Raw genomic sequence first — 115,343 nt, forward strand, 5'->3', positions numbered from 1 at the left:
GATGGTCTTTGTTTCGTAAAAATGCCACAGCTTAACATCGGTAATGTGATTCTCAGACAAGCCGCCGTCGGTGACCACCTGTAAAAATCCATCGTCGTCGGTGTAAAAGCGAAGCAGAGTGCCACCTGTATCTAAGGGTGCTTCACCTACCGCTTGAATTAATTGAGAACGGGCTGCACCTTCAATAGTGAGTTCCGGTTCTAATAGCGAAAGTTTCAAGTTATCTAACTCGAAAGACCCACCTAAATAAAGCCCCATTATTTCTGGCGACTTAGGTTTTTTAGGTTCTGACTTTTTAAATAATTTACTAAACATGTTTACGCCTCTTAATCAGCGTCTAGAGAAGACCAGTTAATTGCGTTAATGCGGCGCTCAGCAATGTAAAACAAAGTGTCGCCCGGGTTTAACGTAACGTCCAACGGTGGGTTTACCACCATTTCTTTCACAAGACCATTTGGCGCATATCCAATAAAGATGGCATCGTGTTTACGTTTCAAATTAATAAATAACTTAGCAACAGAAATGGCGTGGCTACTTTCTGGGATTTTTACTGAAAATTGCGCCTGGCCTTCTTCAATACTCAGTAAGTCGTGATGAAGCATACTAGAACCAGGATCAAAAGCGGCTTTAACCAGCATTTCTATTGCCACGCTCGGTGTACACTCCACTTTAGGGCAGTGATCCTGAAGTAAGCTGACTAGGCTATCATCATCAAAATAAGCCACCTGATGTGCATCAGGATTACGCTTAGTGCAATACAGCGCGGTAGTCATCGTCACATCGTCTTGTGGGTTATCGATAAGAATAGTTCGGGCGGTGGACACGCAAGCGCGATCCATATCTTCGTCTTTGTTAAACGAATCTACCTTCACGAACTCAATTACGCCAGGCATGGGGTTAGTGATATCAGCCTTCACACACAGCACAATATCGGGGCGCTCTGGCATGGCATCGCGTTCTTGAAGTATTAAATCAAGCAGCAGCATAGTACGCTGCTCATTCCACCCAATTACTAAGATATGTTCATCTAGCATCAAGCTATTCATACCCAACAATCCTTTCTTCCACGTTAATGAAACCCAAGCTGCAATCCGGCCAATTACCATGGCGAAGATACTCAAACCAAGCGGTATGACGTAAAGCGCTACAACCAGTTTTCCCGCTGGCGTGACGGGAGATAAATCACCATAGCCCACTGTAGAGGCGGTGACCGCCAGCCAGTAAATAAAGTCGGCGTTGGTAATTAAATCGTGCTCGTCTGCAGCGTAAAGTAGCCAATAGCTTGTTACTGCGTAAAAGGCGGTGGCACCGACAATAGTGTACCAGCGTGATTCTGCAAAATATTGCAGCATGATTTTTCGCAGTTTTATCCATGGAGACATAAAAGAAACAGCCCTTGTTATGCGTGCCCTTACTCTGCCTTGAAGTGCTTGGTTTGTCTAGGTTAGCTCTTTGTTATCTAACAATTTTCGCAGAGATTTATGTAACAAGAATTAAAAATGGGAGCGCTTGGCTCCCATTCATTTACTTTACTTTACTTGCCTAGAATTCGCGCTAGCTCATCGTCTGCAGAAGTTTTCCCCCCTTTGATGCCTGCTTCCGCTAAGCGTTTTTCTAGATCGCTGCTCGATTCATTATTCGCTAGCTCTTCAGCTGCTTGTAGCTCAGCATTGCGCATCTTTTGCTTTTCCTGAATGCGAGACAGCGATTCAGTCGCGGTTTTCATTTTACTATTCGCGCCCATGTGGCGTGAAGAAACCGCTACTTGCGCCTTCTGAACGCTTTCAGTGGCTTTTACCATATCCACTTGCTGCTCTAAGCGACGTAAATTCGCTTTCGCCTGTTGGATATTTTGTGCCAGCTGCTTTTCTGACTGCTGGAACTGATCAAGATATGTTTGTTCTTGGTCTCGTTCTTCTTTAAGTTCAGACACCTTTTGAGCACAATCTAGCGCGAGTTGGCGGTCGCTATCGATGGCCTTGCGCGCGTGAGCTTCGTATTCCGCAATTGACGAATTGAAGCTATCCACTTTTTGCTGAGAAAGTTTGCACTTTGCCAAAATTTGGGTACGTGCATGGTCTGACTTGCGCAGTTCTTCTTTGGCTTCTCTAATTTCTTGTTCCAGAATTCGAATAGCCTGACTGTCTACGACAGATTGAGCAGCTTCGGTTGCACCACCTTTTACTGCAGTTACTAATTTTTTCCACACTGACATTCGCTTCTCCTTAGAAGTAAATTTTAGTTAAGGTGTGTTTCGTAGGCATCTAAGAAAGATGCAACATTCTGAAACAGGGTTTCCACTTCAATAACAATACTTTCAGCTTTTGACTGGGCACTTAACGCACCAAAGGCAGTGTAGTACTCTTCACCACCAATGTTTGAAATGCCTACCGTGGTTAAAGGGAACACCATATGAGTTGACAATATTTCATGATCTAGCGCTGGCTTATCTTTTACTTCCGACGCTGCAAACAAAAGACTCTCTACTAAAATCTGCTCTCCGCTGATAGCAAGCCAGGCATCTATGCCGTCTTGATTAGCAATAAGTAAGCAGTTTTCCTCACGTGTTACCACAAAGTCATCATGCTCTTTAAATAAGGCTTCGATGCTTTCCAGTTCCCAGCTCATACCTTTCTCCTTTAGTTATTAAAGCGATAATGTTGAAAACGAATGTCGTATATGTGGTGTCTTATAATGCATTGCTACGCTTAAATCCGTGTTGAAACACAAAACTTGAAACCAAGCATTACCAAAAGAACAACCGAAGTTACTGTAACGACTATTTTCATTTTCGCCAATATCTTGACTTGCAGTGTAGACCTGTTGTGCCATAATCGTCAACATTAAATACATGTCATAAGTGTAAAAAAGTGTGTTTTTGTAAAATATATATCACATTCGTGTGGTTTTTGGAGGCTGTGTGAACACTGGAAATACGCAAGGTGCTAAAAATGCGTGGCGGCAAACGGTAGCAAGAGTCGTGAAATCTGAGATGTCTGTGCGCGGCGTAAAATATCAAGCGTTAAGCCAAAGGCTGGAAGAGATTGGCGTGGAGCAAAGCGCAGATAACCTTAGAAATAAGGTAAACAAAGGTATTATGGGCGCCGATTTACTTCTGCAAATTTTGTACGTGTTGAAGGCGCGTCCATTAGATGCGGCGCTTTTAGAAGAAATCTTAACTGATCTTCAGCAATAAACAGCGTAAAATACCGCCGTTTATAAGATATCGATATTCAACTAACCTGTCGCGCAGAGGAATCGGAGCTTCGCAATAACGTTGCGATGAGTGAAGGCAGGCAGGGAAAACAAGCAGATAAAAAAATACCCAGCAAGTGCTGGGTACGAATGATAAGGAATGTTTATGGGAGAACATCATCACTATCTGTATGTATCTTAACCGTTTAAGGTGTTGAGTGCTATTTAATAACTTGAATTGTGCGTATATTGTTCAATATAAAGTTATTTCACAATATACGTTATTTTTTAATTTATTGATAAGTAATGTTTTTTGTTTTTATTTTAACTCTGTCTTAAGCTGTAAATCTATTTTTATTAGCCTTAATTTGCAACTTAAATGGTACTTAATATTCTACTTTTGTCTAACTTTTATGCCGTAATTTAGTCGTATTTATGAAACTATCAGATTTTAGCTTTGAGCTACCCGAAAAACTTATCGCCAAATACCCAACTCAGCAACGTACAGCGAGTCGCTTGTTACATTTAGAGGGGAAGACTGGCAATGTAGCGCACACGATGTTCGCTGACATGCTGAAATTTGTAGAGCCAGGCGACCTCTTGGTGTTCAACAATACGCGGGTTATTCCTGCCCGATTACTTGGTAAAAAAGAAACTGGCGGACAAGTAGAAGTGCTTATTGAGCGTATTACGTCGGATAATACTGCGCTAGCACATGTTCGCGCGAGTAAGGCACCTAAACCTGGAACTAGGCTTATTCTTGAAGAAAAAGTGAATGTTACAGTGACAGGGCGAGACGATACGCTATTTATTTTACAGTTTGACCACGATGAGACCGTATTAACGCTGCTAGAAGCCCATGGCCACATGCCGCTACCTCCTTATATTGACCGTCCCGATGAAAATTCAGATAAAGAGCGCTATCAAACCGTTTACAATCAAAAGCCGGGCGCGGTTGCAGCGCCTACTGCAGGGCTTCACTTTGACGATGCAATACTGGCTGCGTTAAAAGAAAAAGGCGTGAATTTGGCCTTTGTAACTTTGCACGTCGGCGCGGGTACATTCCAGCCTGTGCGCGTTGATAATATTCAAGAGCACAAGATGCACGCAGAGTTCGCCGAAGTACCGCAAGACGTCGTTGACGCTGTTCTAGCCACAAAAGCCAACGGTAAACGCGTTATTGCAGTGGGTACAACCTCTGTACGCTCTTTGGAATCAGCGGCAAAAGCAAGCGCAGAGCGCGGTGACGAGGAAGTTATTGCGCCATTTAACGAAGATACTGAGATTTTTATCTACCCTGGTTTTGAGTTTAAAGTGGTAGACGCAATGTTCACCAATTTTCACCTTCCAGAGTCCACGCTAATGATGTTAATTAGCGCATTTGCAGGTAAAGACAACGTGATGAATGCCTATCAAGAAGCGATTGAGAAAGAATATCGATTCTTTAGCTACGGTGATTCTATGTTTATTGAGCGCGCCTAAGCACATTCGTCCACGATACAGGGCATGTAAATCGGTATTTTGCAGGCCTTTCCAGCTTAGTTACAGATAAACATAGATACGGGGCATGATCTCAGCCGAATTACTGGTATAATCGCCGCCAATTTATTTTTATACCCAGCGCAAAAGCGCACCAAAGTGGGAATGCTTTCACATGCAATTTGAGTTGTTAAAAACCGAAGGCCGAGCACGACGCGGTCGTTTGGTGTTTGAACGCGGTGTTGTTGAAACGCCAGCGTTCATGCCCGTAGGTACATACGGTACTGTTAAGGGAATGACCCCTGAAGAATTAAAAGACAGCGGTGCACACATCTGTCTTGGAAATACGTTTCACCTGATGCTTCGTCCTGGTACAGGCATTATTCGCCAGCACGGCGACCTGCATGATTTCATGAATTGGGACAAGCCAATCCTTACGGATTCTGGCGGCTTCCAAGTGTTTAGCTTGGGTGATTTGCGTAAAATTACCGAAGAAGGTGTAACATTCCGCTCTCCGATAAACGGCGAAAAGATCTTACTTACGCCTGAAAAATCGATGGAAGTTCAGCGCGATTTGGGCTCTGACATCGTGATGATTTTTGATGAGTGCACGCCGTACCCCGCTACTGAACAAGAAGCGCGCGTTTCAATGGAAATGTCGCTACGTTGGGCCAAACGTAGTAAAGAAGCCCATGGCGATAACCCAGCAGCACTGTTTGGTATCATTCAAGGCGGTATGTACGAAGGTCTGCGCGACGTTTCACTTGCTGGCCTTGAAGCGATTGGCTTCGACGGTTACGCCATTGGTGGTCTTTCAGTCGGTGAGCCGAAAGAAGATATGATCCGCATTATTGATCATACCGCGCCTAAAATACCGGAAGATAAACCTCGCTACTTAATGGGCGTGGGTAAACCTGAAGATTTGGTTGAGTCTGTGCGCCGCGGTATCGATATGTTTGACTGTGTAATGCCCACGCGCAACGCGCGAAATGGTCACTTGTTTGTGACTGAAGGCGTAGTGAAGATTCGCAATGCGAAACACAGAAACGACACCTCGCCATTAGATGAGAATTGTGATTGCTACACTTGTAAAAACTATTCTCGCTCTTATCTACATCATTTGGACAAGTGTAACGAAATCTTGGGTGCGCGCTTAAATACCATCCATAACCTTCGCTACTATCAGCGTGTGATGCAGGGTCTTCGCGATGCGATTGACGCAGGTACGCTTGATGAGTTTGTACAAGAATTTTATGAACAAAAAGGGTTGCCGGTTCCGGCACTATAACAACGATAATATTTGGGGAATTTTATGAGCCTATTTATCTCTAACGCTTACGCACAGTCTGCTGGTGCGCCGCAAGGTGGCGGCATGGAAATGATCATCATGCTAGCTGTATTCGGTTTAATCTTTTACTTCTTGCTTTACCGCCCACAGGCTAAGCGCGTAAAAGAGCATAAAAACCTAGTATCTTCACTAGGCAAAGGCGATGAAGTGTTAACACAAGGTGGTTTGGTTGGAAAAATCACTAAAGTGTCAGAAGAAAAAGACTTCATTGAAGTTGCACTTAACGATTCAAACAACATCGTTGTTCAGAAGTCTTCAGTAACTGCTGTGCTGCCTAAAGGCACAATGAAGTCACTGTAAGTAACAATCGCCGGGGCCGGGACGCTTCCCGGTACTGGCACGAAAGGATTATCCAGTGCTAAACAAAAACTCTATTTGGAAAGTACTGAGTGCACTCATTGTGGTTACAATGTGTGCACTTTATGCGCTTCCTAACATTTACGGTGAAGATCACGCCGTACAAATCTCAGCAGGCCGTGACGCTGTGGTAACTGACGCCACTGTGGAACAAGTAAAAGCCGCGCTAAGTGAAAAGAATATCTCTCCAAAACGTGTTGAGTTTGAGAACGAACAAATATTAGTTCGCGTTTCGGATTCTGACACCCAGCTTGTTACGCGTGAAACGCTTGAAAAGGCGCTTGGTGATGACTACTACGTGGCTATGAACCTTGCCCCTGACACGCCAGAATGGCTTGAAGGCCTAGGTGGCGCGCCAATGAAGCTAGGTCTTGACCTTCGCGGTGGTGTGCACTTCCTAATGGAAGTGGACATGACCGAGGTTATTACCAAGTCTCTTGAAGATGCAGAGGGTGGTTTTCGTACTTCATTACGCGAAGAAGGCATTCGCTATCGCGGTGTAAAGCAGGTTGACGATCATATCGACATTAGCTTCCGCGATGAAGATACACTAGACAAGGCAGAGTTCTTTTTGCGTAACCAAAGCCGCGACCTTACCTTTAACCAAGTGGACGACTTAACGCTTCGCGCTGTTTTTGCTGAAAGCAAGCTTCAAGAAATTCGCGACAACGCGGTTAAGCAAAACATTACCATTATTCGTAATCGTGTTAACCAACTTGGCGTAGCTGAGCCGCTTGTACAAAAGCAAGGTGCTGATCGCATCGTTGTGCAGCTTCCAGGTATTCAAGACACCGCCCGTGCGAAAGAGATTCTTAATGCCACAGCAACACTAGAATTTCGCATGCTAGACCAGAAGAACGACATCCGTGATGCATTGAACGGCCGCGTTCCTCCTGGCTCTCAAGTGATTGAAGATCAGCAAGGCATTCCTCAGCTGCTTGAAAAGCGCATTATGCTTACCGGTAGCCATATTATTGATGCGAATAGCGGTGTTGATGAATATGGGCTTCCGAACGTAAACATATCGCTGGATTCTGAAGGCGGTAATAAGATGTCTCGCTCAACCCGTGGGAACATTGGTAAACCAATGGCTACGGTGTTTATCGAATACAAGTCGACCGGCGAACGTAACAAAGACGGCAAGCTAGTATTTGAAAAACACGAGCAAGTGATCTCGGTTGCGACTATTCGTGCGCAGCTGGGTAGCAAGTTCCAAATCACAGGTCTTGATTCACCGAAAGAAGCCCGTGACTTAGCGTTGCTACTTCGCGCAGGTGCACTGATTGCGCCAATTCAAATTGTTGAAGAGCGTACGGTTGGACCAAGCTTGGGTAAAGAAAACATTGAGCTGGGCATGCAGGCTATTATGTATGGTCTGGCAGCGGTACTTGTTTTCATGTTGATTTATTACAAAGCCTTTGGTGTGGTAGCGAATATCGCTCTGATTACAAACCTGGTTATGATTGTAGGCATTATGTCGATGATCCCTGGTGCAACACTTACGCTACCGGGTATGGCAGGTATTGTACTGACCGTTGGTATGGCAGTAGATGCAAACGTGCTTATCTTTGAGCGTATACGAGAAGAGATACGTGACGGCCGCAGCCCACAGCATGCCATTCATCAGGGTTACGACAGTGCTTTTTCTACCATTCTTGATGCTAATATTACCACCTTCATTGCAGGCTTAATCCTGTTTGCCGTGGGCACAGGCCCAATTAAAGGCTTCTCGATTACACTGATGATTGGTATAGCAACCTCGATGTTTACCGCAATCCTAGTTACGCGCGTTATTGTTAACGCAGTATGGGGCGGTCGACGCGTAGAGAAATTGGCGATTTAAGGAAGTAACATGCAATTATTAAAACTATCCGATACCGTCAATTTTATGCGCCTTCGCATTCCTGCGATGGTGTTATCAACGGTACTCATTTTAGGTTCGTTCGTGTCGCTAGGCGTTAATAGCCTTAACTGGGGGCTAGACTTCACTGGCGGTACGCTAATTGAAGTTGGTTATGAAGATGCGGCCAATTTAGAAGCTATTCGGGTTCAGCTTAACGAGTCTAACTTCGAAGATGCTATCGTGCAAAACTTTGGCAGCAGCCAAGATGTTCTTATCCGCATTGCTCCTCGTGATGGCGTTAAAGCCGTGACTATTGGTGAGCAGGTGCTGGCTGCGCTGCGCGCTGACGGTACTGAGGTTGATATGCGTCGTATCGAGTTCGTAGGTCCTAACGTAGGTGAAGAGCTTACTGAGCAGGGCGGCCTTGCGATGCTAGTCGCACTCTTGTGTATTCTGGTTTATGTCGCAATGCGATTTGAATGGCGATTCGCTCTAGGGTCAGTGTCGGCGCTCGCTCACGACGTTATACTTACGCTGGGTTTGTTTTCAGTACTTCAAATCGAATTTGACCTTACGGTACTTGCAGCGGTACTAGCGGTAATTGGTTATTCACTTAACGATACCATCGTTGTGTGTGACCGTATTCGTGAGAACTTCCGCAAAATTCGTAAAGGTGAGCCTGTTGAAATTATCAACATCTCGCTAACGCAAACCCTAAACCGTACTATTATCACCTCATTAACCACGGTGTTGGTATTGGTTGCATTATTCTACAAGGGTGGTGCGCTTATTCACGGATTTGCAACAGCATTGCTGTTTGGTGTAGTGGTAGGTACTTACTCATCGGTGTATATCGCAAGTTCAGTGGCACTTGCATTGGGTATTAGTAAAGAAGACCTAATGCCGCCACAAGTGGAAAAGGAAGGCGCAGATTTAGATCCTATGCCTTAGTTTTACACGCCTGAAACGTACAAAAAGCCGCATCTATGATGCGGTTTTTTTATGCCAAATGGTCACAAAAAAAGGCGCCGTTCATAGCGCCTCTATTCAATAATTTTGCGAGGGTTTAGCCTCTTTGCCTAACTATGTAAGGTGTTTAACTTACTTAAGATGCTTCTTACTTAAGATGCTTAACTAGGCCTTGAACAACCTTCACGCTACCAGCAACAATTTCGCCTTTGTGAAGTGGATCGTTACCGCCTTTAAAGTCAGTTACCAAGCCGCCAGCTTCACGAACAATAAGCTCACCTGCTGCGATATCCCAAGATTTAATGCCGCGCTCCCAGTAACCGTCGTGGCGGCCAGCTGCAACGTAAGCAAGGTCTAGCGCTGCGCTACCTGCGCGGCGAATGTCGCCCACTTCGTGGAAGATTTTGTTAAGGCTTAGTGCATACTCGCCAAATTGAGACTTGTTCTTAAACGGTAAGCCAGTAGCAATAATGGTTTCAGAAAGGTCACGAGGCTTAGAAGCACGAATACGATAACCGTTAAGCTGTGCGCCTTGACCACGGCTCGCGGTAAATAGTTCGCTGCGAATTGGGTCAAAAACAACCGCTTGATCTAAGCGACCTTTGTGAAGAAGTGCAATTGAAACGGCAAAGTGAGGAATGCCTTTTACAAAGTTAGTGGTGCCATCTAGTGGATCGATGATCCACTGATAATCAGTTTCTGTGCCCAAAACTTCACCCGATTCTTCACCTAGGAAGCAATGGTTCGGGTAAGACTGCTGAATTTTGGCAATAATTGCTTGTTCTGCTTCTTTATCAACTTGAGTAACGAAGTCGTTTAAGCCTTTTGACTCTGTTGCTACTTCATTATGTTTTTCAAAACCACGAACAATAACTGTTCCAGCCGCACGCGCAGCGCGCACCGCAATATTCAGCATAGGATGCATAGATAAACCACCAATTGTAAAAGACCAATGAAACAAACCAGCTGTATAAAAAATAGCTAGTTGTTTTCGAAAACGGGCGGAGTCTACCAGAATCTATGCGCGATGCAAATGAAATCCCAGCACAATAGCGTGAATAGCCATCTATACTGCCGCTGTGTTAAACTTCACGCTATTAAGGTCTGTAAGATAGTACGCCAAAAGCGCGTATTATCGAATTAAAGACGCTATCCAAATAAGTACGTAGGTATTACACGCATGTTCGAGAATATTCGCATTATTTTAGTTAACACGTCTCACACGGGAAACATCGGCTCGACAGCAAGAGCTATGAAAACCATGGGGCTGAGCAGCTTATATCTTGTCGACCCAGTAAATGAGCCAGACGGCCAAGCCAGTGCATTGGCGGCAGGGGCTGGCGATGTACTTGCTAATGCGAAAATTGTAAGCACGCTGGAAGAGGCAGTTAAAGACTGTGGCTTGGTAGTAGGGACGTCTGCACGCTCTCGCACTCATTCATGGCCGATGTTAGGCCCGCGCGACTGTGGAGAGAAGCTGGTCCAAGAAGTAGAAAAGTACCCGGTAGCCTTGGTATTTGGGCGTGAGAACAGTGGTTTAACTAATGAAGAGCTGCAGCAGTGTCACTTCCATATGTGTATTCCAGCCAACCCCGAATACAGCTCACTTAATTTAGCAGCAGCAGTGCAAACCCTTTGTTATGAAATTCGCATGGCCTATCTAAATCGCGAAACCTATCCAAGTGTTGAGGAAGAATATCCACTGAATGACGATTTAGAGCGTTTTTATACGCATTTGGAAACCACGCTGGAAGGCACCTCGTTCATTCGCAAAAGTCACCCGGGTGTGGTTATGACTAAGCTGCGCCGCTTGTTTAACCGAGCGCGTCCTGAGTCTCAAGAGCTTAATATATTGCGCGGTATATTGGCGTCTATCGATAAATCGGTGAAGAATGCTAACTCAGGCGACGCAGACCCTGCACCAGCAATAGAAGAAAAAGAGTAAACACTATGTTCGCCCGTATAAAAGATGATATTCAAGGTGTATTTCATCGCGACCCAGCGGCCAGAAACACCTTTGAAGTGCTAACCAACTATCCCGGCCTTCACGCTGTCTGGCTGCATCGCATTAGTCACAAACTATGGAAGGCTGAATGGAAATGGTTGGCACGCAGTTTATCAACCTTTAGCCGCTGGCTTACGGGGATTGAAATTCACCCTGGTGCCACGTTAGGGCGACGGGTATTTATCGACCACGGTATGGGTGTGGTCATTGGTGAAACCGCAGAAATTGGCGATGATGTCACCCTTTACCACGGCGTTACTCTTGGAGGAACTAGCTGGAGAGCAGGTAAGCGCCACCCAACCCTTAAAAAAGGCGCTGTAGTTGGGGCTGGTGCCAAAGTGTTAGGGCCTATTATTATAGGTGAAAACGCTAAAGTAGGGTCTAACTCTGTGGTCGTAAAAGATATTCCTGATGGCGCTACGGCGGTGGGGATCCCCGGTCGTATCATTATCTCGAAGCAAAAAGAGATGAATGCGTCGGTAAACTCTGAGCGAGATAAAATTGCCCAGAAATATGGTTTTGATGCCTATGCTGTCGCGCCAGATAACCCTGATCCTGTGGCAAATGCGATGGGCATAATGCTAGAGCACATGCACCAAATGGACACCAAAGTGGAAGAGATGTGCAAGGTCATTCAGTCGCTAGGTGGAGATGTGTGTACCGATAATTTACACAATATTAGCGCTGAAGATTTCGCAGAAACGGGTTTCGACCTAACGGAAACCCAAGAGCGAGAGAAGGCTCACTCTTCTTTCGACCCCGCTATTTAACTCTAATTCCGCATACTATTTTCGGGTGCTAAGGCCGAGAGCCTTCACCCTTATATAGTAAAGTTCATAAAGGCTTATTTTTACAAAAAGTTAACAAGCACATTGACTCATGCATAACGCCAACATACATTGAGATGAAAGGTTGAACATCACTTTTCAGGGACGTTATGCAAGAAACAGCGCCATTACTCGACGTACTAATTGTTGGAGCCGGAATTTCGGGTATCGGCTGCGCCTACCACATTCAAAAAAAATGTCCTGACCTTTCATATTCTATTATAGAGGCCCGCAGTGATTTGGGTGGTACATGGGATTTATTCAAATACCCGGGAATACGCTCAGATTCTGATTTATTCACCTTCGGCTACGAATTTAAACCTTGGAAAGAGAAAAAGGCCATTGCTGATGGTCGTTCAATAAAGGCTTACGTCGAAGAAACTGCGGCTGAAAACGGTATTAAAGAGCGCATACGTTTTTTAACTCGTGTGGTAGATATAGATTGGCAAAGCGATAAAAACTATTGGCGGGTTACGTTAAAGTCAGAAGAGAGTGGGCAGCATGAGCACATTGCCGCCAGATGGATATTTAACGCATCGGGTTATTATCGATACGATAAAGGTTATGCACCACATTTCAAAGGGCAAACACAATTTAACGGTCAGATTGTACATCCACAGCATTGGCCTGAAGATCTGGACTACGAAAACAAACGCGTAGTGGTAATCGGAAGCGGTGCAACGGCGGTAACGCTGGTTCCCGCACTAGCGAAAAGCGCATCGCACGTGACTATGCTGCAAAGAACGCCATCCTACGTATTACCTGTTCCCGTAGATGATCCAATCGCAAAACATTTACGCGCGTGGTTTAGCGAGGATACAGCGTTTAAAGCTGCGCGTTGGTTTAACATAGCGAAACAGCGTTGGGTGTACGCATTTAGTCAGCGCTTTCCGCATCGTGCGCGCAAAATAATACGCAGTCTTAATGCAAAAATGTTACCCGAAGGGTATCCAGTGGATATACACTTTAACCCACCTTACAATCCTTGGGAGCAGCGACTGTGTGCAGTTCCGGGTGGGGATTTATTCGAGTCAATTTCGAAAGGTAAGGCGTCGGTTGCAACAGATACTATAGATACGTTTACTGAAACGGGCATTAAACTTGATTCGGGCCAGCATATTGAAGCAGATATTATAGTAACAGCCACTGGATTAAACCTTCTGCCTTTAGGAGGGATAGTGCCAAAAATTGATGGTGAAGCTGTTTCGCTTCCAGAATGTGTTACGTATAAAGGTATGTTGCTCAGTGGCGTGCCTAATTTTGCTATCGCGGTGGGTTATACAGCTTCATCGTGGACACTAAAAATTGGCCTTTTATGTGAACATTTCACGCGATTGCTCAATCATATGGAAGAGCACGGCTTTACACAGTGTACACCTGTAGCAGACCCGAATATGGAAACACAACCGTTGCTAAACTTTGGCGCTGGCTACATCCAACGCTCTTTAGAACAGTTGCCACGTCAAGGCATGCAGTTTCCATGGTCTATGTCGTTCAATTATGCACAAGATGTGAAAATTTTTCGGAAAGGCCGTGTAGACGATCCAGCGCTTAAGTTTGAATAGAAATTTCAATAGACGCACACTTACTTTTATTAAATCACGAGAGCTTTAAATGAGTTTAGCCCAGCATCATGAGCAATACGTAACGCTTAAAAGCGGTGATAGGTTTTGCTATGCCGAACATGGTGTCGGAAATACCGATACCATTGTACTTATTGTGGGTTTAGGTCTTCAGTTGGTTTATTGGCCAAGCGCGCTTATTGAGCGTTTAGTTGCTAGTGGATTTCGCGTTATTTGCTTTGACAATCGTGATGCAGGAAGGTCAGTACGCAGCGACACACCGCATCCCAGCCTATTACAGCAGTTAAGAGGAAGGTCGCCGAAAGGTGCATATGGACTTGAACGGATGGCTGAAGATACTGCACAGTTGTTAGAGGCGCTAAATATATCAAGCGCACATATCGCAGGAATGTCTATGGGAGGGATGATTGCACAGACTCTTGCAAGTCTGCATCCTGAAAAAGTGATATCTATGACGTCTATTTTTTCTACCACTGGGAGTCGAAAAGTCGGTCAACCGTCGTATTCAACGTTATGGCGTTTAGCAAGAGCAAAAGCACCAACAAGTGAAAAAGACGCAGTTAAAAACTACCAAGCAATGATGACGCATATTGGCGATGTAGCTGCAAAGGGAGCCGTAAATCAATGGCATCAGTATGCGCGTTTGGCATGGCAGCGCAATGGTGGCAAAAGTGATGCAAAAGCGATGTTCCGGCAAATCGGTGCTATTATGAAATCCGGCGACCGAACGCCAATGCTTCAAAATGTCAAAGCCCCAACATTAGTGATACACGGAGATGTTGATCGCATGGTGCATCCCAGTGGCGGTGTAGCAACAGCCAGAGCTATATCAGGTGCTAAACATCAAGTACTGCGTGGGTTGCGCCATCAAATAGATACCGTCCAATCACATCGGATAGCAGACAGTATTCTTGCTCATATTCACTTAAATGCGAACAAATAGGCTTATAGTCGACGTTATCATTTATCTGCAGAATAAACGATTTCTAAGCATTTAGCGTAGACCACGCAAATTTGGCGTCTATTATCGTCTATTAGTGCTTATTTGGATGGGGCTTAACTGAAACGAAAGCCTTGATATAGAAAAGCGATTACTCGAATCAATAATACCTGACTAATTTACTGGGTCTTATACTTGACCATTTTAGTCAGGTATGTGAAAATTCCCGCACTACAAAACGGCGGGAGAATCCAATGAAACTCACTTCTAAAGGGCGCTATGCGGTTACCGCAATGCTTGATGTCGCTTTGCATTCAAAGCGTGGTCCAGTGCCTCTTGCCGACATTTCAGAACGACAAGAAATTTCTTTATCTTACCTTGAACAGCTTTTTTCTCGATTGCGTAAAGAGCAATTGGTGGACAGTGTTCGCGGGCCTGGCGGCGGCTATTTGTTAGGCCGTGAAGCAAGCAAAATTGCGATAGGCGAAGTCATTCGCGCCGTCGACGAGTCCATTGATGCGACACGTTGCCAAGGACAAGCAGACTGTCAAGGTGGTGATCGCTGTCTCACGCACAGCTTGTGGCAAGACCTAAGTGATCGCATTGCGGCGTTTCTAAATTCAATCACGCTTGGCGAATTAATGGTAAAGCGTGATGTGCAAGAAGTAGCCGACCGCCAAGACGGTAATGCATCACTTCGTCATATCACCAAAGATATCGAAGTTAGTATTCAACTTTAAATTGGTATTGAGTAACGCATGGCTTTATCAACACCCATTTATTTAGATTACGCAGCAACAACACCGGTAGACCCAAGTGTGGCCGAGGCAATGGCAAAATGCCTAACGCTGGATGGCAACTTTGGTAACCCAGCTTCTCGTAGTTATCGCTTCGGCTGGATGGCAGAAGAAGCGGTTGATGTTGCTAGAAATCAAATCAGCGACGCGATTAATTGCGACCCTAGAGAAATTGTTTTTACTTCGGGGGCCACTGAATCGAACAACCTTGCAATAAAAGGCGTTGCCCAAGGTTATGCCAATAAAGGCAAACATATCATTACCGTTAATACCGAACACAAAGCGGTGTTAGATACCTGTGAGTACTTACAAAGCCAAGGCTTTGAGGTTACCTATCTTGAAGTATCACCAAACGGTTTAATTGATTTAAATGATCTCGAAAACGCGTTGCGAGACGACACTATTTTGGTGTCGGTGATGCATGTGAACAATGAACTTGGCGTTATTCAAGACATTCAAGCTATTGGCCAGCTTTGTCGTGATAAAGGCGTTCTTTTTCATGTTGATGGTGCGCAAAGTGTGGGCAAAATTGCCATTGATTTAGCTGAGCTTCCTATAGATATGCTGTCTATTTCGGCGCATAAGATATACGGCCCGAAAGGTATGGGGGCGCTATATGTGCGTCGCCGTCCCAAAATCAATCTGGTGGCACAAATTCATGGCGGTGGCCACGAGCGCGGCATGCGGTCGGGTACATTAGCCACCCACCAAATTGTTGGAATGGGTGAAGCCATCGCGCTAGCCTCTTCAAAAATGGAAGAGGATAGTGCGCGCATATTAGCGCTGCGTGAATCGCTGTGGCAAGGCCTTCAACAGCTCGACGATATCTATTTAAATGGGCACGCCACACAGCGTATCCCGGGTATTTTAAATGTGAGCTTTGCGGGTGTAGACGGTGAAAGCTTGATGATGGGCTTAAATGATATTGCTGTATCATCAGGGTCGGCATGTACATCAGCGAGTCTAGAGCCCTCGTATGTGCTAAAAGCGATTGGCCGTAGTAATGAATTGGCGCATGCAGGTATTAGATTCAGCGTTGGGCGTTTTACGACCCAAGAAGACATCGATTACGTAATACAAAAAGTAGTGGATGTAACCACAAGACTACGCCAAGCGGTTTCAGCATAAACGCCTATACCGTCGTTGGGCGCGGGTTTTTGTAGTAGGCAAAGCGTAGTTAGTGTTAGCGCATTCTTTTTTATTTTAGTGAATGTGGAAGAAAATTAATGCGCGTTTGAAGGAAATTGACCTTTAAGCAGCGTTTAAAACGCGTAAGTGGCCATAAATTAATGGCTGAATATTTGAGTGAAATAGTCGGGTATTATATACTACGGCACCAAAATTTTAGGCTGTCCGCAATGTAACTGGCAGTTTTGGCAACTCTTTTGGGCGTAAACCCAAATAAATGACGTTGTTGAAGTTGAAAGTCGATATAAATTACCAAGACCGTGGGGTGATTTATTTGCCAGTTAAATAGAAAGGTTAGTGGCAGCAAATGCAGGCAAACAAGTGAGATCCCAACATGAGTGAACAGATCGAACAGGCGTTAGAAAGAAAGTACGATGCGGGTTTCTATTCAGAAATCGAATCGGAAACGTTTGAAAGCGGCCTGGACGAGTCGGTTATCCGCCGCATATCAGCAATGAAAAACGAGCCTGAATGGATGCTTGAATGGCGTTTGAAGTCTTATCATGCATGGCTAGAAATGGAAGAGCCTGATTGGGCGCATGTCGACTATCCGAAAATCGATTATCAGGCCATTTCTTATTACTCGGCACCAAAGAGTATGAAAGACAAGCCTAAATCGCTAGATGAAGTTGACCCTGAACTACTTCGCACCTACGAAAAGCTGGGTATTCCGCTGCACGAGCAGGAAATGCTGGCAGGCGTTGCGGTAGATGCGGTATTCGACTCGGTATCGGTTGTTACTACGTTCCGCGATAAGCTTGAAGAAGCTGGAGTGATCTTTTGCCCAATTTCTGAAGCGCTTCAGAAGTATCCAGACCTTGTAAAGAAATACATTGGTTCGGTAGTGCCGCGCACAGATAACTATTTTGCTGCGCTTAATAGCGCCGTATTTACTGACGGTTCATTCGTTTATATTCCAAAAGGCACACGTTGCCCAATGGAGCTTTCTACTTATTTCCGTATTAACGAAATGAACACCGGTCAGTTCGAGCGTACCTTGATTGTTGCTGATGAAGGCAGCTATGTAAGCTACCTTGAAGGTTGTACCGCGCCACAGCGAGATGAAAACCAGCTGCATGCGGCAGTGGTTGAGCTAGTGGCAATGGATGACGCGCAAATTAAATACTCAACGGTACAGAATTGGTACCCAGGTGACGAGAACGGTAAAGGCGGTATCTACAACTTCGTGACAAAACGTGGTGTAGCGCATACTAATGCCAAAATCTCGTGGACGCAGGTTGAAACCGGCTCTGCGGTTACGTGGAAGTACCCAAGCTGTGTACTTAAAGGCGACAACAGTGTAGGTGAATTCTACTCAGTAGCGCTAACACGTGGTCGCCAGCAGGCTGATACCGGTACTAAGATGATCCACGTGGGTAAAAATACCAAGTCGACCATCATCTCTAAAGGTATCTCAGCGGGTAACAGCAATAACGCCTATCGCGGGCTGGTTCAAATGGGCCCTCGCGCAGACGGAGCACGTAACTTCACCGAGTGTGACTCGCTACTTATCGGTGACAAATGTGGCGCGCACACATTCCCGTATATCGAAAGCCGCAACCCTTCAGCCATTGTTGAGCACGAAGCAACTACATCGAAGGTGAGCGACGAACAATTATTCCTGTGTCAGCAACGTGGCTTAGACACAGAAAAGGCCGTTTCTATGATTGTTAACGGTTTCTGTAAAGAAGTATTCAAAGAGCTGCCAATGGAATTTGCCGTAGAAGCCGGCAAGCTGCTCGAAATTAGTCTTGAAGGTTCAGTGGGGTAATCAATGCTTAATATCAAGAATTTACATGCCAGCGTGGAAGAGAAAAACATCATTAAAGGTCTTAACCTTGAAGTTAAACCTGGTGAAGTACACGCTATCATGGGCCCCAACGGTGCCGGTAAAAGTACACTAGGCTACGTCCTATCTGGTCGTGATGGTTACGAAGTGAGCGAAGGCGAAGCCACGCTTAACGGTAAAGACCTATTAGAGCTTGAAGTAGAAGAGCGTGCCCGTGAAGGCCTTTTCCTTGCGTTCCAGTACCCAGTTGAAATTCCTGGCGTAAGCAATATGGAATTCATGAAAGAGTCAGTTAACGCTATGCGCGAACAGCGCGGCGAAGAGCCGTTAACTGCTGCTGAGTTTTTAAAGAAAGCAAAAGAAGCGTGCAAGCAAGTACAGCTTCCATTGGATTTCTTGAAGCGAGGTGTAAACGAAGGTTTCTCTGGTGGTGAGAAGAAGCGTAACGAAATCATGCAAATGATTTTGCTAGAGCCAAAGCTTTGTATTCTTGATGAATCAGACTCTGGCCTTGACGTTGACGCACTTCAGGTTGTTGCCGATGGCGTTAACAGCCAGCGCGACGGTGAGCGTAGCTTCATTGTTGTTACCCACTACCAGCGTCTTCTAGACTACATCAAGCCTGACTTTGTTCACATTCTTGCCGATGGCAAAATCGTGAAAAGCGGTGACGCGTCACTAGCGCTAGAAGTAGAGAAGAGCGGATACGCATTCCTAGGTAAAGCGTACGAGGAGGCTGAAGCATGAGTCAATGGCTAGAACAGGTCATTGATGCGGCGCAAATCTCCGATTACCTAGCGCCCGTGCGTCAGCAGGCCTTAGAAAAGTTAAAAGCCGATGGTTGGCCAGCCCGTAGAAACGAAAGCTGGCGTTTTACGCCGCTAACACCCGTTGAAAAGCGTGAAGCTAAGCAAGCGGTTCAGGCAGACAGTTTACCGGTACCCGCTATCGATAACCTAAATGCTGTCGACCTTGTATTTGTAGACGGTGTCTTGGTCACGCAGGTTAACACGCTAGATGTGCCAGCGGGCATGAGCATCACGTCGCTTAATAATGATGATACTGCCACGCAGCAAGCGATCAGCAGTGTATACGGTCAAGTTAAGCCAACCCGTCATATGTTTGGCCTAGTTAACGATGCGCTGTGCCAACACGGTATATTTATTAATGTTGAAGCAGGCGCGAAAATCGACACGCCAGTGCGCATCGTGAACATGGCGTCGCAAAATGTTGATGCTCATACGCGTGTGGTGGTGAAGGTCGCTGAAGGCGCAAGCGCTACGGTTATCGAGCAAGGTTTTGGCGATACTGAAAGTTTAACCACAGCGTTTGCTGAATATGACCTTGCTGATGATGCACATCTAGAACACTATCGTTTTGCTATGTTTACTGGCAAAGCTAAGCAATTAGGCGGCAGCCACTTCAAACTTCATAACCGCACCACGCTTAACAGCACCATGGTGGGCTATGGAAGTGAGCTTTCCCGTTTAGATGTAGACATCCATCACGCCGGCGAATTTGCCAATGCGAAAATGAATGCCATTTATCTTCTGGCGGAAGGCGAGTTATTTGACCTTCACTCCACCATTGAGCACGCGATGCCTAATGGCACAACAGAAGAAAACGCGCGTGGGATTGTAGGCGATAAAGCACGTGCTGTGTTTAATGGTCGCATTCATATTCATCGTGACGCGCAAAAGACCTTGGCTGAACTTAATAACCGCAACTTGTTGCTATCTCGCCGTGGCGTTATCAACACCAAGCCTGAGCTTGAAATTTATGCTGATGACGTAAAATGTGCTCACGGTGCAACGGTTGCTGAAATTGAAGAAGAAGCCTTGTATTACATGCTTACTCGCGGCGTTTCTCGCAGTAAAGCACTGGTAATGCTCAACTTTGGCTTCATTCAAAAGCTTATAAATGACGTGCCCAATGCAGCAGTCCGTGAATGGCTAGCACCAATTTTAAGTGAGCGCTTCGCCCAAATGGAGGTGAAATGAGCTTAGACGTTGCAGCACTTCGTGCCCAGTTTCCTATTTTATCTAAAACGGTAGACGGCAAGCCGTTGGTCTACCTAGATAATGCGGCAACAACACAAAAACCTCAGGCCGTTATCGACGCCTTAGTAGATTTTTACACGGGGACGAATGCAAACGTGCACCGCGGTGCGCACCATTTATCAGATGAAGCCACGCGCCGTTACGAAAATGCACGTACCAGCGTTGCAAAGTTCATTAATGCGAAAGCGCGTGAAGAAGTTATTTGGACGTCGGGCACAACAGAAGCCATCAATATAGTCGCCAATGGTCTTGGACAGCTACTAAGCGAAGGTGACGAAGTGATGGTGACTGAGCTTGAGCACCACGCAAACTTGGTTACTTGGCAACAAGCGTGTCGCCGCTCTGGTGCAACGCTAAATGTGGTGCCTATTTTTGACAGCGGAGAGTTAGACGTAGACGCTTTCGATAGACTGCTGTCTGAAAACACTAAGCTAGTGGCGTTTCCTCACGTATCGAATGCACTAGGTACGGTGAACCCAATTAAACTGCTTACTGAAAAAGCGAAAGCGGTAGGCGCATGGGTGCTGGTTGATGGCGCACAAGGCATTGCTCATGGCGGTGTTGACGTACAAGAGATTGGCTGTGATTTTTATGCATTTTCAGGCCACAAGCTATTCGGTCCAACAGGCATTGGCTGTCTGTGGGGCAAAAAAGAGGTGCTAGAAACCTGGCCTGTTTGGCAGGTAGGCGGCGAGATGATCAAAGACGTGACCTACCATGAAGCCACATGGGGGGCGTTGCCAAATCGCTTAGAAGCTGGCACGCCAAACATCGCAGGTGCCATTGGTATGGGCGCTGCAGTAGATTGGTTTAGTGCCCTTGATGTCAATGCTTTGCATGAACATGAACAAAAGCTGCTTGCCTATGCTACCGAGCAGGCCGAAGCGTTTGACGGTATGCGGATAATCGGTACAGCACCTAACAAGGTAGGCGTGCTGAGCTTTCTACTGGAAGGTGCGCACCCGGCGGACGTGGGTTTCATTCTTGATAGACAAGGCGTTGCGATCCGTACCGGTGATAACTGTGCACAGCCGCTAATGAAGCGCTTTGGAATTCCGGGTACTGCCCGTGCGTCGTTCTCAATTTACAATACGCTTGAAGAAGTAGACAGCCTATTTGCTGCGCTTAAAAAAGCAAAAATGATGTTGGCCTAAGGAGGCATTATGAGTGTTGAAACTTTCGTACCTAGTACAAAACTCATTTCGCTAACTGACAGTGCCGTTAAGCATTTCGAAAGTAAGCTTAAAGACAAGCCTGGTCAGTTAATTCGTTTATCGACAAAAGTAAGCGGCTGTACAGGTTACGCCTATGTGCTTGATTTCGCAGATAGTGCGCAAGCCGACGACGAAATTGTTGAAATTTCGCCAGTACTTAACGTAGCCGTGGCTGCAGATGCCACCGACCTACTGCGTAATACCGAAATTGATTACGTTACAGAAGGTGTGAACGGCGTCATTAAATACAACAACCCGAACGTGGTTGATGAGTGCGGATGCGGTGAAAGCTTTAACGTTGGCTAAGTGCCACGTCAAAGGCCATCAGTGGTAGAACAAAGAGTACTAAGTAGTTTATGAAGCAAAAAATGGTGACCACCGAGCGCGACTGTAAAGCGCGCTTGGTTCCAGCGGGCAATCCTACCGTGATCCCTGAAGGCGAGTTTGTGAATATCACCCAAGAGCTCGGTGGTAACTATACGGTAACGTGGCGTGGCAACATGTACCGCATCGATGGTACTGATGCAGGTGCTATTGGCCGAAAAGCGATGACTCTGAGCTTTGACGCGCCAGAAGACGGAAACATAAGCGAACAGCAAGTGTGGGACGCGTTAGAAACTATCTTTGACCCTGAGATCCCTATCAATCTCGTATCTCTTGGTCTTATCTACAAAGTGGAAATTGATCAAGATACTAGCAGCGTCAATATTGATATGACCCTGACCGCACCAGGCTGCGGCATGGGCCCAGTATTGGTTGGCGACGTTGAATATCGCGTTGCCATGGTTCCCCATGTTAAAAACGTTAACGTAGAGCTTGTATTCGACCCTGCATGGTCCCGTGATATGATGAGTGAAGAAGCACAGCTTGAAGCAGGTCTGTTCTTCTAATCATCCACACAGTGAAATTTAATCACACAATTTTTCAAACAAATTAAGCGGAAATAGCAATGCAACTACCTAGCAGTGACGAAATTATTGATGATTTAGCGTTCTTCGACGATTGGGAACAGCGTTATCAGTACATCATTGATTTAGGGAAATCTATTCCGGGCTTGCCTGAAGATGCTAAAACACCCGAGCGTTTGGTCAAAGGGTGTCAGAGCAGCGTTTGGCTGGTGGAGTCTTACGACGGCAATAAAATCAACTTTGACGTAGACAGCGATGCAGTTATCGTTCAAGGGCTGCTTGCGTTAGTACTTGCCGCTTATAATGACAAAACGCCAACAGATATTTTAGCGTTTGATATCGACGGCTATTTTGAAGCACTAGACCTAGAGCGTCATATAACGCCAACCCGCGGTAATGGCTTACGCGCCATCGTGGGTAAAATTCAAGAATTAGCAAAAGCCAACGCTTAATTTTTTAAGCGTTGGTTTCTTTAAGCCGTTTTAGGGTTTCATAGTAAAGGCAGTGGGGCAGGTGAGTCCTCGATAATTAGTTCTGTGCAAAATAATCTGTACGCTGTCATCATATTGTCATCGCCAACAGGCTAACCTTTCTCTACATTTGCGCATAAAAACAGTACTTTATATCTGATTTGATAAAGGCTCTGGTCAAGCTGCTATTTATTGCCTATAATTCGCGGCCAAAATTTTAAAGATACACACACTATTTGTTTGGAGAGAGAACATGGCTCTTGAGCGTACTTTTTCGATTATCAAGCCTGATGCGGTAGCTAAAAACGTAATCGGTGCAATTTACAACCGTTTCGAATCTGCAGGTCTTCGCATCGTGGCATCTAAGATGATCCACATGAGCAAAGAGCAAGCAGAAGGCTTCTATGCAGAACACAAAGAGCGTCCTTTCTTCGGCGCACTTGTAGACTTCATGACGTCTGGTCCTGTTATGGTTCAAGTACTAGAAGGCGAAAACGCAGTTCTAGCTAACCGTGAAATCATGGGCGCAACTAACCCAGCTGATGCAGCTGCAGGTACACTACGTTCAGACTACGCTGCGTCAATCGACGAAAACGCAGTTCACGGTTCTGACGCACCTGAGTCAGCAGCACGTGAAATTGCTTACTTCTTCTCTGAAGAAGAAATCTGCCCACGTACTCGCTAAGATTACATAGGTAGACAAACGGGGCTATAAGCCCCGTTTTTTGTTTCTGAGCGTCTGAGCACGCTTTATGCCGCTTTGCTCGGCGCTCATTTAGGCAAGCTAAACCACGCTTCTCGCGCATTGCCAAACTTAACGTTTCTCTGCGTTAAATCGGCTTTTTCTCAAATCTCATCTGTGGTAAAATCCGCGCAAATTTTAATCAGCGATTTTCTTTTTCTTAAATGTCGTTCAAGACATAGTCGAATCGCTGGTTTTTACACCGTATTCAGCAGTAAGAGGGGCATCCCTCGAAGGTAAAAGGGTCATTTTATTCATGGCAAAAACTAACTTATTAAACTTAAATCGCGAAGGCTTGCGCAATTTCTTCAAAGAAATGGGCGAGAAACCGTTTCGTGCCGATCAGGTGATGAAATGGATTTACCAGCACGGTATCAGCGATTTCGAGGAAATGAGTAACCTCAATAAAAACCTTCGCGCGATGCTCATTGAAAATTGCGAAATTAAAGCGCCTGAAATTGCATACTTTCAAGAAGCGAGCGACGGCACTATTAAGTTTGCACTTACCCTTGAAGGTGGTCAGGAAGTTGAATCTGTTTGGATCCCAGAAACTGACCGTGCAACGCTTTGCGTGTCATCACAGGTAGGTTGCGCGCTAGAGTGTACTTTCTGTTCAACTGCGCAACAGGGGTTCAACCGTAACCTAAGCGTGAGTGAAATTATTGGTCAGGTGTGGCGTGTAGCTACTTTCCTTGGTCTTTCAAAAGACTCAAGCAAACGCCCTATCACTAACGTAGTAATGATGGGCATGGGTGAGCCACTGCTTAACCTTAAAAACGTTGTACCAGCAATGGATATTATGCTGGATGATTTCGGTTTCGGCCTGTCTAAACGCCGCGTTACGCTAAGTACATCTGGCGTGGTTCCAGCGCTAGATATGTTGGGTGACCAAATAGACGTAGCGTTAGCTATTTCATTACACGCACCCACCGATGAGTTGCGCAACGAGATCGTGCCTATCAATAAGAAGTACAATATCGAAGCCTTCTTAGCAGGCGTACGTCGTTATCTGGCCAAATCTAAAGCGAACCAAGGCCGTGTGACGGTAGAATACGTTATGCTTTCAAACATCAATGACAGCACTGAACAAGCGCACCAGTTGGCAAAGGTATTGAAAGACACACCTAGTAAAATAAACTTAATACCATTTAACCCTTACCCGGGTTCGCCTTATACATGTTCAAGCAATTCGCGTATTGATAGATTCGCAAAAGTGCTTATGGAATATGGGTTTACAACCGTTGTGCGTAAAACGCGAGGTGATGATATCGACGCAGCATGCGGTCAATTAGTGGGTGATGTGGTAGACAGAACGAAAAGAATGTTAAAAAAACAGGTGAAGGGCGAAGCAATTTCAGTAAAAATGGCCCAATAATCATTAAGATATTAGGGTAAGACTATGGTTGCGGGATTGCGAACTTCACTTAAAATTGGCTTTTTAAGCGCGATTATTTTCACTTCTGGCTGTGTCAGTAATAGCCAGTCAGGGTTGTATGGCGGTAACTTCGATCACGAAGAAGCCGCCAAAACACGCATGTCCCTTGGTCTTACCTACCTTCAAAATAACAACTACACGCAGGCAAAAAAGAACCTCGATAAAGCGCTTGAGTTTAATCCACGCTCTGCAGACGTTCAGTTCGCTATGGCATATTACTATCAGCTGGTGGGCGATAACCTTCGAGCGGAAGAGTACTATGAAACTGCTATCGACCTAGCGCCTAATAATGGCGATATTGCCAACAGTTATGGCGCGTTTAAGTGCCAAAACGGCGAATACGAAAAAGCCAAAGCGTATTTCTTTGATGCTATAAATAACAGGCTTTACGCTAACGCAGCGCAAACCTACGAGAACTTGGCTTTGTGCGCGCAAAGTCAAGGTAAGCTAGATGAAGCGATCGGCTATTTTCAAGACGCATTAAAACATCAGCCTGCCAGGGGCAAAAGCCTATTCTTACTCAGTGAACTTTACACGGTTTCAGAACAATGGGAACTGGCTGAATCTACGTTACGAAAATACGAACGTGTTGCCAAAGTTACGCCTGATTCATTGTGGTTAGCTTATGAAATAGCCAAAGGGAAAGGGGACCTAGAGACTGCAAAGGGTTATGGCGAAATGATGATGTCATTGTTCCCTGAAAGTGAGCTTACTAAACGTTACTTAGTGCAACGTGAAAGTATGCAAAACAAAGTGGTTAAAACCGTCAAATCTACACAGCCAAACGATTCTGAAACACAAATAAGCGAAAACCAAGCAAATACCGGTGGGCTTGCACAATCATCATCAAACGATAAAGAAAATGAAAAGAGCGTCGCCCAAGACAACGACGCTCAGCGTCAATCTCAGAGCAATAACACCGATAACGCTCCTACAGCTACAGCAAACACACCAGAAAAAGCACAAAATACTGAATTATCTGTGCAAAGTGATAAATTCCATGTAGTAAAAGAAGGTGAAAACTTATATCGTATTTCTTTATTGCACAATATCAAAATGGCAACACTGCAAGAGTGGAATAACCTTGAAAATACTGGCGCTATTATTGCTGGTCAGACGCTTTGGTTAGTACCACCGAGTATGCAGGAGGAATAAGGTTTAATGGTGTCGGAAGAAAAAGCGAATCAAGAAGTTACTTCGCAACAACAAGAAAACACGCCAAGTCCAGGGGCAATGCTAAAAGCGCGCCGTGAAACGCTAGGTTTGTCTCAACAAGATATTGCTGATAAATTATTTTTGAAAGCCAAACAAATCAATGATTTAGAAAATGATGTCATTGATGAAAAGTCTTCGGTGACTTTTACAAAAGGATACGTGAGAAATTATGCCAAGCAATTAGGCATGAATTCTCAAGAAGTTATTGAGGCATTCGAACGCTTCCACAATCAAACATCTGTGCCATCTTCCGAGAAATTACAGAGCTTTTCAAAGCGTGTCGCAAAACAGACACACGATGACAGGTGGATGATGGTAACTTATGTTATTTTACTTCTTATCATTGCCGCCGTTGTCGTGTGGTGGTATCAACAGCCTAGTGACGACACGGTAGCTGAACTGCCACTTAGTGAGGCTGTTAAGCGAGAAGCCGCTAATACGCCTGTCCCATCGGCGGGCACAGATACCGACAATATTACTACTGACGCCTCGTCGTCGCAGGGTGATACGGCTGGAAACAATCAGCTAGACACGGGCGTGAGCGATAGTACAAGCTCAGAAACCAGCGGTGCGTTCAGCGACCAAGATAGCGGTTTTAACCAAGACGGTAGTTTGAATGATGGTGCAATCTCAGCACCCGATACAGAGGTAAATGATAGCAATAACCTAACCGCTCTGGTTAATTCTGCGAGTAGTAACGAACCCCAACCCCAACCCCACCTTAATGTGAATAGTCAGTCTGATGCAGCGCCAATTACTATGGTTTTCACTTTCGACGATGACTGTTGGGTTAATATAAAAGACGCGTCTGGAGAAGCTATTGCCTATGGGGTAAAGCTAAAAGGACGAGTTATGGAAATTCAAGGCGTTCCTCCTGTTGAAGTTACGCTCGGTGCACCGGATAATGTGCGCATATCAGTTAACGGCGAGTCTGTTGATATTTCTTCATACCAAAACGGTAAAACAGCTCGCTTCGCACTTCCTTTATAGGTAATTAGATGTTTGCAGAAAGCCCTATTAAGCGCAGAAAGTCTACGCGTATTAATGTAGGTAACGTCCCTATTGGTGATGGCGCTCCCATTGCTGTTCAATCTATGACGAATACGCGGACCACAGATGTGGCAGCGACCGTCGATCAAATAAACCGTATTGTTGCAGTGGGTGGCGAGATCGTTCGAGTATCTGTGCCCACGATGGAAGCGGCTGAAGCATTCAAAGAAATTAAAAAGCAGGTGAGTGTGCCACTCGTTGCAGACATTCATTTTGACTACCGTATCGCACTTAAGGTTGCTGAATACGGCGTAGATTGTCTGCGCATTAACCCAGGTAACATAGGTAATATGGAGCGTGTGCGCTCTGTGGTCGATTGTGCAAAAGACAAAAATATTCCTATCCGCATTGGTGTGAACGGTGGCTCGTTAGAAAAAGACTTACAAGAGAAGTACGGTGAGCCAACGCCAGAAGCGCTGGTTGAATCTGCAATGCGTCATGTGGATATTCTCGACAAACTTAACTTTGATCAATTCAAAGTCAGCGTTAAAGCGTCAGATGTTTTCTTAGCTGTTGGCGCCTATCGTTTATTGGCACAAAAAATAGACCAGCCGCTTCACTTAGGTATTACCGAAGCCGGTGGTCAGCGCGCCGGCGCTGTGAAGAGTGCAGTTGGCTTAGGTATGCTATTGGCTGAAGGTATTGGTGATACGTTGCGCGTATCGTTAGCCGCTGACCCGGTGGAAGAAATTAAGGTCGGCTTTGATATTCTAAAGTCACTGCGAATTCGTTCGCGCGGTATAAACTTTATTGCTTGCCCGAGTTGTTCACGACAAGAGTTCGATGTAATCGGCACAGTGAATGCTCTTGAGCAGCGATTGGAAGATATTCTTACGCCAATGGATGTCTCTATCATCGGTTGCGTGGTTAACGGCCCAGGTGAAGCAGAAGTATCTGATTTGGGCCTTACTGGCGCACGTAACATGAGCGGCCTTTACGAAGACGGTAAGCGCGTTAAAGAACGTCTTCCTAACGACGATCTTGTGGATAAGCTTGAAGCTAAGATTCGCGCCAAAGCATCGCGTATGAGTGAACAAAATAAAATTCAGGTCTCGGTTAAAGACTGAGACATTTTTTGTTCATTGTTGTTTATTCCCAAAGCCCCTATAATGCGGGGCTTTTCACTATTTAGCAGTATGAGAATTTCACGTGGCTAAGACTATTCAGGCAATTCGAGGCATGAATGACTGCCTACCGGAGATTTCCGGTACATGGCAGAAGGTAGAATCTGTACTTCGTCAGGTTGTGGCGAGTTATGGTTACCAAGAAATACGTACTCCCATCGTTGAAAGCACCGACTTGTTCAAGCGCTCTATCGGTGAAGTTACCGATATCGTTGAAAAAGAAATGTATACCTTCGAAGATAGAAATGGCGACAGCTTAACGCTGCGTCCAGAAGGTACGGCAAGTTGCGTGCGCGCAGGAAACGAGCACGGCTTATTATACAACCAGCAGCAACGCCTGTGGTACATGGGGCCGATGTTCCGTCATGAACGTCCACAAAAAGGGCGTTATCGTCAGTTCCATCAGTTCGGTGTAGAGACCTACGGTATGGACGGTCCTGACATCGACTTAGAAATGATTCTTCTTAGTGCACGCTTTTGGAAAGCTTTTGGTATTGAGCAACACGTCAAACTTCAAATAAATACGTTAGGTTCAAATGAAGCGCGTGCTGCATATCGCGATACGCTGGTTGATTTCCTAAAACAGCGTGCAGACCAACTCGACGAAGATTCCCTGCGACGACTTGAAACGAATCCACTTCGTGTACTCGATTCAAAGAACCCTGATGTTCAAGCTGCGATTGCCGATGCGCCAGCGCTAATCGATCATCTTGATGAAGAATCTAAAGTACATTTTGAAACCTTGTGTTCGCGCTTAACGCAAGCAGGTATTGAGTTTGAAATTAATCCTCGTCTAGTGCGCGGATTAGATTACTACAACCGTACCGTGTTTGAGTGGGTAACAGACAGCCTGGGAGCCCAGGGTACAGTGTGTGCCGGTGGTCGATACGATGGTTTGGTAGAGCAACTCGGGGGCAAAGCAACGCCTGCAGTTGGTTTTGCTATGGGCATTGAACGTTTGGTACTGTTGCTAACCACATTAACCGAAGAAGGTCAGGACTCGAGCTTCGCAGATGTTTACGTAACAGCAATGGGCGAAGAGGCACAGTCATACGCTATTGAGGTAGCAGAACATCTTCGAAATACGCTTCCTAATACACGCATAATGATGCACTGTGGCGGCGGCAACTTTAAAAAACAACTAAAGCGTGCAGATAAAACAGGTGCACGTTTAGCGCTGCTTTTAGGTAATGACGAAATGCAGTCTCGCGAAGTAGGTGTTAAACCACTACGCGATGGTCAAGAACAAGTTACAGTCAGCTTCGATACCTTATCTGATAAGGTTGCAGAGATGCTGAGCGCAAAATAAAAAGAGGACATCATGGAACAGTTCGCAACAGAAGAACAACAAGTAGAAGCGATTAAACGTTTTTGGAAAGAGCACGGTACTGCAATTATTGTGGGTGCAGCGCTTGGTCTAGGTGGCCTTTGGGGCTGGAGAGCGTATTCAGAAGCGCAAATTGAAACTAAAGAAGCGGCATCGGTTGCCTATCAAAATGCCGTAGAAACATTCGGTACAGAAGGCAGCGACGCAAAAGTTAAAGCTTTTATCGAAGATAATAAAGACAGTGGTTATGCGAGCATTGCCAGCCTTCTTGCTGCTAAGCAAGCGGTAGATGCTGGTGATTTAGACGCTGCTGCTTCTCACCTAAATAGCGTAGTAACCTTTGCCGAAAATGATGAATTGAAAGTACTTGCCTCACTTCGTTTGTCGCGTGTGCAAATTGAAATGAACCAGCTGGACGCGGCGTTGTCTACGCTTAGCAATGTAACAAATGACGCATTTTCAGCAGAAGTTTCTGAATTAAAAGGCGATGTGTATCAAAAACAAGGCAAGTTTGATGATGCTCGCTTAGCTTATTCAAATGCGTTAGAAAAAAATGCCAACAATCCGCTTTTACAAATGAAGTTAGATAACCTATCGGTATCTGCTGCGCAATAAGCGAAAGCCTTGGGGCTGGTATAAATAATAAAGAGGTACGCAATTTGTTTCACAACACGTGTGGCCGTAAAGGTCGATTTGCTCGCACGATAGGTATGGCACTCGCGGTGTCTATCACAATGTCTGGCTGCTCAACTATTTCAGACTGGTTTGCAGATGACGAAGAATTAGAAATTCGTCGTTTAAAGCCTATTGAGGCTAAATTCACACCTAAATTAGTGTGGGATCGCGATATTGGTGATGGCGTTAATCATTACTTCTCTCGTCTTCGTCCTGTTTATGCCTATGACAAGCTTTATGCTGCCGATCGCCATGGCGCCGTTGTCGCGATGGACCCTGAGTCGGGTAAAGTGTTGTGGGAGAAAGATTTCGCACAGTTTCGCTCTGAGGGCATGCTAAGCTCAGTCACTAATTTGTGGCGTAGCGGTGAGACTGCTCGTATTGGTGGTATCGCCGTAGCAGACAGACATGTATTCATTGGTACAGAAAACGGCTATGTAGCTGCAATGGATGCAGAAACTGGAGAGTTGGTTTGGGATGCGTCTGTTCCCGGTGAGATTTTAGCGGCTCCGGCAGCTGATGAAGGTATCTTAGTGGTTAACACGGGTGCTGGTAGCTTATTTGGTTTCAATACCCGCACTGGTGAACAGTTGTGGAGACACGAAGGTGATACTCCTCCGCTAACATTACGTGGTATTTCTGGCCCAATCGCATCTAACGGTGGTGCTATCATCGGCACTCCTACAGGTAAAATTCAGGTTAATCTTATCGAAACAGGCGTACTTGCGTGGGAAACGGTAATTGCAACGCCTTCTGGTGCAACAGAGTTAGAGCGTATTGTTGATATCGACACAACGCCTGTTTTATTTGGCGGCACGGTTTATACGGTTTCTTACAACGGAACATTAGCTGCTGTAGAGTTACGTTCAGGTCGTGTAATTTGGAAACGTGAATATGCATCGTTTCGCAATTTGAATATCGACGGCAATAAAATTTTTGTTGTAGACAACAACTCTAACGTTTATGCCCTTGATAGACGAAACGGCGTAGAGCTTTGGTCTCAAGGTTCACTTAAGCATCGCTCATTAACGGCTGCTACTCCAGTAGGCGACCATGTGGTTGTTGGTGACAACTGGGGCTTTCTACACTGGATTGAACAAGAAACAGGTGAAGTTGTTGCACGCCTAGATGTTGGCGGCGATGACGAAGATGATTCAATCTATGCTGCGCCGTTGAAGGTTGATGATAAGATTATAGCGGTAACACGTAATGGCGTAATAGCGTCGGTGCAAGTTCCAAAGTAACAGGGACGTTTCGCTAATATTTAAACAGAAAAGGTGCTTAAAGCGCCTTTTTTTATACCCCGCGGTTTTTTCGAGCCTAAACTTGGCAATTATCAATGGGTAGACGGTTTCTCTTCGTGTTATTGAACGCCATTGGTATTAGGTAATGAACAAGGTATAATGCGCCCATTCTCAAAAGCCTCATAGTAATTCACCTCTCGTTAGAGAATACAGCTCCCGAACGTTAGTTGTAATAAATGGTGTATGCGGCTTGTGCTTTTTTAGCTTTCATGACCCCTAGGATCTGATAAATGTTACCCGTTGTTGCTTTGGTTGGCCGCCCTAATGTTGGTAAGTCAACCTTGTTTAATCGCCTTACAAATACCCGTGATGCACTAGTTGCTGACTATCCGGGGCTAACTCGCGACCGTAAATACGGCCAAGCGAAATTTGAAAAGCGCCAGTTCATAGTAGTGGATACCGGCGGTATTACGGGCGATGAAGAGGGCATTGATGCTGAAATGGCACAACAGTCTTTGTTAGCTATAGAAGAGGCTGATGTCGTATTGTTTTTGGTTGACGCTAGAGCAGGTATGTTGCCAGCCGACCAAGGTATTGCTGATCATCTTCGACGCATAAACAAAAAAGTGTTTGTTGTGGCGAACAAGGTAGATGGAATTGACGGCGATAGCGAAAGTGCGGAATTTTATTCCTTAGGCTTAGGTGATATTAAGCAAATTGCTGCGGCGCACGGTCGTGGTGTTAGCCAATTGCTGCAGGACGCCTTAAAGCCACTTGAATCTGATTTCCCGGACATGGAAATTGTCGATGAGGAGCCTGAAGAAGAAGAGGATGCTGAAACGCAGCGTCAACGCCTTCAAGAGTTACCTATCAAACTTGCTATCGTAGGTAAGCCCAATGTGGGTAAGTCGACACTGACAAACCGCATTTTAGGTGAAGAGCGCGTGGTGGTATTCGACATGCCAGGCACCACCCGTGACAGCGTGTATATTCCAATGGAAAGGGATGAGCGTGAATATATCCTAATAGATACCGCGGGCGTGAGAAAGCGCAAGAAAATTAGTGAAGCCGTAGAGAAGTTCTCTATTGTTAAAACTCTTCAGGCAATTGAAGAAGCTAACGTAGTGCTATTGGTCATTGATGCCAGAGAAGGTATTACCGACCAAGATCTTAGCTTATTAGGTTTTGTCCTTAATTCAGGACGTTCATTAGTTGTTGCTGTAAACAAATGGGACGGATTAAGTACCGACGTGAAAGACGACATAAAGCGCGAGATGGACCGTCGTTTAGGCTTTATCGACTTCGCACGAATTCATTTTATTTCTGCGCTTCATGGTTCGGGTGTTGGTAATTTATTTGAGTCTGTACAAGAAGCCTATATGAGCGCGACCAAGCGTATTAATACCGCGCTGCTTACACAAATTATGGAAATGGCTCAGGATGACCATCAACCTCCGCTGGTGCGTGGTCGCCGAGTTAAAATGAAGTATGCTCACGCAGGCGGTTACAACCCACCGGTTATTGTTATCCACGGTAATCAAGTGGATGACTTACCAAGCTCTTATAAGCGTTTCTTGATGAACTATTTCAGAAAAGCGCTAGAAATTATGGGCACGCCGATCAAGATAGAATTCAGAGAAGGCAATAACCCGTTTGAAGGTAAAAAGGCTAATTTGACCTTGGCGCAGCAACGCAAGCGCCGTCGTATGATGTCTTATTACAAAGATAAAAAGTAGCCTTGTTAAGTACATCGCTGCGCTCATAAGCGTAGTGATGTACAAGTCCGCTATTAAAAAAAGTAGTAATGTCTCTTTCTTACCACGTTAGCTTTTGCAGCGTTAACATTCCCAAGTCCCTATAGCGTTATCAGCATACTGCATGCATTAAATCAGCCTACCTAAGTTCCAACCTCTTTTGCTGGTTTTGCAAAAGCATCAGCCGTGCCAAATTGTAATCTTTCGGTCATAATTACAACTAAAGTGTAATATTTTCTATCAGAAAATAATTTTTAGCTTTCGTTACATAACCTTAAATTTTGTTAACCCATGCTACATGCGGTATTGCACATATATTAATCTATGGTTTCTTTCTTGCAATCACAGGGAGCCCCTTCGACCGTCGGGGTATTTCTAACCATATGAGCAGGATGAATTTATGAATAAGCGAATTATTGCCGCTGCCATCATCGCAGCGACTACAATGCCAATAAAAGCAGCAATTATTACGCAAGAAGTATCCTTTGGTGAACAAGGAAGTCCTTTCGACGTGGCAGAAGTATCGCCGCTATCGGAAAGTGTGTTTATTGACGCATTTGATCAAACACTGGGTACATTGAACGCTGTAAATATAACGGTCTATGGACAGATCGACAGCGAAGGAAGATCAGTTAATGGAAGCTCTGAAGCAGGTCGCACTGACGTAGATATCTTTCTAGCGTCGAACTGGCAAGTATCCAGTAGTGTAGCTGACACATTCGTATTTGAACAAGCAAATTTCGTTAATCCCCTTGTCTCTGCACAAAGCTCACCAGAGGGGACATTCACAATGATTCCAGGTGAAGATTCTGCCGAATTTGAGTTTGATGTGACAACAGGCGAACGGTCAGGGATGTTAGCAAACGTAGACTTGTCGGCCTTTCTAGCTGGAACACCAATCGAATTCTTGTTTTCAACGGATGCGAGAACGAACTTATTTAATCAAGTTGACGGGGGAACGGGTAGCTTTACAAATGAATTCTCAACGGGTTCTTGGGGTAAAGTATTCGTAGAGTTCGATTACGCCCCGACAGCCACTAGTGTTTCTGAGCCAGCGGCATTTAGCTTATTTGGTGCAGGGCTTTTGTTCTTATTATCAAACAGAAGAAAATTAATCAAAAAATGAGTGTAACGTCTATCGATTATTACAATTTCGACCGTTTATAATCCAGACAAAGGAAGAATGATGTCAGTGGAAAAATTACACTCAGCGAAGCAATCGCTTCAAAAAGACCAGGTTTATAATTGGTTTGATAGGTATAAACCGAGAGAACAGGCGAAAGTTCACATTTTAAGCAGTGACGTGAAACGTAAGTCAATTAATCCTGTAATGCGATTTATTGAAAAATAAAAACAGCAACGGTTCGCTCTTACCTATTGACCAAAGTTTAGCAACTAGTGATACAACTAATCTTTTCTAAGGTATCAATTGGCGTTTTCCAAAAGCAGAGAGCGAACCTTTTTCATCATTTCAGACTCTTGCGGAACTTCTATGTTAACAATCAACTGATTGACAATATTGTCTGAAAAGTCAGGAGGAAAAGTCGTAGACACTTTTACGATTTTATCTTGTAGCTTAAAGACATAGGTTGTCGCGTAAATTGTTGGTGATGTTTCGGATGCCGCGCTCAGCCCCAATCTCCATCCTCTTAATGCGCTGTTAACCTTATAGCGTGAGGCTGGACTGATTTGAGACAAAGTTAACTGCTGTAAATCGGCTGTAGCACTAGCTCTTTGCAGATCACTTTCTAGTTGCTTAGGAAGTAGCTCGTTTTCATCTAAAGAAAGCTGATCTAAAAAAGGGTATACGGTGACATCAACGAGCGCATCTTCAAACTCAGGGTGTACATAGCGAGTAATTGCACCGTTAAACGGGTCTGGGTACAACTGAGTATCTAATTTAGTGAAGTCGCCAATGGCGCTTGGTACCTGTAATCCACCTTTATAGTCGCTGGCTTCTAGCGCGTCGAACAAAAACTGGCTGGTAAATAATCCAGTATGTTTGGCATGTTGAATCCAGCGGGCAATCAACGATTGCGCTTCTTCTTCGGCTAAAGCGGTTTCCGTTTTCACATCTTTGTTCTCAACGGCACTCGCATCAAATGAAGATGAATCAATTTCTATCCCTCGCCATTGTAGTGTGAATTCTGCAAATTGTTTTGCGTGCTGTCGATGCATGCCAGGCGCTGCGCCAACGTTAGCAATCAATAGTTCGTAGTCGTTTCCTTCGCCATAAGGGAACAAATGACTGAATTCTCCTGATTCGCTTAGAAGTTTAATAAAGCTGTCGGGCGAAATAGCATCTTCAAAACACAAGTTAGTGGATTGTGAAGCATTAGCTTCGCTTAATGCTCGCTGGGCTCCACAAGCCCTGAGTAACGTCTCGCTTGGGTAGGTAGAAAAAACAGAGACAGGTTGATTGACCATAGAAGCAAAGGTGAAGTCAGGCACTAATAACAGAACAAAAACGCACAAAGGTGTTAAAATTTTTGGTACAGCGAACCGCAGTGACTTTAGGCTCCAAAATGCACAGGCCCGCTGGTAAATACTGGAAAAGGAAAACGCGTTTACTTGAACGGGCATAATACTAAAGGCTACCTATTGCCGCTGAATGTTTGTCACTGTACTGGTTATTTCACCGTCAGTCACCCGAGATTTTATCTCATCACCTACATTTACTTTATTCACGCTATTAATGGCTGTTTTGTCGGACAAAGTAATGCTGTAACCACGGGCGAGCGTTGAAAGAGGACTTACGGATTGTAAGAGGCTAACTTTACCACCAAGTTCATTTTTTTTGCTTCTAATGAGTGTATTCATGCTTGATAAGAGCTTAGTGCTAGCATAGTTTAATTTGTCTTTTGCACGCGCCACGTTTGCTGATGGCGATTGTTTGTTTAGCCTGTAATCAAGACCTTGTAATCGCTTCTCTGCTTTTGCCAAGTCGTTTTGCATCTTATGCGCTAAACGAAGTTGTAGTCTGTCTAACGTTTGCCACTGCGATTGGATGCGGCTTTGTGGATGCAACGCATTTAGCCGTTGTTTCTTTAAAACAAGCTGTTGTTTACTCGTTTGAAGGTACTGATGTATTGCCCTTGCTAAGCGTTGTCTTTGCTGACTTAGCGTTTGGTAAAGAGCGGCAGAATCCTGACTTAAGATTTCAGCAGCAGCAGATGGGGTAGGGGCGCGAACATCGGCGACGAAGTCACTAATGGTGAAGTCTACCTCATGGCCTACGGCGCTAACTATGGGAAGGGCACTTGCAGCGACTTCTCTTGCCAAGCTTTCATCATTAAAACACCACAAGTCTTCTAATGAACCTCCGCCTCGCGTAAGTAACAGCACATCCACTTCTGCGCGGCGGTTAGCCGTTCTTAACGCATTAATTAATTGTAAAGGTGCGGTTTCACCCTGAACCATAGACGGATAAACAATGATTTCGGTTTGTGGGCTGCGTCGTTTTAATACACTTAATACATCGTGAAGCGCTGCACCGCTTGATGAAGTTATTACGCCAATGCGATTAATGCGTTCAGGTAGCGTACGCTTGTTAGCAGTATCGAACAAGCCTTCATTGTTGAGTTTGAACTTTAAGGCTTCGAACGCTTGCTTAAGCGCACCTTCGCCATCGCTTTCCATGTGTTCGACAACCAGTTGATAGTCGCCGCGTGCTTCGTAAAGGCCAACCGACGCTCGCACTAAAATTTTGTCGCCTTCTTTAGGGCGAATGCGAACATTGCGGTTTGATCCTTTGAACATAGCCGCGCGCACCTGAGCTTTGTTGTCTTTTAAGGTGAAATACCAATGGCCTGATGCTGCCGCCACAAAGTTAGATATTTCAGCCGATAGCCAAATAAGGCCAATTTCGCCCTCCAACACGGTTCTGGCTAAGCGATTTAGCTTGGTAACTGTTAAAATTTGTCGAGACGTAGATGGCGAATTTGTAAACATAAAAAAAATCACTGGGTTTAATACATTTAGAGTTTACCTGAAAACTAAAAAACACTACAATTGCGCCGCAATTAACCCTCAACTGAATAGGTGTTGTTGCATGCTACGTATCATCCAAGAAGCCCTGACGTTCGACGATGTGTTGCTGGTTCCCGGCCACTCGACCGTCCTCCCTCACACAGCCAACTTACAAACACGCCTTACGCGTGGCGTAACGTTAAATATTCCAATGGTGTCTGCTGCCATGGACACGGTTTCTGAAGCCCGTCTGGCTATTGCGCTAGCCCAAGAGGGTGGTATTGGTTTCATTCATAAAAACATGAAGCCCGAAGAGCAAGCCAAACACGTACGTGAAGTTAAGAAATACGAAAGTGGTGTGGTATCTGACCCGGTAACGGTTGAAGAGAATGCGACTATTGGTGAAGTTATCGCGCTTTCTAAGCGTCTTGGTTACTCTGGCTTCCCGGTGACTGACAAAGATAATAACCTAATTGGTATTGTGACAGGCCGCGATCTTCGCTTTGAAAAGCGCTTAAACCTGCCTATTAGCAACGTGATGACCTGTAAGGATGATCTGGTTACCGTAAAAGAAGGTGCAAGCTCTGATGTGGTGTTAGACCTTATGCACGAACACCGCATTGAAAAAATTCTTGTTGTCGACGACGCGTTTAAGCTTACAGGCCTTATTACTGTTAAAGACTTCCAGAAAGCAGAAAACAAGCCTAACGCATGTAAAGACTCGCTTGGTCGCCTACGTGTTGGTGCTGCGGTAAGCGTTGGCCCAGGTACTGACGAACGTATTGCACTACTTGTAGATGCAGGCGTTGACGTTCTACTTATCGATACCTCTCACGGTCACTCACAAGGCGTTATTGACCGTGTTAAGAAAGTACGTGCTGATTATCCCGATGTACAAATTATTGCGGGTAACGTTGCAACGGGCGATGGCGCGAAAGCACTTGCCGAAGCCGGCGTAGATGCTGTTAAAGTGGGTATTGGCCCTGGTTCAATTTGTACTACTCGTATCGTAACCGGATGCGGTGTGCCTCAAATTACTGCGGTATCAGATGCAGTAGAAGCGCTGAAAGATACTGACATTCCAGTTATCGCTGACGGCGGTATTCGTTTTTCGGGTGACATTGCTAAGGCGTTGGCTGCTGGCGCAAGCTGCGTAATGGTTGGCAGCATGCTAGCAGGTACTGAAGAAGCGCCAGGGGAAGTAGAACTTTTCCAAGGCCGTTATTACAAGTCATATCGCGGTATGGGTTCACTAGGCGCTATGGATCAAAGCCACGGTTCGTCAGACCGTTACTTCCAAGATTCTGATAACGCTGAGAAATTGGTACCAGAAGGTATTGAAGGCCGCGTAGCGTACAAAGGTCCAATTGCTAATATTATCCATCAGCAAATGGGCGGCTTGCGCTCAGCCATGGGCTTAACGGGCTGCGCAACGATTGAAGAGCTCAATACCAAGGCACAATTTGTGCGCGTAACTTCAGCCGGAATGGGCGAGAGCCATGTTCACGATGTAAGCATTACCAAAGAAGCGCCAAACTACCGTTTAGGTTAAGGCGACCGACGACTGCGAGGCTGGTACTACACCAGCCTTTGTTCTTTTATTTAACGGGTAAAAATAAAACATGACCACAAATATCCACGACCAACGCATACTTATTTTGGATTTTGGCTCGCAATACACGCAGTTGATAGCACGTCGTGTTCGCGAAATAGGCGTTTACTGTGAGCTTTGGGCTTGGGATGTGACCGAAGAGCAAATCCGCGAATTTAATCCACAAGGGATTATTCTGTCAGGTGGCCCAGAGTCAGTAACCGAAGAAGGCTCGCCACGCGCGCCCGAGTACGTATTTGAAGCCGGCGTGCCAGTACTAGGCGTATGCTATGGCATGCAAACCATGGCACAACAGCTAGGTGGTGGCGTACTGGGTTCAGACAAGCGTGAATTTGGTTATGCGCAAGTAGAAGTGATTAAGCCAAGCCCGCTGCTAGATAAAATTGAAGATGCCATAGGCGATAACGGCGCGGCGCTACTTGATGTATGGATGAGCCACGGCGATAAAGTGGCAGCTATTCCCGAAGGTTTTGAAACCATCGCACAAACCGCTTCATGCCCACATGCTGCAATGTATAACGCAGAGAAGCAATTCTATGGCGTGCAGTTCCACCCTGAAGTGACGCATACTCGCCAAGGCATGCGTCTATTAACTCACTTTGTGATGGACATCTGTAAGTGTGAAAAGCTCTGGACAGCTGGCGCAATTATTGACGATGCCATTGAGCGTATAAAAGAGAAAGTGGGCGATGAAGAAGTTATTCTTGGCCTTTCAGGTGGGGTGGATTCTTCAGTAACAGCCATGCTGCTTCACCGCGCGATTGGTGACAAACTTACCTGTGTGTTTGTAGACAATGGCCTGCTTCGTTTAAATGAAGCTGATCAGGTTATGGAAATGTTTGGTGACCACTTTGGCCTAAACATCATCCGTGTAGACGCTGAAGAGCGTTTCCTTGATCGCTTAAAAGGTATAGAAGACCCTGAGCTGAAACGTAAAGCTATTGGTAATGAGTTTGTTCGTGTATTTGACGAAGAAGCGGGCAAGCGCGAAAACGCGAAGTGGTTAGCGCAAGGCACCATTTACCCAGACGTTATCGAGTCTGCAGGTTCTGCAACCGGTAAAGCGCACGTAATCAAATCGCACCACAACGTGGGCGGCCTTCCAGAAGATATGGAGCTAGGCCTTGTTGAGCCACTGCGTGAACTCTTTAAAGACGAAGTACGCAAAATTGGCCTTGAGCTAGGTTTACCGTACGACATGCTTTACCGTCACCCGTTCCCTGGTCCGGGTCTAGGTGTTCGTGTACTTGGTGAAATTAAGAAAGAATATTGCGACTTACTGCGTCGCGCTGACGCTATCTTCATTGAAGAGCTATATGCAGCTGATCTATACCAAAAAGTAAGCCAAGCGTTTACCGTATTCCTTCCAGTGCGCTCAGTAGGCGTAATGGGTGATGCGCGTAAATACGACTGGGTGGTAAGCCTTCGCGCAGTAGAGACTATCGACTTTATGACGGCTCACTGGGCTCACTTACCCTACGACTTTCTAGGTAAAGTGTCGAATCGCATTATCAATGAAATCGATGGCATTAGCCGTGTGGTTTACGACATTTCTGGTAAGCCACCTGCTACAATTGAGTGGGAATAAACGGGTGTAAATTTACCGAAATGAAAAGAGAGCCTTCGGGCTCTTTTTTTGTATCTACTTAAAAAAGAGCAAGTTAATAAGCCTGTTACTATAAGGGTGTATATTTTCGCATATATTGGTATGTTGATTCATACCAAATTTGTAACCATACCGTCATAAAAATATCATTTAATGGCGACGTCCTTCTTTATATTTATACTAAAGGTTAAGCCGTGTTCAATTACACAAGCATCAGCCGTTTGGTGATGACGCCTGTTCTCGCCAGCTTTTTAATTCTTGTACTATTAAACGGTGCCTCAATTCTAAAGTCTTTCTCGTTACTTAATTCATTCGATGAGTTAGAAAACACCCTTGTTCAGTCAGAACGAGACGTCAATACCACGCTAAGTACTTTCAAAACTCAAGTGCAAGAGTGGAAGAACGTATTGTTGCGTGGCCACAAAAAAGACGACCGAGAAAAATACTGGGAGCGATTCAAGCAGAGAGAGGCCGACATCACTCGCCAGTTTGACCTGATGCTATCAAGTAGTGTGATAAGTGAAAGCGTGAAGTCAGATATCAGGCAATTTCAAAAAGCCCATGCAGTCATGGCCGAGAAATACCGTGAAGGATACGACGCATTTATTAACTCTGGGTTTGATCCAAAGGTTGGAGATAGCTTTGTTCGAGGTATTGATAGAGAGCCTGCTAAGCTCCTCTCAGGTATCGCGGCGGAAATTGCAGCCGATTCAGCGAATGCGATTGCTGAACTTAAAGCCAATACGCGCACTATGCTCTGGATAATTCTACTGGCAGCAATTGCGCTTTCTGTGCTTTCTGTTGCTTATGTGATTGCTCGTTTGCGCTCTCAGGTTATTAAACCAACAAAGCAGGTTGCGGCGTGTATATCCAACTTGGCTCATAGCCGTTACGACTACGCGTTAACGTATTCCAGCGATCATGAATTGGGCATGCTGGCAGAATCTGCCAGGGCATTACAAAACAAATTAAAAGATTCGGTTGCGCAGCTTCAACAAGCGGAGACCGAAATGGAGAAGGCGTTTGGCACCCTCGGTAACGTCAGTCAATCCATTATGGAAGGCGCCAATGGACAACGGGATGCGTCGCGCTCGCTTGATAGCAGTACGGATAAACTTAAAGAGATTGTGCAAAATTTAGTGGCAATCACCGACCAAGTCGCTGTGGCGACAAATAACTCAGAAAAGAACGTGGCAAGTTGTTATGCTACGTTTGAAAGCGCCAATGCAGGCTTTAAGCAGCTAGCAAAAACGGTAACCGAATCAAGTAATATCGTGTCAGAATTGCAAAGCCGCAGTACCAATATTCTAAAAGTGGTAAATGTTATTAATGAAATTGCCGATCAGACTAACCTACTGGCTCTAAACGCTGCAATTGAAGCTGCTAGGGCAGGTGAGCATGGCCGTGGTTTTGCTGTGGTAGCCGACGAGGTTCGAGCACTTGCAGCTAAAACACAGCAGTCGACCAAGGAAATTAACGACATTTTAAGTAGTTTTGAAGCTGAAGCAAAAGGCGCCGTTGCGGCGATGTCGTCAGGCAAGCAGCTGTCAGACACAAACGCAGCAGAAGCAGCGACAGCGCTTGAAACACTCAATAACGTGGTGAGGGATATTCAAGAAACGGCCAGCGTAGTTGTGGCGCTTAACGAAGCCGCAGATGAGCAAGAGGCTGTACTTCAGCAGGTGGAAACAATTATCAGTAATGTGGTCACATCATCTGAAAAATATCATCAACTTGCTCAGCGTGATGACATGTCACGCTCAATGAAAAGTATGTCAGAAAATGTTGAAAAGGTGGTGAACAGTTTGACTCGGTAACTGTGCTTTGTCAGTATAAACACGTTAAAAGGGAGTGTTTGAACAATGTTCACGCTCCTTTTCTTTTATCTGTTATAGATGCGCGCGCCCTAAACTAGTATTGATAATAATGACAACACCACTCGTATTTCATCCTATTTATAGCCAGTTAGATCTTCCTGAGCGACACCGATTTCCCATCGAGAAGTACGTAGGTATTCGCGATGAATTGTTAAATCGTGGTGTGGAAGCATCGCGTTTTGTTACTCCATCACCGGTTGATCTTTCTTTTCTCACTGCCTATTACGATCCGGACTATGTTGATGCACTAAGTACTGGCGCATTAGATAAGAAAGCCATGCGCCGCATAGGCTTTCCCTGGTCGCAGCAGCTGATTGAGCGTACCCGTACTGCCGTTGCTGGGACCTGTTTAACAGCCAAGCTAGCGCTAGAGCATGGAAAAGCATTGAATTTAACGGGCGGGTATCATCACGCGTTTGCTGATTTTGGGTCAGGTTTTTGCTTGTTCAACGATTTATATTTGGCAGCGAAAACTATGCAGCAAACCCCGTCCGTTGAAAATGTGCTTATTGTCGATCTAGACGTGCATCAAGGCGATGGCACAGCAAAACTTGCCGAAAACGACCGTGATATTTTTACCTTATCTATTCATGGTGAAAAGAACTTCCCTCACAGAAAGCAGCGTTCCGATATTGATATAGGACTCGATAAGGGCACCGCAGACGATGAGTATCTAACTACGCTAGAACAAGCGCTAACGATGGTAATGAGACAATTTCAGCCCGATGCCATCATCTATGACGCAGGCGTTGATGTGCATGTAAACGACGACCTTGGCCATTTGCATATTTCTACGCAAGGCGTGTACGAAAGAGATACGCAAGTCTTTGCGTTAGCCGAGCGTTTGGGCGTTCCGATTGCTGCGGTAATTGGTGGAGGCTACCAAAGAGATATTGCAGCGCTGGTAGAGGTGCATATTCAGCTTTATCGCGCGGCAGGCGTGATTGATTAGCAAACAGTGATGCCTAAAATGAAAAGAGCACGCCATACAAAAGCGGTTTGGCGTGCCCATCCTGTGTCTACGTGGTTATTTATTACAAAAAGTGCAGCTGAAAACCGATACCAATACGTTCTTGTGAGCGGTTATAGTCGATAAGCGAATCGCCATAGCCATTGAAGTATTGAAGCAAGACTTCATAGCGGTCAGAGATAGGGTAGGTGAAGTCTAGCTGGATGCTGCCTCGGTTCTCATCTACGTCGAGGTTGTTTCGTAAAAGCGCCAGTACTTTAAACGCGCCAATTTTCCTTCCATAACCAAGTTCCATTCTACCGTAATAGTCTTGTATATCAGGGTTATCGTCGCCGGTAGGATCAAGCGGGTCTGTTTTCTCGTCTTCAGGAATACGGTACCACGTCTTTAGGTAGTAGATATCGTCATCGTCGCTAAAGACAATAGAGGCAAATATACGGTTCCAGCTTCGAGAGCGCAGCCCGCTTTGACCGTTAGACATATGATTGAAACCAACTTGAAAGGTATTAAATTTGTAGCCAAGAACGGAATAATCGGCTGTTTCTTGCCAAAAGACTTCTGGTTCGTAATTGGTCTCGCGAAACGGCTTCGACGCTTCGCTGTTATAAAGCTGCCAGAAAGAGGTTAGCGTAAAGCCAAAGTAAACACCGTCGAATCCTGTATCTTCCAAATAAAGCGGCAGCTTAGCGCTTACCTGAAATTTTGCTTCTTTATTGTCTATGTTCTCGTTTGTGAGTTCTTCACTGGCCACAGAGCTTGGGTTGGAAACGTAAGTGATTGGAAGTAGATAGTTTTGTCTATGCTGAGTGATAGCAAACACATTATCCAGTGCTTCTTTATCGCCTTCTAATCGGTTATCCAGTGCACTTTCCGTGATGGTGTCACGCTTGATGATATCGATAACTTCAATACCGCTTTCATCCTGTGACGATTGATTTTCTTCATTTTCAACAGTGCGCTCTTGTTCACTATTTTCTAAAGATGACGCTTGTTCGCTTACCACTTCTCGTGATTGTTGAGCGCACACAGGCGTACAAGCAGCAAATGCTGCCAATAATACAAAAGGCTTTAACACAGACACCTTTAATTCTCCGTAACGTGGGGTTGTTGTTATGCTTAACTGAAGTCCAGTGCTTGGCCTTCGGAAGATGCAAATACTTGTAGATTAGACTCTGCCACTGTGACGTATACATTACAATGATTTACAACATCATCTATATCGTCATCAGTCCGTTCTGGATCATGACTATATAAAGCTAATTTTTTTGCGTTACATGCCATTGCTAGTTTCACCGCTTCTTCCGCGACCGAATGACCCCATCCGTTCTTCGCTGGCATGTCAGACAACATATACTGTGCATCGTGTATTAGCAGATCGGCATTTTGTGCAAATTTTGCGAAATCGATAAAGTCTGTTTCTTTTTTGTAGGGGGGGTAAAGCTCATTATCTGTTATGTAAGCCACCTTTGCGTCATCGGCTTCAATACAATAGGCACTGCCACGACCGGGGTGGTTCATGGCTAAGCGAGTTATGGTTGCGCTTCCAACTGAAAATCGGCTTGTAGACTTGGGAATATCGACAATAGAAATGTTAGCTTTCAGCGCACTTCGGGGGACTGGAAATAACGACCCTTCCATTTGTTTTAAAATTTGATCAGGTTCATCAAGGAGGGTTTGACCCGGGTATATGTTGATTTCGCGTGAAGCCTGATAGATAGGCGCAAAAAAAGGGAAGCCTTGAATATGATCCCAATGGTTGTGGCTCAACAGCAGATTAATGGGGGTATCTTTTTGAATAAGGCGCTCGCCAAGCACGCGAATCCCTGTGCCAGAGTCGAGGATGATATCGGTACCATCCTCAAGCTCAATGTGAACGCATGCAGTATTGCCACCATAGCGGACGTAAGCTGCTCCCGGGGTAGGGATTGACCCTCTTACGCCATAAAATGTTAACCGCATACGCCCTCTTTTCTATTCTAATCGGCGAGATCAGGCGCTAGAGTGCGGCTACAAAGTCCTTTGCTGCGCTAATATCTAACAACTGCTTTTCACCAGTACGTCTATTCTTATACTCAACCTGTTGATTATCTAGGTTTCTTTCACCAATAACAATGCTGTGAGGTATGCCAATTAATTCCATATCATTGAACATGACACCCGGACGCTCTTTTCTGTCGTCAAACAACACTTCTACGCCAAGGGCAACAAGCTCTTCATAAAGCGCTTCCGCTGCTTCTTTAATACGATGAGACTTATGCATATTCATTGGTATTAATGCAATTTTAAACGGTGCAATAGGATCTGGCCACTTTATGCCAAATTTATCGTGGTTTTGCTCGATAGCTGCCGCAACAATTCGAGATACGCCTATACCGTAACAACCCATAGTTAAGGTTTGGTGCTTACCTGATTCGCTTAGTACGCCGCAGTTCATGGCCTCTGAATACTTGCTGCCAAGCTGGAAGATATGACCCACTTCGATGCCGCGTTTAATATCTAGCGTGCCTTTCCCATCAGGAGATGCATCGCCTGCTACAACGTTGCGAATATCAACGCCAGTAACATCTTCAGACCAGTTTACGTTAATATTTATCTTACCGCCTGCGCCTGCGCCCGTAGTGAAGTCAGCAAGGGCAGCTGCACTGGCGTCAATAAAAGCGGGTACAGGCAGGTTGGTTGCATCAGCAAAAAATGGTGATACGCCAAGAATATCTTTTGCTTGTTCAAATGATGCTTCAACAAGCGGGCTTGCAACGCCGTCTAACTTCTCTGCTTTTACATCATTAAGCTCATGATCAGCACGAAGTACAAGGGCTACCCATTTATCAGAAACTACTTCTTCGCCTTTACTGTCTACATCATTAGCGGCTTTCACTACTACGACTTTAACCGCGTTTGTCACTTCGGCTTCTACGCTTTTTAAGATGGCATTGAAATCTTTGCCTTTGGCATCTTTAGTCTCAACTGCAGCGCCCGATGCGACAGCTTTTTCAGGCGCAACAGCTTCAGCCATTTCAACATTGGCTGCGTAATCACTATCGCTTGAGAAAGCGATATCGTCTTCACCTGATGCGGCAAGTACGTGGAATTCGTGAGAGTGATTACCACCAATAGATCCAGAGTCGGCAATGACTGCTCTGAAGTCTAAGCCCATACGCGAGAATATATTGCAGTAAGCGTCGTACATTTTTTGATACGTTTCTTCTAAACAGCTGTCTTCTAAGTGGAAGCTGTACGCATCTTTCATGGTAAATTCACGACCACGCATAATGCCGAAACGGGGGCGCACTTCGTCGCGGAATTTAGTCTGAATTTGGTATAGATTGAGTGGAAGCTGCTTGTAGCTGCTAATTTCATTACGCACAAGCGCGGTAATAACTTCTTCGTGTGTTGGGCCTAATACGAAATCACGCTGGTGGCGGTCTTTAATGCGAAGTAACTCTGGGCCGTATTCCTCCCATCGTCCAGATTCTTCCCACAGATCTGCGGGCTGAACAACGGGCATTAGCACTTCAATCGCGCCTGCTTTGTTCATTTCTTCACGAACAATATTGGCTACTTTATTAAGTACACGAAGACCAGATGGCAACCATGTGTATAGACCCGAGGCAAGCTTTCTGATCATACCAGCTCTTAGCATAAGCTGGTGGCTGATAACCTCTGCATCTGCAGGTGTTTCTTTCTGCGTGGCAAGCAAATATTGACTAGTGCGCATGTAAAGCAGGTATCCTGTTATAAATGTATTTATGACGGTTAGTGTGATGCTCTTTCGCAAACGGCAATTCGCAAAACAAAACATTGCGAAATGCTTGAACCGAGATAAGGTGTCACACGTTTGGGCGTATTCTAATTAACTGTGAGCTATTTCGCCACAGACTGTTAACACTAATAGTGTAATTATCCTAAATGAACCAGTTCGGTCACCTTAACGGCGGCATCTCTTATTTCAAACCCCACATCAATATCATATAGCGTCACGCGGTAGGTTTTCTCATCATTTTCAATATGCTGTTTATAGGCTGGGCGAGGGTCTTGGGACAGTACCGCAGTCACCAAGGCAGAAAAACCACGGTGCTTTTTCTCTATTTCAGCAAGTGTGGGCTGGATTGTATCGGCGAATGAAACGTCGCGATTGGGTATGGGGTTAATGTCATCAAGATTATCGCTGGCGCTAGGAACACTATCAGCGTACGCGATATAGGGCTTGATATCGACAAGTGGTGTGCCGTCGACTAAATCTACCCCTTCAACCACTAACTGTGTCTGCCCATTACTGCTAACCACACCTTTGTTTTTCACCACAGACATGCCAATCCCATTAGGTCGGTGGGTACTGCGACTTGCCAGTACGCCCATAGTTGCATTACCACCTAGACGAGGGGCTTTCACCGTATTTTTCCAACCGCGTTCAATGTTTTGGTGAAAAATAAAAAGCAGCCACAGGTGACTGTAATTCTCTATCCCTTTGAGCATATTGATATCGTTAAAGCCTTCTTTGAAGGTGATAACACCTTGGGCGTTAGCCAAGTTGGGCTGTCTTGGAATAGCAAACTTTTGCTTGAAAGGCGTAGCGACGGTCGCTATCGCCTCGAGAGAAAATGAATTGTGGGTATTCACGTTTTAGCCTTAACGAAGTCGAAAATGTGTAACGTTGTCATATTACTCACATAATTTGCAGGTAAAGTAACGTTTCAAGTGAAAGCTTGAGCCAAATAAACATCCTGCTTGTTATAAGGAGCTGCTTATTTGGGTTCCCTGGAGTAATCCAATACTTTGGGCCTGCTCGCATCACGAGCTTATTCTCTTTTTAGTGCGTGTTTTTTACATTGCACAAAAAAGGTAAGCTTCACGTGTTTTATCGAGCGGGCTTATCTTTTTTAAGCGTGTCTAACACACCCTCAAAGTAAGGGCACCCAAGCGTCCGTGCTTTTTCAATGTTATGGCTGAATATCTTTTCGGCATCCTCTTCTTTTTTCATGTAGCGTGTGATATCAGCTTCACGAATCAAATGGAAAAGCGGGTAGGGTGAACGATTGGTATAGTTTTCAGCATCGTCTACGTCGCTACCGTCGAATACATAATTGGGGTGGAAGCTGGCAAGTTGGTAAGTGCCGCTGTATCCCCAGTCGTGCAGCATATTATCGCTGATAGCCAAAACATCGAGATATTCGTTGAAATCAGCAAGGGTTGAATGTGTGAGTGCAATTAGTGTTGTAGCGGTGGTTTCGTTCTCTTCTAAATGCCGCAACTCATCGTATAGCGATTGAACGACATTTCCAGCATCGCCCTCAATTACCACGCACCGAATTTGGTGAGGTGTTCTTACATAGCGTGCAAAGGGACAAAAGTTGTGCTTTATCACAATGTCGTCAACCCATTTAAGCGTTGCATCAATTACGTGCTGTTCCCATAAAGGAGATGTTGGTTCTGCCATAAAAGGTGTAGGTCAGTTTGAGTCTGTGTTCAACGTGAGCGAAGTATAAAATAAAAAGGCAGAAATTTGATTTCTGCCTAACATTTTGGTTGAACTATTTGTGCTTTAAGAATGATATTTTACGTAAGCTTCCAGCGTATTCTCTATCAAACTGGCTACTGTCATCGGCCCAACACCGCCTGGAACGGGGGTTATCCAGCCTGCGCGCTCTTTCGCTTTTTCGAAATCAACATCGCCAACAAGTGAACCATCATTAACGCGATTAATACCTACATCAATGACAATCGCGCCCTGTTTTACCCAGTCACCAGGAATAAAGTTCGGTTTACCTACAGCGACTACCAGTAGGTCTGCACGTTGAACGTGACTTTTAAGGTCTTGAGTAAACTTGTGACAGGTAGTAACGGTGCAGCCTGCTAAAAGCAGTTCTAGGCTCATAGGGCGCCCCACAATATTCGACGCACCTACAATGACCGCGTCCAAGCCTTTTACAGGGCGCTTGGTTGACTCTATCATGGTCATGATGCCTTTTGGCGTGCAGGGACGTAGTGCAGGAATACGCTGTGCAAGGCGGCCAATATTGTATGGATGAAATCCGTCGACATCTTTATGAGGGTGAATACGTTCAAGTACCTTTTCTGCATTTAACCCTGCAGGTAAAGGAAGCTGTACCAGAATTCCGTCTATCTCTTTATCTTCGTTTAGCTCGTCCACTAAATTTAGCAAGGTCTCTTCTGTGGTATCAGAAGGAAGGTCGAAAGAGCGAGAAACGAACCCCACTTCTTCGCACGCTTTACGTTTATTGGAAACATAAACTTGAGAAGCTGCATCACTGCCAACAAGGACAACGGCTAGGCCTGGTTGTCTTTTACCTGCTTGCGTAAGCGATTCAACATAGGAGGTTACGTGTTGGCGAACTTGTTTGGCAATTAGTTTGCCGTCAATAAGATGGGCGGTCATAGTCTTGTACGATTCTTATATGGTTGGGTGGTCAACAAGTGCCCTATATTGTTTCATAAAATAGGACTAATACTCTAGTAGTTATTGCTCTGCAATTATTCGCCACAAATGTTCAACGTAAACATCCGTTAATGGAAAGCCTGATGCTTACCCTTAAAAGAAGCGCAAACCTAGGCTAAAAATAGGTAAATACAAGGGTAATTGTTCAAAAAAACGTGAGAATGGATGCTTTGTGAGCGGTTGATGATTTTATTTAAAAAAGTGTTTGACGAGGTGGGGGGATGTCAGTAATATTCGCACCCCGTAACGGCACAGAGGCTAACGCTTCAAGGTCGGTACGACAGTCGGTGAGTGGCGCAGCTTGGTAGCGCACTTGTTTTGGGTACAAGGGGTCGCAGGTTCAAATCCTGTCTCACCGACCACTTTTTGCAGCGAAGATTCGCCAAGCGCCCGTAGCTCAGCTGGATAGAGCAACGGCCTTCTAAGCCGTGGGTCGCAGGTTCGAATCCTGCCGGGCGCGCCATGCGAGTCAGGTAGGTCCTGATAGCAAGGCTGAATTTTCGTATTTACACTGCTAAAATAAAGCGTGTAAATTGCAAACACACCCTATGGTGGGCGTAGCTCAGTTGGTAGAGCCCCGGATTGTGATTCCGGTTGTCGTGGGTTCAAGTCCCATCGTCCACCCCACTTTTTTGCGGAAGTGGTGGAATTGGTAGACACGCTGGATTTAGGTTCCAGTGCTTCACGGCGTGAGAGTTCAAGTCTCTCCTTCCGCACCATATTTTCAAGCTTTATCAAAAGCTTAATGTAAGCATTCTAGTCGGTGAGTGGCGCAGCTTGGTAGCGCACTTGTTTTGGGTACAAGGGGTCGCAGGTTCAAATCCTGTCTCACCGACCATTTATGCTTTCTTCGATTCAGTAAATACTTCTAGCCAAGAGTGATAAATCATCTATGGGCTAGGGTATGAGTCGACATTAACTACCGAGTAGCTATGTAAGATCCTGACAGCTCGGTAGGCGCTTATGTGTTTCTCAATTTACACATAAGTCTGAACAGGATTACTGTGGTGGGCGTAGCTCAGTTGGTAGAGCCCCGGATTGTGATTCCGGTTGTCGTGGGTTCAAGTCCCATCGTCCACCCCACTTTTTCGCGGAAGTGGTGGAATTGGTAGACACGCTGGATTTAGGTTCCAGTGCTTCACGGCGTGAGAGTTCAAGTCTCTCCTTCCGCACCATATTTAAAGCTCTCGCAGGGCTTTTCAAAAAGATATATCTGTCGGTGAGTGGCGCAGCTTGGTAGCGCACTTGTTTTGGGTACAAGGGGTCGCAGGTTCAAATCCTGTCTCACCGACCATTATCTTTCTCTCCTCTTTATTCATTGCTCAATAAATTCGCATAAATTCCGTCTTTTTCGCTATTTAGGCTATTAGTTTCGCTATTTGGTCAAAATGCGTTCAAATGGTTGTTACAAACTTGTGTTTGCCTCTCGACTCTTGTGGTATGCGGCTGTATACTACCGCGTCTTTTTTTAACCAGTACGTTTGTTTCAGGTTGGCTTTTTGACACAACTTCGTGTCCTAACTTTGATTTTATAAACGTCGAATAACGACCTCTACCCCGGAGTGATATGCAATCAATGCATGACGGGAGAGGGGATTGAGAACAAAACGCCTATAGAGGCGTATAGTTGAGGTAACATAATGCAAGTTTCAGTCGAGACGACCCAGGGTTTAGAACGCCGTCTTACTATCACCGTTCCATCTGACACGGTTGATTCAGCAGTTAAGTCACGCCTACAGCAGTTGGCAAAAACACAACGCATCAACGGCTTCCGTCCAGGTAAAGTTCCTGTAAGCGTAATCAAAAAGCGTTTCGGCCAAGCTGTTCGCCAAGAAGTTGCTGGCGATGTTATGCAGCAAAACTTCTACCAAGCTGTGATTCAAGAAAAAATTCAGCCTGCTGGTATGCCGAAGTTTGAACTGACTAAAGACGAAGACGGTCAGGACCTAGAATTCACAGCATCTTTCGAAGTTTACCCAGAAGTAGAAGTGAAAGGTGTTAGCGATATCGAAATCGAAAAGCCAGTAGTAGAAATTACTGACGAAGATTTAGATAACATGATGGAAACACTTCAGAAGCAGCACGCAACTTGGAAAGAAGTTAAGCGTAAAGCGAAGAAAGACGACAAAGTTATCATCGACTTCGTTGGTTCTATCGACGGTGAAGAGTTTGAAGGTGGTAAAGCAGAAGACTTCGCTCTTGAGCTAGGTAAAGAGCGCATGATCCCAGGTTTCGAAAAGCCACTTGTTGGCGCGAAAGCGGGTGAAGAAGTGACTATCGAAGTAACTTTCCCTGAAGACTACCACGCAGAAAACCTAAAAGGTAAAGATGCAGTTTTCCAAACTACCGTTAAGAAAGTAGAAGGCCTAAACCTTCCAAAAGTTGACGAAGAGTTTGCTAAACTATTCGGTGTTGAAGAAGGCGGAGTTGACGCGCTTAAAGCAGAAGTTCGTAAGAACATGCAGCGTGAACTAAATCAAACGCTAAAAGCGCAAGTTAAAGAAGACGTTATTGCTAAGCTAGTTGAAGCTAACGAGATTGATATTCCTCAAGCGCTAATCGATCAAGAAGTGAACGCACTTCGCGAGCAAGCTAAACAACGTTTCAGCCAACAAGGCGGTGGTCAGAACCTTCCAGACCTACCTGCTGAATTGTTTACTGACAACGCTAAACGTCGTGTATCTATTGGTCTTCTTCTAGGTGAAGTGATCAAGCAGAACGAACTTAAAGCAGACGAAGCTAAAGTTAACGAGATGATCGAAACTGCTGCTTCAGCGTATGAAGATCCGCAAGAAGTTGTTGATTACTACAACAACAACCAAGAGCTTATGCAACAAATGCAGAACGTTGCACTAGAAGAACAAGCTATTGAGTGGGTTCTTGAGCAAGCAAAAGTTACCGAAGTAACTAAAGCTTTTGACGAGGTTATGAACAAACAGGCGTAATTTTTTACTGTCTGATTGACATTACTTGTCAGCAACTGCTTAAATGCTCGGAGCCTTCCGAGCATTTTTGTTTTTAACGCTAGATAATCAAGGTAGCTATGACTAATACCCCGTTTGACCCAATGAATGCACTTGTTCCTATGGTTGTTGAGCAAACCTCTAAAGGTGAGCGCTCATACGACATTTATTCTCGCCTATTGAAAGAAAACGTAATTTTCTTGGTAGGACAAGTTGAAGATCACATGGCCAACCTCATCGTTGCTCAAATGTTGTTCTTAGAAGCTGAAAACCCAGAGAAAGATATTTTCTTATACATTAACTCACCAGGCGGTTCGGTAACTGCTGGCATGGCAATTTACGATACGATGAAGTTTATAAAGCCAGACGTGAGTACAGTATGTATGGGCCAAGCTGCAAGCATGGGCGCCTTTCTACTATCTGCAGGAGCAAAAGGTAAGCGCTACTGTCTACCTAACTCGCGCGTAATGATTCACCAACCGCTTGGTGGCTTCCAAGGTCAGGCATCTGATTTTGAAATTCACGCGAAAGAAATTCTGTCTATTAAAGAGAAATTGAATCGCCTTATGGCGGACCATACTGGTCAAGACTATGAAAAAGTCGCGCGTGACACAGACCGTGATAACTTCTTGAGTGCAACTGAGGCAAAAGAATATGGCCTTGTTGACCAAGTTTTAGCAAATCGATCTGACGTAGCCGCAACTAAGTAGTATAGTTATAGTATACCTGAGCCAGTGCACAGCACGTTTTGGTTTTCGGCTCAGGCAAGGCAGAGGCAAAAGTAATGAGTGATAAGCAAAGCGGTGACGGTGATAACAAGCTACTGTACTGTTCGTTTTGTGGCAAAAGCCAACACGAAGTAAGAAAGTTAATAGCAGGCCCGTCGGTTTTCATTTGCGACGAGTGTGTTGAGTTATGTAACGATATCATTCGCGAAGAAATTAAGGAAATCGCGCCTAAGCAAAAGCAGGACGCTTTACCTAAACCAAGTGAAATTCATGCTCACTTAGACGATTACGTTATCGGGCAAGAACATGCAAAGAAGGTATTATCAGTAGCGGTATATAACCACTACAAGCGCTTGCGCAATGGCGACGTTCACGAAGGCGTAGAACTTGGCAAAAGTAATATTTTGCTAATAGGACCTACCGGTAGTGGTAAAACGCTGCTAGCGGAAACCCTAGCGCGCCTGCTTGATGTTCCGTTCACCATGGCTGACGCAACCACGCTAACTGAAGCTGGCTACGTGGGCGAAGACGTTGAGAACATCATCCAGAAGTTACTGCAGAAGTGCGACTACGACGTAGAGAAAGCGCAGCGCGGAATTGTTTACATCGATGAAATTGATAAGATTTCTCGTAAGTCAGACAACCCATCTATCACTCGTGACGTTTCGGGTGAAGGTGTACAGCAGGCGCTTCTAAAGTTGATTGAGGGTACGGTTGCGTCTGTTCCTCCGCAAGGTGGACGTAAGCACCCACAGCAGGAATTCCTGCAGGTTGATACCTCTAAGATATTGTTCATCTGTGGTGGTGCGTTTGCTGGTCTTGATAAAGTTATTGAGCAACGCGCACAAAAAGACACGGGTATTGGATTTGGTGCTACGGTTAAGTCGAAAGACAACAGCAAACAAATCAGTGAACTGTTTAAGCAAGTTGAGCCTGAAGACTTAGTGAAATATGGGTTGATTCCAGAGTTCATTGGACGTCTACCGGTAGTAACAAGCCTTGAAGAGTTGAATGAAGAAGCACTAATTCAAATTCTACGCGAGCCTAAGAATGCAATCACCAAGCAATATGGTGCATTGTTCTCGATGGAAGATGTAGAGCTAGAGTTCCGTGACGATGCACTTAATGCTATTGCTAAAAAGGCAATGGATCGTAAGACAGGCGCACGTGGTCTTCGCTCAATCGTTGAAGCGGTTTTGCTTGATACTATGTATGACCTTCCTTCAATGGAAGACGTGAGCAAAGTTGTTATTGATGAAACCGTTATTCGCGGTGAATCAAAACCTATCTTGATTTACGACAGCAACGAAAAGAAAGCCGCCTCTGAATAGATGCTGGTTTTGTGAAAAAAGGCCCATTAGGGCCTTTTTTTGTTTTTAACAGCCAAAGTTTCAGACTTCGCTGTCTAATCTGATCTACGTTTAACCAAAGGGTATACCTTGAAAGTGGGTGATTTTTGAGCGGTTAAAACAAATCTCGCTATCCTTTCTACTAGATTTTTGCGTTTAGTATTGCCATTCGAGGCAAAATCGATAATGGTTATACTAAGGTCAACAGGCCCTAGAGCAGGGAAGGTAAGGTTAAGGAATTAACGCACTTTAATAAGTTTCGATTGAACTTTGCTCTTGCATCCCCATATAAAAATGACATTTCAAACTAATTGAGAACAAGTATGACAGTTGAGCGTGAAAATCGCATTGAAATTCCTGTGCTTGCCTTGCGGGACGTGGTTGTTTACCCGCATATGGTCATACCCCTATTTGTTGGGCGTGAGAAATCAATTCGTTGTCTAGAAGCGGCAATGGATAATGACAAACAAATTTTTCTAGTAGCACAAAAAGACGCTGGCGTAGATGAGCCTGAAGCGGACGACATCTATACCGTCGGTACTATTGCTACTATCCTACAACTTCTAAAGCTACCCGACGGTACGGTTAAAGTGCTGGTAGAAGGTAGTGTACGCGGTGAAATTGAAAGCTATAAGCAATCAGAGCCGTTCTTTGTTGCTAATGTAGACAAACAAACTGATGAAGAGATTGATGAGAGTGAACAAGAAGTGCTTATTCGCTCTGCGGTTTCTCAGTTTGAAGGCTACGTAAAGCTAAACAAAAAAATTCCACCAGAAGTACTGACATCACTAAATGGCATTGAAGATGCGCCTCGTTTAGCCGACACCATGGCTGCACATATGCCTCTTAAGCTTACTGAAAAGCAAAAAGTGTTAGAGATGCAGGGCGTCAATGAGCGTCTTGAATATCTGATGGCGCTGATGGAAGGCGAAATTGATTTGCTGCAGGTCGAAAAGAAAATTCGTACCCGCGTTAAAAAGCAAATGGAAAAGAGCCAGCGCGAGTACTATTTGAACGAGCAGATGAAGGCCATTCAGAAAGAGTTGGGTGAACTGGATGACGCACCTGACGAATTTGAAGCGTTATCTAAAAAGATAGCCGACGCTAAAATGCCTAAAGAAGCGGAAGATAAAGCGAAAGCTGAACTTCAAAAGCTTAAGATGATGTCACCAATGTCTGCAGAAGCTACCGTGCTTCGAAGCTACATTGAATGGTTGACTAACGTGCCGTGGAACAAGCGCTCGCCGGTTAAGAAAGATCTTTCCCGCGCAGAAGGTGTGCTTAACGAAGACCACTACGGCCTTGAGAAAGTGAAAGAGCGCATTCTTGAGTATTTAGCCGTTCAGCAGCGTGTTAAGAAGCTAAAAGGCCCAATTCTGTGTCTTGTTGGTCCTCCAGGTGTAGGTAAAACTTCATTAGGCCAGTCGATAGCTAAAGCGACAGGTCGCAAATATGTGCGTATGGCACTAGGTGGCGTACGTGACGAAGCTGAAATCCGTGGTCACCGTCGTACCTACATTGGTTCATTGCCAGGTAAGCTAGTTCAAAAAATGGCGAAAGTAGGGGTTAAAAACCCGCTCTTCTTACTTGATGAAATCGATAAGATGTCATCAGATATGCGAGGCGACCCTGCGTCAGCGCTGCTTGAAGTACTAGATCCAGAGCAAAACAATAGCTTTAGTGATCATTATCTGGAAGTCGACTACGACCTGTCAGACGTTATGTTCGTAGCCACCTCTAATAGCATGAATATTCCAGGCCCATTACTTGACCGTATGGAAGTGATTCGTCTATCTGGCTACACAGAAGATGAAAAACTCAACATTGCAAAGAACCATTTAATTGGTAAGCAAATGGAACGCAATGGGCTTAAAGCGAAGGAGTTGGAAATTACCGATTCTGCCGTTATCGGTATGATTCGATACTATACCCGTGAAGCCGGGGTTCGTAGCTTAGAGCGCGAAGTATCGAAGGTATGCCGTAAAGCCGTGAAAGATATTTTGCTTAAGAAGAGCAAAGACAAAGTAGTAGTAACTCAGGATAACCTTAAGGACTATCTTGGCGTTCAACGCTTTGACTACGGTAAAGCGGACAAAGACAATCAAATTGGCCAAGTTACAGGACTTGCTTGGACGCAGGTAGGTGGTGACTTACTGACCATTGAAACAACGTCGGTTCCGGGCAAAGGCAAAATGACATCAACGGGTTCGTTAGGTGATGTCATGCAAGAGTCTATTAAGGCTGCTATGACGGTGGTAAGAAGTCGTGCAGAAAAGCTTCGCATAAACGATGACTTCTACGAGAAACGTGATATTCACGTGCACGTACCTGAAGGTGCTACGCCGAAAGATGGCCCTAGCGCAGGTATTGCTATGTGCACTGCACTTGTCTCGTCACTTACGGGTAACCCTGTGAAGTGCGATGTAGCTATGACCGGTGAAATCACCCTACGTGGTGAGGTGCTTGCTATTGGTGGACTTAAAGAAAAACTATTAGCTGCGCATCGAGGCGGCATTAAAACTGTCGTTATTCCAAAAGATAACGAGCGTGATTTGGAAGAAATTCCAGACAACGTGAAGAAAGATTTATCAATCCATCCGGTTAAGTGGATTGATGAAGTTCTTGATATTGCACTGCAGGAACCTGTAGAAAGCGTCAAGGTGGTTAAAAAATAACTTAATCGACGGGCTACAATCCTTTGTTTTTAAAGGCGTGTAGCCGTTTTTTTGCTATAAAATTGCAATAATTGAACAAAAAATGTGCATTGGGCGAAAGAAAACCTGATTTTTTTAAAATTAGGGCTTTCAAGTCGCAAAAGTTGTGTTACCTTTAAGTGGTATTCGCTTGAAGCCTTGCCACAAAAGGGATTGCAGCGATTCATTAATAAAGTTAATTATTTGTGACTGAAGCTTGATGTTAACAATCAAGCTTGCTATAACGTTCAAGCAAAATCGTTTTGGACAAACAGTATAATAACAATCGAAGGGGATCATAATTGTGAACAAGTCTCAACTTATCGACCAAATCGCTGCTGGTGCAGACATTTCTAAAGCAGCTGCTGGCCGCGCTCTTGACGCATTCACTGACTCAGTAACTGCGGCACTTAAAGACGGCGACCAAGTTGCACTAGTAGGCTTTGGTACTTTCTCAGTTCGCGAACGTTCAGCTCGCAGTGGCCGCAACCCACAAACTGGTGAGACTATTCAGATTTCAGCAGCGAAAGTTCCATCTTTCAAAGCTGGTAAAGCACTGAAAGACGCTTGTAACTAAGCACAAAAATTATAGAAAAAGGCGATGGCTAGTCCATCGCCTTTTTTATTTCTAAAACAAAGAATTCAATATTGGGGTCAGAGTAATGACTCTGACCCCAATATTTTAAGAGTAGAAATAACCCTACGAGGCTTGATGAGTTTTATACATGTCCTCGCAACGTTCGAACTTAACGAAAGACAGTACAAATAGTGTGTTTTGGTCGTTTATATTCGGCAGCATTGGGTTATAATCAGCGCTTATTTTATCTCGCACTCACGGATTTGTGATGGTTTGAGGTAACTGTAGTAAGCAACGGAGTTGAAGAACAATCATGCTAGAAAGAATCAGAGAAGGTTCTCAAGGCCCATGGGCGATGGCGATTATCGCGCTTATCGTTTTAAGTTTCGTATTCGCAGGTGTAGGTAGCTACCTAACATCATCAGGTACTACTGCAGTAGCTACTGTTAATGGCGAAGAAATTTCGGCACAAGAACTAGAGCGTGCATATCAGAATCAGCGTGCACAAATGGAGTCACAATACGGCGAAAGCATCGCACAGCTTTTCTCTAGTGAGCAATACCTCGCAGATTTCAGAAGAAATGTACTGGACAGACTTATTGCTGAAAAACTAATTCAGCAACAAGCGACGGACATGGGATTGCGCGTAAGTGATAAACAAATTCGCGAAACCATAACACAAATGCCTGAGTTCCAGTTTGGTGGTCAGTTCGATAACGAACGTTTCCAAGCCATTCTTCGTCAAAACGGTTTCCAAGCAGCCGATTTCCGCGATTATCTGCGTGTTCAAATGACACAAAACCAGTTGGCTGCAGCGCTAACGAATTCTTCATTTGCGTTGGACGGTGAAGTACAGCAAGCGAATGCGCTACAGCGCCAAACTCGTGATGCGAAATACGTGCTAGTGAGCTCTGATGAATTTGCCGGCTCAATTGAAGTGACAGATGCGGATGTTGAAGCTTTTTATAATAACAACATCGCCTCTTTCGATACTGACGAGCAGGTTAAACTTGCTTACGTTAAGTTAAGTGTCGATGACTTGAAAGATCGCGTTTCGGTTGATGAAGAAGCGGTTCGCACGTACTACGAAAATAACCTGGGAAGCTACGGCAAAGAAGAAGAGCGCCGTGTTTCTCATATTCTTATCGAAGCGGGCGATGATGCCGATGCAGCGAAAGCAAAAGCAGAATCATTAAAAGCAGAACTCAATAACGGTGCAGACTTTGCGGCTCTTGCAGAAGCAAACTCTGATGACACATTCTCTGCCGAAAACGGTGGTGACTTAGACTTCATTACACCAGAAATGATGGACCCAGCGTTTGATGAAGCAGCTTTTGCTTTACAAAATGTTGGCGATGTATCCGACGTAGTTGAAACCGAGTTTGGTTTTCACATCATCAAGTTAACAGACTTAAAAGAAGCACAAGTTAAATCTTTCGATGAAGTAGCGGGTGAGATTCGCGATACGCTTCTTTATGATGCGGCTATGGAAAAGTACTTTGAGCTTCAAAATACGTTAGCTGAAATTGCGTTTGAAGTACCTGATACGCTAGAAGATGCAGCGAACGCGGTTGATTTGCCTGTGCAAGAGTCAGTGGTATTTAGTCGCAACACCGCACCTGCTGATCTAAGCTTCCCTGGTTTACTGGACGTTGCTTTCTCTTCTGAACTTATTGATGAAGGACTCAATAGCGATATTATAGAGCTAGACGACGAAACCGTCGTTGTTGCGCGTGTTATTGAGCATCAGCCTCAGCGTACTCAATCACTTGAAGAAGTACGCGAAGGCATCGAAGCCTCTGTTAAGGCTGAAAAGTCAAAAGAAGCTGCAGAAGCTTGGGCGTTTGATATCGCACAAAAAGTGCGTGCTGGAGAAAGCGTTGAAAGCGAGCTAGCTGAAAAGTCTGTGTCTTGGGAAACAGCAGCGGCTGTTCCGAGAGCGGGCGGTACACTTGCACGTGCATTAGTTGACACGCTTTTCTCTCTTGCCCTTGAAGGCGAAGATAAAGTTGATGTTGCAACAACGGTAAACGGTGACGTTGCTGTTGTTATGCTTGAAAACGTTAACGCAGCACCAGAGCTTGAGAATGAGTTGGGTGAAAGCCTGAAGCAGCGCCTTGCTCAGGTACAAGGCCAGCGCGTTTATCAACAATATATTGATGCGCTTCGCGCAAATGCAGAAGTGACTATCTCACAGACGCTATAAGCACTGCTGCGTGAAAGCTGTCGCTGCGACTAGCAGTGACACCGGTAATTACTAAAAAGCCAGCCTCTTTCATAGATGCTGGCTTTTTTATACAACACAGTGATTGGGTGTTTGTTTGAAGTGCGTTAGTTCGTTAAGAACAGCATCAGTGTATAAAATGCCGCAATAACACCAGATAACACAAATATGTACAGAAACCCTTGCTTACCTTGCTCCAGAGTGTATTTATTGGCTTGTAAATAGGCAAACCAGAGTAGTGACAAAATAAGGGGTATTAAAACAATGATTTTTAACACAGTAATGCCTTTCTTTAAGTTATGTTCTAGTTATATCAACGCGCGTTGATTTAGACAAATCTTAACGAGCCAATCCTAGTCACCAACTCACCCATTGTCGCCTTCCTTGTTGTCATCCTTTATTATTTTTAACTTCAGGTTACCTTGTCCGCTGTCATGGCATTGTCGTAAATCTGTTATTGCCGTGTCACTTTACATTTGTGTAATAGACTCACGTTTCATAAAGGTTTCTTATGCATGTCAATTCAGCCTTTACCTTCCATAGCGCCAGCTCGCAGTATTTATTTTGCCGAAGTGCTTATGGCAAGAGCGTCGATTACCCCACAGGACGCCGGTTGCCAAAGTTACCTGATATACAAGCTCGAAAAACTCGGTTTCTTTTGTGAGAAATACACAATTAATGGTGTGAGCAACCTCGTCGCCAGGTGGGGGCAGGGCCCGATTCACTTTGCATTTAGCGGCCATACTGATGTTGTGCCCCCAGGTCCTCTTGATAAGTGGAAGTCACCGCCTTTTAGTCCCGTAATTAGTAAAAATAAATTATATGGACGTGGTGCTGCCGATATGAAAACAGGCATCGCAGCCATGCTAGCGGCAACAGAGCGAACCATTGCTTCGTTAGATAAGGAAAAAGTCTCTTTCTGGTGGCTAATCACCAGTGATGAAGAAGGGGAGGCAGAGTGGGGCTCTAAATGGATAGCTGAATATTTGGCATCTAAAAATGTCCAGCTTGATATGTGCCTAGTCGGTGAACCTTCTGCATCTGCATCAACCGGCGATACAATTAAGATTGGCCGCAGGGGCTCACTTTCCGGCTCTATCCATATTGCAGGAAAACAAGGTCACGTGGCCTATCCAAAGGCAGCGGTAAATGCTATCCACAAAGCGAGTAATGTGATTAATGCGCTAACACAGTACCCATTTGACGAGGGGAGTGATGATTTCCCTGGTACTACGCTTCAAATAACACATATGGACACGGGAAGCTTCACTGATAACATTGTGCCTGGTGCTGTTCGTATAGAGTTTAATGTCAGATATTCGTGGCAGTTTAATCAAAACAGTTTATCGGTATTGCTGCGCAGTATTATCAATAGCGTTGATGCAGAAGCTGAAGTTAGTTTTTCAAGACCCTGTGAAGCTTACTTGAGCAAGCCCAAGTGTAATGCGGAGCACTGCTTAATTGCCTGCGTAGAAAAAGCGATAAAGAGCGCTACAGGGCGTTACCCTGTTATCAGTACATCTGGCGGTACTTCTGACGGGCGTTTCTTTGCTAGTGAGCACACACAAGTGGTTGAAGTGGGTGTCCCAAACACCACCATTCATCAAATAAACGAACACATTCACGTGTCTGATTTGCTCACTCTTGAAGATATTTATACCGTCATTCTTAAGTATGTTGGCGAGCGATAACGACTTCTGAAATTTTCAGTAAAGCGGAAGGCCGTAGAATGAGAAAGGGAGCGTTTATCAGACGCTCCCTCTTGCTTAGGCTGTGGCTTTAAGCTGAATGTCAGTTAAGTAGCGCTTACGCTTTTTCTCGGTAAGCGTTTGCATATCAACCACTACTAAACCATCAATACAGTCGTTAAAATCTGGGTCTACATTAAAACCTAAAAACGCCACCCCACCGTCTTTAGCCACTTCAGAATACTGCTTATACAGCGTTGGAACGTTTACGCCCATGTTAGCTAGTAAATGCTTTAGCTGCGTAAATTCTGCCTTGTAATCGTTACCTGTAAATTGATGTAACGCGTCGTTTGCCATTTGATACGGGCGCTTGCAGGTCGCTTCGCCAAACTTGGCAGGGAAGTAAATGGAATAGAATTGTACCAATAAATCTTTAGCGGGTTCAGGGTAGGCATTACTGAGTGACACCGCACCAAACAGATAGCGATACTTTGGGTAGCGGCTTAAAAATGCCCCGATACCAAACCACAAATAATCTAAACTACGCTTTCCCCAATAACGAGGCTGGACAAAGCTTCGCCCTAGCTCTAAGCCTTCTTTGAAGAGTTTGTCGTTGTTATTGCCGTATTTAAATAAGGTGGCAGAGTAGAGCCCGGTAGGATGGTCTGGCGCTGTCAGAAGCTCAGCATCCCCAAAGCGGTACGCACCCACAATTTCTAAATCGTTGTCATCCCAAAGTACAAGGTGATAATAGTGGGAGTCGTACTGATCGATGTCTCTGCGCTTGTTGGTACCTTCGCCCACGGCTCGAAACGCCACTTCGCGCAGGCGGCCAATCTCTCGCATAATTGGTGAACAGCTTTTGTGTTGGTATAGGTAAATAGATTTTCCGTCGCCAGTTTCACCTAAATGTTCGCAGTCTCGCATAGCGCGGGCCAGTTCTTTTCTGTCTTCTGGCATGGCAATAGAAGCCTGGGTTTCAAATACGCCTTTCTTGTTACTGCCAATGCGATACAGATGGCGCTTAAACAGCTTTACCTGCTCTTTTAGCGGTATATTGGTTTGCTGGTACGCTTCAAATGGAATAAGTTCGCCAATGCGCATAGGTAAATGCTTCTTACGCTGTTTGAACATCTCTTTAACGAGCAGCGCGGTGGCTAATGGCTTGTACACCATGGAAACGCCGTAAAAAAGCGGGCTATTTTTCGCGTCTATATAAACCGGCAGTATCGGTGCTTTTGCTTGCTTTGCAATGCGTAAAAAACCTGTGTGCCATCTGGTGTCGCGAACACCTTGCGGGCGTAATCGAGAAACTTCACCGGCAGGAAAAATCAATATGGCGCCGTCGCTGTTAAGGTGTTTTTGAATTGCCGATAAATGCTGTTTTGGTGTGCCTCCCTGCATATTGTTTACTGGTAACAGCATATCGTGAAGCGGTTCAATGGCCATAAGCATTTCATTGGCGACCACTTTCAAGTCGTGACGTACTTCACTAACCAGCTTTATAAGCGCAAGTGCGTCGAGTGAGCCAATCGGATGGTTAGCAATAATTACCACTCTACCTTCACTTGGAATGCGTTCTTTTTCTACATCGCGCGTGGAGTAGCTGATATTAAAATATTCAAGCACTTGCTCTACGAAATCGATATCTTCGTAATGCGGATAGGTTTCACCAAATTCGGTAATTTCACGTTCGTGAAGAAGGTGCCTTAATACGAAAGACAGCGACTTAAATAGAATGGGGTTATTTGCTACTTGAGGGTAATGCTTGTTCAGTACGTCGTTTACAGTAAACATAGAACCTGTTTCTCTTCCGGTTTTGGCGAACAATAGCAGGGCAATGTGACGCTTTTCACACAGTTTCATGGCAGTTATTTGACAGTGTTAAAAAGTTGTAACTATGACCTGTTGACCTGTGATGTGAGGCACAGGTCAGCAGGCCCTAACCTTGATGGATGGGATTGGAATTCACCTGTTGCTTAGTGAATAGCAAGAGTCAGGGGCCGTTACAGCCCCATTTGTGTAATGCCAGCTATGCTGCTTCTGAGCGAGAGGTTTTGGTTGTAATTGGTGTTACGGTGGCTGACTCTAATGAATCAAGGTAATGAATAAGAGATAAGTTACCGTTCACGTCTTCTGACAGTGCACTGCAGTTTTCTATCCAGTCCCCATCATTAATGTAGTGAATGCCGTTTTCAAAGCTGCTTTCAGGGTGATGAATATGGCCACAAACAACACCGTCGAGTCCCATTTCATCGGCGCGCCTGCAGCATGCTTCTCGATAACGGGCGATGGCTTCATTCGCTCCTTTAATGTGTTTTTTAATATAGCCCGCAAGTGACCAGTATTCTCGCTTGCGCCACGCGCGTAGGCGATTAAACTCTCTATTTAGAAAAAGCAAAAGGTCGTAACCTTTATCGCCAATCCACGCATGGAATTTGCCCATAGTTACATCGCCATCGAACTGATCGCCATGTAAGACTAAATAACGCTTCCCTTGTGCTGTGGTGTGAACCAACTCTCGTTCTATTTCTATATCACCGAATGCCATGCCAGAATATGACTGAATTGGTTCATCGTGGTTGCCGGGTAAGTACACCACACGCGTGCCGTCTTGGCTCATTTGCATGAATTTGTGCATGACTTGATTGTGCGCCTGTGGCCAGCGAAATTGCTTGGTCATTTGCCACATGTCAACGATATCTCCCACCAAATAGAGGGTGTCTACAGTGATGCTATTAAGAAAGGAAAGTAAGTATTCAGCTTTGCAGTCGCGATTTCCTAAATGGATATCAGAAAGCCAAAGTGTTCGATAGTGTGTCTTTTTCATAGCGGTTTCCCAAAGCGATGCCTTGGACCGTCACTATAGTTTTGCAAATTGACACTACCGTGACGCTTGCTTGACCATTGTGTTACAGCAACACAAATACGCGCTATAACCCCAACTTATTCGCCACTTCTAAAAGCCTATCTCGCATCCATACATTCACTAAGTCTTCATCGGCGTGTTTGTGCCAGTACATGTGTACGGGGAGTGGAGGGACGTCAAATGGAAGGGGCAGAATTTCGATATCGAATTTATTACTGAATTGTTGGGCGAATCGCGTTGGCATGGTCAGCAAAAGATCGCATTGGCTAACTACGTTAACGGCGGCAAAGTAGTGTTCACACTGCAATGCGATGTTGCGATGTAAATTGTGCTGAGCAAGGGCTAGATCTACCGTATCTAATTTAGAATCTTTTAAAGATACAAGCGCATGCTGTGCAACTGAATAGCTCTTGATACTCGGGTTGTCTACGTAGCTATTGCTAGGCGCGCATACCACGACAAACGTTTCTTCACAGATAAACTGTGAACGAATGTCACGGCTGGTGGGAACTAATGCGTCAATTACGATATCAAGCTCTTTAGCGGCTAACGCGGGAGCAAGCTCGGGCCAGGTAACCTGTCTGCTATTCACCGTGATGTTGGGAGTATGTTTAACAAGCTCTGGAATAAGCACGGGAAAAAATATAGATTCTAAAACATCTCTCAAGCCAAGGTTCACCTGACGGGGTTTATCACTTATATCAAAACCCACTTTACCTTTTAACGTACTTTCAAGGGTTTCTATTGATTTCACAACCGATGCAATAATGCCTTGGCAAAATGGGGTAGGCACGACTTGTCGCCCATGACGAATAAACAGCGGATCATCAAACTTCTCTCGCAGACGACCTAAGGCGTGACTCACCGCAGGCTGCGTAATATGTAACGCGTTGGCGGCTTTCGTAATGCTGCCCTGATCGTAGACCGCGCGCAGCACAACAAACAAATTTAGATCTAATTTTCCATGCATATTATTTATGGGTTTCCATAATAAGGCATCATTTTTATTTATTATTAAACAGGGTACACTGACTGAAATGTTAATAAAAGGTTTCTTTAATAGAGGCTTCTTTTGTAAGGGGCGTGTGCATGCAGGCATCTGTACTTACCGAGGTGTTGTTACCTCTAGCGTTGGCATTTGTTATGTTTGGTATGGGGCTAACGCTAACCCTTGCAGACTTTGCCCGACTACTTAAAGCGCCTAAAGCAGTAATAACGGGTTTTATAGGGCAAATTATATTGCTGCCTATGTTGGCGCTAGGACTGTGCTTTGTTTTTGGTCTACCCGATTATATTGCGGTTGGTGTCATGGTTTTAGCGGCATGCCCAGGCGGCACGACCAGTAATTTAATCAGCCACATCGCAAAAGCAAATCTGGCCCTTTCAGTAAGCTTAACCGCTATTTCTACCATCGCTTGCGTTTTCTCAACGCCCTTTATCATTCAATTTGCTCTTGATTACTTTGTAAAAGAAAACGCGCCAGACTTTTCTATTATTCAAACAGTGATCGGGCTGGTTGGTATATCAATTGTACCGGTCATTTTAGGCATGACCATTCGTCGCTTTTACAGCAGGTTTGCTACTAAAACTGAAAGCTTCTTTCGGCAGTTTTCTATGTATTTCATGTTGCTTATGATTGTGGGCGTACTGGTTTCAGAAAGAAACAATTTAGCCGCGTCCTTTGAAAGCGCGTTTTTGGTTTGCTTAACGTTAAATTTATCATCGGTATTGTTAGGGCTCGGGCTTGCTAAGCTTTCAAACCTAGCATTTAAAGACTCGCTCACGCTGGCCATTGAAATAGGCGTGCAAAACGCGGCGCTTGCAATGCTGATATGTATTACCTTTTTAGATGCGCCTGATTACGCGATTGCACCTGGTGTATATGGCGTAGCAATGTACATCGGGCCCGCACTATTGGCCCTGTGGGCAAAACGAAAAATGCGTAACGAACAGCCAACAGTGTCGCTGCAAAAGACGGAATCAGTTTGATTGGATTGATAAGGCGGTCAATTAGAGAGAATAGTGAAGTACTGATTAGCGCTTAACACAATAAAGCGCAACTAAATATAAACGCCGATACAAGAATAATGAAACAAGAACAGTTAGGAAACACATCATGCGCGTATTGATTACCGGTGGCGCTACCGGCTTAGGTCAGGCCATTGCCCTTAAGTGGGCGGAAAAGTGGGCAGGCAAAGACGAGGGGTTAGATATTTGCATTGCCGATATTAACCAAGAAAGAGGCGATGAAACAGTGAATACGCTATCCGCCCAAGGTGCCAATGCGTTTTACATCCATTGCGATATAACCTCTGAAAATGATGTTCAAACGTTAGCGAACACCTTGGAAACTCGCTGGGGCGGTGTTGACACTGTGTTTAACAATGCGGGTGTTGCTTCTGGTGGCAGCCTTTTAGATGAGAGCATTGAGCAGTGGCAGTGGGTGTTTGATATTAATGTGTTAGGCATGGTGAGAGTCAGTCGTGCCCTCTTACCTATAATGCGAGAGCAAGGCGGTGGCTATTTCATTAATATTGCATCGCAAGCGGGGCTAACGCCTATTCCTTATATGGGAAGTTATAACGCGGTTAAAGCCGCAGTCGTGTCGTTTTCTGAAACCATGAAGTTGGAATTAGCACCTGACAATATTGACGTTAGTGTAGTTTGCCCAAGCTTCTTCAAAACGAATTTAGATGAGTCGATGCGAAGCAGTAACCCAGCGTCGCACAAAATGCTCGATAAGTTCTTTGCCAAAGCAGACATGACGAAAGAAGACGTGGCTGAGTCCATATTTCAGCAAGTCGATAAAAAGCAGTTTCTAATTCTTACCCATAAACTGGGTAAACGCGCTTTTCTGTTAAAGAAGCTGCTGCCAACCCAGCGCTATATCAAAAATATGCTCAATCAAACGAAGATGATGAAGCGTGCAATGGAAAAGCAAAGTTAGGCAAAACGGAATCGGGCTCACGTATGTTTGTCGCCAAGCTGTCCGAAGATAATTGTTGAGCTGCACTTGTGTTGGCACAAACCGAAAGCAGGGGGGTCGTTGAGCAAAAGACTGTGAGTAAGCACTTTGAATAACTCCTTTGTAACAGAATTAAAAGAAGAATGAGATATGCAACAACAGGTCGTAGATAAAGCCGACAGCGTGCGTGCGGGCGAAGAGCTAGACGTGAGCGCCGTGCACAATTGGCTTAAGGAAAATATTAGTGCCTCGAGTCCATCATTGAAGGACACGATACAAAGTAGCGATAACTTGCCTCAAGTCACCCAGTATTCTGGGGGCGCGTCTAATTGGACGTATTGCTTGGACTATCAAGGCAGTAAACAAAACCAGAGCGAACAAACGTCGTTAATTTTGCGTCGGGCACCGGCAGGTACTAAAGCCAAAGGGGCTCACGATATGGGGCGGGAGTTTCGATTACAGCATGCGTTAAAGCCTGTTTACCGCTATGTGCCAGAAATGCTTGGACTTTGTGAAGACGAGAGCGTTATAGGCACAGAGTTTTACGTAATGGAGAAGTTTACCGGCGTGATACCACGTAAGAACTTACCCAAAGGCTTAAACACGTCTGAGCAGCAAACCAAACAACTCTGCACTAATGTACTTGATAGCTTAATCGAGCTTCATAAAGTGGATTATAAGAAAGCGGGGCTTGAGCACTTAGGTAAAGGTGCTGGCTATATAGAACGCCAAATAAGCGGGTGGAGCGAACGCTATAGTAAAGCAAAAACCTGGAATGTCCCCTCGGGTAAAAAAATAATGCGCTGGCTAGAAAACCACATGCCCGCTAATGAACGCATTTGTATTACCCACAATGACTTCCGATTCGACAACGTGGTGTTAAAGCCAGATAACTATACGCAAATTATTGGTGTGTTGGACTGGGAACTGGCGACCTTAGGCGACCCGCTTATGGATTTGGGTAATACCTTGGCGTATTGGGTACAAGCGGATGATGACTTTTTGGCCCAATCAACGCGCCGCCAGCCTACTCACTTACCCGGAATGCTAACTCGAAAGCAGGTGGTTGCGTACTACTGCAAAGAGATGGAAATAGATGTAGATGATTTTACCTTTTACGAGGTATACGGGCTTTTTCGTTTAGCCGGTATTGCCCAGCAAATCTACTATCGCTATCACCACAAGCAAACTAATAATCCAGCATTCAAAAATTTTTGGATCTTCATTCATTACTTAATGTGGCGTTGTAATAAGGCCATTAAAGCATCAGGAAAACGATAATGACAACAAGACGCAATATTCTGATCACAGGCGCGAGTTCAGGTCTAGGTAAGGGCATGGCAATTGAGTTTGCTAAACAGGGATGTAACCTCGCCCTCTGCGCAAGGCGCTTTGAGAACTTAGAAAAACTGAAAGAAGAGCTGCATTCAATTAATCCAAACATTGACGTGTATATTCGCTCGCTGGACGTCAATGATCACGATGCAGTTTTTGAAGTGTTTGACGCGTTCAAAGATGACATGGAAACCCTTGATAGAGTTATTGTTAATGCTGGAATGGGCAAGGGCGCGTCGATTGGTACGGGGTATTTCCACGCTAACAAGCAAACGGCGGTGACTAACTTTGTGTCGGCGCTAGCACAATGTGAAGCGGCAATGGCTATCTTTAGGGCACAAAATAGTGGTCATCTTGTGACGATTTCATCTATAAGCGCGGTGCGCGGGTTTAGGCGCGCCATGACCGTATACGCAGCAACGAAAGCGGGCCTTACATCTATGACTGAAGGCATTCGAATGGATGTAATGAATACGCCAATTAACGTCACCTGTATTCACCCCGGTTTTATTCGCAGCGAGATAAACGAAAAAGTAGAGAAGGTGCCGTTTATTGTTGATACCGATGTGGGCTGTCGCGCGATGGTCAATGCAATCAATAAAGAAAAAGCGAATGCGTTTGTACCGACCTGGCCGTGGGCCATCCTTCACTGGATCATGCGTATTGCACCGGCAAGCTCAATAAGAAAAATGAGCTGATAAGCGGATAGCTGGGGTGTGAACACACCGCAAAGACTTCTTATCTTGTGGCAGAGCTCGCCTAGTGGTGGGCTTTATGCCTTTAAGTCTAAATTTGAAATCAGTAACCCATGCTAATTAGCGTCGATTACAGATACAAAAAAAGCGCCGAAGGGCGCTTTTTTAACTACTAATCGTAAAGATTAACCTAGTGCTTTGATTTGTGCAGCTAGACGGCTCTTATGACGAGCAGCTTTGTTCTTGTGAATCAAGCCTTTAGTAGCCATTCTGTCAAGTACTGGAGTAGCAGCAGTAAGTGCAGCTTGTGCCGCTTCTTTGTCACCGCTTGCAATTGCAGCGATAACTTTCTTGATGCTTGTACGAGTCATTGAACGACGGCTAGCGTTGTGCTGACGACGCTTTTCGGCTTGGATTGCACGCTTCTTAGCAGACTTAATGTTAGCCAAGGTGTAACTCCCAAAATAAATTCATGTCAAAAACGAGGGTGCGGATTGTGCCTACCAAACGCCCAAATGTCAAACGATTTAAAACTTAAATCGTTCCGCGTTAAAACGCGCAAGCTATTGAACACAAAGTATGCTCAACACGTTGCACATTCTTTGCGACATTTCTCTGCGACATTTTTTGAAAGAGATTCGTAATGATATTCTTTCAAGACATTTTAGCGATAGACATGCATAAACGACAGCACCCCATACCGGGCGCGGATTATAACAAGAAAGTTGTTAAAGATGCACAACTATTTTGAAGAAATCGTTTCGCCTGCGATAGCCTTTAGTTATTATGGCTCGCTTGCAACCTAGCGTTGCCGCTTTACGCTTAGCAAACGCCTTTGACTCTCTTTCAAATGGCTGATGCTATTCAGCCATTCTTTACCTTTTATTGGAAGTGTGACGTGTCACGGAAGTTAATAAAATCTGGTCTTATCGTCAGTATAATGACCTTGGTCTCGCGAATATTAGGCCTAGTGCGTGATGTTGTTGTTGCCAAGCTTATGGGCGATGGGGCAGCCGCTGACGTATTTTTCTTTGCTAACAAAATTCCTAATTTTCTTCGTCGTCTATTCGCTGAAGGCGCATTTGCGCAAGCGTTTATTCCGGTATTAACCGAAGTCCACGAGAATGACGATAAAAAGCAACTCAGAGAGTTCGTTGCAAAAGTCAGCGGTACTCTAGGCGCTATTGTTTTTGTAGTTTCTATTATAGGGGTAATAGCATCTCCTGTTTTGGCGGCTTTATTTGGTACAGGCTGGTTTGTGGCGTGGCTCGAAGGGGACGAGGCCGGAGATAAGTTTGTGCTTGCCTCGACCATGTTGAAAATTACTTTTCCTTATTTAGCATTTATCTCTTTGACTGGGTTGGCAGGGGCGATACTCAATACGCTCAATAAGTTTGCGGTTGCTGCCTTTACCCCTGTTTTACTTAACGTATGCATTATTGCATGCGCAATATACTTAGCACCTACGCTGGAGCAACCCGCTTACGCGCTAGCGTGGGGTGTGTTTATCGGCGGTATTGTACAGTTCTTGTTTCAACTACCGTTTTTGTTCAGGGCAGGGCTCTTGGTAAAGCCAAAGTGGGGCTGGCATGACGAAAACGTGGTAAAAGTACGCACCCTGATGATCCCTGCCTTATTCGGTGTGTCAGTAGGGCAAATCAATTTGTTGTTTGATACCTTCATCGCCAGCTTTTTAGTTACCGGTTCTATTAGCTGGTTATACTATTCTGACAGGCTGCTTGAATTTCCCCTGGGGTTGTTTGGTATTGCCATCGCTACGGTCATTTTACCTACGCTTTCCCGGAATCACGTCAGTAATAACCCCAAAGCGTTTGCTGCAAATATCGATTGGGCGTTTCGCATGGTCTGTTTATTGGGTATTCCCGCAGCTGTGGGGCTTGGCGTGATGGCAAGGCCTATTCTGACCGTTATTTTTCAGCGCGGCGCGTTTACTGCAGAAACCGCCATTATGGCGTCTTACTCGCTTACCGCGTACTCGTTTGGCTTGCTCAGCTTTATGCTGGTAAAAATTCTTGCGCCAGGGTTTTATTCCCGCCAAGACACCAAGACGCCAGTGAAATTTGGTATTTGGTGTATGGTCGCAAACATGGTGTTTAACCTTATTTTAGCGATCCCGTTTGGTTATGTAGGGCTTGCTGTCGCTACCAGTATGTCAGCTACGCTTAACGCCGCTTTGCTTTATATAACACTGCATAGACAAGGTGTATTTGCGTTAAGCCGCACATCGGTTTTGTTTATTGCCCGTGTGGTTATTGCAAGTGCTGCCATGGGCGGGCTTATTTATTATCGCGATCAAGGCTTAGCTTTCTTTGAATTGTCTCTTTCCGCCCAAATGTTAGAGGTAGGAATAACCATTTCGCTGTCGGTAATACTGTTTGTGACCACCATGGTGGTTCTGGGCATGCGACCTAGGCATTTCAGAAGCGGCGGCGATTAGTATTCAATAGATGCGAAATAGAGCATGGAGCCAGAATGGCCCGTGTGCTTGGTATTGTGCTCGCGGTCGGCTATAATCGCGAGCTTTGATTTTCTAGCAGTTAAAAGGTAGTGGCTAACAGTGGAATTTATCCGCGGGCTAAACAATGTAAAACCGCACCATAAAGGGTGTGTGCTCACTATTGGCAAGTTCGACGGCGTACACCGTGGTCATCAAGCTGTGTTGGCTAACGTGCTTGAAAAAGCGAAATCGCTATCACTTCCTGCCACCGTAATGGTGTTCGAACCTCAGCCTGAAGAAGTCTTTATGCCTGATAAAGCACCAGCGCGTATAAGTCCTCTTCGCGAAAAGTACGAGTTGCTGCGCCAACAAGGTGTCGACAGGCTGCTTGCTGTGCGATTTAACGCGGAGTTTGCTAAGCAAAGTGCCGATACCTTCGTCCACGATTTACTGGTGGACAAACTGGGTGTTAAATTTCTTGTTGTTGGCGACGATTTCCGTTTTGGCAATGGCCGCAAAGGGGATTTCGAAATGCTTGAGGCGGCAGGTCGCCAATACGGTTTCGAAGTAGTAAGCACCCACAGTTTTACCATGCATGCCCATCGAATAAGCTCTACCGCGGTGCGAGAAGCGTTGGCTGACAGCGACTTTGGTCTGTCTACCGAAATGCTAGGGCGCCCGTTTGCTATTCACGGTAGGGTGGTTCACGGCGAGAAAAAAGGTCGCACCATTGGTTTTCCCACCGCGAATGTCATGCTAAAACGCCAAAAAACGCCAATTCACGGCGTGTTCGCAGTTCGTGTCGATGTAGATGGAAAACACTATAACGGCGTTGCGAACATTGGTACCCGTCCTACTGTTAACGGGGTAAGAAACCAGTTAGAAGTCCATATTTTTGATTTGTCTTCTGACCTTTACGGCAAGCCCATTACGGTGTTTCCGATGGCAAAAATAAGAGATGAAATTAAATTTGATTCTTTTGAGGCGTTGAAAGATCAAATTCAAGCAGATGCAGCACAAGCGCGTCTGTTATTAGCATAGTTAAACGTGATAAAGTCACGAAAAGTTTTTGCGCGTATCAGTTTTATTGAACTCGATTTTTTTAAACGTGGATCCTTGTTCGCGAAACGCGTAAGTAAGTCACTGTGCTAGAACATATAACGTCAGCCTTGCGCTAGTAAGAACGACACACAGTTTTACGTTGAACCTTTTACATTCAGCGTTTTAATTTGAACATCGCAAAATGAATATCGCCTTCACAATGTGTTAGTGCATTGGGTGAAAATTAAGGTAACCGGATAATACAATTTTATGAGTGATTACAAAGCCACACTGAACCTTCCAGAAACTGCGTTTCCTATGCGCGGTAACCTTGCTCAGCGCGAGCCGAAAATGCTTAAAGACTGGCAGGAAAAAGGGGTATACAGCAAAATTCGTGAAGCGAAAAAAGGCAAAAAGCCATTTATTCTTCACGATGGCCCTCCTTATGCAAATGGCGATATTCACATTGGTCACGCGGTTAACAAAATTCTTAAAGACATTATTGTAAAGTCGAAAAACCTTTCTGACTTCGATTCTCCGTACGTTCCTGGATGGGACTGTCACGGTTTGCCGATTGAATTGATGGTAGAAAAGAAAGTTGGTAAGCCAGGTAAGAAAGTTACGGCGGCTGAATTTCGCCAGAAGTGTCGCGAATACGCACAAAAGCAAATTGACGGCCAAATGGCTGACTTTAAACGCTTAGGTGTGTTTGGTGAATGGGATAACCCATACAAAACCATGGACTTCAAATCTGAAGCCGACATCATTCGTGCATTAAGTAAAATTGTAGACTCTGGTCACTTAGAAAAGGGCTTCAAACCTGTTCACTGGTGTACAGATTGTGGTTCGGCACTTGCTGAAGCAGAAGTTGAATACAAAGACAAAGTATCACCTGCTATCGACGTTAAGTTCCCAGTGGCTGATGTGGCTGCTATTGCAGAAGCGTTTGGTGTGTCTGAAGGTGATTTAACCACACACAAAGCAGGTGTAGTTATTTGGACTACCACACCGTGGACACTGCCAGCCAACCGTGCAATCAGCTTACACCCAGAGCTTACCTATGCGATTGTTGAAGTTCAGCCTTCAAATGAATGGCTAGTGGTAGCGCAGGACCTGCTTGAAAGCTGCATGAACCGTTACGGCGTTGAAGATTTCCGTGAAGTGGCAACCTGTACTGGTGCTGCGCTTGATAAGCTTAAAGTTAATCACCCATTCTTAGACCTTGAAGTACCGCTAATCCTAGGCGACCACGTTACGACTGAATCTGGTACAGGTTGTGTACACACAGCGCCAGCTCATGGTGTTGACGACTTTAACGTGGGCAAGCAATACGATATCGAAGTGTACAATCCGGTAGGTAACAATGGCGTGTATCTTGAAAACACACCGCTGTTTGCAGGTCAATTTGTATTTAAAGCCAACGATGAAATTATCGAAGTGGTAAAAGAAAAGGGTAACCTTGTCTTAAACGTAAAATACGAGCACAGCTACCCGCATTGCTGGCGCCACAAAACGCCAATCATTTTCCGCGCTACGCCTCAGTGGTTTGTAAGCATGGATAAAAAAGGCCTTCGCGCTGAATCACTTGAACAAATCAAGCAAACCAAATGGATCCCAGACTGGGGCCAAAACCGCATTGAGAAAATGGTTGAAGGTCGTCCAGATTGGTGTATCTCTCGTCAACGTACGTGGGGCGTGCCTATTCCCTTGTATGTGCACAAACTTACCGGTGAAATACATCCAGAGTCTGCGGCGTTAATGGAAAAAGTGGCACTGGAAGTTGAAGCTAAAGGTATTCAAGCGTGGTGGGATCTCGATGATGCAGCCCTGCTTGGTAGCGAATTAGACAACTATGAAAAAGTGACCGATACCCTAGACGTTTGGTTTGACTCAGGCGTAACGCACTACTTTGTTGTAGACCGTCGCGACGACATTCCTGCATCTGCCGATTTGTATCTTGAAGGTTCAGACCAACACCGCGGTTGGTTTATGTCTTCGCTTATGTCATCAACTGCCATGCACGGCCACGCGCCTTACAAAGAAGTGCTAACCCACGGCTTTACGGTAGATGCCCACGGCAGAAAAATGTCGAAGTCGGTAGGTAACGTTGTAGCACCTCAGGAAGTGACTAACAAACTAGGCGCAGACATCCTTCGCCTATGGGTAGCATCTACCGATTATCGCGGTGAAATTGCGGTATCGGATGAAATTTTAAAGCGTGCTGCCGATGGCTATCGTCGCGTGCGTAACACCGCACGTTTCTTGCTAGCGAACCTGAACGGTTTCTCGGTTGAAGATGCGGTTGCAGAAGAAGATATGGTCGCCCTTGACCGCTGGATTGTTGCTCGTGCTAAGGCTCTTCAAGAAGAGCTTATCGAAGCGTATGACAACTACGACCTGTTAGTAGTGTCGCAGAAGCTTACGCACTTCTGCTCAATTGAGCTGGGCTCATTCTATTTAGACGTGATTAAAGACCGCCAGTACACAGCTAAAGCAGATGGGCTAGCCCGTCGTTCATGCCAAACGGCCATGTATCATATCATTGAAGCATTGGTTCGCTGGATGGCGCCGATTACCAGCTTTACTGCTCAAGAAATCTGGGAAACGTTACCAGGTGAGCGCAGCGAGTTTGTATTCACTGAAACCTGGTACGAAGGGTTTAATAACTTCACGCAAAGCGATACGTTTAACGATGCCCTTTGGCATCAAGTGTTAAGCGTTAAAGACGCGGCCAACCAAGCAATGGAGCAGGCGCGTAAAGATGGCGAGCTAGGTGGCTCACTAGAAGCAAGCATTTCGCTTTATGCTACCGAGTCGTTGTACAACGTACTTGCAAAGCTTGAAGATGAGCTACGCTTCGTACTTATTACATCAGGCGTTACGCTAACGAAAGTTGACAGTGCACCGTCTGATGCGAAAGCCACAGACGTTGAAGGTTTATGGTTGAGCGTTGATAAAGCAAGCGGTGAAAAGTGTGTTCGCTGCTGGCATCACCGTGAAGATGTAGGCTCACATGAAGGTCACGAAGAGCTTTGTGGTCGCTGTGTGACAAACATTGACGGTGATGGAGAAGAACGCCACTATGCTTAAGCTTTTTCGCGAAACAGGCTTGCGTTTTTTGTGGATAAGCGCAATTGCGTTTATCCTCGACCAATGGAGTAAGTACACGGTTATCGACAGTATGTCGTTGTATCAGTCGATACAGGTATTGCCGTTTTTTAACTTTACTTACGTACATAATTACGGCGCCGCATTTAGTTTTTTAGAAAATGCAGGTGGTTGGCAGCGCTGGTTCTTCACTGCCATTGCTGTCGTGGTAAGTGTAGTGATTTTGTGGTGGCTGAAGCAGTCCCCCCGTTCGCAAAAAATGCTGCCGGTTGCGTTTGCCTTTATTCTAGGTGGTGCACTAGGTAACGTTTACGACCGTTTAGTCCATGGTTATGTCATCGACTTCTTAGATTTTTACGTAAACAATTACCACTGGCCAGCGTTTAACATTGCTGACAGCGCAATATTTATAGGCGCTGCCTTACTTATTATCGACATGTTTAAAAATGGCGATAAAAAAAGTGAAGGGAACGGTGCAGACGCGCGAGCCAGTGCCGCGGACAATAGCGAAACCATTAAGTAGTATTCGGAAAGGTTATGACAGACTCATTGATAATTGGTGCTGACAACGAAGTTATTCTTCACTTTGATTTAAAGCTAGAAGATGGCTCTGCCGCTGACAGTACTCGTGTAAACAACAAACCTGCCAAAATGGTGATGGGTGACGGTAGCCTTACGCCGAATTTTGAAGCGTGTTTACTTGGGCTTAAAAAAGGTGACAAAAAGTCATTTAAATTAGGCCCTGAAGATGCATTCGGCCAGTCTGATCCGAATAATATTCACTATATGGATAGAAGCCGCTTTGGTGCAGATTTGCAAGTTGAGGAAGGCATGATTTTAGCGTTTGCTCAGCCTGACGGTTCAGAGATTCCGGGGATTATTCGAAGTGCTGCTGGAGACTCTGTTACGGTAGACTTCAATCACCCGCTAGCAGGGCAAACGGTTATCTTTGACGTTGAAATTATTGATGTTAAACCTGGCGTGTCAGCACAAGGTGGAAACTAGTTATGCAAATTCATTTAGCTAACCCTCGTGGCTTCTGCGCGGGCGTTGATAGAGCTATCACCATCGTTGAACGCGCGCTTGAAATGTTCGAGCCGCCCATTTATGTACGCCACGAAGTGGTACACAATAAATTTGTGGTAGATGGGCTACGTGAGCGTGGTGCGCTATTTGTTGATGAGCTTCACGAAGTACCAGACGACAGCATAGTAATATTTTCTGCCCATGGCGTATCGCAAGCGGTAAGAAAAGAAGCGGAAAATCGCGGTTTAAAGGTCTTTGATGCCACGTGCCCCTTAGTGACGAAAGTACATATGGAAGTTACCCGCGCTAGCAAAACGGGCACTGAATGTATCTTGATTGGTCATGCTGGTCACCCTGAAGTAGAGGGCACCATGGGGCAGTACAGCAATGAAGATGGCGGTATTTATTTAGTTGAATCTGAAGCTGATGTGGCAACGCTTGAAGTTAAAGATCCGACCAACCTTTATTATTGCAGCCAAACTACGCTGTCTGTTGATGATACCGCCGATGTTATTGATGCACTTCGCGCTAAGTTCCCCAAAATCAATGGTCCGAGAAAAGACGACATTTGCTATGCCACGCAGAATCGCCAAGACGCGGTGCGCGACCTAGCCCAAGATTGTCAGGTATTACTGGTTGTTGGTGCACAGAATAGCTCAAACTCGAATCGTCTTCGCGAGTTGGCTGAAAAAATTGGCGCAAAAGCGTATTTGATTGCTGACGCTAATTGCATTCAAGAGGAATGGCTAGAAGGTGTAGAGCATATAGGCGTTACTGCAGGCGCGTCTGCACCGGAAGTGTTAGTGCAAGGTGTGGTAAACAAGCTCAAAGCGTGGGGTGCTGTTTCAGCTTCTGAGCGTGCTGGACGCGAAGAGAATGTGGAATTTGCTGTACCTAAAGAGCTGCGTGTTAAACAGGTCGTTTAATTTATCCGCACTATCAAAATAAAAAAACACCGCACTTAGTTGCGGTGTTTTTTTATGCTTTTGTCTACTGGAAATTCAACAAGTTGCGAATGGATAATAATACCTTTAGAACAGGGTATTTTAACATGAACAGGCTACACGGTTCGGCTTTAAGGTAACACCTTTTATGCCGTAAACGTACATTGTAAAGCGGTGTTATAGCACGCTTACCATTTAGAGCCTGTTACTTTAAAGATAAAATGGTTGAACAGTCTGCCTTGTACTTGCTTGCTAGAACAGGTCACAGAAAATTATACGTTTTAATAACCATTGATACCCAGTGTTATACGCTTTTGTCTTACTATACTACATTGGTGATAACACCAATTTGAATGTTAGGTATATGGCAAAAAAAGATGATTGCTGAAAAGGTGATAATGAAGCGAGTGAAGGGAAGTCATATTCGCGCACAACGCGGTGCAGGTCTTATAGAGATCTTAATCACCTTATTTATATTAGCTGTGGGCTTACTGGGTGTTGCTGCGCTCCAGTTTACGGGCTCTTTTGCCAATAAAGACGCAATAAGCCGAACTCAGGCCGAAATGGTGGCAGCACAAGTTGCAGAACGATTGAGAGCCGCCGCTCGCCCAGCAACAGTGGGAGACGGCATGGTAGTCAACAATGCGTACTTCTCTAGCGATACCTATAATTTTGCCACGTTAAGTTGTTCTGGCTCGTCTCATCCTTATCACTGTTACTGTCTGGCAAGGCCGGCAGGGATCCCAAATTGCGAAGGCCAGGCCTGTACTGAAGCACAGATGGCTGAGTACGATGGTTGGGCGCTATCGTGCTCAGCAGTACAAACCAATCCTCAAACTAAAGTGTCGGTATCGTGTGACGACAACAATACGGCAGATATTTACAGCTGTAGTGCAGGTTCTCGTGTAGAAGTGTTGTTGACGTGGCCTGTCGCTTCTTCGGGAAATCAGACCTATACCCTTAATGCGCGATGTAACGAATCTGAAGGTGACAGTAACGCATGTGTGTTTAAGGATATTACATTATGAATGCACGTCGCCACCGCCCACAGCAGGGTTTCTCCCTTGTCGAGTTAATGATTACGTTGACGCTGGGGTTAGTGATATCAGGCGCGATTATTCAAGTGCTCGTCAGTAGTAGCGTGACGAATAAGCTCAATCAAGCCGTGGCTCAAGTACAAGAGTCAGGCCGCTTTATCATGGCTCGCCTCTCTGCAGAATTCTATGAAGTCGGCCGTTATGATCAGATAGTCGCGGATGTGGATACATCCGTTGATATCGTTGCCGAAGCGGCCTATGTGGAAAATCACCCCATCGCTGTAGCAGGGGATTTCGCTACTAACGCGACACTAGGCAGTATACAAACCTCTAGTGGCGGCAGTGATAAGCTGGTTGTGAGCCTACTAAGTGACGAAGATTGTACTGGAAACCAGCACGGCTATGGCGGTCTCGAGTTTCACGTTGTTAATCACTACTTTGTAAGCGGCAGTACACTTAAGTGCACAGGATATGATGGTCGGGTACTTCGTGGCCTAAAGGTGCAGACAGTATCGCCCCTTACCGTAACATTGCTCGATAACGTCGAAAGTTTCCAAGTGCAGTTCGGCGTTTCAAGCAGCATTACCAATTCTCAAGGGCAAGCTGTTTCGTATGTAACCGCAGATGAAATTGAAGATTTAAGAGCGCTTAATCAACAAGTTGTGTCACTGCGCTGGGCGCTAATGCTTAAAAGCTATCAAAATGAAGTGAGACAAACACAGTCTCAGAAATATGCGCTGTTAAACGAAGCATCTAAAACGATGGACACGGCCCATTATTATCAAGTGTTCTCAAAAACGTTGGCACTTCGAAATATGAAAAATTTTGTCAGGAGTTCGCGATGAAACAACAAGGCTTAGTGATGGTATTCGCACTTCTTGTGTTGCTTTCAATCACTGTTTTAGGGGTAAGCGCGGTAACCAGTAGCTTGTCTCAGTCTAAAATGGCAGTGTCTATGCAGCAAAGTGGTTTGGCTTTTGATGCTGCTGAAGCAGCGATCGCGGGCGTTTTCTTTGAATCTGAAGATGAAACCCTACTTACCGACCCGAATAAGACAGATCCGCTCTCGGAAGCTCGGCAGGGTAACGTGTTTGACCCTGAAGCAGATTCAATGAGCTGTTTCGATGACGGGGAGTGGACTGACAGATATATGACTGAAGGCGGCCTTGCTGTTGGTGACAGACATGTGGTGGATGGCACGTATCAAAGTGAGGCCTCGTCAAAGAGTTGGTCGCGCACTGCGTTTATCAGAGAGCAGGCTTGTCGAGGCTCGAGTAACGTGATTGGTGGAAGTAACGTCAATTGCCATGTATTCATTATCAGAGGATGTGGGAACGTGGCGGGTAAATCTTCTGTTGTGGCGAACAGCTTGGCTGCCTCTGTATTTGGCCCTGCGTCTCAATAGGTATTAATATGAAGAAACTCTCGACTTACCTTGCCTCTATTACACTATTTAGCTGTATCGGTTTCTCTGCGTTTGGTGACGACCTTGATATTTACCTAGGCAACGCAAATAACGCCGTAACCTATAACCCGAATGTGCTGTTTATCATGGACTCATCGGGAAGTATGGGATCTTACGATAACACCAGCCAAACTCGAATGTTGCGCGTACAGAATGCACTAAAAGAAGCGCTCGGTTCGGCGACCAATATTAACGCAGGTTTGATGCGTTTTTCGGATTACGGTGGCCCAATCCTCTATCCGGTTCGCAATATAGATGAAGCGGTAAGACCTGAAATTATCATTTCAACCAACGACGACGATCACGACGCACATGAAATAGACGGTAGCGTTACCACTGACAGCAATGACCTTGTATTAAGCAGCGGTACCCAAACCGTAACCTCTGGTCTGCGTTTTACCGAGTTAAACATACCTCAAGGCGCGACAATCGTTAATGCCAGTATTAGGTTTACTTCAGAAAAATTCAATGTGGCGGGTACATCCCTTGTCATATCAGCTGAAGCATCGGCATCAAGTACAGCCTTTGCTTCGTCTTCGAACAATTTGAGTGCGCGAACGAAGACCGCGGCTAACGTTGAGTGGGCCACCGATAATAGCTTTCCCGCCTCAGGCGAGGTGATAACCACACCTGATATAAGTGCAGTCATTCAAGAAGTCGTCGATTTATCGGCATGGTGTGGCGGCAAGAACCTTAATATTTTAATAGAAGGCTCTAGCACCGATTCAGCAAGCTCTCGTGAGGTAAGAGCCAGTGACGTAGGCCAAAGTGGTGCGCCACAGTTGGTGGTAACTTATGATGACTCTACCGCTACGGGCTGTGTTCAAGGCGAAGCAATTTATCAAGTAGCCAGTTCACGAGATAACTTGGAAGAGAACGTAAACGGCTACCCGAATACCGGCAGTGAACTGACCTTCCACCCATCTTACAATGATTACATTGGCGTTCGATTTCGCAATGTGAACATTCCTCAAGGGGCGGCAGTAACAGAAGCGTATCTTGAGTTTACTGCTTACAGTACGGTGACCTATGGTAACCCGAGCATGCGCATTAGGGGCGTAGCTGATAATGATGCGTCTGATTTTCATCCAGACCGTCGTAACCGCTTACGAAATTTGCCTAAAACATCGGGTATTACTTGGTCCATGCCTGATTTTTACAACAATTATACCTACCGTACGCCTGACGTGAGCAACATTGTTAAGCAAATTGTTGATCGTTCAGGGTGGCAGTCAGGTAACGATATGGCATTTGTTCTTGATGATTTTGTGTCGTACCGCGGTGCGCATACGTATAACAACTCGCCATCTAAAGCACCGAAGCTTATTGTGAAGTTTAACGGCTCGGCGACACCCGGCGCTTCAGCAACGGTCCGTGAACATTTGATCAGCAAAATAGATGAGCTAAGCGCCAACGGTCTAACCCCTATAGTAGACACGTTGTTGGAAGCGGCTAACTATTATGGCGGTAGAGACGTAGACTATGGGCGAAAACGTGGGGAAAGTGACGTTAGCAGCTCTGTGCGAAGAAGTACTCGTGTGAGCCACAGAAGCTCTTACATAGGTGCAGATTCAATTTTGCCTTCGGGCTGCTCGGAAGACAACTTGTCAGACGGCGACTGTATCACTGAGCAGATCCCAACACCGGCAAGTTACATTTCACCGGTGTCTGACCTACAGTGCCAAACGAACAACCACATTGTTTTATTGTCCGACGGTGAAGCGAACAACAATCACAGTGTTTCGAAAATTCAGACGTTACTTGGTAAAAGCTGTACCGGAAGTAGCGGTGAGAAGTGCGGCCTAGATTTAGTGAGAAATATCAGTGAAGCGTCAACGTCAGTAATAGGCCCAAGGGTTATTACACACACCATCGGGTTTGCGGCGAACAATAACGCCAACAACTTCCTTAATCAGCTTGCTTTGCAAAGTGGTGGTGGTTTCTATCAGGCAGATAACAGTACGGATTTGCTCGAGGCGTTTAATACTATTTTGCGTTCTGTAAAAGATATTAATGCAACCTTTGTGTCGCCTGGTGTGGCGGTTAACCAGCTAAACCGTCTAACCCATAGAGATGAATTATACTTCGCATTATTTAAGCCGAGCGAGGGGGCGATTTGGCCAGGTAACCTTAAACGTTATCGCTTAAGTGGTGATGAAATTCTCGACAAAAACAGCCTAAATGCGGTGGATAGCGTTACGGGATTCTTCGCTGAAAATGCACACAGTTATTGGTCAACCCTTGCTGACGGTAGCGAGGTAAGTGAAGGTGGTGCAGCCAGTCGCTTGGGCGGGAACCGAAATATATACGTGTTCAATGATACGGGTAGCATTGTAAGAAGTGCCAATGAATTACACGAAAACAACACGAATATAACGAATGCTGATCTTGCCATTCAGGATGAAACTGATGCGAATGCACTAAGAGATGCCATCTTAAAGTGGACTCGAGGCGTGGACGTAAAAGACAGTAACGGCGATGGAAATACAACTGACTATCGCTCTCAAATGGGCGATCCAATTCACTCTCAGCCTATAATTGTTAACTACGGAACTGACGACTCGGCCATTTTTGTCGCCACCAACCAAGGAATGTTGCATTCATTCGACACTTCAACAGGCGAAGAGAACTTTGCCATCATGCCTAAAACATTGCTGCAGAATCTACATCATTTCTATAAAGATACATCATCGCTAGAGCACAAATATGGCTTAGATGGTGACATGATTCTAAGAACAGTTGGAGACAACAAGTACCTTTATGTTGGTATGCGCAGGGGGGGGCGTAATTATTATGTCTTTGATGTGACGCAAAAGACCTCACCCACGCTGAAATTCAAAATTGAAGGCGGGGCGGGGACGCTGGCAAAGTTGGGCCAGACGTGGTCGAGACCAACAATCACTAAAGTGAACATAGGCGGACAAGTTAAAAATGTCATGATTGTTGGCGGTGGCTACGATGACGCACAAGATGATCGTGCTATTCGAGCAAATGATGTCGTTGGCAATGCTGTGTTTATGTTCGACGCTGATACTGGCAGCCTATTGTGGCATGCAAGTAATGAAGATGCGGATTTAAACTTAACGAATATGACATACAGCGTTCCAGGGCGAATTTCAGTTATTGATAGGGATAACGATGGGTTTGCGGACCATATGTATGTGGCCGATATGGGCGGCCAGTTATTCAGGTTAGACATCTATAATGGAAATTCAGGTACGAATTTTATAAAAGGCGCGCGCATTGCCGACTTCGGTGGCGACACAGCAGAAACCAACCGACATTTCTACTATGGGCCAGACGTAACAGAGATAGCGCTAGGCGATGAGTTGTATTATGGCATAGCCCTTGGCAGTGGATGGCGTGCATCTCCGCTAGATACCGTAGTTGAAGACAACTTTTATATGCTTAAAGACAGCGGCGTATTTAACCGTGATGTAAATGGGAATTACACATTTATGCAAACGGTTTATGAGAGTGGAATGTACAACGCCACGAGTCATGCCTTAAATAGTAGTGACGAGGGGGAGCGCGAGTTGGCTTCACAGGACTTTGCTAACAAGGCTGGGTGGTATTTGAATTTAACCACTAACGGTGAAAAGGTACTGTCTTCTCCGCTAATTATCGATTACAAGGTGTTCTTTACGACCTATGTTCCGGCGGCGAGTAGTACCAGTGCATGTGCTCCGCCCACGGGTAATAGTCGCGCTTATTTAGTCAGTATGTTTAATGGCAACGCCGTCACAGATGTAAATAATGACGGAGAAGTTAACGACGCTGACCGCTCAGCAGAATTAAAACAAACTGGCATCGCACCAGAGACCAAAATTCTTATAGAAGATATTGTGAGCCCAGTGGTTTGCTTGGGTACTGAATGTGTCTCAGCAGTGATTGACGTTGATGAAGATGGCAACGACGAGGCATGTACTAACGCATTTGAGTGCTTAGCTGAAAATATTTACGGAAGGTTCGAGCGAATTCAGCGTGGTAGTTGGCACTCAGAAACAGAGAGGGAATAATTGTGAAGCATAAAAAAACAGAGAGCGGATTTTCATTAATTGAGCTTATGATAGTTGTGGCGATAGTGGGCATTATTGCCGCCATTGCATACCCTTCTTACCAAGGTGTTATTGCCGATGGATACCGCGGCACAGGGCAGGCTGACTTGTTGGGGTTCGCATCTGCAATGGAACGTCATCACAGTGGTTCTTTCAGTTATGAAGGTGCGGCAAGTGGTGGCGCAAACACCGGCGCGCCAGCCGTTTTTTCTACTTATTCTCCGTCTTCTGAGCCCCAAGCAAATCGCCGTTATAATTTAACTATACAAGCGGCCAGCGCAACAGCTTATGAGTTGAGGGCAACGCCAGTCAGCGGTACAGGTCAAGCATCAGATGGCACGTTGTTTTACTTCAGTGATGGGAGAAAGGGTTGGGATAAAAATAACAATGGATCCCTTGAGTCCGATGAATATTGCTGGTCATGTTAATTATTAATACTGGTAGATATTCGTAAACCGATTAATGCCACAGGTCGTTTTGACGCCTTAAAAAAACGTAGCGTTGATGTGCTATTGGGCTGAAATTACCAGTAATGACGGTTCACCAAATATTGCAATGTCATCCCAACGTTGGTCAACCGGGTCGTTAACCAGGGCGAGTCGAACCGAATTCAATGAGCCATTGTGCTCAGCGTTTTCATCCAAAGTCACTTGAAAGAGAAGCCTAGAATCAATGTGAGTGGCAATTAGATAGGTGGTAGTGCTTGTTAAAATAAGCAGTGCCAGCAACACTTCAATTAAAATACTTCCTGTATTTTTTAATTTAGGCATCTTTGAGAATCCTCTATTTCTGGTTTTTCGTTTACCTAATATTCAGCTCAATCGTTTGTTGAGTTATTCCTATACCATGAACCCGGGATAGGGATAATTTTAGCGAGTGTAGTGTGCGATTGAAGGTTTTTCAGCACCGTGGTGGACGGTGTTAATGACCCATCAAGTCTCGTATTCAAGGGGTGGTTGGAAACGTAAGCGCCTTTTATAGATGCCTCAGGCGAAACATGCAAAGTGTGCGTATATGGCGTGGTGGAAAGCATAACTATCAAACCATGGAATTGCGTATCAGCGTGAAGTGAAAGGTCGCCATCCACTATCAGTAGCATTAAAGGCTGGTTTTCGTCTGAGTGTGCTATATCTTCGTTATCCAATTGGCAATCTCCCTCTATCCAGAAAATACTGGCAGGCGGAAGGTCCACACAATCCTGTTTGGCAACGCTTTGAGGAAAATACGTCGCGCTCAGGTGCTCTATGCTTCGATTAAAAAGCCATTCGGTAAGCTGATTGTCCCATGATAATTGTTGAGTTGAAGTAGGTAGCCTTAACAGTGACGGGTAGCGCAGAAATTTAGCTGTGTAAATCGTATTACTTTCGTCTTGGGAAACCCGCACGTCAAAGTGTTGCAAAGACTGCTGTTCTTCACCAACTAAATCGGTCTGCTCAATAAGTATCGTTGCATTGGATATGTCTATCCTATTCAACGTTTGCGAGGCCGAATGACTTCGTAACAACGTGGCGATTTCTTTGACTTGCTGCATGGATGTAACATGCGCCTTCTCGGTTTCCCGCTTTGTCTTTTCAATCGTATAAAATTGTTGAACCTGCTGTGATGTACTTATAGCTGAGAAGGTAATAGCGCTTAATAATATGGCCACAATTCCCAACACGGCGATGCCTTGCTGAAAGCGAAGCGGTGCAGTAGGGCGTGTAGGTACAACCCCTCCATGGCTTGTTCTAAACTCAGTTTTTCTGTTGCCTCTTTGAGGCCACTGCATTTCGGTATTAGTAGTAGGCATTGACAGCCTCTACTATGAACGTCCTGGCGCTTTTGACGGTAGGATCAACTTTACTGTGCAACTCTATTTCAATTTCATAGGCACTTCCCCAGCTACTGCTGTGCCTTCGGTTAACCGTGAATTTGGTGGCAACGGTAGTTTGCGTATCGGTTAAGTCGTACCAACCGCTTTGTATACAGGAATGTCCCGCTACTCGGTACTCGATGGCATTGTCGTGCAATCGGTATCCAAAAAACTCCCCCTGAGCCTGCGATACCACGCCGTCCTTGTTCTTATCATAAGAAAAGGTAACACAGCTATTTTCAGGTTCATTTGCGCGGTGGCCAGTGGTTACTTCGAATACCGTATTTTCGATTGTGGTCGCACCGAAAGGTGATAGGGTGTTAGGGGAGTAAACAAAACCCGCTTTGCTTAGGTGTTGTGTAATTGTACTTTGTAGCGCACGTATGTCGTCTTCTACGCTGGTAGCGTGTTGAATTGATGAGTGTGCAATGTGCGACCGCGCCGCTTGAGTTGCTACGGCTGAAATCACTATACTTGCCAAGCCACAGGCCACCAGCAGTTCGGTGAGACTATATCCACAATACGGCTTGATTGCGCCACGACGCATTACATGTTTTAGCATGGCGCTATTCCAGAAATAGATTGAACGCTACATAACTTTATTCGCCCCAATGTATTAATTACTAACTCTGCCCTGAAACGCTGGCTTGAAAGCGTTAGTGTCGTATTACTTGCAAAATTAAGGGTACCGTTTTTATTAAACGCGACAATCTTGTCCTCATTATTGGTTGTGCTCAATTCTGTATTCCACCGCGAAGGCAGTGACAAGAAACTCGACTCAGTCAAGGCACAGCTTTGGCGGGTGGCGCAAGAGCACGAGTCTTCTTCGCTCACGAGTACACAGCTATTGTGTTCAATTTGCGCAATCAGGAACATGTTCTTTTTGTTTATTAGTGCCTTCATTCTCGCCTGTTTTGCGAGTGAGGCTATTCCGGTGGCAGCATGTTTAAAGGCGTTTCGCTCATTCCATGCATCAAATGAAGGAATAGCAATTAACGATAGGAGACTGATTACTGCCAGTACAACTAGCATTTCTAAAAGCGTAAACCCATTCAATCTCCGTTGTGGAATGCTTAGCTTGTTGTTGGATGTGTAAGCCTGAAAAGCCATGCGTAAGTCCAGTTACCCTGCTTAGTTCATATTGGTAATCTCAATGTACCGAAATTCAATTAGAGAGATAGCTGTACCATGGAAGGGAATTATAAAGCGTACATACAACATCATCTGACTGAAGGGTTTACGCTTGTAGAAATACTGGTTGCAACGGCTATAGCAGGCATATTGTGCGTTGCGACTACGTCGGCAATTACCGCTAGCGAACAACTAAGTCAGCTCAACAAGGTTAAAGCGTACCTTCTGTCTGCCCAAGCAATTCAGTCGCGAAGTTGGCTACTTACAGGCGAGTACGTAACGCACGATGCGTTGCCACCCTCTGGAATAGCCAGCGTACGCATCTCACAAACCATCAGCGACACGGGAATGTATGAAATTAGTGCAACACTGACGTCTAGAGCATCTACGGATAGCTGTAGAGTAATAAAAATACGTGAAGACGCACTGACGCCCACAGAATGTTGGTAAGAAAATGCTCGAAACTTAACGATATGAAAAGTGAACGGTTAGCTACAGCTTAACTCATTACCTTCTAAGTCTTCTTTTTTGCCGTTGTCATCACTGTCTACGGCAACAGATATTCTTCCGTAAAGCGATAATAAAAGTGCTGATGCATAATTTGTATCGTTGTTATTGGGACATAAGGTGATAGTTGCGGCGCGGTCTATTCCGCCTTGTTCGTCGAAGATAAGGCTGCCGGTTATACCGGAGATGGTATTGGCATTACTTAGTGGATCGCTCGCTACAACTAAGACCTCACTGTTATCCCGGCTGCCGTTTCCATTTGCATCTATAAACACCATTTTTGCATTGCGCCAACTCGACGTGCAGGCTGTATAGTTTTGCGTAGGGCACAGCACTACGTTGGTTTGTTCGTCTACCGCAGAAAAGCGAGCGCGTTGAACCACTGCACTTAAATTGTTTAAATCAGAGGTAATTCTATTTTTGATTACGATATTTTGAATGCCAGGGGCAACTGTGGTGAGAATAATGGCAAGAATAGCGACGGCAACAAGCATTTCTAGAAGGGTTAATCCTCGCTGTCTCGACATTATGGATAGTCGTGCTGTAAGCCTAGTGTTTGTCATAAACGGTATTCGATTCCACGCGTTGCTATAAAGAGAAACAGGCGGGTTTGCTTTTGCGCCGCCTTTCTCCAATGTAATGTTGTAGCGCCATAATTTTACGCTACTTACTCATATTTTAGGGTAAACTAATTTGAGTTGGCAAAGGTATGTTTTACCGCGCAACCGCATATTTGGCCATACGCCTTACGTTTAATGGCTTGTCGTTCTGCTGTGCTTGAATCTCAACTTAATAATAAATAAATTGCTGACCTTAAGTGCTGCACAACTGCAATACCAGAAGAGTAAATCCAAATAGATGCGCGGATACCACTAACATCTGCGGTCAGATTGTCGTAGAATCAAGTTCCAGGACGCCCCAAAAATACGTGGATATAATGATGCAAAAACAAGCAGTTATTGATGAAATGAAAGTGCTGCCTGAAATTGACGTAGAGTACGAAGTCGCACGTCGAGTCTCGTTCATAAAAAAGCAGTTACTTACTTCTGGTTTAAATTCGCTGGTACTGGGTATTAGTGGCGGCATTGATTCATGCACATTGGGTCGGTTAGCTCAATTAGCAGTAAATGAATTAAACGAAGAGCACCACGAAAAATACCAATTTATCGCGGTTCGTTTACCTTATGATACCCAAGCCGATGAAGACGATGCACAGAAATCTATCGACTTTATCCAGCCCTCTCATTCTCTTGCAGTGAATGTAAAACCTGGCGCAGACGCTATTCATGCGTCTACTTCACAAGCGCTTGCCAGTGCTAACCTTCTTCCCGACAATGAAGCGAAACAAGACTTTGTGAAAGGAAATGTTAAAGCACGTACCCGTATGGTTATCCAGTATGAAATTGCTGGGATGGTTGATGGCCTCGTTTTAGGTACCGATCATTCGGCTGAAAATATTACAGGGTTTTATACCAAGTATGGTGATGGTGCATGTGACCTTGCGCCGTTGTTTGGTCTCAGTAAGCGCCAAGTACGTGCAGTGGCAGCCCATTTGGGTGCACCACATAACGTCATCACTAAAGCGCCAACTGCTGACTTGGAAAGCCTGTCTCCGCAAAAAGCCGATGAGCAAGCATTGGGCATGTCTTACGACCAAATTGATGACTTTTTGGAAGGAAAGCCAGTTTCTGCGGAAGTGGAAGAGAAATTGCTCTATATTTATGAGCGTACACAGCATAAACGTGTGCCAATTCCAACAATTTACGATGAGTTGTAGTCATGAAAAAAATTGAAGCTATCATTAAACCGTTCAAAATGGACGATGTTAGGGAAGCGCTAGCTGAAGTCGGTATCGCAGGGATGACAGTGTCAGAAGTGAAAGGGTTTGGTCGTCAAAAAGGCCATACTGAACTTTATCGCGGTGCTGAGTACCAAGTTGACTTCCTACCCAAGATCAAAATTGAGCTTGTATTGGACGATGACCGCGTTGAGCAAGCGGTTGAAGCTATTCAAACGTCAGCTAAGACAGGCAAAATTGGCGACGGGAAAATCTTCGTTTACAACGTTGAGACCGCCGTACGAATTCGTACCGGTGAACAAAACGAAGACGCGATTTAACTAATCGGTGTTTATCAAGCATAAAAAAGGGAGCCGTTGGCTCCCTTTTTTGGATGATTATCACACGTTAGTGTTTATCGTCAGAGCATTCACCTGTTTTGGGATCACAGCAGCTGCTTTCTGCTTGGTGCACATGACCGTGTTCAAGCTCTTCTTTCGTTGCTTCTCGTACGTCAACAACAGTTACGTCAAAAGTTAGCGGAATACCGGCAAGAGGGTGGTTACCGTCAACAACAACCTCTTCGTCAGTTGTTTCAATGATAATGACCGATTGCTCACCTTGTGGCGTAGTTGCGCGGAAAGACATACCCACTTCAACATCCATACCGTCAAACATTGAGCGTGGTACAGTTTGTACAAGTTCGTCAGCACGTTCACCGTAAGCTTTTTCAGGGTTTACTGAAACGTTGAAGCTATCTTCCTTCGATTTACCAATAAGTGCATCTTCTAGTCCTTCAATTAAGAAGCGACGGCCTAGTAGTACTACTAGTGGCGATTTCCCTTCTGAAGAGTCTAGCGTTGTGCCGTCTTCGGTAGATACGGTGTAGTGTAGCGTTACAACGCTGTCAGAAGTAATTGTCATAACAAATCCTATCTTGGCCCTTTAATAAAGGGCAATAAATGTAATGCAGTAAAAACTGCTTATCGACGTTTTTTCACAATATTGCTAGCTTTCTGCTCAATACTGTACGGCAAAGTATTAGGGTAACAGGTAATGGCGTTATTATCAGCCAATCTGTGTAAATCTTCGCTGGTGGTGTCGTTGTTCAACACAGCAATAAACCAGGTTTCATTATCAAGCGATGCAACATTGAGTATTTTGCCCGCTATACGCCAATTTTCGCCCAACTGCTTTTCTAATGCATCGCCAGGTTTAATATTTACGTTACCTTCAAGCTTAAAGCTGTAGGCGGCGCGTTTGTTTTTACCTAAGAAGCGGGTTCGCGCAACCACTTCTTGCCCCATATAGCAGCCTTTATCAAAGTCGATACCGTTGAGCGCCTGCACATTAATCATCTGGGGCACGTATTCCGCCACTGCGTCGCCTTGCACTAAAGTGTGTACGCTTTGAATTTGTATAGCGTCAAACACGGTTTGGGGATAGCAAGAAAGGGTTTGCGCCTCTATTAACGAATTTATTTGCTTTGCGCCATTATCATCTAAAAGAACAATAATTCCTTTGCAGCTAGTATTGGCAAAGAAGGCGACGCCGTGTTCGCTCTCGACCTTTTCAAGAGAGCCATTGTCACGAGTATCGCTCTCTAGAAGGCGTTCGACTTCGTTTTCGGAGAAAAGCTGGCTTAACGCTGCCTTTACTTCGTTAGTTTTCACTGCATCAAGCGAAATAAAATAAGCGCTGTATGTTTGTGTGTCGTCGAGAATATCAACCTTAGAGAACACACCATACTTATTAAGCTGTGCTAATGAATGACTACCCGCATCTTCATTGGTAACCAACAATAATTTGTTTTGGTGGCGAGTTACGTACCCGGTAGACCACGTTTTGCCTTTATTATCACAATGGGCGAAATGCCTGGCAGTATTTTCGGTTAGCTTATTAATGTTGACCGTAATTTGCCCTTGCAGGTAACTGTCGGCCTGTTCTCCTTCCAAAGAAATTATCATGGCATTTGAAAGCTTGACCACAAATTCACTTGGAAGACTTTGTAATGATGCGATAGATGTCATATTCACCACTGTAAAATTCGCTGTATGTACTCAAGGTATGGTAAAACCATCAATATTCAAGGGCAATACATGGGAATGTGCGCAGATTAAGATCTATTTAGTTTGCCTATCTGACCAAAAGAGCAGTGATCCCCACGCATAGGGCATGGTATTATTGTTAGCGAATAAAAAACGGTATGAAAGACATATGTTTGAACCAAAAAGATTAGCGCGATTAAAGTGGGCGTGTCGCAGAGGCATGCTAGAGTTAGACGTACTTTTACTTCCTTTTGTGGAAGAAGCCTTCGATTCTTTAAGTTATGAAGATCAAGAAACATTTGAACGTTTACTCACCAGTGATGACCCTGATTTGTTTGCATGGATCATGGGACACCAGAAGTGCGAAGACCCTGAACTAGCCGCCATGGTGGCGACTATCGTCAACCGTGTCAAAGTATAGAATTTGCATTACGCACAATAGGTTTAGAAGGTTATTTGGGGAAGTATGCGTTGCTGTTTGTCTTTTCGCAGCATTGTGCAGCCTTCCTCAATACTTGTGGTCTTGGCTGAGCTTCTCAAAATTGATAGCGCTCGTTGCTGTTGCAACTACGTTAGTTATTTTCTGGCGTCTTTATGACGCGTTTAGTAACAAAATTTCTGCTACTCAATACGCTCTCTCTTTGACCAGCGATGGTATTATCCGGGTTGTTGACGACAGCACGCTCCCACTGGATTTGCAAAGCATGCCAAAAGGTAGCTTGTTAGTTGATGCTCAGGTCGACGGCACATCAATGAACATTCATCATTCTTCCCAGCTCTTTACTTGGGGGCTGTGTATCAATGTGCTGCGCCAAAAACGCAGATGGTTTGAAAAAGATCATAGCCATCTCGCTTGGATCTTAAAAGGTGAGTGCTGCGAAGCAGACTATCGCCGGTTGGCTAGAGCCATTATCTTGGCCCGAAAAGCAACGCCTTAAAGGAATTAAAAAGATGTTTCGTGAGTATACCAAAGCGTTATTTAAACGCGTTGACGCCAGGCAGCTTATGCAGTTTAAACCGCCTACGTTGCCTCAGCGCATCTATACCAAAACGCTCAATGTCGACAATGTGCACTACGCTTCTTTTTGTCAGGAAGTTGACTGGCCGGCAAATGAGCATGCCCATCCACTTTATTTACAGATGCTTTCCTTACCATTGCAAATGCAGTGCTTGCTGGACAAACAAAGCCCATTTCCATTGCTTGGTCTTATCCACGCTGCTAACAAAGTATCGGTAATAGACCATTGCGATTTAAGCGAGCCCTTTGAATGTCGCGTGCGCTTTCACGATGTGAGACCGCATAACCGAGGTTGGGAAGTGGATGTGATGTTAGAAGCGCTGCAGGCAGGGAACCTGGTTTACAGGGCAATAAGTAGTTACTTAGTGAAGGTGAAAGCCGTTCATGTAGCTCCACTTGGTGCTAAAAATGACTTACATGACGATTGTGAATTAGAGAATAGGGCGCTCATCGGCGAAATTAGTGCCTCGGCTAATACAGGTCGCCGCTATGCAAAGCTTTCTGGCGACTATAACCCTATTCACTTGTCTGCAATATCTGCCAAAGCATTTGGGTTTAAACAGCCTATAGCGCACGGCATGTGGACATTGTCACGCGCTGTGTCGGCATTTGTAAGTCATCAAGACTTCAGACAATCTATGAGCGTAAAAGAAGTAAATTGCCGCTTTAGAAAACCCGTGTTTTTGCCCTGTGACATTCATATTCAACAACACTGTAAAACAGATAATAGTGTGCTAATAGACGTTACCGATAGTAATGACAGCCTTGTACATTTATCTGCTAGTTTAGTGTTTAATCAGGCCTGAATTAACGTTTAATCAGGTGCAGATAAACGGGAGATAACCTAAGGTTAATATCAGCCCGCATAGATCGTTGCTCACTCAGAAGGCGCTGGCAAGTTTCCTAGCAAAGCGTAGGAATCTGAAAGGGAACAGACTGGTATAATACTGTGGAAGGTGAAAAGAGAGCATGCTGTGATGCTCTCTTTTTGTTTGACGTGTTTTATTGAGCGCTAAATGATGCAGTGTGAATGTATTGACCAGTCATTAAAAAAGGCGCATCAACAATGGCGCCTTCTGTAGACTGATACAGATCTTACTTTATGCACTAGTCGGCATCGGCGAAGCTGTCTTGAGTAATTAGCGAGCCAACGTCAGCGCCTGACAGCTGTTTTCTGGGAATAAGTATTGTAGGAACGGGGTTGTCTAACTGGTCAGGGTAGTCCAAATTAAAGTGTAACCCTCTGCTTTCCTTTCGCTCCATCGCACATCGCACAATGAGTTCTGCAACCGTAACAAGGTTTCGAAGCTCTAGCAGGTTATTACTTACCCTGAAGTGTGAGTAATACTCAGTAATCTCTTGCTCTAATAGCTTAATGCGGCGCATGGCCCGTTCAAGGCGCTTATCCGTGCGTACAATACCTACGTAATCCCACATAAACAGCCTAAGTTCGTGCCAGTTATGTTGAATGATGACTTCTTCGTCAGAGTTAGACACTTGGCTCTCATCCCAAGGCGCAATAGACTCTTCACAGTCTGCACTGGGAAGGTTTTTAATAATATCTTCTGCTGCAGCGCTGGCAAAAACCACACACTCAAGTAAAGAATTAGATGCCATGCGGTTGGCGCCATGCAGACCTGTGTAGGCCACTTCACCGATTGCGTATACATTATTCAAGTCGGTTTTGGCATTAAAGTCGGTCATCACTCCGCCGCAGCTATAGTGCGCAGCAGGCACGACTGGGATAGGTTCACGGGTTATATCGATACCAAGCGAGCGGCACTTGCGATAAATATTAGGGAAGTGCTTGACGATAAAGTCAGCAGGCTTGTGACTGATATCCAAGTACATGCAGTCAGCGCCCAATCGCTTCATTTCATAGTCGATAGCGCGAGCGACTACGTCGCGCGGCGCAAGATCGCCACGTTCATCAAATTTGTGCATAAAGCGGGTACCGTCGGCGTGGCATAGGTTTGCGCCTTCGCCGCGCAGCGCTTCTGTAATCAAAAAGTTACGTGCCTGCGAGTGGAATAAGCAAGTCGGATGAAATTGATTGAATTCCATATTGGCCACGCGACAACCCGCTCGCCATGCCATGGCAATGCCGTCACCGCTCGACACATCGGGGTTCGATGTATACTGGTATACCTTACTACCACCGCCAGTCGCTAGCGCAACGAAAGGGGCGCGAATTACTTCAACGTGCTCTTGTTGTCTATTCCAAACATAAGCTCCCACAACGCTGTTCTTTTCTTCCTTCGAAGGAATGAGATCAATGGCGTTATAGCGCTCAAATATGTGAATGTTTGGATGGGTCGATACCGCGTCGTTTAATGTAATTTGAAGCGCTTCGCCTGTGGCATCTGCAGCGTGAAGAATTCGCCGGTGGCTGTGTCCGCCCTCACGGGTAAGGTGAAAGCGCTCCTCACCAGATTCACTTTTTTCTGTATCAAACGGTACACCGTAGCTGATAAGCCACTCAAGTGACGCCTTTGCTCGTTCTGCAGTAAATCTTACGGCTGGCTCTTCGCAAAGCCCAGCACCTGCAGCAAGCGTGTCTTTTACGTGTGCGTCTATGGAGTCTTGTTCATCGAATACTGCGGCAATACCACCTTGTGCATAGCGGGTAGAGCCTTCATTGCGGTCACTTTTACTAAGTACAATAACCTGACAATGGTCGGCAAGCTTAAGCGCCAAGCTCAATCCTGCCGCGCCACTCCCAATAATCAATACGTCACAACGGTGTTCTATTGCATTTGATGTGGAAGTTAGTGAAGACGATACAGATTTCATGTATTTTTATATCAATTCAAACGAGCAAAGGTTCGGCAAGTCTAAAGGATGAGTAGCAAAACACAATCATTCTTGCCCCCTGGCCTAAGCATTTTTTAAAATATTTAATGCTTTTACAGAACTTTTGTAAAAAGAACGCGTCTATACACATGCTTGTTAGAGCTATTGTGTAGTTGAAGTAGGGAGTAATGGCTCGAATGAGCGAGCAGATAACCGACCAACAACTGGTCGAAAAAGTACAGCGTGGCGATAAAAATGCGTTCAACTTGTTGGTAACTCGTTACCAACATAAAGTGATGCATCTCGTTTCTCGCTATGTGAAAAATACCGGTGACGTTGCTGATGTAACGCAAGAAGCGTTTATCAAAGCATACCGTGCCTTACCTAATTTTCGTGGCGACAGTGCATTTTATACTTGGCTTTATCGCATTGCGGTAAACAGTGCCAAGAACTATCTTGTATCTCAAGGTCGCAAGCCGCCTGCAAGCGATGTCGATGCTGACGAAGCAGATTTCTATGAGGGTAGTGATGCATTAAAAGAGCAATCTACACCCGAGCGAAGCCTGTTATCTGAGGAAATTGAAGAAACCCTGTTTAAGGTAGTTGAGAAGCTGCCGGACGATTTACGTATGGCGATAACGCTGCGTGAAATTGAAGGGTTGAGCTATGAAGAAATCGCGAACGTAATGTCGTGTCCTGTGGGTACGGTGAGATCCCGTATTTTTAGGGCTCGCGAGGCGATTGATAAAGTTATTCAACCGTTGTTAGAAAATTAAAAAGAAATAAAATCAAAAAAAGATGAACTTTCTTTTTTCCACGATGACTAACAGCTGTGTTAGGGTAGTTAACGATCACTTTGATCTGGAAATGAATATATGACGCAACAGCAAGAAAAATTGTCCGCATTCATGGATGGTGAGATAGAAGGCAATGACATCATCGATGCGATTAAGCAAGATGAAGCGCTTCAGGCCAAATGGCAACGTTACCATGTGTATCGCGGTGCAATGCGAAAAGAAGCAAGTGTTGCTCCACAGTTGGACATCACCGCAAGCGTAGCAGCTGCGCTTGAAAACGAGCCAGCTATTGTCGCACCTAAACGCTCGCGCTGGCAGTCGATACCATTGATTGGCAATGTTGTTCCTTTTGCGAAGCAGTCAGGCCAGTTTGCAGTAGCTGCGTCGGTGGCAGTGGCAGTTATCTTTGGTGTTCAATACACTAATCAAGAAGCGCCTACCGAGCCATTTATGACAGCGCCAACGATTGCTCCTCAAGGTGGATTGTCTCCAGTGAGTTTGGAACAAACCAGAACGTTACCACGTAACGACATGAATGAAATGCTTGAGAAAAAGCGCAAAATTAATGCATTGATTGCTGATCATGAGCAGCAAATAAAGCTTAAGCAAGCGCAAGAGGACGAAGGTGAAAGCGAAACAAGTGGACCAGAGCGCCCATAAGTTATCGCAGCCAGTCAACATTAGTTGGAATGTGCTTTCGCAAGTAAATTGCGACTGACATGCATTTCATATTTTAATCATACCAGCATATACTGCTGGTATGTTTGTTTTAAGGCAGGAAAAAATGCGCTGTAGTTCTATCCTTGCACTTTTTTTCATTTCGGGCGCGGCTATTCAGCCCACTATTGCCCAAACTACTTCGCTGAGCGAAGAAACGAAAGCTCCTATTGCCCCAGTCCAAAACGTGAATGATGGCGACGTTGAATTAGACGCTAACTCAGAATCAAACACGAGGGCTGTTCGACTAGATGAAGCCGATCAAGAAGAAGCAGTGCGAGAAGACGTGATTCAAGAGCAACTTGAACAAAGTCGAAGCGAGCAAAATGCATCTGCTTCTCGCACACGAGAGCCTCAATCGGCCAACCAGTGGTTAGCTGAACTTCAAAACATTATAACCAATGCCAATTTCCAAGTGTCTTTTGTGCAAACTATTGCAGGAAAGGAAACCGTTCCATATTTATGGCGCCACGGGATTATGGAAGATGGCTCTGAATTAGAGCAGTTAAATCTTCAAAATGGACCAGGCCGCGAGCTGATTCGTGTGAACGATGTGGTGAGTGTATTTGAGCCAGATGTACAACCCTATAGCTTGCGTTCAAAGCATATCAACGGCCCAATACCAAGTGTATTATTGTATCATCCTGAACAGCTTGCCGAAGCCTATGAGTTCGTCGCTGTGGGAAGAGCGCGGGTGGCAGGACGTTCAGCGCAACAAATTCGAATAGTCAGCCGAGATAACACGCGATTTGGTTATCAACTGTGGCTGGATGAGTCGTCTGGTATGTTGCTCAAACTGAACATGCTTGATTTGCAAGGGGCGCTATTAGAGCAGATTCAGGTCACGGCATTTGCGATATCGCCAGAGCCTGCTGATTATTTCTCACGAATTAATTCTGCGTCGTTACCCGCGCCCATGGCGCTGAGCAACACGCCAAATCGTGCACACAAATGGGATGTCACCTATTTGCCGGCTGGCATGCGAGAAATAAAGCAAGATACAAGACGATTGGCCTTAACAGGGCAAATTGTAGAATATAAACTCTTTTCAGATGGATTGGTTGACGTATCTGTGTATGTTCAGCCTGCGGAAGATGCGTTAGGTGAAACGCTGGCGCTGCGCAATGAAGTGAGTACGTTCTTAACGTTGACAGACGGCAAAGCCCAGGTGACAGTGGTGGGAGAAATACCTTTGCAAACCGCTAACGCTATTGCTACGTCTTTACGCCCCGTCAGCAGTGTAAGTGAATAACCGCGCAATTGAGTAACAATGATAAGAGAAACCGCCACCGTAGTTGCCGTTAATGGTGATACGGTCACCGTAGAAGCAGCGATTAAATCGACCTGTAACGCATGCCAAGCACAAAGTGATTGTGGTACCGGCGTTATTTCTCGTGCGCTTGCACCGAAAACGCAGCAGTTGACGCTGCGTACTCCCATGCCTGTGCGGGTTGGCCAAGAAGTGACTGTAGGCATACCGGAAGCAGGTATTTTAAGTGCATCGGCTTGGTTGTATTTGCTACCGCTTATAGCGTTTATCGGGGCATATTCGGTGTCGATATCATTACTTAGTAGTAACGGATTTACTCACGAGTTATGGGCCATGCTGCCAAGTGGGTTAGTAACCTTGTTTACCTATAAACTAATTGCTTACAAGTTGCGTCGTGTAGAACGTACGAAATATCAACCTGTCCTATTGGGTCAAAAAGATCACAGTGCAGTAGAACATTGATTTTTTGAAGGGCTTTACGCTGCTCAATGGTTTAACACGGGTCTGCTCCATACGAGGCCATTTTATACGAGATAATAGTGTTAACTCACGCTCATCAATGTAGCCAAGTTTTGAGATAGGCCGAGGAAGTCACGTCAGGTTGCCACTTCCATTCGTTATGTTTCTTGAAAGTAATAAATTTTCCACCACGCCAATTCGCTTTTCGCGCAAGAAATGGGTAAAATCCGCACGCGCTGCGTATAACCCTTTAAGCAAGGCAAGCAGCATTTTTTGTTTAATGAATTTTTCTGCAGGTAATTTCCAGCATTATGCAACAATCGCACATTCGTAACTTCAGTATTATCGCCCACATTGACCACGGTAAGTCTACGCTGTCAGACCGTCTAATCCAGCATTGTGGAGGGCTAACAGACCGTGAAATGGCTGAACAGGTTCTCGACTCAATGGACCTGGAAAAAGAGCGCGGTATTACTATCAAAGCGCAAAGCGTAACGCTGAACTACGAAGCGCGCGACGGTGAAACTTATCAGCTTAACTTCATCGACACTCCCGGACACGTTGATTTTACCTATGAAGTATCTCGTTCTCTTGCTGCCTGTGAAGGTGCGCTTTTGGTTGTTGATGCAGGTCAGGGCGTAGAAGCACAGACTTTGGCAAACTGCTATACCGCCATCGAGATGGATATGGAAGTGGTGCCTGTACTAAATAAAATCGACCTGCCTCAGGCTGAGCCAGACCGCGTTGCAGAAGAAATTGAAGATATTGTTGGTATCGATGCACTGGACGCTGTGCGCTGCTCAGCAAAAACCGGTATCGGTATTGAAGATGTACTTGAAGTTATTGTAAATAAAATTCCGCCGCCAGAAGGTGACCGCGAAGCGCCACTTAAGGCGTTGATTATCGATTCTTGGTTTGACAACTATCAAGGCGTTGTTTCACTGGTACGTATTGTCGAAGGCCAGTTGACCAAGAAAGACAAAATTCAAATTATGTCAAACGGTCAAACGCATCAGGTTGACAAAATTGGTGTATTTACGCCTAAGCCACTCGATACAGGCACATTAAGAGCCGGTGAAGTAGGCTTTATCATTGCAGGGATTAAAGATATCCAAGGCGCGCCTGTGGGCGACACCATTACCTTGGCACGTGAGCCTGCTGACGCAATGCTACCGGGCTTTAAAAAGGTTAAACCTCAGGTTTATGCCGGTATTTTCCCAATAAGCTCTGATGACTACGAAGACTTTCGTGACGCTCTGGCGAAATTAAGCCTGAACGACGCTTCACTATTCTATGAGCCAGAAAGCTCTGCCGCGCTAGGTTTTGGATTCCGTATTGGTTTCCTTGGCATGCTGCACATGGAAATCATTCAAGAGCGTTTAGAGCGTGAATATGACTTGGGTCTTATCACCACTGCGCCAACGGTAATTTACGAAGTAGAAACGACCAAGGGCGAAACCCTTACCGTAGATAGCCCAGCTAAGCTACCTCCGGTAAACGATATTGCGGAAATTCGTGAGCCTATGGTTGAAGCCAACATTCTTGTACCACAAGAATACTTGGGTAACGTAATTACACTTTGTGTTGAAAAGCGCGGTATGCAAACCAACATGACATACCACGGTAAGCAAGTGGCGGTAACTTATGAGCTGCCAATGGCAGAAGTGGTGCTCGATTTCTTCGACCGCTTGAAATCTACGAGCCGTGGTTTTGCATCGCTTGATTACAACTTTAAGCGTTTCCAGACATCAGACATGGTGCGTGTTGATATTCTTATTAACGGTGAACGTGTAGACGCGTTAGCGGTAATTACGCACAGAGAAAACTCTCAAGGTCGTGGTCGTGAGCTGGTCGAAAAGCTTCGTGAGCTTATTCCACGACAAATGTTCGATATCGCTATTCAGGCGGCTATCGGTAACCATATTGTTGCAAGAAGTACAGTTAAACAGCTACGTAAAAACGTAATCGCGAAGTGTTACGGCGGTGACGTAAGCCGTAAGAAGAAACTACTTCAAAAGCAGAAAGAAGGTAAAAAGCGAATGAAGCAAGTGGGTAATGTTGAATTGCCACAAGATGCGTTCCTTGCAGTATTGAAGGTGGGCAAATAATGGCGAATTACTTCTCCTTGATTTTGGTGGCACTCACCTTAATAACAGGATTAATCTGGCTAGTGGATAGCCTAGTGTTTGCACCAAAGCGAAAAGCACGTTTACAGGCTGCGGCAACCGCAGAAGGAGCGGGCTATGGAGAAGATCCTCAACTGCCGTACCTTGTTGATACTTCGCAACAGATTTTTCCTGTTATTGCTTTCGTATTGGTATTGCGTTCGTTTTTATATGAACCATTTCAAATTCCTTCAGGCTCAATGATGCCCACTCTGTTAGTGGGTGACTTCATTTTGGTTGAAAAGTTTGCCTATGGCGTGAAAGACCCGGTTTTCAGAAGTAAGCTTATTGAAACTGGCGTTCCAGAGCGTGGTGATGTGGTGGTTTTCAAGTACCCTGAAGAGCCTTCAATAGACTACATTAAGCGCGTGATCGGTTTACCGGGCGATACTGTGGTTTATCAAAACAAACAGGTTTATATCAAACCGAAGTGTGAGACTGGCAACAACTGTCCTAAATTGAAAGCCGTACCGCTGACGTTCCAAGAGCGTGGTGAGTTCGTACAGGACATGGCGCAGCTTATGCGTTACACCGAAGATTTAGGCACAGTAGAGCACGACATTTTGCGCCACCCAGTACGCGAGATATCGCCGGTTAATTTTTATACCCAGCCTGGAACGCGCAGCAATGAGTGGATTGTGCCAGAAGGTCAGTATTTCGTGCTAGGCGATAACCGTGATAACAGCCGCGACAGCCGTTTTTGGGGTTTTGTGCCAGATGCAAACTTGGTTGGAAAAGCGGTGGCGATTTGGATTTCATTTGAATTTGAGCGCAGTCCGTCAGACTTCCTTCCAACTTGGGTACCAACAGGTGTTCGATTTGAGCGAGCAGGTGGCATTCATTAATGCAGGGAATTGATAAATATCGTCGTCTGTACAAGGCGATAGGCTACACATTTAGCAATGAAGCTTTATTGGAACAAGCACTTACTCATCGCAGTGCGGCTAAACAGCACAATGAGCGACTAGAATTTTTAGGTGACGCTATTTTAGGCATGATTGTTGGGGAAACGCTGTTTAAGCGATTCCCAACTGTGCCAGAAGGCAAACTCACACGAATGCGCTCTACTTTGGTTAAAGGAGACACACTGGCAGAACTTGCAAAGGAAGCCAGTGTGGGTGAACTACTTAACTTAGGGCCCGGTGAGCTCAAAAGCGGTGGTCATCGTAGAAGTTCGATTTTAGCCGATGCAGTTGAAGCTATTTTAGGGGCTATTTATCTCGATTCCGGTATGGACGAGGTACGAGGCGTTATAGACCGTTTATGGGAAACCCGCATTAACAAACTAGATCCTAATGCCCACCCTAAAGACAGCAAAACTCGTCTTCAAGAGTTTTTACAAGGTCGTAAACAAGCGCTACCAACCTATGAAGTGCTGTCTATTTCAGGGAAAGATCATGCTCAGACTTTTGAAGTTAGCTGTCAGGTAGAAAGTCTACCAGAAGCGGTAGTGGCGTCTGGCAATAGCCGCCGAAAAGCAGAACAAGAAGCTGCTCGTTTAACATTGGAGAAGCTTGATGACAACGCATGATGAATCGAATTTGCCAGAAATGCCTGATATTCAAACTCGCTGTGGCCTAGTTGCCATAGTAGGTCGCCCTAATGTAGGTAAATCGACCTTGCTCAATCGCTTGCTAGGTCAAAAAGTAAGCATTACGTCGCGTAAGCCGCAAACCACGCGCCACCGCATTCTTGGTATAGACACCGATGGTGACTATCAAGCGATTTACGTTGATACCCCAGGGCTTCACCAAGACGAAAAGCGCGCGATTAATCGCTACATGAACCGCGCGGCATCAAGCTCTTTGGCTGAAGTTGGCCTTGTGCTTTTTGTTGTCGAAGGCGATCGATTCAACGCCGAAGATGAAATGGTATTAAGTAAGGTTAAACAAGCGAACCTTCCTTGCTATCTCATCGTAAACAAAATGGATAAGGTTGAAGATAAAGAAAACTTTATGGTTCACCTTAAAAAGCTTGGCGAAAAGCACCCGTTTGAGCACATGATCCCTATCAGTGCTAAACAGGGCCGAATGGTTGACGAAATTAGAGAGTTAGTGGCCACGTCGCTACCTAAAAGTGAGTTTTTCTTCCCAGAAGATTACATTACTGACCGCTCAAGCCGCTTTATGGCTGCTGAAATCATTCGCGAAAAGCTTATGCGCTTTACCGGCGATGAACTGCCTTACTCTACTACTGTGGAAATTGAGCAATTCAAAATGGCAGACAATGGTGTTTATCGTATCAGCGGTCTGATTTTGGTAGAGCGTGAAACCCAAAAACGCATGATCATCGGCAAAGGCGGAAAGCATTTGAAAACCATTGGTGAGCAAGCGCGTAAAGATATGGAAAACTTGTTCGACAACAAAGTATTTCTAGAACTTTGGGTGAAAGTGAAACAAGGCTGGGCTGATGATGAACGTGCTCTACGCTCTCTAGGTTACGGTGACGACAGTAACTTCTAGTTCACGCTAATATTATCTTTATAACGCTAGTTAGCTGTAACTGGCGTTATATTAGCACGTTATATTAGCAAAGATAGTGAGTCAGCATTTTCGCCAAGTGGTGTAGCTGATGGCTTGTGGACAACTACCTCAGTTAGATGCGCTTATGTGAGCATTTACACGGTGGTTTATTTACTCGGTTCCAACATCTCTAGCAGGCACAACAACTTCTTTTTAGGAGCGGTATATGGCAATTTCAGATATGCGCAGGCAGTACTCAAAGGGCAGTTTGAGTGAGTCAGATATTACTTCAAGTCCATTTATCATGTTCGATAAATGGTTAAAAGACGCCATAGACGCCGGAATTCCTGATCCTACTGCAATGACGGTTGCCACCGTCGATGCCAACGGCCAACCCTCTCAGCGTATCGTTTTGTTAAAAGATGTCAGTGAAAAGGGCTTTGTGTTTTTCACTAACTTAGGCAGCCGTAAGGCACAAGAGTTAGCGGTAAACCCTAAAGTGTCGTGCCACTTTCCCTGGTTTTTTATGGAGCGTCAGGTTCGCGTATGTGGCAGCGTTGAAAAGCTTTCTGTTTCTGAGAATGCTGCTTATTTCTTTTCGCGACCGAAAGACAGTCAGCTAGCAGCGTACGCGTCAAAACAAAGCAAACCTATTGGCAGCAGGGAGCTTCTACTGACCCAGTTTAAGCAGTTAAAAGATAAGTTTGCTAACAAAGAGCTTCCCGTGCCGGACTTTTGGGGCGGTTTCAGGATCGTGCCTCATCAAATTGAGTTTTGGCAAGGTGGAGAAGATAGGCTACATGACCGCTTTGAATACAACAAAACTGAAGATGGCGCGTGGGTAACACAGCGCCTTATGCCGTAGGGAATACGTTCACCTTTCGTTCCCGCTAAAGTACTTCACTAGAATGTGAGCCCGTTTAACTATTGAGCTTGTAGATAGCGTGCGGCGAGATAAGTAACAAGGAGGCATCTAAACCGTGATTGATAGTCATTGCCATCTCGACTTACTTGCACAAAAGAAAGATCTTAGAGTTGCATTAGAAAGCGCCAAAGCCGCAGGGCTTACCCGCATCATGGCGCCTAGCATTACCCCCGAATCTTGGCAGGCGTTACAAGCGCTCAATGAACGCTTTGAAAGCCTTTTATCTATTGATACTGCGCTTGGACTCCATCCTTATTTTTTAACTGGCAGTGAGCTTGAAAAGCCAGAGCAAACACTCAAGAAGAGTCTTCGTCAACTTGAGGACGCTACGGCTAACTTGCACCCTTCGGTAAAAGCCGTGGGGGAAACAGGTATCGATGGGCATATAAGCGTGCCATTAGCGCTTCAAAAGGAAGCGCTACATAACCATTTGAAACTTGCCGATAAAGTATCGTTACCCGTAATTTTACATCACAGAAAAAGTCATCATCTGCTAGTTGAAGCATTGAAGCAAACCAAATACCAAGGTATAGGCGTTGTACATGCTTTTTCAGGAAGTATTGAAGCGGCCAAAGGGTATATTGAAAGAGGGTTTTACCTAGGTATAGGCGGTACGATTACCTATGAGCGTGCTCAAAAAACACGAAACACCCTTGGTTTTTTGTTAGAACACCATTTTGATAAATTGCTTTTAGAAACGGATGCCCCTGATATGCCCATGTGCGGTAGACAAGGAGAAGCAAACGAACCTCGTTATTTATCAGATGTCGTTGATGTTATAAGCGACCGCTATGGCATGTCACATAAAGAAATAGTGTCCACCACCACAGCGAACTACACTCGACTATTTGATATTGATGCTGGAAGTGAAGCATAGACTTCCAAATTAGCTATCTAGCGCTTCTCTTTATTTCTTTTTGATTCGATTACCTGAATAAACCATGGGCGAGATTTATAAAAGGCCCGGGTTAGGTAAATACCTAGCATGAGCGCTAAAAAGACGAGAATACACGCAATAAGAGCAAGCTGGTAACGCAATGTCAGTGGACTCTCGAGGACAGCCTGCGTGTTCATGTGAATATTCACATAACCTAGTAAATTTTCATTATCGTCAGTGATAACGCCAACATAGGTTAGCGGCGTTACACTTTGCGACTGACTCATCGACACCACACTGGCAATTTGAGGCAAAGGAGCAATATACCTCCCGTCCTTATCAAACACAGACAAGGCAAGAATGTGTGGCTCGTCGACCAAAATAGAGGCGACACTTTCAATATACTCCCGTTGAGTGAGAGTATCAGATAGCGCGGAATCTACATTGTTCTCAGTTTCCTGATTCGAAAGTGCGTCAGCGATAAAGGCAGGTTGTAGCAGTTTTGCATACTGCCTTGCTATGCTCTCACCAGAGAAGCGAGTTTGCACGGTAAGCCAGTCGTTTTGGTATTGTTGGAATAACAGAAGCAATACCACTATCAAAGCAAACACCGCACTCACTACTATTGTGTGGAACAATCGCTTTAGAACTGTGTACAACGAATGCGAGTCATTCTTTGTTTGTGAAGCTGCTTTGCTTAGCCCGTCTACCAATTCGCTTTTCCATAAAGTCACGAGGGTTGCCTAACAGTAGGATAATTCGAAATAATTTAAAAGGAGATATTTTATTAGTTAGCCTAATTGGTTAGCATTAGAGCACCATTTGCCAATCACCGCAGTTTCTGTGTGCGTTATGAAAGACACTCTTCTTAATAATATCGATAATGACGATATCCATTTAGCTTCTTTTTTGTCTCATGTAGTTAGCAATAGTCACAACGACAGTGCGTATTCACATACGTTAACCGTTATTGGTCAAGCTGTAACACCTTATCTACTGCACAGCGTTTTAATTAAACTCAACGATGTGTTTACTCCTTCTAGCGCTGCTTTCCATCATTTACACAAGCAAATGGGGGATGATGTAATAGAAATTAGAGGTGCTTTGCAAAACACTGAACTTGAGCAGATTAAGCCACTGCTGGGCGACGTATCCAAGGCATATAATGTTGATGTTGGTTTGCAGGGCTCTCGCCCCTCATTGTCTGAGCCAGGACTACTGGTCATGGACATGGATAGCACTGTCATCGCGATTGAATGTATCGATGAAATAGCTAAATTGGCGGGTGTTGGCGAGCAGGTGGCAGAAGTTACCGCTAAGGCAATGCGTGGAGAAATTGCGTTTAATGATAGCTTAACGCATAGAGTGGCCTGCTTGGAAGGCGTGCCAGTTAGTCACCTTAATCAAATTCGTGACAGCATACCTATCATGCCCGGCATTCAAGCCTTGCTTACTCACTTGAAACAGCATAATTGGAAATTAGCGATCGCCTCAGGTGGATTCACCTTTTTCGCTGACCACCTAAAAGCAAGGCTTGGACTCGATTTTGCCATTTCTAACACGCTTGCGGTGAAAAACGAGCAGCTGACTGGAAAAGTAGAGGGTGAAATTGTCAATGCAGACGTTAAGGCGCGAACCGTAAACGCCCTTGCCGAGAAGTGGCAAATTTCAGCCAAACAAACCGTTGCTATGGGTGATGGAGCTAACGATTTGGTCATGATGGCTGAATCAGCGCTAGGCGTGGCGTGTCACGGTAAGCCACTGGTTAATGAAAAGGCGGATGTGGCAATCCGCATTGGCAGTTTACATAGCCTTCTGTATTTTCTAGACAAGTAGTTAGCGAGAGTCTGTAATACAAGCGTTAGTTTTGGGGCAATAAAACTAGCGCTTCACACTTTATCGGTTACCTTTCACCAGCCACAAGTTTCCAAAATCTTGTGATTAAAATCCTCCCGTGATGGGTCTTAACCTACGGGCTCATTTAAATTGATAGGCTTTGCTATTTCACTACGCGTTGCGCGCAATAGCTTTAGGTTGAACCGCACTTTTTAACGTTTTATTTGCCGTGATGTCTTCCACTGTAAAGCCGTATCTTATAAGTACTTCATCTGTGACATCGACTAGGTGAGAGCACGCTGCAATACTCCACATTTTCTTCTCTAGCTCACGGGCCCGGTGCATGGCGTACATGGTGACGTAATTGATTTCCGTTTGCAGCATGGTCATGTCTGGCTTGCCGGTTGTGGTTAGCATGACATGAATGGCCACGAACTGGCCGCGAACCATAGCTTCTCTAATAAATGCTCGGCGCTGCTCGTTATTTTCGAATTTATCGGAATAGCGAGGAATGATCGCCATTCGCGGCTCTTTTTGTGATGCATCGAATGAGATAAATAATTCCTGTCGCAACGGCATATTTTCAAGCTTAACGGCCTTAATGCCACTTTGTACAAAAGGTATATCTTGTTTTCTGTCTCTAAAGAGAAACTCTAAATTCACTTGCCCACGTTCGGCGTATTGCGTGGTTAGGGTGGTTATGCGTTCGTCCTGCTTTCCGACAATACAAGCCTGTGGAGTGTAGCGAACACCTTCCTTACTCATTAAGAAGGATAGGGAAGTAGCGTTTCGCGCATTAATACAACGAAGCGCCTGTCCCATGCCTGGTACTTCTTCTTCGTCGTTCTCTACTTTAAGGCTGCCTTTGTTCTTTTTAATCAGTTCTTCAAAGAAGTTTCTAGCACTTTTGCCTTCGTCGCCCGGCATAGTTTTTAAATGAAGAATGTTCTTGTCGACGTTGTGATAAATGATTTCGTATTGCAAATGCATGACATCAAAGGAATTGGCAATTTCTTGCAGACGAGGGAAGGCGACTTCTACTTTGCCCTCTAAATTACCTTTATATTCTTTGCTCAACTCTATACGAAGTCCAAGTCCATGCACCGAAATATCTTCGCTGATCCCTTTGTGCACCAGTTCTTCATTATTGAAGCGAGCTTCAATTTGGGTTCTCAGCTGATAGCGACTTTCAATGCGTTGCTCTTCATATTTAAACCTGACAACCTGAACATTCGAAGGAGCGCGATTGCGGGGATGCCCAAAATTTCGCAGATGAGAGAGGTTTTCTCGATTAAACTTAAATTCGTTGTAGGTCTCTTGCCCTGTTACTGAGGTTACATCGGTTACGTGTGCCAAGAATCGCAGGTTTTTCAGCTTTGACATCAGTCGAGCCGATGGCGGAGTGTTCAGTTTTTTAACTTTATTACCTACAGAATCCGGAATGGAAAGCGGGATATGGGCCTGCTCAGGGTCAACCTTTGTTAAGGTTATTTTAAATACACGCCAACTCGCTTTTTTAGAGCCAAACCCTAAAAATACTCGGGTTAGTACGTCTTTTTGCAAGAGTTCCTCGTAAGACGCTGAGTAAAAGTAGACCTTGTCGTTCTGCAAATGAGTAAAACTAAATACGAAAATCTCTCTTACTTCTTCTGACTTCTGCAATAAGCGCATAAGCCTTTCCTGGGTGAGTAAGAAGTTCAATCGACAGTTATCGTCTTCGTCTTGCCAATACTGCACGGTTTCGCGGTTCACTTCATTAACCATAGCAAACCGGGGAACCATTGTTTTATTAATGACGTCTATATACACCGGCAGCGTGGGGCTACGCGGCGAAAAGTACTGCTCACAAATCTTACTGGTAATCGCCTCAATCGTATTGCTCATATTAACTTTATATCGGCGTTTATTGCCGTGTATAAAGCTTTCTAAGAATTTGTCGAATGCGGGGCTTGGCTTTTCTTTATCTCGTTGCAAGGCAAGATAGTTAACATCGTTTTTAGTTATTATCTTTACGAGCTTATATGCAATGCCATTCTTTTTGTCCATGGCAAATTCATTCTCTAAGCCCCTAAAGAATATAAACAGCGTTTCTCCTTTTTTGAAAAACGCGTCTTTAGAAAGTTTTACCTGTAAGCCTTCAAGAGATATATCAACACTCAAACCGCGCATTGATTGATTGGCGCTATTGAATAATTCTACCGCCACAGCGAAGTTCATGCGTTCAGTGTTGCGCTGTCTGTAATCAAGCAGGTTTACGGTAGGAACTTTAAACTGCTCCAATACTGCTGAGCGCTTTTTGAGTTCAGGGTTTTCTTTATCAGCGCGTTCTTGTGCGAGTTCTTTTTCGCGCATTAAGCGAAAGTTGTTTTCGGTGTTTTGTACTGCCTCGTAAACGCCATAAGTATATCGACCAAACACCCTCAACTGCTCTTCAAACTTGTCAACTGCGACGTCATCCATGTAATGGCTACGCCCTTCGTGTACGTATTTATTGCACTTTCCGTCAACATGACCACGCAAATCTATGGTGCGCATACAGGGTTTGGCTAGGCGTTTCACTTCCATTTTGATGAGGAAGCGCTTTTCTTTCGGCACATCAGATGCAGTTTGAAGCAATACCTGGTTAAACTCAGGCTCATTAACCATGGGCTTTAGCTGTTCAATAATATCAGCATATTGCTTTAAATCTTGACTCATGAATGCGCAACTTTGTTGTTTAGTATCATTATTTTAGTTGTTATCGGCAAATCAGCAAAACTCATTAACCCGTAAAATCGTTATACTTTTGTACCAGTTTTACTGGAGGAGAACTGACCTTAGGTTTGTGCTTAATTCACCGTTGTTAAGTGTTAGAATACTCTTTTTAAGCAATGGATAAAACTGGAATATGGCAAAACGTAAAACTGCTTATGTGTGTTCTGACTGCGGTGCAGAGTTCCCTCGCTGGCAAGGTCAATGTTCCGAGTGTAAAGCGTGGAATACGATAAGTGAGTTTGTGGTTGCAAGTGCCAAAAGTGTCGTACGCCAAACCACGTCAGGCTATGCTGGGCAAACCGCTGCCAAAATTGAGACATTAAATGCAATAGATCTCGAATCACTACCGCGATTCTCGTCAACATTTAAAGAGCTAGATAGAGTGCTAGGGGGCGGAATAGTCCCTGGGGCAGCTATGTTAATTGGTGGCTCGCCAGGAGCGGGTAAGAGTACGCTTCTGCTTCAAGTAATGTGTCAGATGGCAAAAAGTGAAACCGCGCTTTATGTCACGGGGGAAGAGTCGCTTCAGCAAGTCGCAATGCGAGCAAAGCGCTTAAATCTACCTGACGACAAGCTGATGATGTTAGCCGAAACAAACGTGGAAACTATCTGCGATTTAGCCCTTACGAAAAAGCCTAAAATTATGGTTATCGACTCTATTCAGGTGATGCACGTGTCAGACGTTCAGTCTGCGCCAGGCAGTGTGTCGCAAGTACGAGAAAGCGCGGCGTATTTAACGCGCTTTGCCAAGCAAAATCATATTGCTATGTTCATTGTTGGCCATGTAACAAAAGACGGTAACTTGGCGGGTCCGAAAGTTCTTGAGCACTGTATCGACAGCTCTATGATGCTGGAAGGAGAAAGTGATGGTCGCTACCGTACGCTTCGAAGTCATAAAAACCGCTTTGGTGCGGTAAATGAGCTTGGCGTATTTGCCATGACAGAAAAAGGCCTTAAAGAAGTAAGCAACCCATCGGCCATATTCTTAAGTCGAGGTGACAATGAAACGCCAGGGTCTAGCGTTATGGTTATTTGGGAGGGCACCCGCCCGTTACTTGTAGAAATACAGGCGTTGGTAGACTATTCGCAGATGTCGAACCCAAGGCGAATCGCTGTAGGGTTGGATCAGAACCGTTTGTCTATGCTGCTCGCGGTTTTGCATCGCCATGGCAATGTGCAAATGAACGATCAAGACGTATTTGTCAACGTGGTAGGTGGTGTAAGAGTATCAGAGACCAGTGCAGACTTAGCCTTATTATTGGCCATGATTTCAAGCTTTAGAAATCGCTCGCTGCCCAGAGATTTAATCGTATTCGGCGAAGTCGGGCTAGCCGGCGAGATTCGCCCGGTTCCTAACGGAACGGAACGCATTATCGAGGCAGCGAAACATGGTTTTAAGCGGGCGATCGTGCCAAAAGCCAATGCGCCTAAGCAAGCCATTAATGGCATGAAAGTGGTACCGGTAGCGCGCTTATCTGAGGCGTTAGACGCGCTTGAGTAATGCGAAAGGCTCAACATTTAAGTAAAGTGTTGACGGTGCCTGTTAAATTGAAAGGCCTATTAAATGGGCCTTTCCTGCATTAAACGAGCGAAACCCGTTTTTTGAAGGTTAATGTGGCGCCTGATAAACCGCATTAACTAATGCATTCAGGTCTTTCTCTTCGATACTGGCGTCGTCGCTGTTTAAAGTAATTAAACGACGAAGGGCGCTAATGCTGTCTACATCCATTCGCTCAACTTTACAGCCTAATGAAACCCGTTCTTTTCTACTGTCGGCATGACGATACAACTGCGAAATAGAAAGGGTTATTACAGGACTGTCTTCATTTGCTTGGAAGGTAGCAGTGTAAGGGTCGTGACTGTCAAAAGGTAAATGTGACAACGCCGTTTCGGTAGCTTGAAGTTTAATGCCTTGAAGCGATACGTCGCTGACTACCACATCAATACTAACGTCATTGTGTGCCAGTGTGCCATTTACATTCAGTGACACCCGTTGAAATTGGCGCTTGTCTGTCATTACTCATATACCTAGTGTTCGTCTTCGGTTTCAGTATTGGCTAATTTTCGCTCGTTCGCAATGAAAAGCAGACAAATAAAAAAGCCGCTATCGATCATAGCGGCTCTTGATGTCAGCTTAGAGTTATAACACTCTTTATCTCTGGTTTCGTATTATTTAGACATACGCTTATATTTAAGGCGATGCGGTTCAACCACATCTTGTCCAAATTCTTGCTTCAACCAGCTTTCGTAGTCTGAGTAGTTACCTTCGAAGAAGTTGATGTTACCTTCATCGCGGTAATCCATAATGTGTGTTGCTACGCGGTCTAGGAACCAACGGTCGTGCGAGATAACCATGGCACAGCCTGGGAACTCCAACAACGCGTTTTCCAAGGCGCGAAGTGTTTCTACGTCTAGGTCGTTGGTTGGCTCATCCAGTAGCAATACGTTACCGCCTGCTTTAAGCAGTTTCGCAAGGTGAACACGGTTACGCTCACCACCTGACAAGTCTTTAATGAACTTCTGCTGGTCGGTGCCTTTAAAGTTAAAGCGACTGCAGTAGGCGCGGCTGTTAATTTCAAAGTTACCAATGCGAATAATATCTTGTTCGTCAGAAATTTCTTTCCACACGGTGTTGTTTTCGTTCATGTGGTCGCGGAACTGTTCTACCGCAGCAATTTGAACGGTTTCACCTAAATCGATGGTGCCTGAATCAGGTTGCTCGGCACCGGTAAGCATTCTGAACAAGGTTGATTTACCCGCGCCGTTAGGGCCAACGATACCTACAATGGCACCCTTTGGTACTTTAAACGTTAAGTCGTCGATAAGTACGCGATCGCCATACGACTTTTTAAGGTTGCTTACTTCAATAACCTTGTCACCTAAGCGTTCACCTGGTGGAATGAAAAGCTCATTGGTTTCATTACGCTTTTGGTAATCGCTGGTAGATAGTTCTTCAAAGCGGGCCATACGAGCTTTACTTTTAGCATGACGACCTTTCGGGTTTGAGCGTACCCACTCAAGTTCCTGTTTCATGCTCTTCATACGTGCCGTTTCGGTACGCTCTTCTTGCTCAAGTCGGCTTTCTTTTTGCTCCAACCAAGAAGAGTAGTTACCTTCCCACGGAATACCTTCACCACGGTCAAGTTCTAAAATCCAACCTGCAACGTTATCAAGGAAGTATCTATCGTGGGTAATAGCGACTACCGTACCTTCATAATCGTGAAGGAAACGCTCTAACCATGCGACTGATTCCGCGTCTAAGTGGTTAGTGGGTTCGTCTAGAAGCAACATTTCAGGCTTCTCTAGAAGCAGGCGACACAGCGCCACGCGGCGGCGTTCACCACCAGATAGTTTGCTAACGTCCGCATCCCACGCTGGAAGGCGAAGGGCATCAGCAGCACGCTCTAATGCATTTTCTAAGTTGTGGCCATCTTTGGCTTGAATAATAGCTTCTAACTCGCCCTGCTCTTTAGCAAGGGCGTCAAAATCAGCGTCTGCTTCTGCATAAGCTGCGTATACTTCATCTAGACGAGTTAATGCGTGTTTAACGTCGGCTACGGCTTCTTCTATATTGCCGCGAACATCTTTTGTTTCATCAAGCTGAGGCTCCTGTGGAAGGTAGCCCACTTTTAAGCCCGGCTGAGGGCGCGCTTCACCTTCAATATCGGTATCTACGCCAGCCATAATGCGAAGTAAGGTTGATTTACCCGCACCGTTTAGACCTAGCACACCAATTTTGGCACCAGGGAAAAAGCTAAGAGAGATATTTTTTAAAATGTGTCTATTTGGTGGGACGATTTTGCCCACGCGATGCATACTGTAAACGTATTGAGCCATGCTCTATCCTCGCTGAAAAAGCGGTGAAAAATAATAAAGTCCTAATTGGGCATATTCTACTCGTAACAGGGTAGTTTGTGCCAGTTACTTACGCTTAGTGTATTTGTGCTTGGCGATATTTTAATCACTCATGCCAAAAAGATCGATTTATGCATCGGTTGGCGAGTTGATTTAAGGTAAACTTGTTTTTATAAGCATGAGTAAACATGGGCTTTAGGGTGAGCTAGCAAACAGCAATAAAGAACCCAAAGCGATAGACTCAACACTATTCATATCTCTGAACAGGTAATTATGATGACCGCTATGAGTAAACGCACATACAGTCTGGAAGAGCTTGCCAAACATGTAAGTGGGGAAGTGCAGGGCGATGGAAACATTACTATCTCTGCAGTAGGTACGTTATCTGGTGCAGCATCGCACCAAATTTCGTTTCTGACCAATCCTAAATACAAGCCGCAGTTAAAAGATACTCAGGCTGGTGCGGTAATTCTGCACAAAAACTTAAAAGATGACAGCCCAGTTCCAGCGTTGGTTGTAGCAAACCCTCATGCAGCGTTCGCCCTCATCGCTCAGTTGTTTGATACTACCCCTGCGGTAGCGACAGGTATTGCTGAGTCAGCGGTAATTGCGCCATCTGCCCGCATCGGCAGTGATGTATCGCTAGGCCACAATGTAATCATTGAAGAGAACGTGGTTTTAGGCGATAGAGTTACGGTTGGCGCAAATACCGTTATTCGCAGAGGTACTCATATTGGTGAAGGCTGTACCATTCACCCGAACGTGACTATCTATCATGACGTAGTAATTGGTAAGCGCGTGACGATTCATAGCCAAACGGTGATTGGCGCGGCAGGCTTTGGTTACGCAAA

The 115,343-nt window shown here is 45.1% G+C and carries 103 protein-coding genes and 8 tRNA genes (2 of these 111 running past the window's edge); 82 read left to right on the plus strand and 29 right to left on the minus strand.

Annotated features, from left to right (window positions below; translation table 11 throughout):
- The 4 genes from F0261_RS04360 to F0261_RS04375 all read right to left on the minus strand — a co-directional run.
- Positions 1-315, minus strand: the 5' portion of a protein-coding gene (locus F0261_RS04360) for a YjfK family protein (RefSeq protein WP_014979843.1). The gene continues 330 nt to the left of window position 1, outside the view; the window shows 315 of its 645 coding nt (coding positions 1-315); the start codon lies at positions 313-315; its stop codon lies beyond the left edge, outside the window.
- Between the two features lie 11 nt (positions 316-326).
- The gene (locus F0261_RS04365) at positions 327-1,382 is read right to left on the minus strand and encodes a potassium channel family protein (protein WP_170826512.1); all 1,056 of its coding nucleotides are present in this window, start codon (positions 1,380-1,382) and stop codon (positions 327-329) included.
- A gap of 152 nt (positions 1,383-1,534) precedes the next feature.
- Positions 1,535-2,215, minus strand: coding sequence for a PspA/IM30 family protein (locus F0261_RS04370; protein ID WP_039218195.1), 681 nt, complete (start codon positions 2,213-2,215; stop codon positions 1,535-1,537).
- 23 nt (positions 2,216-2,238) lie between these two features.
- Positions 2,239-2,628: a DUF2170 family protein gene (locus tag F0261_RS04375; RefSeq protein ID WP_014950192.1), complete on the minus strand. Its 390-nt coding sequence runs from the start codon at positions 2,626-2,628 to the stop codon at positions 2,239-2,241.
- A gap of 292 nt (positions 2,629-2,920) precedes the next feature.
- Here F0261_RS04375 and F0261_RS19865 point away from each other — a divergent pair, with 292 nt between their 5' ends.
- The 6 genes from F0261_RS19865 to secF all read left to right on the plus strand — a co-directional run bounded on the left by F0261_RS19865 (position 2,921) and on the right by secF (position 9,173).
- Entirely contained in the window at positions 2,921-3,196 is a 276-nt protein-coding gene (locus F0261_RS19865) for a DUF6471 domain-containing protein (RefSeq protein ID WP_014950191.1), read from the plus strand.
- Between the two features lie 434 nt (positions 3,197-3,630).
- Complete coding sequence (gene queA / locus F0261_RS04385; protein ID WP_171337316.1) at positions 3,631-4,677, plus strand: tRNA preQ1(34) S-adenosylmethionine ribosyltransferase-isomerase QueA; 1,047 nt, start codon at positions 3,631-3,633, stop codon at positions 4,675-4,677.
- Positions 4,678-4,849: 172 nt separating this feature from the next.
- A complete protein-coding gene (gene tgt / locus F0261_RS04390) occupies positions 4,850-5,962 on the plus strand; it encodes a tRNA guanosine(34) transglycosylase Tgt (protein ID WP_014950189.1) in 1,113 nt (370 codons plus the stop codon).
- Between the two features lie 24 nt (positions 5,963-5,986).
- The gene (yajC, locus tag F0261_RS04395; RefSeq protein WP_025255932.1) at positions 5,987-6,322 is read left to right on the plus strand and encodes a preprotein translocase subunit YajC; all 336 of its coding nucleotides are present in this window, start codon (positions 5,987-5,989) and stop codon (positions 6,320-6,322) included.
- Between the two features lie 55 nt (positions 6,323-6,377).
- The gene (secD, locus tag F0261_RS04400) at positions 6,378-8,222 is read left to right on the plus strand and encodes a protein translocase subunit SecD (protein WP_039218178.1); all 1,845 of its coding nucleotides are present in this window, start codon (positions 6,378-6,380) and stop codon (positions 8,220-8,222) included.
- A 9-nt stretch (positions 8,223-8,231) separates the two neighbouring features.
- Positions 8,232-9,173, plus strand: coding sequence for a protein translocase subunit SecF (secF, locus tag F0261_RS04405; RefSeq protein WP_171337317.1), 942 nt, complete (start codon positions 8,232-8,234; stop codon positions 9,171-9,173).
- A gap of 166 nt (positions 9,174-9,339) precedes the next feature.
- Here secF and suhB read toward each other — a convergent pair whose 3' ends face one another.
- Complete coding sequence (suhB, locus tag F0261_RS04410) at positions 9,340-10,116, minus strand: inositol-1-monophosphatase (RefSeq protein ID WP_014950183.1); 777 nt, start codon at positions 10,114-10,116, stop codon at positions 9,340-9,342.
- A gap of 255 nt (positions 10,117-10,371) precedes the next feature.
- Between suhB and trmJ the strand changes: the two genes are divergently transcribed.
- The 23 genes from trmJ to F0261_RS04525 all read left to right on the plus strand — a co-directional run bounded on the left by trmJ (position 10,372) and on the right by F0261_RS04525 (position 34,664).
- Positions 10,372-11,136 (plus strand): tRNA (cytosine(32)/uridine(32)-2'-O)-methyltransferase TrmJ, encoded by a 765-nt coding sequence (trmJ, locus tag F0261_RS04415; RefSeq protein ID WP_171337318.1) that lies wholly within the window; start codon positions 10,372-10,374, stop codon positions 11,134-11,136.
- Between the two features lie 5 nt (positions 11,137-11,141).
- Positions 11,142-11,966 (plus strand): serine O-acetyltransferase, encoded by an 825-nt coding sequence (cysE, locus tag F0261_RS04420; protein ID WP_171337319.1) that lies wholly within the window; start codon positions 11,142-11,144, stop codon positions 11,964-11,966.
- 167 nt (positions 11,967-12,133) lie between these two features.
- A complete protein-coding gene (locus tag F0261_RS04425; RefSeq protein WP_171337320.1) occupies positions 12,134-13,588 on the plus strand; it encodes an NAD(P)/FAD-dependent oxidoreductase in 1,455 nt (484 codons plus the stop codon).
- 49 nt (positions 13,589-13,637) lie between these two features.
- Positions 13,638-14,549, plus strand: coding sequence for an alpha/beta fold hydrolase (locus F0261_RS04430; protein ID WP_171337321.1), 912 nt, complete (start codon positions 13,638-13,640; stop codon positions 14,547-14,549).
- A 251-nt stretch (positions 14,550-14,800) separates the two neighbouring features.
- Positions 14,801-15,286: a Fe-S cluster assembly transcriptional regulator IscR gene (gene iscR, locus F0261_RS04435; RefSeq protein WP_171337322.1), complete on the plus strand. Its 486-nt coding sequence runs from the start codon at positions 14,801-14,803 to the stop codon at positions 15,284-15,286.
- A gap of 18 nt (positions 15,287-15,304) precedes the next feature.
- On the plus strand, positions 15,305-16,471 hold the full coding sequence (locus F0261_RS04440) for an IscS subfamily cysteine desulfurase (RefSeq protein WP_171337323.1): 1,167 nt from the start codon (positions 15,305-15,307) through the stop codon (positions 16,469-16,471).
- Between the two features lie 394 nt (positions 16,472-16,865).
- Positions 16,866-18,302 (plus strand): Fe-S cluster assembly protein SufB, encoded by a 1,437-nt coding sequence (sufB, locus tag F0261_RS04445; protein WP_014979832.1) that lies wholly within the window; start codon positions 16,866-16,868, stop codon positions 18,300-18,302.
- A 3-nt stretch (positions 18,303-18,305) separates the two neighbouring features.
- Positions 18,306-19,067, plus strand: coding sequence for a Fe-S cluster assembly ATPase SufC (sufC, locus tag F0261_RS04450; RefSeq protein WP_171337324.1), 762 nt, complete (start codon positions 18,306-18,308; stop codon positions 19,065-19,067).
- Positions 19,064-20,320 carry a Fe-S cluster assembly protein SufD gene (sufD, locus tag F0261_RS04455; protein ID WP_171337325.1) on the plus strand — a complete coding sequence of 419 codons (1,257 nt, stop codon included), beginning with the start codon at positions 19,064-19,066 and terminating at the stop codon, positions 20,318-20,320. Before sufC ends, sufD begins: the two co-directional genes overlap by 4 nt.
- The gene (locus tag F0261_RS04460) at positions 20,317-21,534 is read left to right on the plus strand and encodes an aminotransferase class V-fold PLP-dependent enzyme (protein WP_171337326.1); all 1,218 of its coding nucleotides are present in this window, start codon (positions 20,317-20,319) and stop codon (positions 21,532-21,534) included. The genes sufD and F0261_RS04460 overlap by 4 nt, the downstream gene beginning before the upstream one ends.
- Before the next feature lie 9 nt (positions 21,535-21,543).
- On the plus strand, positions 21,544-21,900 hold the full coding sequence (locus F0261_RS04465) for an iron-sulfur cluster assembly accessory protein (RefSeq protein ID WP_014979828.1): 357 nt from the start codon (positions 21,544-21,546) through the stop codon (positions 21,898-21,900).
- Between the two features lie 50 nt (positions 21,901-21,950).
- The gene (gene sufT / locus F0261_RS04470; protein ID WP_014977033.1) at positions 21,951-22,484 is read left to right on the plus strand and encodes a putative Fe-S cluster assembly protein SufT; all 534 of its coding nucleotides are present in this window, start codon (positions 21,951-21,953) and stop codon (positions 22,482-22,484) included.
- 59 nt (positions 22,485-22,543) lie between these two features.
- On the plus strand, positions 22,544-22,954 hold the full coding sequence (locus F0261_RS04475; RefSeq protein WP_014950170.1) for a SufE family protein: 411 nt from the start codon (positions 22,544-22,546) through the stop codon (positions 22,952-22,954).
- A 271-nt stretch (positions 22,955-23,225) separates the two neighbouring features.
- Positions 23,226-23,657 (plus strand): nucleoside-diphosphate kinase, encoded by a 432-nt coding sequence (gene ndk, locus F0261_RS04480; protein WP_012519000.1) that lies wholly within the window; start codon positions 23,226-23,228, stop codon positions 23,655-23,657.
- 313 nt (positions 23,658-23,970) lie between these two features.
- Entirely contained in the window at positions 23,971-25,089 is a 1,119-nt protein-coding gene (locus F0261_RS04485; RefSeq protein WP_014977032.1) for a bifunctional tRNA (adenosine(37)-C2)-methyltransferase TrmG/ribosomal RNA large subunit methyltransferase RlmN, read from the plus strand.
- Positions 25,090-25,113: 24 nt separating this feature from the next.
- Positions 25,114-26,304 carry a type IV pilus biogenesis/stability protein PilW gene (gene pilW, locus F0261_RS04490; RefSeq protein ID WP_014979827.1) on the plus strand — a complete coding sequence of 397 codons (1,191 nt, stop codon included), beginning with the start codon at positions 25,114-25,116 and terminating at the stop codon, positions 26,302-26,304.
- A gap of 6 nt (positions 26,305-26,310) precedes the next feature.
- A complete protein-coding gene (locus F0261_RS04495) occupies positions 26,311-27,354 on the plus strand; it encodes a RodZ domain-containing protein (RefSeq protein ID WP_171337327.1) in 1,044 nt (347 codons plus the stop codon).
- 8 nt (positions 27,355-27,362) lie between these two features.
- Positions 27,363-28,481, plus strand: coding sequence for a flavodoxin-dependent (E)-4-hydroxy-3-methylbut-2-enyl-diphosphate synthase (gene ispG, locus F0261_RS04500; RefSeq protein WP_014950167.1), 1,119 nt, complete (start codon positions 27,363-27,365; stop codon positions 28,479-28,481).
- Between the two features lie 82 nt (positions 28,482-28,563).
- The gene (gene hisS / locus F0261_RS04505; RefSeq protein ID WP_171337328.1) at positions 28,564-29,847 is read left to right on the plus strand and encodes a histidine--tRNA ligase; all 1,284 of its coding nucleotides are present in this window, start codon (positions 28,564-28,566) and stop codon (positions 29,845-29,847) included.
- Between the two features lie 12 nt (positions 29,848-29,859).
- Positions 29,860-30,480, plus strand: coding sequence for a tetratricopeptide repeat protein (locus tag F0261_RS04510; protein WP_171337329.1), 621 nt, complete (start codon positions 29,860-29,862; stop codon positions 30,478-30,480).
- A 44-nt stretch (positions 30,481-30,524) separates the two neighbouring features.
- Complete coding sequence (gene bamB, locus F0261_RS04515) at positions 30,525-31,784, plus strand: outer membrane protein assembly factor BamB (RefSeq protein WP_014950164.1); 1,260 nt, start codon at positions 30,525-30,527, stop codon at positions 31,782-31,784.
- 290 nt (positions 31,785-32,074) lie between these two features.
- A complete protein-coding gene (gene der, locus F0261_RS04520; RefSeq protein WP_014979823.1) occupies positions 32,075-33,520 on the plus strand; it encodes a ribosome biogenesis GTPase Der in 1,446 nt (481 codons plus the stop codon).
- A 418-nt stretch (positions 33,521-33,938) separates the two neighbouring features.
- Positions 33,939-34,664: a choice-of-anchor E domain-containing protein gene (locus tag F0261_RS04525; RefSeq protein WP_171337330.1), complete on the plus strand. Its 726-nt coding sequence runs from the start codon at positions 33,939-33,941 to the stop codon at positions 34,662-34,664.
- 299 nt (positions 34,665-34,963) lie between these two features.
- On the opposite strand, the gene F0261_RS04530 is transcribed toward F0261_RS04525, so the two are convergent.
- Both F0261_RS04530 and xseA read right to left on the minus strand, forming a co-directional pair.
- Positions 34,964-36,121, minus strand: a complete 1,158-nt coding sequence (locus F0261_RS04530) for a hypothetical protein (protein WP_171337331.1) — start codon at positions 36,119-36,121, stop codon at positions 34,964-34,966.
- A gap of 15 nt (positions 36,122-36,136) precedes the next feature.
- The gene (gene xseA / locus F0261_RS04535; RefSeq protein WP_171337332.1) at positions 36,137-37,489 is read right to left on the minus strand and encodes an exodeoxyribonuclease VII large subunit; all 1,353 of its coding nucleotides are present in this window, start codon (positions 37,487-37,489) and stop codon (positions 36,137-36,139) included.
- A gap of 100 nt (positions 37,490-37,589) precedes the next feature.
- Between xseA and guaB the strand changes: the two genes are divergently transcribed.
- The 4 genes from guaB to F0261_RS04555 all read left to right on the plus strand — a co-directional run bounded on the left by guaB (position 37,590) and on the right by F0261_RS04555 (position 43,554).
- Positions 37,590-39,059 (plus strand): IMP dehydrogenase, encoded by a 1,470-nt coding sequence (guaB, locus tag F0261_RS04540; protein WP_171337333.1) that lies wholly within the window; start codon positions 37,590-37,592, stop codon positions 39,057-39,059.
- Positions 39,060-39,129: 70 nt separating this feature from the next.
- On the plus strand, positions 39,130-40,707 hold the full coding sequence (guaA, locus tag F0261_RS04545; RefSeq protein ID WP_014950157.1) for a glutamine-hydrolyzing GMP synthase: 1,578 nt from the start codon (positions 39,130-39,132) through the stop codon (positions 40,705-40,707).
- Between the two features lie 212 nt (positions 40,708-40,919).
- Complete coding sequence (locus F0261_RS04550) at positions 40,920-42,542, plus strand: methyl-accepting chemotaxis protein (RefSeq protein ID WP_014950156.1); 1,623 nt, start codon at positions 40,920-40,922, stop codon at positions 42,540-42,542.
- A 109-nt stretch (positions 42,543-42,651) separates the two neighbouring features.
- Positions 42,652-43,554 carry a histone deacetylase gene (locus tag F0261_RS04555; protein ID WP_014979818.1) on the plus strand — a complete coding sequence of 301 codons (903 nt, stop codon included), beginning with the start codon at positions 42,652-42,654 and terminating at the stop codon, positions 43,552-43,554.
- An 82-nt stretch (positions 43,555-43,636) separates the two neighbouring features.
- Here the strand turns inward: F0261_RS04555 and F0261_RS04560 are convergent, their stop codons facing one another.
- From F0261_RS04560 to folD, 6 genes are all read right to left on the minus strand, one after another.
- Positions 43,637-44,653: a phospholipase A gene (locus F0261_RS04560; RefSeq protein ID WP_014979817.1), complete on the minus strand. Its 1,017-nt coding sequence runs from the start codon at positions 44,651-44,653 to the stop codon at positions 43,637-43,639.
- A 35-nt stretch (positions 44,654-44,688) separates the two neighbouring features.
- On the minus strand, positions 44,689-45,531 hold the full coding sequence (locus tag F0261_RS04565) for an MBL fold metallo-hydrolase (RefSeq protein ID WP_014950153.1): 843 nt from the start codon (positions 45,529-45,531) through the stop codon (positions 44,689-44,691).
- A gap of 37 nt (positions 45,532-45,568) precedes the next feature.
- Positions 45,569-47,287 (minus strand): proline--tRNA ligase, encoded by a 1,719-nt coding sequence (locus tag F0261_RS04570; RefSeq protein ID WP_171337334.1) that lies wholly within the window; start codon positions 47,285-47,287, stop codon positions 45,569-45,571.
- A gap of 182 nt (positions 47,288-47,469) precedes the next feature.
- Positions 47,470-48,189: a tRNA (N6-threonylcarbamoyladenosine(37)-N6)-methyltransferase TrmO gene (tsaA, locus tag F0261_RS04575; RefSeq protein ID WP_171337335.1), complete on the minus strand. Its 720-nt coding sequence runs from the start codon at positions 48,187-48,189 to the stop codon at positions 47,470-47,472.
- A gap of 238 nt (positions 48,190-48,427) precedes the next feature.
- Positions 48,428-49,006: a DUF1415 domain-containing protein gene (locus F0261_RS04580; RefSeq protein WP_039216901.1), complete on the minus strand. Its 579-nt coding sequence runs from the start codon at positions 49,004-49,006 to the stop codon at positions 48,428-48,430.
- A 105-nt stretch (positions 49,007-49,111) separates the two neighbouring features.
- On the minus strand, positions 49,112-49,966 hold the full coding sequence (gene folD / locus F0261_RS04585; RefSeq protein WP_014950149.1) for a bifunctional methylenetetrahydrofolate dehydrogenase/methenyltetrahydrofolate cyclohydrolase FolD: 855 nt from the start codon (positions 49,964-49,966) through the stop codon (positions 49,112-49,114).
- Between the two features lie 345 nt (positions 49,967-50,311).
- On the opposite strand from folD, the gene F0261_RS04590 reads away from it, so the two are divergent.
- From F0261_RS04590 to dapE, 15 genes are all read left to right on the plus strand, one after another.
- Positions 50,312-50,388: transfer RNA gene (locus F0261_RS04590), tRNA-Pro, on the plus strand.
- Between the two features lie 24 nt (positions 50,389-50,412).
- Positions 50,413-50,489: transfer RNA gene (locus tag F0261_RS04595), tRNA-Arg, on the plus strand.
- 88 nt (positions 50,490-50,577) lie between these two features.
- Positions 50,578-50,653: transfer RNA gene (locus tag F0261_RS04600), tRNA-His, on the plus strand.
- A gap of 7 nt (positions 50,654-50,660) precedes the next feature.
- A tRNA-Leu gene (locus tag F0261_RS04605) sits at positions 50,661-50,745 on the plus strand.
- A gap of 42 nt (positions 50,746-50,787) precedes the next feature.
- Positions 50,788-50,864, plus strand: a tRNA-Pro gene (locus F0261_RS04610).
- A 169-nt stretch (positions 50,865-51,033) separates the two neighbouring features.
- A tRNA-His gene (locus F0261_RS04615) sits at positions 51,034-51,109 on the plus strand.
- A 7-nt stretch (positions 51,110-51,116) separates the two neighbouring features.
- Positions 51,117-51,201: transfer RNA gene (locus F0261_RS04620), tRNA-Leu, on the plus strand.
- A gap of 42 nt (positions 51,202-51,243) precedes the next feature.
- A tRNA-Pro gene (locus F0261_RS04625) sits at positions 51,244-51,320 on the plus strand.
- Between the two features lie 346 nt (positions 51,321-51,666).
- Complete coding sequence (gene tig, locus F0261_RS04630; RefSeq protein WP_039216909.1) at positions 51,667-52,971, plus strand: trigger factor; 1,305 nt, start codon at positions 51,667-51,669, stop codon at positions 52,969-52,971.
- A gap of 98 nt (positions 52,972-53,069) precedes the next feature.
- On the plus strand, positions 53,070-53,699 hold the full coding sequence (gene clpP, locus F0261_RS04635; protein ID WP_014950147.1) for an ATP-dependent Clp endopeptidase proteolytic subunit ClpP: 630 nt from the start codon (positions 53,070-53,072) through the stop codon (positions 53,697-53,699).
- Between the two features lie 74 nt (positions 53,700-53,773).
- Positions 53,774-55,048 (plus strand): ATP-dependent protease ATP-binding subunit ClpX, encoded by a 1,275-nt coding sequence (clpX, locus tag F0261_RS04640; RefSeq protein ID WP_014950146.1) that lies wholly within the window; start codon positions 53,774-53,776, stop codon positions 55,046-55,048.
- A gap of 341 nt (positions 55,049-55,389) precedes the next feature.
- Positions 55,390-57,741, plus strand: a complete 2,352-nt coding sequence (gene lon, locus F0261_RS04645) for an endopeptidase La (RefSeq protein WP_014950145.1) — start codon at positions 55,390-55,392, stop codon at positions 57,739-57,741.
- A gap of 322 nt (positions 57,742-58,063) precedes the next feature.
- On the plus strand, positions 58,064-58,336 hold the full coding sequence (hupB, locus tag F0261_RS04650; RefSeq protein ID WP_012518978.1) for a nucleoid-associated protein HU-beta: 273 nt from the start codon (positions 58,064-58,066) through the stop codon (positions 58,334-58,336).
- Between the two features lie 313 nt (positions 58,337-58,649).
- Complete coding sequence (locus F0261_RS04655; protein ID WP_014979812.1) at positions 58,650-60,542, plus strand: SurA N-terminal domain-containing protein; 1,893 nt, start codon at positions 58,650-58,652, stop codon at positions 60,540-60,542.
- 533 nt (positions 60,543-61,075) lie between these two features.
- Entirely contained in the window at positions 61,076-62,251 is a 1,176-nt protein-coding gene (dapE, locus tag F0261_RS04660) for a succinyl-diaminopimelate desuccinylase (RefSeq protein WP_171337336.1), read from the plus strand.
- A gap of 75 nt (positions 62,252-62,326) precedes the next feature.
- Here the strand turns inward: dapE and F0261_RS04665 are convergent, their stop codons facing one another.
- The 3 genes from F0261_RS04665 to F0261_RS04675 form a co-directional block, all read right to left on the minus strand.
- Positions 62,327-64,114, minus strand: a complete 1,788-nt coding sequence (locus F0261_RS04665) for a lysophospholipid acyltransferase family protein (RefSeq protein ID WP_272492374.1) — start codon at positions 64,112-64,114, stop codon at positions 62,327-62,329.
- Positions 64,115-64,280: 166 nt separating this feature from the next.
- Complete coding sequence (locus F0261_RS04670; RefSeq protein ID WP_014979808.1) at positions 64,281-65,078, minus strand: UDP-2,3-diacylglucosamine diphosphatase; 798 nt, start codon at positions 65,076-65,078, stop codon at positions 64,281-64,283.
- Positions 65,079-65,181: 103 nt separating this feature from the next.
- Entirely contained in the window at positions 65,182-66,087 is a 906-nt protein-coding gene (locus tag F0261_RS04675; protein WP_041449997.1) for a LysR family transcriptional regulator, read from the minus strand.
- 119 nt (positions 66,088-66,206) lie between these two features.
- On the opposite strand from F0261_RS04675, the gene F0261_RS04680 reads away from it, so the two are divergent.
- From F0261_RS04680 to F0261_RS04695, 4 genes are all read left to right on the plus strand, one after another.
- A complete protein-coding gene (locus F0261_RS04680; protein WP_014979806.1) occupies positions 66,207-67,106 on the plus strand; it encodes a bile acid:sodium symporter family protein in 900 nt (299 codons plus the stop codon).
- A gap of 127 nt (positions 67,107-67,233) precedes the next feature.
- The gene (locus tag F0261_RS04685) at positions 67,234-68,064 is read left to right on the plus strand and encodes an SDR family oxidoreductase (RefSeq protein ID WP_171337337.1); all 831 of its coding nucleotides are present in this window, start codon (positions 67,234-67,236) and stop codon (positions 68,062-68,064) included.
- A 168-nt stretch (positions 68,065-68,232) separates the two neighbouring features.
- Positions 68,233-69,363 (plus strand): phosphotransferase family protein, encoded by a 1,131-nt coding sequence (locus F0261_RS04690; protein WP_171337338.1) that lies wholly within the window; start codon positions 68,233-68,235, stop codon positions 69,361-69,363.
- A complete protein-coding gene (locus F0261_RS04695; RefSeq protein WP_171337339.1) occupies positions 69,363-70,115 on the plus strand; it encodes an SDR family oxidoreductase in 753 nt (250 codons plus the stop codon). Before F0261_RS04690 ends, F0261_RS04695 begins: the two co-directional genes overlap by 1 nt.
- Before the next feature lie 182 nt (positions 70,116-70,297).
- On the opposite strand, the gene rpsT is transcribed toward F0261_RS04695, so the two are convergent.
- Complete coding sequence (gene rpsT / locus F0261_RS04700; RefSeq protein ID WP_014950134.1) at positions 70,298-70,561, minus strand: 30S ribosomal protein S20; 264 nt, start codon at positions 70,559-70,561, stop codon at positions 70,298-70,300.
- 449 nt (positions 70,562-71,010) lie between these two features.
- Between rpsT and murJ the strand changes: the two genes are divergently transcribed.
- The 11 genes from murJ (at position 71,011) to F0261_RS04755 (ending at position 85,677) form a co-directional block, all read left to right on the plus strand.
- Positions 71,011-72,570 carry a murein biosynthesis integral membrane protein MurJ gene (gene murJ, locus F0261_RS04705; RefSeq protein ID WP_014979802.1) on the plus strand — a complete coding sequence of 520 codons (1,560 nt, stop codon included), beginning with the start codon at positions 71,011-71,013 and terminating at the stop codon, positions 72,568-72,570.
- A 120-nt stretch (positions 72,571-72,690) separates the two neighbouring features.
- Positions 72,691-73,611 (plus strand): bifunctional riboflavin kinase/FAD synthetase, encoded by a 921-nt coding sequence (gene ribF, locus F0261_RS04710; protein ID WP_014950132.1) that lies wholly within the window; start codon positions 72,691-72,693, stop codon positions 73,609-73,611.
- A 270-nt stretch (positions 73,612-73,881) separates the two neighbouring features.
- A complete protein-coding gene (ileS, locus tag F0261_RS04715; RefSeq protein WP_171337340.1) occupies positions 73,882-76,701 on the plus strand; it encodes an isoleucine--tRNA ligase in 2,820 nt (939 codons plus the stop codon).
- Positions 76,694-77,242, plus strand: a complete 549-nt coding sequence (lspA, locus tag F0261_RS04720) for a signal peptidase II (protein ID WP_014977012.1) — start codon at positions 76,694-76,696, stop codon at positions 77,240-77,242. Before ileS ends, lspA begins: the two co-directional genes overlap by 8 nt.
- 14 nt (positions 77,243-77,256) lie before the next feature.
- On the plus strand, positions 77,257-77,724 hold the full coding sequence (gene fkpB / locus F0261_RS04725; RefSeq protein ID WP_014950129.1) for an FKBP-type peptidyl-prolyl cis-trans isomerase: 468 nt from the start codon (positions 77,257-77,259) through the stop codon (positions 77,722-77,724).
- Positions 77,725-77,726: 2 nt separating this feature from the next.
- Positions 77,727-78,671, plus strand: coding sequence for a 4-hydroxy-3-methylbut-2-enyl diphosphate reductase (gene ispH / locus F0261_RS04730; RefSeq protein WP_014977011.1), 945 nt, complete (start codon positions 77,727-77,729; stop codon positions 78,669-78,671).
- A 395-nt stretch (positions 78,672-79,066) separates the two neighbouring features.
- Complete coding sequence (locus F0261_RS04735; protein ID WP_080590400.1) at positions 79,067-79,717, plus strand: pilus assembly protein PilV; 651 nt, start codon at positions 79,067-79,069, stop codon at positions 79,715-79,717.
- Complete coding sequence (locus tag F0261_RS04740; protein ID WP_014950126.1) at positions 79,714-80,571, plus strand: PilW family protein; 858 nt, start codon at positions 79,714-79,716, stop codon at positions 80,569-80,571. The genes F0261_RS04735 and F0261_RS04740 overlap by 4 nt, the downstream gene beginning before the upstream one ends.
- On the plus strand, positions 80,568-81,131 hold the full coding sequence (locus F0261_RS04745; RefSeq protein WP_168463240.1) for a PilX N-terminal domain-containing pilus assembly protein: 564 nt from the start codon (positions 80,568-80,570) through the stop codon (positions 81,129-81,131). The genes F0261_RS04740 and F0261_RS04745 overlap by 4 nt, the downstream gene beginning before the upstream one ends.
- A gap of 8 nt (positions 81,132-81,139) precedes the next feature.
- Complete coding sequence (locus F0261_RS04750) at positions 81,140-85,210, plus strand: PilC/PilY family type IV pilus protein (protein WP_171337341.1); 4,071 nt, start codon at positions 81,140-81,142, stop codon at positions 85,208-85,210.
- A 2-nt stretch (positions 85,211-85,212) separates the two neighbouring features.
- Complete coding sequence (locus F0261_RS04755; protein WP_014950123.1) at positions 85,213-85,677, plus strand: type IV pilin protein; 465 nt, start codon at positions 85,213-85,215, stop codon at positions 85,675-85,677.
- Between the two features lie 81 nt (positions 85,678-85,758).
- Here F0261_RS04755 and F0261_RS04760 read toward each other — a convergent pair whose 3' ends face one another.
- From F0261_RS04760 to F0261_RS04775, 4 genes are read right to left on the minus strand one after another with little or no spacing between them, the layout of a single operon-like run.
- Positions 85,759-86,019, minus strand: coding sequence for a hypothetical protein (locus F0261_RS04760; RefSeq protein WP_171337342.1), 261 nt, complete (start codon positions 86,017-86,019; stop codon positions 85,759-85,761).
- A 47-nt stretch (positions 86,020-86,066) separates the two neighbouring features.
- Positions 86,067-87,038: a hypothetical protein gene (locus tag F0261_RS04765; protein WP_171337343.1), complete on the minus strand. Its 972-nt coding sequence runs from the start codon at positions 87,036-87,038 to the stop codon at positions 86,067-86,069.
- Complete coding sequence (locus F0261_RS04770; protein WP_039228305.1) at positions 87,025-87,663, minus strand: potassium:proton antiporter; 639 nt, start codon at positions 87,661-87,663, stop codon at positions 87,025-87,027. The genes F0261_RS04765 and F0261_RS04770 overlap by 14 nt, the downstream gene beginning before the upstream one ends.
- Positions 87,657-88,211, minus strand: coding sequence for a prepilin-type N-terminal cleavage/methylation domain-containing protein (locus F0261_RS04775; protein WP_171337344.1), 555 nt, complete (start codon positions 88,209-88,211; stop codon positions 87,657-87,659). Before F0261_RS04775 ends, F0261_RS04770 begins: the two co-directional genes overlap by 7 nt.
- Before the next feature lie 78 nt (positions 88,212-88,289).
- Here F0261_RS04775 and F0261_RS04780 point away from each other — a divergent pair, with 78 nt between their 5' ends.
- Positions 88,290-88,682, plus strand: a complete 393-nt coding sequence (locus F0261_RS04780) for a type IV pilin protein (protein WP_171337345.1) — start codon at positions 88,290-88,292, stop codon at positions 88,680-88,682.
- A gap of 38 nt (positions 88,683-88,720) precedes the next feature.
- On the opposite strand, the gene F0261_RS04785 is transcribed toward F0261_RS04780, so the two are convergent.
- The gene (locus F0261_RS04785; RefSeq protein WP_171337346.1) at positions 88,721-89,266 is read right to left on the minus strand and encodes a GspH/FimT family pseudopilin; all 546 of its coding nucleotides are present in this window, start codon (positions 89,264-89,266) and stop codon (positions 88,721-88,723) included.
- A 413-nt stretch (positions 89,267-89,679) separates the two neighbouring features.
- On the opposite strand from F0261_RS04785, the gene nadE reads away from it, so the two are divergent.
- Positions 89,680-90,516, plus strand: coding sequence for an ammonia-dependent NAD(+) synthetase (gene nadE / locus F0261_RS04790; protein ID WP_014979790.1), 837 nt, complete (start codon positions 89,680-89,682; stop codon positions 90,514-90,516).
- Positions 90,517-90,518: 2 nt separating this feature from the next.
- Positions 90,519-90,857, plus strand: a complete 339-nt coding sequence (locus F0261_RS04795; RefSeq protein ID WP_014950115.1) for a P-II family nitrogen regulator — start codon at positions 90,519-90,521, stop codon at positions 90,855-90,857.
- A gap of 67 nt (positions 90,858-90,924) precedes the next feature.
- Here the strand turns inward: F0261_RS04795 and F0261_RS04800 are convergent, their stop codons facing one another.
- Positions 90,925-91,440: a peptidylprolyl isomerase gene (locus F0261_RS04800; protein ID WP_014979789.1), complete on the minus strand. Its 516-nt coding sequence runs from the start codon at positions 91,438-91,440 to the stop codon at positions 90,925-90,927.
- 59 nt (positions 91,441-91,499) lie between these two features.
- Positions 91,500-92,546 (minus strand): folate-binding protein YgfZ, encoded by a 1,047-nt coding sequence (locus F0261_RS04805; protein ID WP_014979788.1) that lies wholly within the window; start codon positions 92,544-92,546, stop codon positions 91,500-91,502.
- Positions 92,547-92,733: 187 nt separating this feature from the next.
- Here F0261_RS04805 and F0261_RS04810 point away from each other — a divergent pair, with 187 nt between their 5' ends.
- The 3 genes from F0261_RS04810 to F0261_RS04820 all read left to right on the plus strand — a co-directional run bounded on the left by F0261_RS04810 (position 92,734) and on the right by F0261_RS04820 (position 94,388).
- Positions 92,734-92,985 (plus strand): succinate dehydrogenase assembly factor 2, encoded by a 252-nt coding sequence (locus tag F0261_RS04810; RefSeq protein WP_014950112.1) that lies wholly within the window; start codon positions 92,734-92,736, stop codon positions 92,983-92,985.
- A gap of 121 nt (positions 92,986-93,106) precedes the next feature.
- On the plus strand, positions 93,107-93,502 hold the full coding sequence (locus F0261_RS04815) for a hypothetical protein (RefSeq protein WP_014950111.1): 396 nt from the start codon (positions 93,107-93,109) through the stop codon (positions 93,500-93,502).
- A gap of 13 nt (positions 93,503-93,515) precedes the next feature.
- Positions 93,516-94,388, plus strand: coding sequence for a MaoC/PaaZ C-terminal domain-containing protein (locus F0261_RS04820; protein WP_039231614.1), 873 nt, complete (start codon positions 93,516-93,518; stop codon positions 94,386-94,388).
- A gap of 301 nt (positions 94,389-94,689) precedes the next feature.
- Here the strand turns inward: F0261_RS04820 and nadB are convergent, their stop codons facing one another.
- On the minus strand, positions 94,690-96,375 hold the full coding sequence (nadB, locus tag F0261_RS04825; RefSeq protein WP_171337347.1) for an L-aspartate oxidase: 1,686 nt from the start codon (positions 96,373-96,375) through the stop codon (positions 94,690-94,692).
- 197 nt (positions 96,376-96,572) lie between these two features.
- Here nadB and rpoE point away from each other — a divergent pair, with 197 nt between their 5' ends.
- From rpoE to F0261_RS04875, 10 genes are all read left to right on the plus strand, one after another.
- Complete coding sequence (rpoE, locus tag F0261_RS04830; RefSeq protein WP_012518957.1) at positions 96,573-97,151, plus strand: RNA polymerase sigma factor RpoE; 579 nt, start codon at positions 96,573-96,575, stop codon at positions 97,149-97,151.
- Between the two features lie 99 nt (positions 97,152-97,250).
- Complete coding sequence (locus F0261_RS04835; protein ID WP_014976995.1) at positions 97,251-97,832, plus strand: sigma-E factor negative regulatory protein; 582 nt, start codon at positions 97,251-97,253, stop codon at positions 97,830-97,832.
- Between the two features lie 124 nt (positions 97,833-97,956).
- On the plus strand, positions 97,957-99,141 hold the full coding sequence (locus F0261_RS04840; RefSeq protein WP_039228288.1) for a MucB/RseB C-terminal domain-containing protein: 1,185 nt from the start codon (positions 97,957-97,959) through the stop codon (positions 99,139-99,141).
- A gap of 18 nt (positions 99,142-99,159) precedes the next feature.
- Positions 99,160-99,621, plus strand: coding sequence for a SoxR reducing system RseC family protein (locus tag F0261_RS04845; RefSeq protein WP_014979784.1), 462 nt, complete (start codon positions 99,160-99,162; stop codon positions 99,619-99,621).
- A gap of 308 nt (positions 99,622-99,929) precedes the next feature.
- Positions 99,930-101,726, plus strand: coding sequence for a translation elongation factor 4 (gene lepA / locus F0261_RS04850; RefSeq protein WP_014950105.1), 1,797 nt, complete (start codon positions 99,930-99,932; stop codon positions 101,724-101,726).
- A complete protein-coding gene (gene lepB / locus F0261_RS04855) occupies positions 101,726-102,628 on the plus strand; it encodes a signal peptidase I (protein ID WP_014950104.1) in 903 nt (300 codons plus the stop codon). Before lepA ends, lepB begins: the two co-directional genes overlap by 1 nt.
- Complete coding sequence (gene rnc, locus F0261_RS04860; RefSeq protein ID WP_171337348.1) at positions 102,628-103,314, plus strand: ribonuclease III; 687 nt, start codon at positions 102,628-102,630, stop codon at positions 103,312-103,314. Before lepB ends, rnc begins: the two co-directional genes overlap by 1 nt.
- 19 nt (positions 103,315-103,333) lie before the next feature.
- Entirely contained in the window at positions 103,334-104,245 is a 912-nt protein-coding gene (era, locus tag F0261_RS04865) for a GTPase Era (protein ID WP_171337365.1), read from the plus strand.
- A gap of 226 nt (positions 104,246-104,471) precedes the next feature.
- Positions 104,472-105,110 carry a pyridoxamine 5'-phosphate oxidase gene (gene pdxH / locus F0261_RS04870; protein ID WP_014950101.1) on the plus strand — a complete coding sequence of 213 codons (639 nt, stop codon included), beginning with the start codon at positions 104,472-104,474 and terminating at the stop codon, positions 105,108-105,110.
- A 115-nt stretch (positions 105,111-105,225) separates the two neighbouring features.
- The gene (locus F0261_RS04875) at positions 105,226-106,047 is read left to right on the plus strand and encodes a TatD family hydrolase (RefSeq protein WP_171337349.1); all 822 of its coding nucleotides are present in this window, start codon (positions 105,226-105,228) and stop codon (positions 106,045-106,047) included.
- A gap of 17 nt (positions 106,048-106,064) precedes the next feature.
- On the opposite strand, the gene F0261_RS04880 is transcribed toward F0261_RS04875, so the two are convergent.
- A complete protein-coding gene (locus F0261_RS04880; RefSeq protein WP_014950099.1) occupies positions 106,065-106,781 on the minus strand; it encodes a hypothetical protein in 717 nt (238 codons plus the stop codon).
- Between the two features lie 118 nt (positions 106,782-106,899).
- On the opposite strand from F0261_RS04880, the gene serB reads away from it, so the two are divergent.
- Positions 106,900-107,883: a phosphoserine phosphatase SerB gene (gene serB / locus F0261_RS04885; RefSeq protein ID WP_039231744.1), complete on the plus strand. Its 984-nt coding sequence runs from the start codon at positions 106,900-106,902 to the stop codon at positions 107,881-107,883.
- A gap of 171 nt (positions 107,884-108,054) precedes the next feature.
- Here serB and F0261_RS04890 read toward each other — a convergent pair whose 3' ends face one another.
- Positions 108,055-110,580, minus strand: coding sequence for a PilZ domain-containing protein (locus F0261_RS04890; RefSeq protein WP_171337350.1), 2,526 nt, complete (start codon positions 110,578-110,580; stop codon positions 108,055-108,057).
- A 190-nt stretch (positions 110,581-110,770) separates the two neighbouring features.
- Between F0261_RS04890 and radA the strand changes: the two genes are divergently transcribed.
- Entirely contained in the window at positions 110,771-112,138 is a 1,368-nt protein-coding gene (radA, locus tag F0261_RS04895) for a DNA repair protein RadA (RefSeq protein ID WP_171337351.1), read from the plus strand.
- 108 nt (positions 112,139-112,246) lie between these two features.
- Here radA and F0261_RS04900 read toward each other — a convergent pair whose 3' ends face one another.
- Both F0261_RS04900 and ettA read right to left on the minus strand, forming a co-directional pair.
- Positions 112,247-112,654 carry a PilZ domain-containing protein gene (locus F0261_RS04900; protein ID WP_014979777.1) on the minus strand — a complete coding sequence of 136 codons (408 nt, stop codon included), beginning with the start codon at positions 112,652-112,654 and terminating at the stop codon, positions 112,247-112,249.
- A 152-nt stretch (positions 112,655-112,806) separates the two neighbouring features.
- A complete protein-coding gene (ettA, locus tag F0261_RS04905) occupies positions 112,807-114,474 on the minus strand; it encodes an energy-dependent translational throttle protein EttA (protein WP_171337352.1) in 1,668 nt (555 codons plus the stop codon).
- A gap of 294 nt (positions 114,475-114,768) precedes the next feature.
- Here ettA and lpxD point away from each other — a divergent pair, with 294 nt between their 5' ends.
- Positions 114,769-115,343, plus strand: the 5' portion of a protein-coding gene (gene lpxD, locus F0261_RS04910; protein WP_014979776.1) for a UDP-3-O-(3-hydroxymyristoyl)glucosamine N-acyltransferase. It continues 454 nt past the right edge of the window; only the first 575 of its 1,029 coding nucleotides appear in the window; its start codon is at positions 114,769-114,771; its stop codon lies beyond the right edge, outside the window.

This window comes from Alteromonas sp. 07-89-2 (genome assembly GCF_013113925.1).
Lineage (GTDB): Bacteria > Pseudomonadota > Gammaproteobacteria > Enterobacterales > Alteromonadaceae > Alteromonas > Alteromonas macleodii.

Bases quoted from the DNA above. Each gene is read 5' to 3' on its own strand.
- ispG (WP_014950167.1), top strand. From the start codon at position 27,363: ATGTTTGCAGAAAGCCCTATTAAGCGCAGAAAGTCTACGCGTATTAAT.
- F0261_RS04845 (WP_014979784.1), top strand. From the start codon at position 99,160: ATGATAAGAGAAACCGCCACCGTAGTTGCCGTTAATGGTGATACGGTC.
- era (WP_171337365.1), top strand. From the start codon at position 103,334: ATGCCTGATATTCAAACTCGCTGTGGCCTAGTTGCCATAGTAGGTCGC.
- F0261_RS04780 (WP_171337345.1), top strand. From the start codon at position 88,290: ATGGAAGGGAATTATAAAGCGTACATACAACATCATCTGACTGAAGGG.
- rnc (WP_171337348.1), top strand. From the start codon at position 102,628: ATGCAGGGAATTGATAAATATCGTCGTCTGTACAAGGCGATAGGCTAC.
- guaA (WP_014950157.1), top strand. From the start codon at position 39,130: ATGACCACAAATATCCACGACCAACGCATACTTATTTTGGATTTTGGC.
- F0261_RS04810 (WP_014950112.1), top strand. From the start codon at position 92,734: ATGTTTGAACCAAAAAGATTAGCGCGATTAAAGTGGGCGTGTCGCAGA.
- F0261_RS04735 (WP_080590400.1), top strand. From the start codon at position 79,067: ATGATTGCTGAAAAGGTGATAATGAAGCGAGTGAAGGGAAGTCATATT.
- yajC (WP_025255932.1), top strand. From the start codon at position 5,987: ATGAGCCTATTTATCTCTAACGCTTACGCACAGTCTGCTGGTGCGCCG.
- F0261_RS04805 (WP_014979788.1), bottom strand. From the start codon at position 92,546: ATGACATCTATCGCATCATTACAAAGTCTTCCAAGTGAATTTGTGGTC.
- ileS (WP_171337340.1), top strand. From the start codon at position 73,882: ATGAGTGATTACAAAGCCACACTGAACCTTCCAGAAACTGCGTTTCCT.
- F0261_RS04680 (WP_014979806.1), top strand. From the start codon at position 66,207: ATGCAGGCATCTGTACTTACCGAGGTGTTGTTACCTCTAGCGTTGGCA.
- sufT (WP_014977033.1), top strand. From the start codon at position 21,951: ATGAAGCAAAAAATGGTGACCACCGAGCGCGACTGTAAAGCGCGCTTG.
- F0261_RS04775 (WP_171337344.1), bottom strand. From the start codon at position 88,211: ATGGCTTTTCAGGCTTACACATCCAACAACAAGCTAAGCATTCCACAA.
- ispH (WP_014977011.1), top strand. From the start codon at position 77,727: ATGCAAATTCATTTAGCTAACCCTCGTGGCTTCTGCGCGGGCGTTGAT.
- F0261_RS04425 (WP_171337320.1), top strand. From the start codon at position 12,134: ATGCAAGAAACAGCGCCATTACTCGACGTACTAATTGTTGGAGCCGGA.
- F0261_RS04800 (WP_014979789.1), bottom strand. From the start codon at position 91,440: ATGACAATTACTTCTGACAGCGTTGTAACGCTACACTACACCGTATCT.
- F0261_RS04495 (WP_171337327.1), top strand. From the start codon at position 26,311: ATGGTGTCGGAAGAAAAAGCGAATCAAGAAGTTACTTCGCAACAACAA.
- F0261_RS04785 (WP_171337346.1), bottom strand. From the start codon at position 89,266: ATGTCGAGACAGCGAGGATTAACCCTTCTAGAAATGCTTGTTGCCGTC.
- F0261_RS04690 (WP_171337338.1), top strand. From the start codon at position 68,233: ATGCAACAACAGGTCGTAGATAAAGCCGACAGCGTGCGTGCGGGCGAA.
- F0261_RS04750 (WP_171337341.1), top strand. From the start codon at position 81,140: ATGAAGAAACTCTCGACTTACCTTGCCTCTATTACACTATTTAGCTGT.
- pdxH (WP_014950101.1), top strand. From the start codon at position 104,472: ATGGCAATTTCAGATATGCGCAGGCAGTACTCAAAGGGCAGTTTGAGT.
- F0261_RS04900 (WP_014979777.1), bottom strand. From the start codon at position 112,654: ATGACAGACAAGCGCCAATTTCAACGGGTGTCACTGAATGTAAATGGC.
- pilW (WP_014979827.1), top strand. From the start codon at position 25,114: ATGGTTGCGGGATTGCGAACTTCACTTAAAATTGGCTTTTTAAGCGCG.
- F0261_RS04760 (WP_171337342.1), bottom strand. From the start codon at position 86,019: ATGCCTAAATTAAAAAATACAGGAAGTATTTTAATTGAAGTGTTGCTG.
- F0261_RS04370 (WP_039218195.1), bottom strand. From the start codon at position 2,215: ATGTCAGTGTGGAAAAAATTAGTAACTGCAGTAAAAGGTGGTGCAACC.
- F0261_RS04510 (WP_171337329.1), top strand. From the start codon at position 29,860: ATGGAACAGTTCGCAACAGAAGAACAACAAGTAGAAGCGATTAAACGT.
- tgt (WP_014950189.1), top strand. From the start codon at position 4,850: ATGCAATTTGAGTTGTTAAAAACCGAAGGCCGAGCACGACGCGGTCGT.
- ettA (WP_171337352.1), bottom strand. From the start codon at position 114,474: ATGGCTCAATACGTTTACAGTATGCATCGCGTGGGCAAAATCGTCCCA.
- der (WP_014979823.1), top strand. From the start codon at position 32,075: ATGTTACCCGTTGTTGCTTTGGTTGGCCGCCCTAATGTTGGTAAGTCA.
- F0261_RS04665 (WP_272492374.1), bottom strand. From the start codon at position 64,114: ATGAAACTGTGTGAAAAGCGTCACATTGCCCTGCTATTGTTCGCCAAA.
- serB (WP_039231744.1), top strand. From the start codon at position 106,900: ATGAAAGACACTCTTCTTAATAATATCGATAATGACGATATCCATTTA.
- F0261_RS04670 (WP_014979808.1), bottom strand. From the start codon at position 65,078: ATGAAAAAGACACACTATCGAACACTTTGGCTTTCTGATATCCATTTA.
- suhB (WP_014950183.1), bottom strand. From the start codon at position 10,116: ATGCATCCTATGCTGAATATTGCGGTGCGCGCTGCGCGTGCGGCTGGA.
- ndk (WP_012519000.1), top strand. From the start codon at position 23,226: ATGGCTCTTGAGCGTACTTTTTCGATTATCAAGCCTGATGCGGTAGCT.
- F0261_RS04795 (WP_014950115.1), top strand. From the start codon at position 90,519: ATGAAAAAAATTGAAGCTATCATTAAACCGTTCAAAATGGACGATGTT.
- sufB (WP_014979832.1), top strand. From the start codon at position 16,866: ATGAGTGAACAGATCGAACAGGCGTTAGAAAGAAAGTACGATGCGGGT.
- iscR (WP_171337322.1), top strand. From the start codon at position 14,801: ATGAAACTCACTTCTAAAGGGCGCTATGCGGTTACCGCAATGCTTGAT.
- lepB (WP_014950104.1), top strand. From the start codon at position 101,726: ATGGCGAATTACTTCTCCTTGATTTTGGTGGCACTCACCTTAATAACA.
- F0261_RS04565 (WP_014950153.1), bottom strand. From the start codon at position 45,531: ATGCGGTTAACATTTTATGGCGTAAGAGGGTCAATCCCTACCCCGGGA.
- F0261_RS04685 (WP_171337337.1), top strand. From the start codon at position 67,234: ATGCGCGTATTGATTACCGGTGGCGCTACCGGCTTAGGTCAGGCCATT.
- F0261_RS04570 (WP_171337334.1), bottom strand. From the start codon at position 47,287: ATGCGCACTAGTCAATATTTGCTTGCCACGCAGAAAGAAACACCTGCA.
- F0261_RS04820 (WP_039231614.1), top strand. From the start codon at position 93,516: ATGTTTCGTGAGTATACCAAAGCGTTATTTAAACGCGTTGACGCCAGG.
- cysE (WP_171337319.1), top strand. From the start codon at position 11,142: ATGTTCGCCCGTATAAAAGATGATATTCAAGGTGTATTTCATCGCGAC.
- F0261_RS04765 (WP_171337343.1), bottom strand. From the start codon at position 87,038: ATGCCTACTACTAATACCGAAATGCAGTGGCCTCAAAGAGGCAACAGA.
- lepA (WP_014950105.1), top strand. From the start codon at position 99,930: ATGCAACAATCGCACATTCGTAACTTCAGTATTATCGCCCACATTGAC.
- F0261_RS04530 (WP_171337331.1), bottom strand. From the start codon at position 36,121: ATGCCCGTTCAAGTAAACGCGTTTTCCTTTTCCAGTATTTACCAGCGG.
- nadB (WP_171337347.1), bottom strand. From the start codon at position 96,375: ATGAAATCTGTATCGTCTTCACTAACTTCCACATCAAATGCAATAGAA.
- F0261_RS04835 (WP_014976995.1), top strand. From the start codon at position 97,251: ATGACGCAACAGCAAGAAAAATTGTCCGCATTCATGGATGGTGAGATA.
- lon (WP_014950145.1), top strand. From the start codon at position 55,390: ATGACAGTTGAGCGTGAAAATCGCATTGAAATTCCTGTGCTTGCCTTG.
- F0261_RS04655 (WP_014979812.1), top strand. From the start codon at position 58,650: ATGCTAGAAAGAATCAGAGAAGGTTCTCAAGGCCCATGGGCGATGGCG.
- radA (WP_171337351.1), top strand. From the start codon at position 110,771: ATGGCAAAACGTAAAACTGCTTATGTGTGTTCTGACTGCGGTGCAGAG.
- F0261_RS04465 (WP_014979828.1), top strand. From the start codon at position 21,544: ATGAGTGTTGAAACTTTCGTACCTAGTACAAAACTCATTTCGCTAACT.
- F0261_RS04460 (WP_171337326.1), top strand. From the start codon at position 20,317: ATGAGCTTAGACGTTGCAGCACTTCGTGCCCAGTTTCCTATTTTATCT.
- F0261_RS04485 (WP_014977032.1), top strand. From the start codon at position 23,971: ATGGCAAAAACTAACTTATTAAACTTAAATCGCGAAGGCTTGCGCAAT.
- clpP (WP_014950147.1), top strand. From the start codon at position 53,070: ATGACTAATACCCCGTTTGACCCAATGAATGCACTTGTTCCTATGGTT.
- F0261_RS04430 (WP_171337321.1), top strand. From the start codon at position 13,638: ATGAGTTTAGCCCAGCATCATGAGCAATACGTAACGCTTAAAAGCGGT.
- F0261_RS04695 (WP_171337339.1), top strand. From the start codon at position 69,363: ATGACAACAAGACGCAATATTCTGATCACAGGCGCGAGTTCAGGTCTA.
- F0261_RS04580 (WP_039216901.1), bottom strand. From the start codon at position 49,006: ATGGCAGAACCAACATCTCCTTTATGGGAACAGCACGTAATTGATGCA.
- sufD (WP_171337325.1), top strand. From the start codon at position 19,064: ATGAGTCAATGGCTAGAACAGGTCATTGATGCGGCGCAAATCTCCGAT.
- F0261_RS04745 (WP_168463240.1), top strand. From the start codon at position 80,568: ATGAAACAACAAGGCTTAGTGATGGTATTCGCACTTCTTGTGTTGCTT.
- F0261_RS04440 (WP_171337323.1), top strand. From the start codon at position 15,305: ATGGCTTTATCAACACCCATTTATTTAGATTACGCAGCAACAACACCG.
- fkpB (WP_014950129.1), top strand. From the start codon at position 77,257: ATGACAGACTCATTGATAATTGGTGCTGACAACGAAGTTATTCTTCAC.
- F0261_RS04840 (WP_039228288.1), top strand. From the start codon at position 97,957: ATGCGCTGTAGTTCTATCCTTGCACTTTTTTTCATTTCGGGCGCGGCT.
- F0261_RS04525 (WP_171337330.1), top strand. From the start codon at position 33,939: ATGAATAAGCGAATTATTGCCGCTGCCATCATCGCAGCGACTACAATG.
- sufC (WP_171337324.1), top strand. From the start codon at position 18,306: ATGCTTAATATCAAGAATTTACATGCCAGCGTGGAAGAGAAAAACATC.
- F0261_RS04375 (WP_014950192.1), bottom strand. From the start codon at position 2,628: ATGAGCTGGGAACTGGAAAGCATCGAAGCCTTATTTAAAGAGCATGAT.
- secF (WP_171337317.1), top strand. From the start codon at position 8,232: ATGCAATTATTAAAACTATCCGATACCGTCAATTTTATGCGCCTTCGC.
- clpX (WP_014950146.1), top strand. From the start codon at position 53,774: ATGAGTGATAAGCAAAGCGGTGACGGTGATAACAAGCTACTGTACTGT.
- F0261_RS04890 (WP_171337350.1), bottom strand. From the start codon at position 110,580: ATGAGTCAAGATTTAAAGCAATATGCTGATATTATTGAACAGCTAAAG.
- queA (WP_171337316.1), top strand. From the start codon at position 3,631: ATGAAACTATCAGATTTTAGCTTTGAGCTACCCGAAAAACTTATCGCC.
- F0261_RS04770 (WP_039228305.1), bottom strand. From the start codon at position 87,663: ATGCTAAAACATGTAATGCGTCGTGGCGCAATCAAGCCGTATTGTGGA.
- F0261_RS04365 (WP_170826512.1), bottom strand. From the start codon at position 1,382: ATGTCTCCATGGATAAAACTGCGAAAAATCATGCTGCAATATTTTGCA.
- folD (WP_014950149.1), bottom strand. From the start codon at position 49,966: ATGACCGCCCATCTTATTGACGGCAAACTAATTGCCAAACAAGTTCGC.
- F0261_RS04475 (WP_014950170.1), top strand. From the start codon at position 22,544: ATGCAACTACCTAGCAGTGACGAAATTATTGATGATTTAGCGTTCTTC.
- lspA (WP_014977012.1), top strand. From the start codon at position 76,694: ATGCTTAAGCTTTTTCGCGAAACAGGCTTGCGTTTTTTGTGGATAAGC.
- F0261_RS04555 (WP_014979818.1), top strand. From the start codon at position 42,652: ATGACAACACCACTCGTATTTCATCCTATTTATAGCCAGTTAGATCTT.
- F0261_RS04675 (WP_041449997.1), bottom strand. From the start codon at position 66,087: ATGCATGGAAAATTAGATCTAAATTTGTTTGTTGTGCTGCGCGCGGTC.
- nadE (WP_014979790.1), top strand. From the start codon at position 89,680: ATGCAAAAACAAGCAGTTATTGATGAAATGAAAGTGCTGCCTGAAATT.
- trmJ (WP_171337318.1), top strand. From the start codon at position 10,372: ATGTTCGAGAATATTCGCATTATTTTAGTTAACACGTCTCACACGGGA.
- xseA (WP_171337332.1), bottom strand. From the start codon at position 37,489: ATGTTTACAAATTCGCCATCTACGTCTCGACAAATTTTAACAGTTACC.
- rpoE (WP_012518957.1), top strand. From the start codon at position 96,573: ATGAGCGAGCAGATAACCGACCAACAACTGGTCGAAAAAGTACAGCGT.
- F0261_RS04740 (WP_014950126.1), top strand. From the start codon at position 79,714: ATGAATGCACGTCGCCACCGCCCACAGCAGGGTTTCTCCCTTGTCGAG.
- dapE (WP_171337336.1), top strand. From the start codon at position 61,076: ATGTCAATTCAGCCTTTACCTTCCATAGCGCCAGCTCGCAGTATTTAT.
- guaB (WP_171337333.1), top strand. From the start codon at position 37,590: ATGCTACGTATCATCCAAGAAGCCCTGACGTTCGACGATGTGTTGCTG.
- tig (WP_039216909.1), top strand. From the start codon at position 51,667: ATGCAAGTTTCAGTCGAGACGACCCAGGGTTTAGAACGCCGTCTTACT.